General features: G+C 63.1%; 93 protein-coding genes, 4 tRNA genes and 1 riboswitch. Of the genes, 15 read left to right on the top strand and 82 right to left on the bottom strand.

Translation table 11 applies throughout. From position 1 onward, the window contains the following. Positions 1–203: 203 nt before the first annotated feature. On the top strand, positions 204–2,285 hold the full coding sequence (gene fusA, locus QME84_01275; protein ID MDI6872905.1) for an elongation factor G: 2,082 nt from the start codon (positions 204–206) through the stop codon (positions 2,283–2,285). Positions 2,286–2,459: 174 nt separating this feature from the next. Here the strand turns inward: fusA and QME84_01270 are convergent, their stop codons facing one another. The 4 genes from QME84_01270 to QME84_01255 form a co-directional block, all read right to left on the bottom strand. Further along, entirely contained in the window at positions 2,460–2,966 is a 507-nt protein-coding gene (locus QME84_01270; GenBank protein MDI6872904.1) for an HIT domain-containing protein, read from the bottom strand. Beyond that, positions 2,966–4,885, bottom strand: coding sequence for a threonine--tRNA ligase (gene thrS / locus QME84_01265; GenBank protein ID MDI6872903.1), 1,920 nt, complete (start codon positions 4,883–4,885; stop codon positions 2,966–2,968). Before thrS ends, QME84_01270 begins: the two co-directional genes overlap by 1 nt. After that, the gene (locus QME84_01260; protein ID MDI6872902.1) at positions 4,882–5,478 is read right to left on the bottom strand and encodes a zinc ribbon domain-containing protein; all 597 of its coding nucleotides are present in this window, start codon (positions 5,476–5,478) and stop codon (positions 4,882–4,884) included. The genes thrS and QME84_01260 overlap by 4 nt, the downstream gene beginning before the upstream one ends. A 206-nt stretch (positions 5,479–5,684) precedes the next feature. Beyond that, a tRNA-Val gene (locus QME84_01255) sits at positions 5,685–5,759 on the bottom strand. A 616-nt stretch (positions 5,760–6,375) separates the two neighbouring features. On the opposite strand from QME84_01255, the gene QME84_01250 reads away from it, so the two are divergent. Continuing rightward, entirely contained in the window at positions 6,376–7,392 is a 1,017-nt protein-coding gene (locus QME84_01250) for a M48 family metalloprotease (GenBank protein MDI6872901.1), read from the top strand. 98 nt (positions 7,393–7,490) lie between these two features. On the opposite strand, the gene QME84_01245 is transcribed toward QME84_01250, so the two are convergent. From QME84_01245 to QME84_01225, 5 genes are all read right to left on the bottom strand, one after another. After that, positions 7,491–7,564: transfer RNA gene (locus tag QME84_01245), tRNA-Cys, on the bottom strand. 53 nt (positions 7,565–7,617) lie between these two features. Next, positions 7,618–7,693: transfer RNA gene (locus QME84_01240), tRNA-Gly, on the bottom strand. Between the two features lie 97 nt (positions 7,694–7,790). Next, complete coding sequence (locus QME84_01235) at positions 7,791–8,156, bottom strand: hypothetical protein (protein ID MDI6872900.1); 366 nt, start codon at positions 8,154–8,156, stop codon at positions 7,791–7,793. A 39-nt stretch (positions 8,157–8,195) separates the two neighbouring features. Then, positions 8,196–8,993, bottom strand: coding sequence for an ATPase domain-containing protein (locus QME84_01230; GenBank protein ID MDI6872899.1), 798 nt, complete (start codon positions 8,991–8,993; stop codon positions 8,196–8,198). 565 nt (positions 8,994–9,558) lie between these two features. Continuing rightward, entirely contained in the window at positions 9,559–9,732 is a 174-nt protein-coding gene (locus QME84_01225) for a hypothetical protein (GenBank protein ID MDI6872898.1), read from the bottom strand. Positions 9,733–9,916: 184 nt separating this feature from the next. Between QME84_01225 and QME84_01220 the strand changes: the two genes are divergently transcribed. Further along, entirely contained in the window at positions 9,917–11,407 is a 1,491-nt protein-coding gene (locus QME84_01220) for a CoA-binding protein (protein MDI6872897.1), read from the top strand. 219 nt (positions 11,408–11,626) lie between these two features. Here the strand turns inward: QME84_01220 and QME84_01215 are convergent, their stop codons facing one another. The 6 genes from QME84_01215 to QME84_01190 form a co-directional block, all read right to left on the bottom strand. Continuing rightward, the gene (locus QME84_01215) at positions 11,627–11,815 is read right to left on the bottom strand and encodes a hypothetical protein (protein MDI6872896.1); all 189 of its coding nucleotides are present in this window, start codon (positions 11,813–11,815) and stop codon (positions 11,627–11,629) included. A gap of 111 nt (positions 11,816–11,926) precedes the next feature. After that, a complete protein-coding gene (locus QME84_01210) occupies positions 11,927–12,655 on the bottom strand; it encodes an integrase core domain-containing protein (protein ID MDI6872895.1) in 729 nt (242 codons plus the stop codon). Beyond that, complete coding sequence (locus tag QME84_01205; GenBank protein MDI6872894.1) at positions 12,592–12,951, bottom strand: helix-turn-helix domain-containing protein; 360 nt, start codon at positions 12,949–12,951, stop codon at positions 12,592–12,594. Before QME84_01205 ends, QME84_01210 begins: the two co-directional genes overlap by 64 nt. Positions 12,952–13,085: 134 nt before the next feature. Continuing rightward, entirely contained in the window at positions 13,086–13,463 is a 378-nt protein-coding gene (locus QME84_01200; GenBank protein MDI6872893.1) for a response regulator, read from the bottom strand. A 122-nt stretch (positions 13,464–13,585) separates the two neighbouring features. After that, positions 13,586–14,455, bottom strand: coding sequence for a radical SAM protein (locus QME84_01195; protein MDI6872892.1), 870 nt, complete (start codon positions 14,453–14,455; stop codon positions 13,586–13,588). Positions 14,456–14,510: 55 nt separating this feature from the next. Next, a complete protein-coding gene (locus tag QME84_01190) occupies positions 14,511–15,257 on the bottom strand; it encodes an N-acetyltransferase (protein ID MDI6872891.1) in 747 nt (248 codons plus the stop codon). A gap of 304 nt (positions 15,258–15,561) precedes the next feature. On the opposite strand from QME84_01190, the gene QME84_01185 reads away from it, so the two are divergent. The 3 genes from QME84_01185 to aroF all read left to right on the top strand — a co-directional run bounded on the left by QME84_01185 (position 15,562) and on the right by aroF (position 18,268). Continuing rightward, positions 15,562–16,407: a hypothetical protein gene (locus QME84_01185; GenBank protein ID MDI6872890.1), complete on the top strand. Its 846-nt coding sequence runs from the start codon at positions 15,562–15,564 to the stop codon at positions 16,405–16,407. Positions 16,408–16,713: 306 nt separating this feature from the next. Continuing rightward, positions 16,714–17,136: a CBS domain-containing protein gene (locus QME84_01180; GenBank protein ID MDI6872889.1), complete on the top strand. Its 423-nt coding sequence runs from the start codon at positions 16,714–16,716 to the stop codon at positions 17,134–17,136. A 118-nt stretch (positions 17,137–17,254) separates the two neighbouring features. Next, the gene (gene aroF / locus QME84_01175; GenBank protein ID MDI6872888.1) at positions 17,255–18,268 is read left to right on the top strand and encodes a 3-deoxy-7-phosphoheptulonate synthase; all 1,014 of its coding nucleotides are present in this window, start codon (positions 17,255–17,257) and stop codon (positions 18,266–18,268) included. Positions 18,269–18,543: 275 nt separating this feature from the next. Here aroF and QME84_01170 read toward each other — a convergent pair whose 3' ends face one another. Further along, the gene (locus QME84_01170) at positions 18,544–19,221 is read right to left on the bottom strand and encodes a hypothetical protein (protein ID MDI6872887.1); all 678 of its coding nucleotides are present in this window, start codon (positions 19,219–19,221) and stop codon (positions 18,544–18,546) included. A gap of 259 nt (positions 19,222–19,480) precedes the next feature. Between QME84_01170 and QME84_01165 the strand changes: the two genes are divergently transcribed. Continuing rightward, positions 19,481–20,101 carry a lysophospholipid acyltransferase family protein gene (locus QME84_01165; GenBank protein MDI6872886.1) on the top strand — a complete coding sequence of 207 codons (621 nt, stop codon included), beginning with the start codon at positions 19,481–19,483 and terminating at the stop codon, positions 20,099–20,101. On the opposite strand, the gene QME84_01160 is transcribed toward QME84_01165, so the two are convergent. The 5 genes from QME84_01160 to QME84_01140 form a co-directional block, all read right to left on the bottom strand. Next, positions 20,086–21,825 (bottom strand): thiamine pyrophosphate-binding protein, encoded by a 1,740-nt coding sequence (locus tag QME84_01160; protein MDI6872885.1) that lies wholly within the window; start codon positions 21,823–21,825, stop codon positions 20,086–20,088. The two genes, QME84_01165 and QME84_01160, sit on opposite strands and share 16 nt — an antisense overlap. A gap of 304 nt (positions 21,826–22,129) precedes the next feature. Next, positions 22,130–22,945, bottom strand: a complete 816-nt coding sequence (locus QME84_01155; protein ID MDI6872884.1) for a class I SAM-dependent methyltransferase — start codon at positions 22,943–22,945, stop codon at positions 22,130–22,132. Between the two features lie 92 nt (positions 22,946–23,037). Further along, complete coding sequence (locus QME84_01150) at positions 23,038–23,631, bottom strand: flavodoxin family protein (protein ID MDI6872883.1); 594 nt, start codon at positions 23,629–23,631, stop codon at positions 23,038–23,040. Between the two features lie 68 nt (positions 23,632–23,699). Further along, positions 23,700–24,395: a GAF domain-containing protein gene (locus QME84_01145; protein MDI6872882.1), complete on the bottom strand. Its 696-nt coding sequence runs from the start codon at positions 24,393–24,395 to the stop codon at positions 23,700–23,702. Between the two features lies 1 nt (position 24,396). Next, positions 24,397–25,209 carry an acyl-CoA dehydratase activase gene (locus QME84_01140; GenBank protein MDI6872881.1) on the bottom strand — a complete coding sequence of 271 codons (813 nt, stop codon included), beginning with the start codon at positions 25,207–25,209 and terminating at the stop codon, positions 24,397–24,399. Positions 25,210–25,737: 528 nt separating this feature from the next. Between QME84_01140 and QME84_01135 the strand changes: the two genes are divergently transcribed. The 5 genes from QME84_01135 to QME84_01115 all read left to right on the top strand — a co-directional run bounded on the left by QME84_01135 (position 25,738) and on the right by QME84_01115 (position 30,428). Continuing rightward, the gene (locus QME84_01135; GenBank protein ID MDI6872880.1) at positions 25,738–26,400 is read left to right on the top strand and encodes a thymidylate synthase; all 663 of its coding nucleotides are present in this window, start codon (positions 25,738–25,740) and stop codon (positions 26,398–26,400) included. Positions 26,401–26,656: 256 nt separating this feature from the next. Then, a complete protein-coding gene (locus QME84_01130; protein ID MDI6872879.1) occupies positions 26,657–27,982 on the top strand; it encodes an aminotransferase class I/II-fold pyridoxal phosphate-dependent enzyme in 1,326 nt (441 codons plus the stop codon). A 40-nt stretch (positions 27,983–28,022) separates the two neighbouring features. Next, the gene (locus QME84_01125) at positions 28,023–29,318 is read left to right on the top strand and encodes a homocitrate synthase (GenBank protein ID MDI6872878.1); all 1,296 of its coding nucleotides are present in this window, start codon (positions 28,023–28,025) and stop codon (positions 29,316–29,318) included. A 10-nt stretch (positions 29,319–29,328) separates the two neighbouring features. After that, a complete protein-coding gene (locus QME84_01120; GenBank protein MDI6872877.1) occupies positions 29,329–29,733 on the top strand; it encodes a hypothetical protein in 405 nt (134 codons plus the stop codon). Positions 29,734–30,026: 293 nt separating this feature from the next. Next, positions 30,027–30,428, top strand: coding sequence for a hypothetical protein (locus tag QME84_01115; GenBank protein MDI6872876.1), 402 nt, complete (start codon positions 30,027–30,029; stop codon positions 30,426–30,428). A gap of 238 nt (positions 30,429–30,666) precedes the next feature. On the opposite strand, the gene QME84_01110 is transcribed toward QME84_01115, so the two are convergent. From QME84_01110 to QME84_01040, 15 genes are all read right to left on the bottom strand, one after another. After that, entirely contained in the window at positions 30,667–31,827 is a 1,161-nt protein-coding gene (locus QME84_01110) for a hypothetical protein (protein ID MDI6872875.1), read from the bottom strand. A gap of 589 nt (positions 31,828–32,416) precedes the next feature. After that, positions 32,417–33,673 carry an acyl-CoA dehydrogenase family protein gene (locus QME84_01105; protein MDI6872874.1) on the bottom strand — a complete coding sequence of 419 codons (1,257 nt, stop codon included), beginning with the start codon at positions 33,671–33,673 and terminating at the stop codon, positions 32,417–32,419. 13 nt (positions 33,674–33,686) lie between these two features. Next, positions 33,687–34,796: an acyl-CoA dehydrogenase family protein gene (locus tag QME84_01100; GenBank protein ID MDI6872873.1), complete on the bottom strand. Its 1,110-nt coding sequence runs from the start codon at positions 34,794–34,796 to the stop codon at positions 33,687–33,689. 197 nt (positions 34,797–34,993) lie between these two features. Then, on the bottom strand, positions 34,994–35,638 hold the full coding sequence (locus QME84_01095) for a TetR/AcrR family transcriptional regulator (GenBank protein ID MDI6872872.1): 645 nt from the start codon (positions 35,636–35,638) through the stop codon (positions 34,994–34,996). A gap of 93 nt (positions 35,639–35,731) precedes the next feature. Beyond that, a complete protein-coding gene (gene crtI / locus QME84_01090) occupies positions 35,732–37,279 on the bottom strand; it encodes a phytoene desaturase family protein (GenBank protein ID MDI6872871.1) in 1,548 nt (515 codons plus the stop codon). A 12-nt stretch (positions 37,280–37,291) separates the two neighbouring features. After that, on the bottom strand, positions 37,292–37,462 hold the full coding sequence (locus tag QME84_01085; protein MDI6872870.1) for a hypothetical protein: 171 nt from the start codon (positions 37,460–37,462) through the stop codon (positions 37,292–37,294). A gap of 339 nt (positions 37,463–37,801) precedes the next feature. Continuing rightward, positions 37,802–39,484, bottom strand: coding sequence for a dynamin family protein (locus tag QME84_01080; GenBank protein ID MDI6872869.1), 1,683 nt, complete (start codon positions 39,482–39,484; stop codon positions 37,802–37,804). Positions 39,485–39,622: 138 nt separating this feature from the next. After that, positions 39,623–39,686: riboswitch (Fluoride riboswitch) on the bottom strand. Between the two features lie 80 nt (positions 39,687–39,766). Further along, positions 39,767–40,507 (bottom strand): HAD family hydrolase, encoded by a 741-nt coding sequence (locus tag QME84_01075; GenBank protein ID MDI6872868.1) that lies wholly within the window; start codon positions 40,505–40,507, stop codon positions 39,767–39,769. Positions 40,508–40,841: 334 nt separating this feature from the next. Beyond that, positions 40,842–42,059 (bottom strand): zinc-binding dehydrogenase, encoded by a 1,218-nt coding sequence (locus tag QME84_01070; GenBank protein ID MDI6872867.1) that lies wholly within the window; start codon positions 42,057–42,059, stop codon positions 40,842–40,844. Between the two features lie 189 nt (positions 42,060–42,248). Then, positions 42,249–43,034 carry an enoyl-CoA hydratase-related protein gene (locus QME84_01065; GenBank protein MDI6872866.1) on the bottom strand — a complete coding sequence of 262 codons (786 nt, stop codon included), beginning with the start codon at positions 43,032–43,034 and terminating at the stop codon, positions 42,249–42,251. 112 nt (positions 43,035–43,146) lie between these two features. Further along, positions 43,147–43,779 (bottom strand): hypothetical protein, encoded by a 633-nt coding sequence (locus QME84_01060; GenBank protein MDI6872865.1) that lies wholly within the window; start codon positions 43,777–43,779, stop codon positions 43,147–43,149. Positions 43,780–43,957: 178 nt separating this feature from the next. Continuing rightward, on the bottom strand, positions 43,958–44,482 hold the full coding sequence (locus QME84_01055; protein MDI6872864.1) for an O-acetyl-ADP-ribose deacetylase: 525 nt from the start codon (positions 44,480–44,482) through the stop codon (positions 43,958–43,960). A 275-nt stretch (positions 44,483–44,757) separates the two neighbouring features. After that, entirely contained in the window at positions 44,758–46,752 is a 1,995-nt protein-coding gene (locus QME84_01050; protein ID MDI6872863.1) for an NAD(P)/FAD-dependent oxidoreductase, read from the bottom strand. A gap of 80 nt (positions 46,753–46,832) precedes the next feature. Continuing rightward, complete coding sequence (locus QME84_01045; protein ID MDI6872862.1) at positions 46,833–47,609, bottom strand: glucose 1-dehydrogenase; 777 nt, start codon at positions 47,607–47,609, stop codon at positions 46,833–46,835. Between the two features lie 345 nt (positions 47,610–47,954). Beyond that, positions 47,955–48,800: an MBL fold metallo-hydrolase gene (locus tag QME84_01040; protein ID MDI6872861.1), complete on the bottom strand. Its 846-nt coding sequence runs from the start codon at positions 48,798–48,800 to the stop codon at positions 47,955–47,957. A gap of 799 nt (positions 48,801–49,599) precedes the next feature. Between QME84_01040 and QME84_01035 the strand changes: the two genes are divergently transcribed. Continuing rightward, positions 49,600–51,945 (top strand): DUF2207 domain-containing protein, encoded by a 2,346-nt coding sequence (locus QME84_01035; GenBank protein MDI6872860.1) that lies wholly within the window; start codon positions 49,600–49,602, stop codon positions 51,943–51,945. A 153-nt stretch (positions 51,946–52,098) separates the two neighbouring features. Here QME84_01035 and QME84_01030 read toward each other — a convergent pair whose 3' ends face one another. Further along, on the bottom strand, positions 52,099–52,446 hold the full coding sequence (locus QME84_01030) for a hypothetical protein (protein ID MDI6872859.1): 348 nt from the start codon (positions 52,444–52,446) through the stop codon (positions 52,099–52,101). Positions 52,447–52,712: 266 nt separating this feature from the next. Further along, the gene (locus QME84_01025; protein MDI6872858.1) at positions 52,713–53,771 is read right to left on the bottom strand and encodes a hypothetical protein; all 1,059 of its coding nucleotides are present in this window, start codon (positions 53,769–53,771) and stop codon (positions 52,713–52,715) included. Positions 53,772–54,012: 241 nt separating this feature from the next. Between QME84_01025 and QME84_01020 the strand changes: the two genes are divergently transcribed. Continuing rightward, complete coding sequence (locus tag QME84_01020; protein ID MDI6872857.1) at positions 54,013–54,852, top strand: DegV family protein; 840 nt, start codon at positions 54,013–54,015, stop codon at positions 54,850–54,852. Here the strand turns inward: QME84_01020 and QME84_01015 are convergent. The 3 genes from QME84_01015 to QME84_01005 all read right to left on the bottom strand — a co-directional run bounded on the left by QME84_01015 (position 54,849) and on the right by QME84_01005 (position 58,630). Continuing rightward, complete coding sequence (locus QME84_01015; GenBank protein ID MDI6872856.1) at positions 54,849–56,291, bottom strand: MFS transporter; 1,443 nt, start codon at positions 56,289–56,291, stop codon at positions 54,849–54,851. The two genes, QME84_01020 and QME84_01015, sit on opposite strands and share 4 nt — an antisense overlap. 56 nt (positions 56,292–56,347) lie before the next feature. After that, a complete protein-coding gene (locus tag QME84_01010) occupies positions 56,348–56,980 on the bottom strand; it encodes a glycerol-3-phosphate acyltransferase (GenBank protein MDI6872855.1) in 633 nt (210 codons plus the stop codon). 405 nt (positions 56,981–57,385) lie between these two features. Beyond that, a complete protein-coding gene (locus tag QME84_01005; protein MDI6872854.1) occupies positions 57,386–58,630 on the bottom strand; it encodes an MFS transporter in 1,245 nt (414 codons plus the stop codon). A 293-nt stretch (positions 58,631–58,923) separates the two neighbouring features. On the opposite strand from QME84_01005, the gene QME84_01000 reads away from it, so the two are divergent. After that, positions 58,924–59,808, top strand: coding sequence for an alpha/beta hydrolase (locus QME84_01000; protein MDI6872853.1), 885 nt, complete (start codon positions 58,924–58,926; stop codon positions 59,806–59,808). A 229-nt stretch (positions 59,809–60,037) separates the two neighbouring features. Here QME84_01000 and QME84_00995 read toward each other — a convergent pair. The 41 genes from QME84_00995 to QME84_00795 all read right to left on the bottom strand — a co-directional run. Beyond that, positions 60,038–60,125, bottom strand: a tRNA-Leu gene (locus QME84_00995). A 10-nt stretch (positions 60,126–60,135) separates the two neighbouring features. Beyond that, positions 60,136–60,495, bottom strand: coding sequence for a hypothetical protein (locus QME84_00990; GenBank protein MDI6872852.1), 360 nt, complete (start codon positions 60,493–60,495; stop codon positions 60,136–60,138). 50 nt (positions 60,496–60,545) lie between these two features. Further along, positions 60,546–61,763, bottom strand: a complete 1,218-nt coding sequence (coaBC, locus tag QME84_00985; GenBank protein MDI6872851.1) for a bifunctional phosphopantothenoylcysteine decarboxylase/phosphopantothenate--cysteine ligase CoaBC — start codon at positions 61,761–61,763, stop codon at positions 60,546–60,548. Between the two features lie 30 nt (positions 61,764–61,793). Further along, entirely contained in the window at positions 61,794–62,033 is a 240-nt protein-coding gene (gene rpoZ, locus QME84_00980) for a DNA-directed RNA polymerase subunit omega (protein ID MDI6872850.1), read from the bottom strand. A 34-nt stretch (positions 62,034–62,067) separates the two neighbouring features. Continuing rightward, positions 62,068–62,640 carry a guanylate kinase gene (gene gmk / locus QME84_00975; GenBank protein MDI6872849.1) on the bottom strand — a complete coding sequence of 191 codons (573 nt, stop codon included), beginning with the start codon at positions 62,638–62,640 and terminating at the stop codon, positions 62,068–62,070. Between the two features lie 66 nt (positions 62,641–62,706). Beyond that, positions 62,707–63,024, bottom strand: a complete 318-nt coding sequence (gene mihF / locus QME84_00970) for an integration host factor, actinobacterial type (protein ID MDI6872848.1) — start codon at positions 63,022–63,024, stop codon at positions 62,707–62,709. 105 nt (positions 63,025–63,129) lie between these two features. Then, a complete protein-coding gene (gene pyrE / locus QME84_00965; GenBank protein MDI6872847.1) occupies positions 63,130–63,702 on the bottom strand; it encodes an orotate phosphoribosyltransferase in 573 nt (190 codons plus the stop codon). Positions 63,703–63,832: 130 nt separating this feature from the next. Further along, complete coding sequence (gene pyrF / locus QME84_00960; GenBank protein MDI6872846.1) at positions 63,833–64,558, bottom strand: orotidine-5'-phosphate decarboxylase; 726 nt, start codon at positions 64,556–64,558, stop codon at positions 63,833–63,835. Continuing rightward, positions 64,558–65,496, bottom strand: a complete 939-nt coding sequence (locus QME84_00955; GenBank protein ID MDI6872845.1) for a dihydroorotate dehydrogenase — start codon at positions 65,494–65,496, stop codon at positions 64,558–64,560. The genes pyrF and QME84_00955 overlap by 1 nt, the downstream gene beginning before the upstream one ends. A gap of 18 nt (positions 65,497–65,514) precedes the next feature. Then, the gene (locus QME84_00950; protein MDI6872844.1) at positions 65,515–66,315 is read right to left on the bottom strand and encodes a dihydroorotate dehydrogenase electron transfer subunit; all 801 of its coding nucleotides are present in this window, start codon (positions 66,313–66,315) and stop codon (positions 65,515–65,517) included. A 3-nt stretch (positions 66,316–66,318) separates the two neighbouring features. Further along, a complete protein-coding gene (locus QME84_00945) occupies positions 66,319–69,201 on the bottom strand; it encodes an ATP-grasp domain-containing protein (GenBank protein MDI6872843.1) in 2,883 nt (960 codons plus the stop codon). A 52-nt stretch (positions 69,202–69,253) separates the two neighbouring features. Further along, entirely contained in the window at positions 69,254–70,600 is a 1,347-nt protein-coding gene (locus QME84_00940; GenBank protein ID MDI6872842.1) for a dihydroorotase, read from the bottom strand. 1 nt (position 70,601) lies between these two features. Then, a complete protein-coding gene (locus QME84_00935) occupies positions 70,602–71,540 on the bottom strand; it encodes an aspartate carbamoyltransferase catalytic subunit (protein ID MDI6872841.1) in 939 nt (312 codons plus the stop codon). Between the two features lie 77 nt (positions 71,541–71,617). Continuing rightward, positions 71,618–72,160, bottom strand: a complete 543-nt coding sequence (pyrR, locus tag QME84_00930) for a bifunctional pyr operon transcriptional regulator/uracil phosphoribosyltransferase PyrR (protein ID MDI6872840.1) — start codon at positions 72,158–72,160, stop codon at positions 71,618–71,620. A gap of 22 nt (positions 72,161–72,182) precedes the next feature. Then, positions 72,183–72,314, bottom strand: a complete 132-nt coding sequence (locus tag QME84_00925) for a hypothetical protein (protein MDI6872839.1) — start codon at positions 72,312–72,314, stop codon at positions 72,183–72,185. Positions 72,315–72,609: 295 nt separating this feature from the next. Then, positions 72,610–73,224, bottom strand: a complete 615-nt coding sequence (gene nusB / locus QME84_00920; protein MDI6872838.1) for a transcription antitermination factor NusB — start codon at positions 73,222–73,224, stop codon at positions 72,610–72,612. Then, a complete protein-coding gene (locus QME84_00915) occupies positions 73,225–73,557 on the bottom strand; it encodes an Asp23/Gls24 family envelope stress response protein (GenBank protein MDI6872837.1) in 333 nt (110 codons plus the stop codon). Between the two features lie 13 nt (positions 73,558–73,570). After that, entirely contained in the window at positions 73,571–74,131 is a 561-nt protein-coding gene (gene efp / locus QME84_00910) for an elongation factor P (protein ID MDI6872836.1), read from the bottom strand. 58 nt (positions 74,132–74,189) lie between these two features. Then, on the bottom strand, positions 74,190–75,377 hold the full coding sequence (locus QME84_00905) for a Xaa-Pro peptidase family protein (GenBank protein ID MDI6872835.1): 1,188 nt from the start codon (positions 75,375–75,377) through the stop codon (positions 74,190–74,192). A 323-nt stretch (positions 75,378–75,700) separates the two neighbouring features. Further along, the gene (locus QME84_00900; protein MDI6872834.1) at positions 75,701–77,221 is read right to left on the bottom strand and encodes a pilus assembly PilX N-terminal domain-containing protein; all 1,521 of its coding nucleotides are present in this window, start codon (positions 77,219–77,221) and stop codon (positions 75,701–75,703) included. Between the two features lie 25 nt (positions 77,222–77,246). After that, on the bottom strand, positions 77,247–77,852 hold the full coding sequence (locus QME84_00895; protein ID MDI6872833.1) for a hypothetical protein: 606 nt from the start codon (positions 77,850–77,852) through the stop codon (positions 77,247–77,249). Further along, positions 77,852–80,215, bottom strand: coding sequence for a hypothetical protein (locus QME84_00890; protein ID MDI6872832.1), 2,364 nt, complete (start codon positions 80,213–80,215; stop codon positions 77,852–77,854). The genes QME84_00895 and QME84_00890 overlap by 1 nt, the downstream gene beginning before the upstream one ends. Before the next feature lie 34 nt (positions 80,216–80,249). After that, a complete protein-coding gene (locus tag QME84_00885; protein MDI6872831.1) occupies positions 80,250–80,795 on the bottom strand; it encodes a prepilin-type N-terminal cleavage/methylation domain-containing protein in 546 nt (181 codons plus the stop codon). A 243-nt stretch (positions 80,796–81,038) separates the two neighbouring features. Next, positions 81,039–81,473: a type II 3-dehydroquinate dehydratase gene (gene aroQ / locus QME84_00880; protein ID MDI6872830.1), complete on the bottom strand. Its 435-nt coding sequence runs from the start codon at positions 81,471–81,473 to the stop codon at positions 81,039–81,041. A gap of 80 nt (positions 81,474–81,553) precedes the next feature. Further along, on the bottom strand, positions 81,554–82,678 hold the full coding sequence (gene aroB, locus QME84_00875; protein ID MDI6872829.1) for a 3-dehydroquinate synthase: 1,125 nt from the start codon (positions 82,676–82,678) through the stop codon (positions 81,554–81,556). Then, the gene (locus QME84_00870) at positions 82,663–83,172 is read right to left on the bottom strand and encodes a shikimate kinase (protein MDI6872828.1); all 510 of its coding nucleotides are present in this window, start codon (positions 83,170–83,172) and stop codon (positions 82,663–82,665) included. The genes aroB and QME84_00870 overlap by 16 nt, the downstream gene beginning before the upstream one ends. A gap of 190 nt (positions 83,173–83,362) precedes the next feature. After that, positions 83,363–84,520 carry a chorismate synthase gene (gene aroC, locus QME84_00865; protein MDI6872827.1) on the bottom strand — a complete coding sequence of 386 codons (1,158 nt, stop codon included), beginning with the start codon at positions 84,518–84,520 and terminating at the stop codon, positions 83,363–83,365. A 63-nt stretch (positions 84,521–84,583) separates the two neighbouring features. Further along, on the bottom strand, positions 84,584–85,291 hold the full coding sequence (locus QME84_00860; protein MDI6872826.1) for a hypothetical protein: 708 nt from the start codon (positions 85,289–85,291) through the stop codon (positions 84,584–84,586). Positions 85,292–85,331: 40 nt separating this feature from the next. Continuing rightward, the gene (pilO, locus tag QME84_00855; protein ID MDI6872825.1) at positions 85,332–85,946 is read right to left on the bottom strand and encodes a type 4a pilus biogenesis protein PilO; all 615 of its coding nucleotides are present in this window, start codon (positions 85,944–85,946) and stop codon (positions 85,332–85,334) included. Positions 85,947–85,950: 4 nt separating this feature from the next. Next, on the bottom strand, positions 85,951–86,784 hold the full coding sequence (locus QME84_00850) for a hypothetical protein (protein MDI6872824.1): 834 nt from the start codon (positions 86,782–86,784) through the stop codon (positions 85,951–85,953). Then, a complete protein-coding gene (gene pilM, locus QME84_00845) occupies positions 86,784–87,845 on the bottom strand; it encodes a type IV pilus assembly protein PilM (GenBank protein MDI6872823.1) in 1,062 nt (353 codons plus the stop codon). Before pilM ends, QME84_00850 begins: the two co-directional genes overlap by 1 nt. Before the next feature lie 14 nt (positions 87,846–87,859). Then, positions 87,860–88,057, bottom strand: coding sequence for a helix-turn-helix domain-containing protein (locus tag QME84_00840; protein MDI6872822.1), 198 nt, complete (start codon positions 88,055–88,057; stop codon positions 87,860–87,862). A 300-nt stretch (positions 88,058–88,357) separates the two neighbouring features. Beyond that, complete coding sequence (locus tag QME84_00835) at positions 88,358–89,584, bottom strand: type II secretion system F family protein (protein MDI6872821.1); 1,227 nt, start codon at positions 89,582–89,584, stop codon at positions 88,358–88,360. Between the two features lie 264 nt (positions 89,585–89,848). Further along, the gene (locus QME84_00830) at positions 89,849–90,553 is read right to left on the bottom strand and encodes a tetratricopeptide repeat protein (GenBank protein MDI6872820.1); all 705 of its coding nucleotides are present in this window, start codon (positions 90,551–90,553) and stop codon (positions 89,849–89,851) included. 343 nt (positions 90,554–90,896) lie between these two features. Continuing rightward, complete coding sequence (locus QME84_00825; GenBank protein ID MDI6872819.1) at positions 90,897–91,688, bottom strand: ABC transporter permease subunit; 792 nt, start codon at positions 91,686–91,688, stop codon at positions 90,897–90,899. A 1-nt stretch (position 91,689) separates the two neighbouring features. After that, positions 91,690–92,613 (bottom strand): ABC transporter ATP-binding protein, encoded by a 924-nt coding sequence (locus QME84_00820; protein ID MDI6872818.1) that lies wholly within the window; start codon positions 92,611–92,613, stop codon positions 91,690–91,692. A gap of 6 nt (positions 92,614–92,619) precedes the next feature. Continuing rightward, a complete protein-coding gene (locus QME84_00815) occupies positions 92,620–93,714 on the bottom strand; it encodes a type IV pilus twitching motility protein PilT (protein ID MDI6872817.1) in 1,095 nt (364 codons plus the stop codon). 7 nt (positions 93,715–93,721) lie between these two features. Beyond that, positions 93,722–95,392, bottom strand: a complete 1,671-nt coding sequence (gene pilB / locus QME84_00810) for a type IV-A pilus assembly ATPase PilB (protein ID MDI6872816.1) — start codon at positions 95,390–95,392, stop codon at positions 93,722–93,724. After that, on the bottom strand, positions 95,393–96,265 hold the full coding sequence (gene aroE, locus QME84_00805) for a shikimate dehydrogenase (protein MDI6872815.1): 873 nt from the start codon (positions 96,263–96,265) through the stop codon (positions 95,393–95,395). 173 nt (positions 96,266–96,438) lie between these two features. Continuing rightward, positions 96,439–96,972, bottom strand: a complete 534-nt coding sequence (locus QME84_00800) for an ATP/GTP-binding protein (protein MDI6872814.1) — start codon at positions 96,970–96,972, stop codon at positions 96,439–96,441. Positions 96,973–96,987: 15 nt separating this feature from the next. Then, positions 96,988–97,477 (bottom strand): hypothetical protein (locus tag QME84_00795; GenBank protein ID MDI6872813.1); only part of this gene is annotated, 490 nt, incomplete at its 5' end.

The raw sequence follows: 97,477 nt of genomic DNA, 5'->3' as shown, positions 1-97,477 counted from the left end.
TGGGAAGGATAAGCCTTTTCTTACCGGATGCGGTAGCCTACGGCGGGGGGCGCGCTTGTCCGTGGTTCCCCGCCGCGAAGTTCCCCTCCACGGACGTGGGAAGGATAAGCCTTTTCTTACCGGATGCGGTAGCCTACGGCGGGGGGCGCGCTTATAATATTTAGGGTTAAGAACGGGACCGAGCGTAAAGGACAGGGATAGGCATGGAAAAGTACGCGACGGAAAAGATCCGCAACGTGGGCCTCTTCGGCCACAACGACTCCGGGAAGACCTCGCTCGCCGAGGCCGTCCTCTTCAACGCCGGGGTGATCAAGCGCCTGGGCAAGGTGGACGAGGGCAACACGGTGAGCGATTTCGACCCCGACGAACAGAAGCGCGGGATATCGGTCAAGGCCACCCCCCTGACCTTCGAATGGAAGGGGTACAAGATAAACCTCATGGACACCCCGGGCTTCGCCGATTTCATCGGCGAGGTGGTCTCCACCCTCCGGGTTATAGACGGAGCCGTCTTCGTCATCTCCGCCGTCGCCGGTGTGGAGGTCCAGACGGAGATAATCTGGAAGATGGCCGACGAGTACGGGTACCCGCGCATCGTTTTCGTGAACAAGATGGACCGGGAGAATGCCAGTTTCCAGCGCTGCCTGGACCAGCTGACCGAGCTCTACGGTTCCCGCGTGGTCCCCTTCCAGCTGCCCATCGGTGAGGAACACCAGTTCCGCGGGGTGGTGGACCTCATCGCCAACAAGGCCTATGTTTACGGCGAGGGAGGGAAAGCGGAGGAAACGGAGATACCTCCGGAGATGGCCGAACATGTGCAGTCGGCCCGGGAGAAGGTCATCGAGGGGGCGGCGGAAGCCAGCGACGCCCTGATGGAGAAATACCTGGAGGGCGAGGAGCTCGATGAGAAGGAAGTCCTTGATGCCCTTCTCTCCGGGGTCTTGGAGGGAACCCTGGTGCCGGTCCTTTGCGGGAGCGCCACGCGCAACATCGCCGTGGACCTCCTCACCGCCGCCATGGTCAACACCCTCCCCTCCCCCCTCCGCCTCCAGGAAGTGCGCGGCACCCGCAAGGGAGGGGGCGAGCTGGCCCTCCCGGCCCGCGAGGATGCCCCCCTGGCGTCGCTGGTCTTCAACACCATCTCCGATCCCTACGTGGGAAGGCTTTCCTACTTCCGGGTGTTCTCCGGCACCCTCAAATCCGACAGCACGGTATACAACTCCTCCCGGGACAGGGAGGAGAGGGTGGGGCAGGTCTTCGTGGTGCGGGGGAAGACCCAGATTCCGGTAAAGGAGCTACCCGCCGGCGACATCGGCGGCGTGGCCAAGCTCTCCGATACCTCCACGGGGGACACCCTGTGCGACAAGGACAACCCCATCCTCCTGCCCCCCATCGAGTTCCCCGAACCCATCATGTCCTTGGCCGTGGAACCCGTGAGCAAGGGCGACGAGGACAAGCTCTCCACCGCCCTCTCCCGCCTGGCCGAGGAGGATCCCACCTTCACCGTGCACCGGGACACGGAGGTCAAGCAGACCATCGTCTCCGGCATGGGGGAGATGCACCTGGACATCATGATGGAGCGCATGTCCCGCAAGTTCGGGGTCAACGTGAAAACGGATCTCCCCCGCGTGCCCTACAAGGAGACCATCCGCAAGACGGCACGGGCGGAGGGGAAGCACAAGAAGCAGACCGGAGGGCACGGGCAGTTCGGCATCGCCTGGGTGGAGATAGAACCCCTGGAGAGGGGCGGGGGTTTCGAGTTCGTGGACAAGATAGTGGGAGGCGTGATACCCAAGCAGTTCATCCCCTCGGTGGAGAAGGGCATCCGCAAGGCCATGGAGGAGGGATACCTGGCCGGCTATCCCATCGTCGACCTGCGGGCCACCGTCTACGACGGTAAGTACCACCCGGTGGACTCCTCGGACATCTCCTTCCAGATCGCGGGTTCCCTGGCCCTGAAGAACGCCGTGGCCGAGGCCGACCCCTACCTGCTGGAGCCCATCATGAACGTGGAGATATTGGTCCCCGAGGCCTTCATGGGGGACGTCATGGGCGACCTGAACGCCAAGCGCGGCCGCATCCTGGGCATGGAGGCGGTGGGCGGCCTGCAGCGCATCCGGGCCCAGGTTCCCCTGGCGGAGATGCTCCGTTATTCCATCGACCTGCGCTCCATAACCGGGGGTCGCGGGACCTTCCGCATGGAGCTATCCCATTACGAGGAGGTCCCCTCCCACCTGGCGGCCAAGATCATCGAGGCTGCCAAGCAGGAGCGGGAGAAAAAAGAATAACCTGAGGAACGAAACGTTCCCCTCACCCGTCCTCACTACCCGAAAACGACCGGGAGATTAAGGAATGACCTCCGGGGCCAAGACACGGCAGTTGACCCTCCCGATGCAGGGAGAGGACCGGGCTTTACCGGAGCATACAACCGGGTCGCTTGCGAGGATTCGGCGCGAAGGATCCTATTCTTCGCGCTTCAAAAGGCGTTCAAGGGCTTCCTTCAACCTGGAATAATTTTCCTCCAAGGATTCGGGCATCACCTTGGTCCCTGCAACCACGGGCATGAAGTTGGTATCCCCCTGCCACCTGGGGACCACGTGCATGTGCAGGTGCTCGTCGTAACCGGCCCCGGAGACCTTCCCCAGGTTCATGCCCAGGTTGAACCCCTGGGGTCGCATGGCCTCCTTTATGGTCTCCACGGCCAGGACGGTGAGGCGCATCAGCTCCTCCAGCTCCTCACGGTCCAGGTCCTCCAATTCCCCCACGTGGCGGTAGGGGCTCACCATCAGGTGGCCGGTGTTGTAGGGAAAGAGGTTCATGATGATGAAGCACCTCTCACCCCGCTGAAGGATAAGGGAAGAGCGGTCATCGCCCTCCGCCGGCTTGGTGCAGAAGATGCACTCCCCTTCCCCGTTCTCCTGCGCCATGCGGATGTACTGCATGCGCCAGGGCCTCCACAGGCGCTCCATCAGCTCCCCCATTCCGCCACGGTGACGCGTTCTTCCACCATTTTTCTCAGCCTGTCCGCGAACTCCCGGAGGGGGACCCCGCGCACGTCCCGGCCCGCCCGGTCCCGGACAGATACCGTCTCCCCTTCCACCTCGCGGTCCCCGACCACCAGCGTAAAGGGTATCTTCTGGAGCTGGGCCTTCCTCACCTTCATGCTCACCGTCTCCCGGTCGTCGTCGACCTCCACCCGCATGCCCTCGGCCGCCAGGGCCTCCCGCACCCGGTTCGCGTAATCCAGGTGCCGGTCGGCGATGGGGACCACCACGACCTGCACCGGAGCCAGCCATGGCGGAAGCTCCCCCGCGTAGTGCTCGAGGAGAACCCCGTAGAACCTCTCGATCCCGGCCAGCACCACGCGGTGGATGACCACCGGGCGGTGGGGACGATTATCCTGCCCTGTGTAGTGGAGGTCGAACCGCTCCGGGAGGTTGAAATCCGCCTGCACCGTAGGCCCCTGCCACGACCTCCCGATGGCATCCTTGAGCTTAACGTCGATCTTGGGGCCGTAAAAAACCCCCTCCCCCGGGTCCACCTGGAAGGGGATGCCCATCTCCTGCAAGGAGTCGCGCAAGGCGGAGGTGGCCTTCTCCCAGAGCTCGTCGCTCCCCACCGACTTCTCCGGGCGGGTGCTCAGGAAGACTTCGAACTCGCGGAAGCCGAAGGTGCGCAGGGAATGGAAGGCGAACTCCAGACATTCCTCCACCTGTTCCCGCAGCTGGTCCTCGCGGCAGAAGATATGGGCGTCATCCTGGGTGAAACCCCTCACCCGCATGAGGCCGTGCAGCACCCCGGACCTCTCGTGGCGGTACACCGTCCCCAGCTCGAAGAATTTCAGGGGCAGTTCCCGGTAGGAACGGGGCCGGGTCTTGTATATCAGCACGTGGCCAGGGCAGTTCATGGGCTTGACCACGTATTCCATACCTTCCTTCTCGAAGACGTACATGTTCTCCCGGTAGTAGTCCATGTGCCCGGACTCGTGCCACAGGCGGCCGCGGAAAAGGTGGGGGGTGACGACCATCTGGTAGCCCCTTTTCCGATGCTCCTCCTTGAGGAAATCTTCGATGATGCCCCGCAAGACCGCGCCGCGGGGATGGTAGAAGACCACTCCCGGGCCCGCTTCCTCGTGGAAGCTGAAGAGGTCCAGCTCCCTTCCCAGCCTGCGGTGGTCCCTCCTCTCCGCCTCCTTCAGGAAGTCGAGGTAGGCGACCAGCTCCTCCTCCCGGTCGAAGGCCGTCCCGTAGATGCGCTGGAGCATGGGGCGCGTCTCGTCCCCCTTCCAGTAAGCCCCGGCCAGGCTCAGGAGCTTGAAGTGCCGCAGCCGACCGGTGGAGGGGAGGTGAGGACCCCGGCAGAGGTCCACGAAATCCCCCTGGCGGTAGAGGGTAACCTCCTCCTCGGGGATCTCCTTCAGCAGCTCCACCTTGTAGTCCTGGCCCAGGCCCCTGAAAAATTCCACGGCCTCGGCGCGGGACCAGACCTCCCTGCGCAGCGGAAGGTCCCGCTCGACGATCTCCGCCATGCGCCGCTCGATGCGCGGCAGGTCCTCCGGGCCGATGGTCTCCGGGAGGTCGAAATCGTAATAGAAGCCGTCCTTTATGGCCGGGCCCACGGCCAGCCTGGTCCCCGGAAAGAGCTCCATCACCGCGTGGGCCATGACGTGTGAGGCGGTATGGCGGTATATTTCCCTACCTTCCTCGTCATCCCAGGTGATGAGCTCCAGGGAGCCCTCCTCCAGCGGAGAGGTGAGGTCCACGGCCCTCCCATTCAGGCGGGCGGCGACCGCGCGGTCCTCCTCCACCCCAGCCGTCCGGGCCAGGAAATCCAGGATAGTGGTTCCTTCCTCCACGCGGTATTCCGTTTCCCCGAACCTTACCTTCACTCCGTGCCTCCAGAACGCTCCACCAGTTCCGCCTCGATGTCCAAGCCCAAGTCCTCGAGGTCTTTCACCACCTGTTCGTCCAGCAGGCGTACCCTGAGAATGAGCTCCTTTCCCTTCCTCTCCATCTCCTCCCCCAGGAGGGCCAGGACCTTCAGGGCATGGGCTATGGCCTGTCGTCCCCGTGCCTGGAGGCGGGCCCTGTATCCGCCGCCCAGGACATCCTCCACCCGGCGCATGACCTCCACTCCGTCAATGTCCCCTTCCACCGGGATGGGACGGGAATGCAGACCCTCATTCTCCAGGCGTTCCCTCCGCTCCTTGTCCTCCATGTATCCACGGACCTGCTCCTCCGGTACCAGCAGGGACTCGATGTCCTCGAAGACGAAGCCGCAGCGTAGACAGAAGGGGGATTCCACGGGGCTTAGCTCGCCGCAGTTGGGACAGCGCAGCCGCGCACCGCGGTTGTCCTCCCCCAAGCGGCGCGCCCTTTCCTCCGCCTCCGCTGACCTCTCCCGCACCCCGAAGCGCGTGTAGCAGAGATAACAGTATTGGGCGTCGTCAGGATTCTCAGCCTGACATTGCGGACATCTCATCTCCCTCTCCATTCCCTTCAACCGGCCGGACGTGTGGTCCGAACCCGGGACGAAGACCCTTCACCGCTCGCGAGGTCCTGAACGTCCTACGTTCACGCCATCCGCGCGCTTTAAAAAGTCGCGCGGCAGGCGATACCTTTCGCCACCGCGCCGTCGGTTCCCCGTCTATCCCTTAACCCCCCACTTCACATCGGGAGGTTCCATCCTGGTGGGCGCGGAGGGGATTGAACCCACGACCTCTTCCGCGTCAAGGAAGCGCTCTCCCACTGAGCTACGCGCCCGCAATTTTATTATTTTCGGGTATTTGTTTCCTTTTGGCAACCGCTTCAAGAGATCACCCCCTTCTTCCTGAGTTTCTTTTCTGTTTAGCCGGGATGATATGGTGATCTCTCTACCTTTTTCAACCCTAAAAGCGCTTATTGAAACGTACAGCATCAGATACCTTTCATGCCCCGCCCTCGGCGCTCCTACGGGAACCGCCTTCCCACCTTGGAGGCTCGTCGCGACACGCAAACCCGCCGCACGAACGGCAAGCGATGGAGCGTCATACACGTGCCCCGCCGTTTCCCGGTCAAATCCATTTCCCGGGCCCTTGACACCGTCTACTTAAATGCTATCGGGCGGGATGCTCCCGGCCTTGAAACGGCGCCGCGTATCCCGATCCGGGCTTCCCCGCGGGAGGGCCTCGCCGCAAGGCGTGCATGTGCGCCGGAATCAATTTCCCCCGCCCGGTTGCCGATGAATAACCGGGTACGGTCGCCGGTTTCCCTGCCTCGGGCGGTTGAGGTGGCCGAAGTGGGCTCGGATCCCATCCCCCACCCGGGTGACGACGAATAATCGACCACGGTCGCCGGCTGTCCCGCCGCATCGCACAAGGAGGTGATCGGGTTGCAGCGGGTGGACATCTATTCGCTGGTGTACGCGAACCGCCGGCGACTGTTCGCGCTCTTCGGCGCCTTTTCCCTCCTGGTCATGGGACTCTCCGCGGCCGGGGTCTACCTCTTGCGGCGTTATCTGTCCTCCGAAACGGATTACTGGTTGACCCTCCTGCTCTTCTGGCTGCTCTACCTCCTATACGTCGTCATCCGCTTCGCCCTGGGGGGAAAATGGATATTCCACCAGGTGGCGGCGCTCCCTCCCGGACAAGCGGACCGGAGGCTGGAGCACGCCCTCCACGCGGCCCTGCTGGGAGCGGGGACGGGCGATTGCATACGCCTGCTGGAGATCCCCCACCCGGACATCAACTCCTTCTCCTTCGCCCTTCCCGACGGCTCCCATGCCGTCTTCGTCACCCGGGGGGTCGCGGATAAGCTTCCGGAACGGGAAAGGGAAGCGGTCATGGCCCACGAGTTGGCCCACATCGCCTCCGGAGACACCGCCATGCAGAGCGTCCTCCTCCGCCTGGCGGGACCGGGCAATTCCCTCACCCGCACGAACCGGTTGCTCACACCGACGCGGCAGCGCGAGCTTCCCGCCCTTACCCTGTTCACCCTGCTGGTCCTCGCCCTGCTGGCCGCCCTGGTCCGCAACCGGGCTCCCCTGCCCGCCCCCCTTTACGCCCTCTCCCTCCTCCTGCTCTTCGCGGCCCTGGTCTCCCTTCTACCCTTCATGCTTCTCAAGCTCATGCGCCTCTTCCTCGACCGGGAGAGGGAACATTACGCCGACCTCCAGGCCGCTTACACCCTCCGCGACCCGGAGGCCGTCTACCTGGCGGTGAAACACGCTGCCGAGGACGTCCGGGACCTCCTCCTGCTCCCCCGGAACCTGGACGCCGTGCTCTTCCACCCGGTGGTGGATTACACTTCCTACCGGCCCTTTCGAACCCAGCCCACCATGACCGAGCGTATGCGCCGCCTGGAGGAATGCTTCCCCGGGCTCTCCCCCGCGGGGAACCGACGGCGCACGGAAACCTGAACCCCACCGGCAACCGCCTTCGATCTCCTCGCCTCGTCCTGTGCGTTCTATGTCGCGGCCCAGGTAAAGAAAGGGGGCCGTCGAGGCCCCAGCTCTTCTGGAGGCGGCGACCGGATTCGAACCGGTGATCAAGGTTTTGCAGACCTTTGCCTTACCACTTGGCCACGCCGCCCGGCAACGGTTCACCGAAATTAAGGGTAGGCTTCAATGCCTACCCTTCCTTCCTGGAGCGGAAGACGGGACTCGAACCCGCGACCCTCACCTTGGCAAGGTGATGCTCTACCAACTGAGCCACTTCCGCCCGATCCACCGAAGCATATTTTAGCATCCAAAACGCCCTTTCTCAAGATGGGAGTGTCGCGCACCTCATCCCGGGCCGGCCCTTCCCCGGCCCATTCTCAGCGTCCGGCCTCCTTCTGCAGCACCTTGCTCACGATTATCAAGCGGCTGGCACGGTCCTTCAGCGCCCTCTTGAACTCGATGACCATCTTCTCGAAATCCGGCTCCGGCTTGTAGGCGTAGATGGTCTCCGATCCTCCCTGTCCCCGGTATTCCCTGGCTAGCACGCCCTTGTCCGCCAGCCTCTCCAGGTAGGGCTCGATGTCCGAACCCAGGCGCCCGATGCTCATGGCAATACTGGACGGGGAACCGACAGTGTATGGGTTTTCGTGGAAGAAGAGTATCAGATCCCAGCTGATGAAGGAATCTATGTATTCATCTACGAAAGCGCCGACCTGCGGATCCAGGTTCTCGAAATCGAGCATGACCTTTAATGACCTCTCAGCCCGTATCGGATACCCTCATCACTTGAAGAACTCTTCCGCCCTGCGAACCCGCCGGCTCACGTAAGGATTGCCGGTCAGGATGCCCTCCCTCCCCTCGAAGGCGGCCTCCACCTTCACCCCCGAGGAGGTTATGCTCATGCGCCTGATCCTCTTGTCATGATCCGAGGCCCGGTGCTTTAGCACGAATATGGCCCTGTCCACGCTGGAACTGATCTCCACGTAGCGGAGTTGGATTATGGTGTCCACGATGTAGGACAGCCCGGCCTCGGCCACGCTCATATTGCCCGTGATGTAGGCGTCCTCCTGGGTGACCACGGCGGTGATGTCGTAGCGGAGCAGGCCGTTCAGGAAGGTGTACATGATTTCCCGGAGCTCCACCGGGTCCTGGGTGATGCGCTCCAGTTGGGTCATGGAGTCCACGAAGACCCTCTTCACAGAGATCTCCTCTATGGTCCGGTCGAAGATCCCCCCTGGCTGCTGGATCTCGCGCAGGAAGACGGCCGGCGTGGTGAATATGGTGCGCAGCTGGTCACGCCGCTCGAATTCCCGGAGGTCGAAGCCTATGGACAGGGCATCACGGTATAGCTGTCGGGGGAACTCCTCGAAGGTTATGATCAGCCCCGGCTCGCCGTAATCCCTTATCCCCTTGGCGATATATTCCACGCCGATGCAACTCTTGCCGGTTCCGGGGGCACCCTTTACCACGGCCACGGAGTTGGAGAGCAGGCCGCCCCCCAGCATCTCATCCAGCCCGGAGATTCCCGTGGGGACCCGTTCCGAGTTCTCGTTCCTTCCCGCGCCCTCGCTCATATCCATGATTATCACCCGTCCCCGCCTTGCCGTTCAACCCCCGCACCCGGAGCGGCGCCCTCACCCCGCCTTCCGATCCGCAACTTCTCTTCCACATTTTCGGGGCTATACCCTCGTCGTCACCTCTCGACAGGCTGACCAAAAATCGAAAACTTGCATGGTTAAACCTGGTGTTTTTCCAATTCAGTACTGGTAAACTTTTCCATTTTAATACCGGTAAACATACGATTTAACTGCACCATTCTTTTGTTTCTCGGTCACCTGGCCGAATTTCCTTACCTTAAAACTGTTCATGTTAGGCTCACCTCGAAGTTCTGCGTCTCCTTCCGGGGTGGGAGGATCGGCCTTCCTTCCGGGGCCCTCGCGGCCCCGACGCACTCCTGTCTCCTCATCAGTGGACGCCTTCCTGATCCCCCGATCCCGTACTTTTCCCGCCTTTCCCACCCCGCATGCCTCCTGCATCCCCGTACCTCGAGCAGGCGTGATCGCCGTCCCTTTTCCTCAGCGAAAGGGGTGTCGGGGCGGCAGGAGCCGCCCCGACCGGTTGAAGGACGAGATGCGATGAGGTCGCTCAATGAAGAAAACAGTGGTGGCAGAAGGAATCGTCGATATCCTTCTTCATCCTTTTGCAGTAGGCCCGGAAACCCCGCAGCTCGAGGGTATCCGCATCGCGAAGCTCCCGCAGCACGTGCAGGTCATCGCACCAGTAGAAATCGTCCAGCTGCAGCTTGGGCGCTTCTCTCATGCCCACCACCTCGTTACTCATGTTGAACAAAATTATATATATTTAACAATTTCAACATTAATATAACATAAAAACAAATCCTGTCAACCCCTCCTTCGACCCGTCCGGCAAGGGGTGGGGCCGGCTCCTTGTACCCTTCACCCGCTTCACCTATAATCGGGCAGAGCCCGGAAAGGAGGTTTTCATGGCTAAGGACCTGGACAAGATCTTCAAGCCCCGCTCCATCGCCATGGTGGGGGCGTCCAACGTCCCCTCCAAGTGGGGCTCCTTTTTGCTGGTGAACCTTATGGCCGGGGGGTTTCCCCGGGAGAGGATATTCCCCGTTAACCCGCGGGAAAAGAGCATCCACGGCCTTCCCGCCTATCCCTCCGTCGCCGACCTGCCCGAGGCTCCCGACCTGGCCATCATCACCACTCCAGCCAACACCGTGCCCGGCTTGCTCGAGGCATGTGCCCAGCGCGGCATCACCCACGTGGTGGTCATCTCCTCCAGCTTCTCCGAGGTGGGGGAGGAAGGAGCCCGCCTGGAAAGGGAGCTGATCCGGGTGGCGCGCAGCCAGAACCTCACCGTGGTGGGACCCAACACCATGGGGGTGGTCAACGCCGCCCACAACCTCTACGCCGTCGGAGCCCCGGTGCACCTCAGGCCGGGGAGGATCTCCTTCGTCTCCCAGAGCGGAAACGTGGGCGCCAATCTCCTGGGGTGGACCATGAACCAGGGAATAGGTTTCGGGAAGTTCGTGGGCAGCGGCAACGAGGCCCTGCTTCACGCCTCCGACTACATAGATTACTTCGGAGAGGACCCCGATACCTCGCTCATCCTGGCCTACCTGGAGGGGGTGGACGACGGACGGAAGCTCGTGGAGGTCGTCTCCCGTACCAGCCTGAGCAAGCCGGTCATCGTCATCAAGTCCGGCCGCACCGAGGAGGGCAGCCGCGCGGCCATGTCCCATACCGGTTCCCTGGCCGGTTCCGACGAGGTCTACGACGCGGCCTTCCGCCAGTGCGGGGCCATCAGGGCGGACACCTCGCAGGAGATGCTGGACCTGGCTAAATCCTTCGAGAGGCTTCCCCTCCCCGCCGGGGACCGCCTGGGCATCATCACCCTGGGGGGAGGCTGGGGGGTACTGGCCACCGACGCCACGGCCATGGCCGGGCTTCGCCTGGCGGAGCTGGACCGGGAGGTCATGGAGGTGTGCGACCGCCTGCTTCCGCCCTTCTGGAGCCACGGCAACCCCGTGGACCTTGTGGGCAACATCTACATTGAGACCCACCTGGCCATCCTGGAGGCCATGGCCGCCTCCCCGCAAGTGGACGCCGTGGTGGTGCTGGGCTCCCTGGGAACGGGGACCATCATCGGCCTGAACGTGCTGGTCTCGCAGAACCTGATCATGGAGATGAGCGAGGACGCCCTAAAGAGTTTCTTCATCGAGCTCAAGGAGCGCAACCTCAACCTTCTCGCCCGGGCCAAGGAGCTCATGCGCACCTACGGGAAGCCCATCGTCTTCGTGGAGATGCAGTTCATCGGGGAGGAAAACCTGCGCGACCTGGAAGCCGGGGAGACGGTGATCTTCACCGCCCCGGAGAAGGCGGCGGGCATCCTTTCCAAGATGCTCCGTTACCGGCGCTACCTCCAGCGTATGGGTGCCGACCGCACCTGGTCCAACGCGGGATGAAACCTCGCTAACCGTTAAGCCAGGCTTCCTGCGCCCGGCATTCCTGCCGACCCCGGGCCATTGCCTATCCGCCCCTCAGCGTTCCCGTGCCCCTTTGCCCCGCGGCTTCCGGCCTGCCCATCTCGTATGCATGCCGCCGGAAGCGTCGTCCCGCTATTCCGGAAGACAAAGAAATAAGCCCCCGGAGGGGCTTTGTCACCGGAAAGCGGCAGTTGCTTATCAGATGCTCTCCACGAAGCGCGGCTTCAGCCGGACCGGGTTCCATATGGTATAGATACCCTCGTCCGGGCAGTTGGGGAGGGGCTGATTCTCATCCTTGTGCTCGTACTCGTACCCGCACTTGTCGCAGTAATACTTTCCGGCCGGAGCCTTCTCTCCCGTCGTCAGGACCTCGTCATGCTCCGTCATCTGGTTCACCTCCGTACCTCAACCTTGCGGGAAAGGCCCGGTCCCGTCCAGGTCGGACCCCCTCCATTTTGTTCCCTTACCCCCACCAAGTCAACCCCGTGTCCTGGTTCACTACATCGTGGACAGTAACTCACTATCCTTGCTCTCCTCCATCCACTGACTCAGGAACTCCATGGGAGTGAGGTAACCCAGGCCCTGGTGGGGCCTTTCGTAATTGTACGTGTAATTCCACTCATCCAGTATCTCGTTTAACTCCTTCACGGTGTAGCCCTCCCGGAAGGCCCAGAGCTCGTACCCCTCGGTCTGGATCTTCCTCTCCACGAAGGCATTGTCCTTGGGGCAGTAGGGATGGCTGAAATAATGGGTGATGAGCCCCTCCTCCGTGGCCGAATCGAAATGCTTCAAAAACTCCGAGCCGTTATCCGTCTGCAGGGCGAGGACGGAAAACGGCATATAAGCCTTCACCTCTTCTAAGAAGGCCCGGGCGCAGGCGGAGCTCGCGGAGGAATATACCCGCGAGAAGGCCACCCGAGAGAAGCAGTCCACCGCCGTGAACGGGTAGTACTTCCTCCCCCCGAAGTAGAGGTGCTTCACGTCCACCTGGATCAGGCATCCCGGAAAGGCCTTCTTCATCCAGCGCTCGCAGCGCAGGCGCCTCTTCCTTTTGGCGGCCTTGCTCTTCCTCCTTTGCACCCGCTGGTCGTAGAGTCCCTTTCTTCTCATGATCCTTCCCACGCTGGAGGCGGAGATCTTTATGCCGTAGTCCCTTTTAAGGATCACCGCCAGCTTGTGCTTGGACCAGGCGGGATGCTCCCTGCGCAGGTCGCAGATGAGCTCCACCGTCTGCCAGGGTATTCTGGATACCCTCCTCCTTTTGGGGGCCCGGGGAGGTCCTCCAGGCCCCGGGGGCCTAGGCGGTGATATCTTCCCACCCACTTGTAGAGGGTGTTCCTCGAGATCCCGAACCTCCGGCAGGTGAGGCTCACGTTCTTGTGCTTCTTGTAGTGGGCAAGCCAAGATAGCCTCACCCTGGCCTCCTTGGAGAGGTCGAGCCACTTTCCCAACCGTTCCAGTTTCCTCTGGTGGGGAAGGCGGGTATGATAGATGCTGGTGGTGGTTCCTACACTTCCTTTCATGGACACCTCCTTGCTTCGCTTCTTTTACTACAAAGCAAGTATAGGGGGTGTCCACCATGTTTATGAACCTAGGCATGTCCCCCAGAAGTGGCCTTTCAAGTCGGCGGATGGAGGCGAAGAGGGCGGGAAACGCTTCACGACTCCCGCTCACCCATGACCCTGTTCACCGTCTCCAGGAGCTCACCGATGGTGAAGGGTTTGACCAGGCAAGCCTCCACCTTTACCTCTCCCTCCCTCTCTATCTCCTCCACCGCCCTCTTCATGGCCGAGATGATGATCACCGGCACCCCGGCCATTCCCTCGCGGCTCTTTATCTCCTTGTAAACCTCCAGGCCGTCCACGTGAGGCATCATCAGGTCCAGGAGAATGAGTTCAGGCTTCAATTCCTCCAGCCTGCTTACTATTTCCCTGCTCTCGGTAAACCCGGTGACCTGGTACCCGTGCTTGCGGAGGATGATGGACACCAGGTCTATCATGTCTGGGTCGTCCTCGATGTAGGCAACCGTTTTCATCCTTGTATGCTCCTTTTTTGCCTCCCACGGCCTCACTTTAAGTATCGTTTTTCCGCGCTGCCGCCTTGAGTCCATACGGAAAAAAATTACAGCCGCACCGCTTCGCCCAGCCCTCGAGCTGTTTAAAGTCCCCGCATGAACTCCGGCCTCAACATCTCCGGCCGTCGGAAGGCCCGGTCTATAATCTCCAGGAGCTTATCCTTGTCCCTGGAAAGAATACCCTTTAATGGTAAATAATTGGAGGCATGGTTGGTGCGGAAGACGCAGTTCTCGAGCCGGCAGGCGGAGATGAATTCCCGCAGCTCCTCCAGGAGGCCCGCCTGGTCCGGCATCTCGAACTCCCCCCTCCTCCATTCCTCGTAGAGGGGAGTTCCCGGCACCACCATCAGGGTGAGCGCGCTGAGGTAATGGGGATTCATCCTGGATACCGCCTCCGCGCTCAGGCGGGCGTGGCGCAGGGAACCCTCCTTTCCGCCCAGTCCGAGCAGCACTATGACCGAGGTCAGAAGCCCGTATTCCTTGGCCTTGAGCACCGCCTCCACCATCTCCTCGCAGGTGTCCAGCTTGCGCACCCTGCGGAGCACGAGGTCGTCCCCACTCTCCAGGCCCAGATAGACGATGCCCAGTCCCAGTTCCACCAGCCTGCGCAGCTCGTCCCGGGACTTGCGATTGATATCCCTGCCGTTGGCGTATATCCCCACCCTCTCCAGGCGGGGAAAGGCCTTCCGCAGGAGGCTGAGTATCTCCTCCAACCTGTGCGACGGCAGGCACAGGGCGTTCCCGTCGGCCAGGAAGACGCGGCGGGTGTAGGGGATGAGGCGCGACGCCGCGGCAATGTCCTCCTCGATCTCCTCGATGGGCCGGGGGCGGAAGCGCATCCCCTTGTAGGTGGGACAGAAGGTGCAGGCGTTGTGGGAACACCCGTAGGTGACCTGCAGGATGTAGCTGTCGGCCTCGCTGGGAGGCCTGATCACAAGGCCGCGGTATCGCATCTCTCTCCCTCAACCCCGGCGGCTTTTCGGCCGCATCATCAAAAGTATAGCACCCTCAGGCTCCTCCGTTCCCGCCCGGCACGCCGTCGTCACCTCCGGGCAGGAGGTCGTTCCTCCCCAACACCTCGGCTATGGTGCGTGGGCGGCCGCGGAAATCCGCCCAATCCGGGTCCTTGAAGAGCAGGCGTTCGAATTCGTGAGACAGCTCCTCGCTGACCTTGGGCCCGATGTAGGCGGTGAAGAAGTTGGCCGGGTCCAGGTTGACGTTGGGCTCGTCGGTGTCGTAGTAAAGGAACCCGGCCTTCTCCAGGTAGCGCAGGAGCATGCGGCGGTACTCCTCCTTGCTCAACCCCGTGGAATCCAGGTCCCAGTGCCAGGAGTACCCCGTGCAGATGACAATCTTGTCGGCGAAGAAATCATCCTTGACGGCGCACGCGAGCATCTTGTCCGCAATGCCCAGGGACCGCCAGCCGCGGCTGACCTCGATGGCCATGGCCTCCAGAAGTCCCTTCCCGGAGAGCCTTCCCCATCTCTCGGCGGGACTGGGGGGCGCTATGGCCACGAAACCCACGATGACACCCTCCTCGGTATAGGCCACGATGATGTTGCTCTCCGGATGGGAGGCCAGCCTCTCCAGGGCCTTCCTCTCGCGGGAAGGAGGATAGTGGGGAGCGGCGAAGATGCCCATCCCACCGTCAAGCTGCAGCGAGGCGATGAAATCGGGGCGGGCGTGGGCCCTTATCCACACCCTCCCGCGCGGCGTGTCCAGGTATTCGTCCCTTCGCTCCTCCGTCGAACTCATCCGCCGCCTCTCCTCTCGCCCCGCCAGCCCGACAGGACACCTTGAGCCTGGTGAACCCCCATCGCCCTACTATCGGCACGTTGTCTGGATGGAAGGATTTTCCGGGTCGCCCCGTCACTCCCGCCCTCCTCCAGCCCCGTGGCTGCCCTCCGCCCTTACGCCTCCTCGCCTCCCGTTAATCCCCAGGGATTACCCTCCTCCCGGGGGCTGATTTTGCCTTCCGTTCGGTCACCGCCCGCTTCGCATACACTATAATAGTACCCGCTGGAAGCGGTTTCTTGGTCACACGTCGCGGAATGGAGTCATGCCCCTGAACAGTGCACAGAAAACGGGGGAAAGCCTGCTTTCCCTAGTAGGAAACGCGCCCCATCACAGCATCCACGCCCTCAACCAGCTTGACCCGGAGGTCAAGGAAAAGGTATATTCCCTGCTCATCCCGGAGCGCGTCTTCGACCTCTTCCGCATAGACCGGGTCAACTTCACCAACGCGGACGGTGAGCGGGTGGTAAAATTCATCGCGCCGCGCCAGGCCGGTTTCGCCATCATAGAGGTCCGGGAACACCCGGAGGACCGTGACTGCATCTTCTTCCTGGAGATCGCGGATACCGCCTTCTTCAAGGTGGAGGTGACCTTCCTTATCGTCAACGACCCGCGCTCGCCCCGCTTCAACACGGACATCGACGACGCCGGCCGCCGCACCAAGTTCGGAACCACGCGGCGCAACATCCCCGAGGAGATCCGCGCCATGCAGGCCGGGCTGGCTCCCGGACAGGTCAGGCGAGGCTTACGGCTGCTAGGGGAGTTCCTTCCACTGGCCCTGAGCTTCGTGTCCGCCATGGGGCACGACATGCTGCTCGCCGAACCCCTCGCCTACCACGACGCCATCATCTTCGAGCATCACGGCTTCAACTACGTCCGGGGCAGGAAAAAGATGGAGGAGATCGACCGGGAATTCCGCCCCGGTGGGAAGCTCTACCGCCGGTTGGACGGAAGTACCCCCTTCCGCATGCCGGGAGCGGAGAGGACGGTCCGCGGGAGGAGCTGGGCCATCCACGACGGCATCCTGGGCGAGCCCTGGAAGGACGTGGAAATGTACCGCAACGTGAACCGGCCGGCGGGCATATGCACCTTTCCGGGATGGGTATACTGACAGTCGATGGTCTTTCTCCGTCACCTCGTACACCCCGCAAAGACATGGAGGCGCAAAGCGAAGCACAGCGGCCGGCGGGCATATCATTTCAGCGTGCACCGGTAAACGGGTATATGCACCTTACCGGAGCGGATGAATCGATACCGACAGCCCGAAAAAAATTCCCACATCCTCCAGCTTGCGCATTTTCTGTAAATATCCGGAAGCCACAGGCCCCCTCCCGCGGGGCTGGGAATACCGGCGGCATGGGTTATAATTAGGGCAACTGAACCGCTCGCCGCGACGACCCGGAGCAAGGAGGTTCTCGTGCTGGTAAAGGAACGCATGAGCATCGATCCCGTGACCCTTTCCCCCGACGATACCCTGCGGGAAGCGCGCCGCCTGATCAGGGAACTCGGTCTGCGCCGCTTCCCGGTGGTGGAGGAGGGGAAGCTGGTGGGCATAGTCACTGACCGGGACGTGCGCCAGGCGGACATGAGCTCGGCCGTGGTGCAGGAAAGGCGCTATGTGGAATACATCCTGGACCGCATACAGGTGCGGGGCATCATGACCCCGGACCCCATAACCGTGACCCCGGACACCCCCCTCGAGAAGGCGGCCCGGCTGATACTGGAGAACAAGATAGGCGGCCTCCCGGTGGTGGAGGAGGGGAAGCTGGTGGGCATCATCACCGAGACCGACCTCATAAGGACCCTGGTGGAGATGCTCGAGAGCGGGCATCCTTCCTGAGCTCCCGCATCCGCGCCGGGTTCCTTCAATTTTCCAACCAGGGGCACTGAAGGCGCGTTGACACCCCCGCCGCCCGGTGGTAGCTTTCTTTTTAAATTCCCTGCGCGAGGTGATGACGTTGATCGTGGTCATGTCCGAGGGCGCCACCCGCGAACAGGTCGAAGCGGTGATGCGTAAGATCGAGGAGTTCGGCCTGAAGACCCATCCCATCTACGGTGTCCGCAAGACGGTTATCGGGGTCATCGGCGACGACAAGACCAAGATCGTGGAGACCATGGCCGGGTACCCCGGCGTGGAAAAGATAATCCCCATCCTCAAGCCCTACAAGTTCGCCGCCCGGGAGACCCACCCCCAGGACACAGTCATAGAGGTGGCGGGAGTGCGCATAGGAGGCGACCGGGTGGTGGTCATGGCAGGCCCCTGCGCGGTGGAAAGCCGAGAGCAGATACTCAACACCGCCCGGCTGGTGAAGATGGCCGGGGGCTCCGTCCTCCGGGGCGGGGCCTTCAAGCCCCGCACCAGCCCCTACAGTTTCCAGGGCCTGGGAGAGGAGGGACTGCGCTATCTTGCCGAGGCCCGCGAGGAGACCGGGCTCCCGGTGGTCACCGAGCTGACCGATCCCCGCCTCATCGACGTCTTCTGCCAGTACACGGACATCATCCAGGTCGGGGCGCGCAACATGCAGAACTTCGTCCTGCTCACGGAGATCGGCCGCAGCGGCCACCCCGTGCTGCTCAAGCGCGGCCCCAGCTCCAAGATAGAGGACCTGCTCCTGGCCGCCGAGTACATCATCAAGGAGGGCAACCGTAACATCATCCTTTGCGAGAGGGGCATAAGCACCTTCGAGACCTACACCCGCAACACCCTGGACCTCTCCGCCGTGGCCGCCCTGAAGCAGTTAACCCACCTCCCGGTGGTGGTGGACCCCAGCCACTCGGTGGGTATCGCCTCCCTGGTGCCCGCCATGTCCCTGGCTGCGATCGCGGCGGGGGCGGACGGCCTGCTCATCGAGATCCACCCCAACCCCAACGCCGCCCTGTGCGACGGGCCACAATCCTTGGATTTCGAGACCTTCTCCAACCTGATGGGCAAGCTGCGCAAGGTGGCTGCGGCCATCGGGAGGACCCTCTAAACCCGGAACCGGTGACCTCTAAGGAAAAAAGGCCCCCTGCCTAGGCCTTCACGACGGGAAGCAGGTTTTCCGTCCCGGGATCTGGAAACCGACGGAAGGCTTCCGGGGCCGCCGAGTCCGCGCATCCCTCCTTGCACCCATGGGCCGAGAGGCAGGGCAAGACTCGGTGAGGCACCTCCATTCCTGAACCCTGCGCTTGAGCAGCGAGGCGGGCATTCTCGGGGTTGTTCCTGCCGGGGCAGACCCCGTAACCCGCGCCCGGACGACGAGGTCCCCTAAAGGGCGAAGAAGGAGAGTTCCGGCAAACCCTGAATGGCGCGCACGAAGTCCTCCTGGAGGTCCTCCTTGAGCGGGAACCTCTCCATGAACAGGTTCAACTCCACTCTCTGGTCCCGCTCCTCGGTGCGCAGGGGACTGGGGATGGTCAGGTAAGGATGGAGCTCGGTCAAGGCAACGTGCAGCTCGTCGAGGAGGTTGCGGTCCTGGTCCCGGAAGATGCCCGCCAGGGAAAACTGGGTGGCGTACTCGAAGAAAACCACCCGCGATATGCCGATCAGCTTGTGCCGGTAGGAGAATCCGTAGACCTCCAGGGGCGAGATGATCTCCGGCCTCCGGAAATCGTCCGGTCCCATCATCCTGAAGTCCGGCACCGTCTCCTCCAGGGCGGTGACCACCTCTTCCGCTCCGCGGCCCTCGCCGGCCAGGCAGGTGATCCCCTTGAGGACCACCCCACCGGCGATGATCACCTTGGACTGGGCTGGCCTGGCCGCCAGGATCCCCCGGTCGATGAGGGCCAGACCCTTCTCCTCCTCCAGGAATTTCTGGAGGTTATCCATATCCACCCCGAAGGCGTAGAGGTTCACCCTCTGCCAGCCCTCGTGCTGGTGTCGGGCCAGGACGCCCACCCCGGGAGTCCCCCGGTAGGCGTAAAAGAAAGCCCTGTGTTTCACCATGGTTATTTCCGCCTCCACTAATCACGCCTGCGTTTTCTCGCCAACCTGCCCTCCAGGCTCCTCATCGCCTCTCCATCTCCTAAATATATTCTTCTCGACCGCGGCTGTGATACCTTTTATAGAAAGGCGCAGACGAGTCGGTGGTTCATCGCCGGTGAGGTCTTCCCGCCGGGCAAGGCCCTCGATCCGGTGGACCGAGCGCGAATTCCGGGCCCCGCCGGACGGAGCCCGTCCCGCCCGATGGCAGGAGGTGTTCGGATTGATACGTTTCTGGATAGGTTGGCCCATCTTCCGCGTGGTGGCGCTCTTCTACCACTACCGCTGCACGGGATACGAAAACGTGCCCCGCAAGGGCCCTCTTCTGGTGGTGGCCAACCATAACAGCCGCAAGGACCCGGTGGCCATCAACCTGGCCCTCAAGCGGCCGGTGCGCTTCATGGCCAAGAAGGAGGCCTTCGACCCCCGCAACAGCCTCTTCGAATGCCTCATGGTGCGCATCTTCTTCGCCTATCCCGTGGACCGGGAGAAGCCCGGGCCGGAGGCCATCCGCCGCACCATGGAATATCTCGACCGCGGCGAATGCGTGGGGATCTTCCCTGAAGGCACCCGCCACGACGACACCAAGCTCCATCCCTTCACCCACGGGGCCGCCTACTTCGCCTGGAAGACCGGTGTCCCCGTCCTGCCCATCGGTATCACCGAGGAAAAAGGAAAAGATTACCACATCAACATCGGCAAGCCCTTCCAGGTGCCCCGCCTGGAGGGAAGGCCGCACAAGGTGCTGCCGGAGCTGACCCGCCTGATACGCGATAAAGTCCGGGAGCTGCTGCCCCCGGACTGGGAAGTCATGGAAGAGGAGCCCGCTCAAGCCCCGCAGTAGGGCTCGGGGCAGCCCTTCAGCCAGAGCTGGACGATCATCTGGAAGAGCACCGGCACGTCCAGGTTGGCTTCCTTGTCCACCACGGCGTCGATGACCACCGGGCGGTCGGAGGCGGCCGCCTCCTCCAGGGCCGGCCGTATGTCCCCGGGATCCTCCACCCTTATTCCCCTGGCCCCCATGGCCTCGGCCAGGAGATCGTGGCGTATCTCCCCGAACTCCACCCCACAGTAGCGCTGCCCGAAGGCCGCGTGCTGGGCCCCCTTGATCATGCCCCAGGCGCTGTCGTTGGCGATGATGTCGATGATGGGGAGCTTGTAGCGCACCGCGGTCTCGATGTCCTGGCAGTTGATCATGAAGGAACCGTCCCCGTGGATGATGTACACCGGGCGATCGGGGTTGGCGAGCTTGGCTCCCATGGCGAAGCCGATACCCACTCCCAGCTGCCCGGTCCCCTCGGCGAAAAGGTAGGAACGGGGATGGTACACCCTTCCGGCGATGTTGGTCCACAGGGCGGTGTTGCCCCCGTCCATGACCAGGATGCCGTCCCGGCCCAGGAACTCCACCGCCTCGGTGACCAGGCGCAGGGGATGGATAGGCTTGGCGTCGGAACGCGCCATCTCCTCGTAGGAGCTCAGGGCCTGCTCCTCCAGCTCGCGGTAACCGGACATGAAATCGCGCGGACCTTCGACCGGCCCGGTCTCCTTCTTCACCCGCTCGATTATCTGGCGCAGCACCGCCTTGGCGTCCCCCACGATGCCCAGGTCGAACTCCCGGTTGAGCCCGATGTTGGAGGGGTCGATGTCCACGTAGATGAACTTCTGGGAGGAGGGGTCTCCCCACATGTTGGGCTGACCCCAGAAATCCAGCTCGGACATGGTGCACCCCACGTTGAGCACCAGGTCGGAGGTGGACTCGGCCATGATGGCTCCCATGCCCTTGGGCAGAAGCAGTAGGGGATGGTCCTCGGGCAGGGTGCCCCGCCCGGAAACGCTGGTGGTCACCGGGATCTGGAGGTACTCGGCCAGCTCCCGTACCTCGTCCCAGGCCTTGGAGCGCATCACCCCGCCCCCGGCGTGGATGAGGGGCTTCTCCGCAGAGAGGAGCATTTCCACCGCCCTGTCCACCGCCTCCGGGTCCCCGCAGGGCCGGATCTCGGTGCGGTAGCGCTCCGGGGGAAGGAAGACCTTCTCGTCTATCTCGCCGTTCTGGAAGAGGACGTCCACGTTGAAGTCCAGGTGCACGGGTCCCGGCCTTCCCGTGGTGGCCTCCCGGAAGGCCCAGTGCACCAGGTCCGGAATGCGGTCCCAGCGGTTCACCAGGGCGTTCCACTTGGTGATGGGCTTGAAGAGGTTGACCTGGTCCAGCTGCTGCTGGGATCCCTTGAAGGGATAGGAACGGTCGGAGTGGATCTGCGGGGTGATGACCACCATGGGGATGCTGTCGTTGTAGGCCACGTAGACCCCCGCCACCAGGTTGACCGCCCCGGGGCCCACCGTCCCGGTGCACACCCCCACCATGTCCGAGGTCCGGGAAACGGCGTCGGCCATGTGCGCCGCCACCGCCTCGTGGTGGGTCATCACGAACTCCATCCCGTTGGGACGTCCCACGCGGGCGATGGCGTCAACGAAGGTGCACAGCTGCCCTCCCGGGATGCCGAACACCCACTTGACACCCTCCTTGAGCAGCGCCCGCACCAGGACTTCCCCACCGTTCATCAGGGCCATGACCATCCCTCCTCTTTAATTCCCAACCTGCCGTCACCCTTCCGCTGCAGCCCCGATTTCGGAAACCGCCTCTTTCCCATTATATTCGCGGCGAGGCCGCGCCACCACGCGGAAACAAGCCTTTATCTCCGCTTCCGTCCGCCCGTTTCTCCGGGAAGGAAGGCCGGTCCCCGGGTCTTTCCGTCCCAGGATCGCCTGCCGCAACGTAGAAACCATCCCGTTATGTACGCGGCTGAGCCGCGCCGCCACGCGGTACTTCCTCCCCTTATTACATTCGGGTGTGCCTCCCTCCGCTCACCTCCGCTTAACCCCGGAGGGCCGCGAACTGCAGGCGCCGGGTCTTCGCCCCCGGCTTCCCCAGCCCGGCGGCGTCCCATACCTCCACCCTGCGGAATCCCGCCTCCTCGAGGATGGAAACCAGGAGGTCGGCGGGATAGGCCCTTTCGCGGTGTACCTCCACCCAGCCGCCCTCCCGCCCGTCCGCCCGCTCCAGGTGCATGGTGAGGGTGGCGGTGGAAGTCTCTTCCACCCATTCGCTCCTCCAGTTAAGGCGCCAGCCCTCCACTCGAAAGGACCACTCCGTCTCATCGCCCCCTTCCCTCAGCTGGTAGGCGGTGTTCACGTCGAAGAGGAGGTGGCCTCCCTCCTCCAGGGCGGAAGCGAAGGAGGAGAGTGCGCGGCGAACGTCCTCCTCGCTCAGGAGGTGGTTCAGGGAATCGGTGGCGCAGACCAGGGTCTGCACCTTTGAGGGTAGGGAAAGGTAGCGCATGTCCTGCCGGAGGAGAGCGACTCCCGTGCTCCCCTTAAGGCGGGCAGCGGCCACCCGCAGCATCTCCTCCGAACGGTCCACCCCGAAGACCCGGCTGCCCCTCTCCACCAGGTAACGGGTGACCAGGCCCGTCCCGCAAGCCACGTCGGCCACCAGGTCCAGACTCAGGGCGTACCTTCTTTCCAGCCGCTCGAAGTTCTCCCGCCACGCCTGGTGGAGGACCTCCCCCACCATCCGGTCGTAGAGCAGGGAGGAGACCCGGTAAGGGGGTACAAGGGTCTCCTCAACGCCTTCGCCGGCCATGCCCGGCCCCTCCTCCCTTCCACCCGCCGACTCCCATCCCCGCCGCATCTTCACCGCCCGCGCTCCCGCACGCCATCCGGGCGGAAAGACCCGGGTCCGGTCCTCAACCCGCCGGGGGCATTTCCTCCACGCGCTACCCGCTACACGCTCCCCAGTTCCCTTCCCCACCGGGCCGCCCTCTCCAGGGCCCCCTCCACGCCTCGTATCTCGCCCGCCCGGTCCACGCCGGCATAGGTGTAGGAGTCCCACCTGCCCACGCGGATGATATGGAAAAAATAAGCAACGGTGGGGCGGGTGCACTCGAAGGTCTCCGGGACGTCCCTCCCGCAGCAGGAGATGAACAGGCCCTTCCTCCGGACCGCGAAATCCTCGCTCACCGGGTGGGATTTCAGGACGTAGGTCAGGGCCCAGAATCGCTGGCAGCGGTCGATTAGGGCCTTGGCCTGGGCACATATGTTCATGGAGAATATGGGCGCCGCTAGGACCACGGCGCCCGCCCTCTCCAGGTGAGGGTAGATGGCCTGCATGTCGTCTTCCTGGACGCATTGTCCGTCGCGGGAGCAAGCGTCGCACCCCCGGCAGGGACGGATGTCCATCTCCGCCACCCGGAAGGACACGGCCTCCACCCCGGCCTCCCGCGCCCCCTCCACCAGGGAATCCAGTAGGAGGGAGGTGTTGCCGCGTCGCCGCGGGCTGGCGTAAAGCGCCAGAAGGTAACGGTTTTCCGGCTTCATGTCGACAAGTCCTCCACCAGGAATCAGGGTTGCGCTTTCCCTGAAACCTTGAGGTCATGTTCACACCATCAGGCCACCGGGCCGGACAGGCCCTGCATCTCGCGCAGGAGCCTGTCGTGCTCCTGTCGCAACCTCTGGTATTCCCGGCGTTTCTCGTCCAGGAGCCGGTCCAGGCGCCTTATCTCCTCCACGATCTCCCTCTCCCGCTCCTCGATCACGGAGAGCCTGGAGCGTAGGTTCTCCAGGCGCTCGCCCCTCACTATGGCCGAGGCAATCTGCTTGATGAGGGTGTTGAGTAAAAAGAGGTCGAATTCCCCGAAGGCCTGGCCGCGCTTGGTGTTAAGGTTCAGCACCCCCAGCAGTTCGCCCTCGGCGATGATGGGCACGCTCAGGGCATCGGTAACCTTGCGCCGGGTGCGTAGCCGCGGGTCCATGAGGTCGTCCAGGAGGAGCATCCCCTCCCTCCTTTCCGCCACCAGCCCGGCTATGCCCTCCCCCACCCGGGTGCGGGCCTTCTGCACCACCTCCCGGCGCAATCCGTGGGCGGCTTTGATGACCAGGGTGTCGCTTCCCGGCGGGTCGATGAGCATTATGGAACCCGAGGTGGCCTCCATGACCTCCAGGGCTCCCTTGAGTATGCTCTGCAGGAGGCTCCCCATATCGCGGAAGGACATGATCTGTTCGTTGAGCCGCCAGATCATGTCCAGCTCCTTTATCTTCCGGATATACCTCTCCTCCCCTTCCGGAGTCCCGGGCCGCTCCATCTTACCCACCCCCGCCGCTCGCGCCCATCGCCTTTTTCCCCGCTATCACCGCCGCCCCCAGAGCCCCTATCACCTGTGGGTCCATGCCCAGTTCCTCCACCTTCACCTGGAGCCTCCTCTCCAGGGAGAGGATGAGGCCGCGGTTCTTGGCGCAGCCCCCGGACACGGAGGCCTCCCCCTCCAGGCCCACCTTGCGCACCAGCACGGCCAGGCGGGAGGCGATGGCCTCGTTGATGCCGGCGGCGATATCCTCCAGGGCCACCCCCTCGTTAAGCAGGGTGATGACCTCGGACTCGGCGAAGACACTGCACTGGCTGGTGATCTGCGCCGGTTTTACGGAACGCAGGGACAAACTGGTAAGTTCTTCCAGGGATACCTCCAGCACGCGGGCCATGGCCTCGAAGAACCTGCCCGTGCCCGCCGCGCACTTATCGTTCATGGCGAAGTCCACCACCCGTCCCTGGGAATTGATGCGTATGACCTTGCAGTCCTGCCCGCCGATGTCGATGAGCGTGCGCTCGCCCGGCCTGAGGAAGTAGGCGCCCAGGCCGTGGCAGGTTATCTCGGAGACGTTCTCGTCGGCGAAGGGGATGCGCACTCGGCCGTAGCCGGTCCCCACCACGTAGGCAATATCCTCGCGTGAGGACACCTCCGCCTCGCGCATGGCCAGCTCGAGGGCCTGTTCGGCGGTGAGCTCGGGCCTCACGGCGCAGGGGATAATGGAGAAGCCCAGCACTTCTTCCCCCCGCATGAGCAGGGCTTTCCCGGTTGTCGATCCCACGTCGCAACCGGCCACTATCGGCGGAGCAGCCATCCTCCTCATCTCCTCCGGTGGACCACCCTCCGGCGAAAAATCGTTCCCATCGATCCGGGAACATTCTACCAGAAGCGATCCTCACCCTCCCCGGCGCAGGCCGCACGGTAGGGGTTCCGACGGAGGCTCCCTTTCCCGCTGGCGCAAGACCCCTCCGGGCGGTCGGGTCAGGCGGAAAAAACTCCAGCATGGGCGGCGTTTATCCGGGCACCTTCATTGCGGATGAACCCGTTAAAAGCCGTACCCCCATGAACCTCGCCCATATTCATGCCCGGCGGAAGGATGCCGGCACGGGGGCTTATCCTGTTCTTCGTCACCGCCCGGTGTTAGCATTATCCTCGTAAAGCCGGGGTTTCCGCCCGCCGCCGAAGCGGCGAGGGCGCTCCGGTGGCGGGAAGAAGGGCACGTCGAAAGGCCCGGCCGTTTCCGGGTTCAAGCCCGGTCCGGATGCGGCCCCCGCCGTAACAGCGGGTTTGGAGAGGACTTTATCGCTTCGTAAAGGACGTGCGGGAAAGCGAGGAAAGGGGAATGGAGATCACCTTCATCGAGGCCAGGGACCTGCCGGACGCCTGGTTCCAGTGCGTCTACAACATCTTCGATAAGGGCAGGGAATACGTCATCGACCGGGGCAGCTTCAAGGGGAACCGTCGCCTGGAATACGACTTCGTGGTGGTGAAGATAAAGTACCCGGAGACCCGTCCCCTCATCCCCGACATCCCGCCCGGCATCGGGTTGCCCCCTCCCACGGATATGGAATACGTACATGAATACCTGGAAAAGCTGTGTTCCGCGAGCTCCAAGGCGGAGAACGAGGACTACACCTACGGCATGTACCTGGAACACCAGATACAGGAGGTCATCCGCATGTACCGGGAGGAGGGATTCGGCACCAACCAGGCATGCATGGCGGTGTGCGATTCCCAGTCTATCTACCTCGACGACCCTCCGTGCCTCCGCCAGATAGACACCCGCATCTATCCCGAGGAGCGCAAGCTGCATTTCGTGGTCTATTTCCGTTCCTGGGACCTCTGGGCCGGCTTTCCCTCCAATCTGGCGGGTATCCAGCTCCTCAAGGAGTACATGGCGGAGGAGATCGGCGTGGAACCCGGTGAGACCATCGCCCTCTCCAAGGGCATGCACCTCTACGACTACGCCTGGGAGCTGGCCAAGATCCGCCTGGGAAAGTCCTGAACCCGCGGCAAGCCGGAAGGTCGCGTCGCCGAGATTCGGATCCGGGCAAGTGGATGGGCCGATGCCGTATCGTACAAACAGGCACCAGGACCGTGATATCCGTGCCCCCTTCCTTTATAATGTGATAACACGGGTACCCGGCCACTAACATGGAAAGGCGGCCGTGAACCGCGGGGGGGCCGGGAAAACCGGCGGTGGTTTCCGGCGGCGCCGGCACGGTACCCAGCGGACGGCGGGAAGGCGGGAGGTGAGGACCATAGATCCCCTGGCCGTGGAGTTGAACGAGGTACTGCGGGAAAACGCCCCCAGCCTCTACCGATCCCTTTCCTCGCTGGGGAGGGAGCTCTTCTTTCCGCGGGGAATCCTGACCCATACGGCGGAGGCCAAGAGGCTCGCCCACCGCTACAACGCCACCATCGGCATGGCCATCCAGAACGGAAAGCCCATGTACCTGCGCACCCTGCGCAAGTACATCAAGAACCTCAAGGCGGAGGAGGCCTTTCCCTATTCACCGACGGCGGGGATACCGGAGCTGAGGCGCCTGTGGAGGGAGCACCTCCTGGCCATGAGTCCCGGCCTGGAGGGGAAGAGCTTCTCCCTCCCCGTGGTCACCAGCGGGCTCACCCATGCCCTGAGCATCATGGCGGACATGTTCTGCGACGCCGGAGACCGCCTCCTCCTCCCGGACATGAGCTGGGGCAATTACCGCATGATATTCGGCGTCCGCCGAGGAGCGGATATCGTCCGTTACCCCCTGTTCAAGCCGGACGGCCGCCTCGACGTGGAGGCCTTCTCCGTGGCCCTCGAGTCCCTCCCCCGTCCCGGTAAAGCCCTGGTCATCCTCAACTTCCCCCACAACCCCACCGGGTACACCCCCGACCGCGAGGAAGCAGCGGAGCTCATCGCCGTCCTCCTCAACGCCGCCGACGGGGACCTCGACCTGGTGGTGGGGGTGGACGACGCCTACACCGGCCTCTTCTACGAGGAGGAGAGCTTCTCGGAATCCTTCTTTTCCCTTTTAGCCGACTGCCATCCCCGCATCACGGCCGTCAAGATAGACGGCCCCACCAAGGAGGACTACGTGTGGGGATTCCGGATAGGCTTCATCACCTTCAGCCACCGCAGCCCGGGAAGGCGGGAGGTGGTCTACGAGGTCCTGGAGAAGAAGGTGGCCGGGCTCATACGGGGCACCATATCCAAGTGTTCCACGCCCTCCCAACACCTGCTGGTGAAGGCCATAAAGGCCGTGGGATATCGGGAGGAGAAGGAGGAGAAGTTCCAAGTCCTCCTCGAGCGGTACCGGGAGGTGAAGAGGGTCCTCGAGGACCCTCGCTTCGCGGAGATCTTCACGCCCTACCCCTTCAACAGCGGGTACTTCATGTGCCTCCGCCTTCACGACGTCGACGCCGAGGTCCTTCGCCGCCACCTGCTGGAAAGGCACGGGGTCGGGGTGGTGGCGACCGGCCCCCGCGACCTGCGCATCGCCTTTTCCTGCCTGGAAAAGGAGCACATAGCCGACCTCTTTGATATACTTTATGATGCCGTCCAGGAGATCAGGGAAAAGGAGACGGTTAGCGACTGATATCCGTAAAAGACTGATATCCGTAAAGAGAGGTAGGGAATTGTCGGATAACGTCAAGGGCGGAAGCAAGGACCGCTCCAAGCGCATATACATAGTCGACGTCACCAACCGCGACGGCGTTCAGACCTCACGCCTGGGACTGGCCAAGCTCCAGAAGACCATCATCAACCTTCTTCTGGACGAGATGGGCATCTGGCAGAGCGAGTTCGGATTTCCCACCACCCGCCACGAGACCAATTACCTGCAGGCCAACCTGGAGCTGGCGGAGATGGGGGTCATCCACCACACGCGCCTCTCCGGGTGGGTGCGGGCCATAAGTTCAGACGTGGAGCTGGCCCGGGAGCTGGTCCCCAACCTGAAATTCATCAACATCTCCATCTCCACCTCCGAGCAGATGATCCGTGGCAAGTGGAATGACCGCTACAAGTTCAAGGACGTGGTGCGCATGATGACCGAGGCCCTGGACTGCGCCCACGAGCTCGGTTTTCAGTCCGTGGGGGTGAACGCCGAGGACGCCTCCCGCACCTCCGACGAGCACCTCGTGGAGTTCACCCTGGCGGCCAGGGAACACGGGGCGGCACGCCTGCGTTACTGCGACACCCTGGGCTATAACGACCCCTTCACCATCTACGAGCGCATCAACCTCCTGGCCCGGGAAACGGGGATGGACATCGAGTTGCACTGCCACAATGACCTGGGGATGGCCGTGGCCTGCTCGGTAGCCGGGGCCAAGGGCGCCCTGGATGGAGGGGTAAACGCCTATATCAACACCACTATAAATGGCATGGGGGAGCGAGCGGGCAACGCGGACCTGGTGTCGGTCATCCTGGCCATCAAAAAGTCCTCCCTCTTCGACGGCGAGGACGTCCTGGACGACGCGGTCAACCTGATGGCCGCCTGGAAGACGGCTAAATACGCCTCCTATGCCTTCGGGGTCCCCATCCCCATCAACCAGCCCGGGGTGGGCGACAACGCCTTCGCCCACGAATCTGGCATACACGCCGACGGCGCCCTGAAGAGCCGGCGCAACTACGAGCTCTACGACTACGAGGAGCTGGGTCGGGGCGAACCGGAGATCATCGAGACGGGACGCAACATCACCCTGGGTGAATATTCCGGCATCAAGGGGTTCCGCAACGTCTACGAGAAGCTGGAGGTGGAGTTCCAGTCCGAGGAGGAAGCCCGCGACATACTGGAGCTGGTACGCTACGCCAACGTCACCACCCAGAAGCCGCTGGTGGAGGACGAGCTCCTCTTCATCGCCCGCTACCCGGACCTGGCCCGCAAGATACTCACCCTGGACCTGTCCCACATCACCTTGAAGAGCAGGGCTTAGGAGGGCGGAAATGGAGGAAGTGCCGGAGGAGGTCCTGAAGAAGTTGGCGCGATACTACAACCTGTACAAGCACGGCACGCCATCCGACGCCATCCCCCCCTGGATTCGCAACATCAATAACATGAGCAAGACGGATCTCGAGTACGAGACCCGGGACGCCATACGGACCTGCCGGGACCTGCGCAGGAAGCTCAACGAGCTGGAATACGAGGGAGAGAGACTCATCCCCGTGAAGAGCAAGCGGGAGAGGATAGCCGAGGAGCTCCGCCGGGAATGGTCCTACATGAGCTATTACCTCTACACCCTCTTCCTCCACTCCGGGGTAAAGGTCTCCGAGGAGGAGTTCGACGAGTTCCTGCGCAACGAGACCGGCAGCCGTTCCTATATCACCAACCTCTCTTCGCAGCGTCATTGACATCTTCGGCCGTGGGACAGCCGGAATGGCCTTCCCCTTGGGTGCTTTCCGCGAGGATGAATTTCATCTCCCTGTCAACGATAAAACGATGGCACGAGAAGCTGCCCTCCGTGGTAACTCCGGCCCCTCGTTTTTTGAATGCACATCCATCAGGGAGGACCTTGACAGGCGGATTCTTGATCATGAAAGGCCATCGGCTGACCTCGTTCTCTCGAGGGGTTAAATTTCTCGTTCCCGCTTCCGATAAAAGATACCGCCCAGAGCTTTTCGTTTGAATCGGGGTCGATGGAGCCATGGACGCTCGCGAGCTGGCGGAAAGGATTGCCTACCTGCTCCTCGAGAGGGGCCACCTCTACGACGAAGACATCGGCTACGAGTTCGGGGTGGACGACTTCGAGGTCATCAAGGCCAAGAACATCCTCTGCCGTTATTACGGCATCGCGGTGGAGAAATGGAACCGCGAGGACGGAGAGGACCGCCAGGCCCTCTTCCTGCTCCCCGAATTCAGCGGCCCCGAGGCCCGGGATCTCATCCACCGCGTCTTTCATGATCCGGACTTCAAGACGCGGCGGAGGCAGCGCGAGGAGGCGCGCAAGTCCGAGATCCGGGGCGAAGTGCGGGAGATCCTGGGACGCCTGGAGGAGGAGTGGGGCGACCTCCTGCCACGGGGCAAGAACGGAGGGGCGGAAACGTGATCCGCCCTCCCGCAAACCGTAAAGCCACGGTCGCAGGTCTCCCTTCCGCGGCGGCGAAGGCTTTCGAAACGCGGTGGTAAAAGGGGTAAAGAACGTCCTTACCCTGGCGCACGGTACGCGCGGAGACCTATCCAAACTTCTCCATCCCCGGTGAATTGACGCCAAGGGTAGTACCAGGGGTTGACGGGGTCTTCGCCCAAGGTGCGACGGCCACGGGTTCACCTTGCTCCGCGCGGAATCAGAGGAAACTCACGCGCACTTCCAGGGCCGCCCTTTCCTTCCTCTCCCATTCCCAGGAGACGGGCTCGCCGCGGGAGAGGAAGGAGGCGGTGATCCCGGCCACGATGGGGTGGTTGAAGGGGTTTTCCACCCGGGCCTCCAGGAACTTTCCCGAACCCCGGGTGAAAATCGGGTTTCCCATACCCCGGTAGGCCAGAAAGAAGAGGTCGCGCACCCGTTCCTCGGGACCGCGCCTCTTCCACTCCAGGCGGGGGAGAACCCGGTCCACCATCTCCTTTATCTCCCGCGCCAGAAGCTCGTCGAGCTCCGGGAGGCGGGTCCGCTTTATCTCCAGGTAAGCGGCATTCATCCCCGCCGTGTCCAGCATGGCCACCGTCTCCCCGTTGTGGGTATCCAGTACCAGCCCCCGGGCGGTGTCCCAGGCGAAGAAGCTCACCGGGAAGGGGGCCCGGCAGCGCTCACACCTCCGGTAGACGATGTTACCCGGCAGGGGATCCTCCTCGAACGTGGGCAGGACGGGCGTGGGAACTTCCCTCCCCCCGATGGTAACCCCGAACCTCTTCTCCCCCTTCTCCTCCCAAAAGGTCACCTCGGCCTCCCTTCCCTCCCCCGCCTGCACCGCTCCCAGCACGTCTCCCGCGAAAAAGGCCTCGCTGTAACACTGGGTACAACCTACCAAGAGCTCACGGCGCTTCCGGTAGGAGATCACCCGGGCATCCGCCATCCCCAGTATGCGAGCCTGGTCGCACAGGAGGTCGTAGAAGTGCCTTCCACCGAAGGGTGCCTTTGCCGCCATCCTTTTCCATCCGGTCATGATGGAACGCACGTAGAGGAAGGCGTCCATAGCTTTGCACCGGGTGAGAATCCTTGAGGCTTCCTCGCCGAACATCTCCGCCGCCCGGCGCAATATGCCTTCCACCACCCGCCTTTCCATGATCACCAGCCTCTGGGCAGAGTCGGGGCTCAGGATGCGGCCGTCCTCCTTCCAGGAATGGTTACGGGATATGGAAAGGGGCACGCCGCAGTCCGGGCAGAGGCGCAGGAAGGGGTGCATCAGGGAAAGGCCGCGGGCGCGCACCACCCTCCTTCCGGGCCGGTATCCCCCTCCGGCCGGGTCAAGCTCTTCCTTCCACCCGGGCGGGCTTTGCGTATGGTCCATGCCTCGAACTTCCGCCTTTCCCGGGCGCCGGAGAGGCCCTTCCGCCGGCAGCATCTTACATGATGCCGGCTTTCCGGACATCGGCGGTCAGGCCGCCAAACGCCCCGCTTACCATGAAACCGTCTCTTCGGATTTACGAATCTCTACCTCGTCACCATTCTAACACGTCCCCATAATGCATCGTCGGGCGGCACCAAGGACTTGAAACGAAAGGGAAAGTCAGGAGAAAGGAGTAACCTCGGTTCTATTACTTGAGTCAAGGTGTTCTGAAGACTTGAGACTAAAGGGGAGGCGGGTAGAAGAACCCTGGGTTCATCGGCTGCGAACGGCCTAACCGTAGATGGAAAGCGAAATCCATAACCAAGCATACGGCGTACCTTCGCCCCCGATCACGGAATCGAAAAGGAGATGAGTGGCGAGTCGCCATTTCCTCTATCCCGTCCATGTACTTCGCGAGCGGATATCCGCGACCGTTGGCCTAAGCGCCGTTATGAGACACCGCGCAACCCGTGCCGGTCCCACCGGTGGATATAAGAGGGTAAGAGGGAGGGGGCGAAACGCCCCCTCCCCCGTACGTGTCCTCCCGAGCCTACTTGAGCTGCTCGCGGGTGAAGCCCAGGATGCGCCGGGCGGTGACCAGAAGCTGTATCTGGCCGGTGCCCTCGAAGATGTCGTTGATCTTGGAGTCGCGCATCCACTTCTCCAGGAGGTACTCGCGGGAATACCCGAGGGGCCCCATGAGCTCCACCGCCTTCTGGGTGATGCGGGTGACCGCGAGGCCCGCCTTGGCCTTGGCCATGGAGGCCTGCAGGTCGTTGCGCAGGCCGTTGTCCAGCATCCAGACCGCCCTCCAGGTGAGCAGGCGGGCCGCCTTCAGGTCGGCCTCCATCTGCATGATGTCCCTCTCCAGGGAGGTCATGCGGTGGGGGTTGATACCGTAGCGCAGCTCCACCCCTTCCTCCTTGAGGGTCTCCTTGATGAAGTCCAGGGCGGCGCGGCCCACGCCGATGGCCATGGCCGCCACCAGGGGACGGGTGGCGTCAAAGGTGGCCATGACCTTCTTGAAGCCCTCGGTCTTGGTCTTGTCCACCACCTCCGGACTGCCCAGGATGTTCTCCTTGGGGATGCGGCAGTCCATGAAGGAGATGGACACGGTGTCCGAGCAACGGATGCCCAGCTTGTCCTCGATCTTGGTGATCTGCATGCCCGGGGTGCCGTGCTCCACGATGAAGGGCTTGATGCCCGCCCTTCCCGCCGAACGGTCCACGGTGGCCCAGACCACCACGAAGCCCTCCGAGTCCTCCAGGGCGCTCTTTCCCGAGGTGACGAAGATCTTCTCCCCGTTGAGCACCCACTCGTCCCCATCCAGGACCGCGGTGGTCTTGATGTTGGCGGTATCCGAACCGGCCTCCGGCTCGGTGATGGCCATGGCTCCCCACACCGGCTTGTCGCCCCGGAAGCGGGCCAGGAACTTCTCCTTCTGCTCCGGGGTGCCACTGGCCTGCACCGCGGCCCCTCCCAGTCCCGGGCCGGGGAAGGAGAGGGCTATACCTGCGTCACCCCAGAAGATCTCCTCGATGGTCACCGCTCCCGCCAGGTTGGTCTCCCGGGGCTTCTTCTCCTTGGCTTCCTCGCCCTCGGCCTTCTTCTCCTCGCCTCCCGCGCCGAAGGCGCCGGCCATGCCCCCGCCCATGAACTTCTGGACCATGTTCAGGAGGTCCCAGGGTTTCTCGTGCTCGTTTTCGTCGTAATAGCGGGCGATGGGTCGGATAGCCGACTCGGCGAACATGTGGATCATGTTCTTGGTGGCCTTGATGCGCGGCGAAAGCTCGAAATCTATGGTCATCTTGCCCACCTCCTTATACCATGACCATGCCCTCGAAGGTGGCGAAACCGCGCGCGTTGCGGAACCACAGCTCCACGGGATTGTCCCGGATGTAGCCGTGCCCGCCCATGATCTGCACCCCGCGGTCGCACACCATCATGGCCATGTCCGCCGCGTAATTCTTGGCCAGGGCGGCTTCCTTCTCGAAGTCCATGCCCTTATCGCAGCGCCAGGCGGCCTCCCAGACCAGGAGGCGCGTGGCGTCCACCTCGATGGCCATCTCGGCGATCATGAAGGCGATGGCCTGGCGGGAACCGATGGGCTCCCCGAAGGCGATGCGCTGGGTGGCGTAGTCCCGGGAGTGCTCCAGGGCCCGGCGGCTCATCCCCACCGCCAGGGCGGCCAGGGCCAGGCGGGAGCGGGATAGAAGGCGGAGGAAATCGCAGCCCTCCTCCTCGCCCAGCCGGCAGACCAAGGGCACCCGGCAGTCCTTGAAGTTCACCGGGTAGGTGGCCAGGGCCTTGATCCCCATGTTCTTCTCCCGGTCGCCGATCTCCACCCCCTTGGTCCCCACGGGGACGATGAAGCCATCCACACCGGAAAAGCCCATCCCGGGATTGGTGGCAGCGAAGACCAGCATGTGGTCCGATTCCTTGGCCAGGGGGACCAGACACTTCTTACCGTTGATGACGTACTCGTCACCGTCCCTCTCCGCCACCGCCCGCATGGCCGAGGGGCAGAAGTTGTAGTAAGGCTCCACCAGCGCGCTGGCGGCCGCCTTGTACTCCTCCCCGCAGAAGGCCGGAAGGTACTGCTTCTTCTGCGCCTCGGTCCCCTGGTCCAGCACGGAGATGACCAGCATGGAGGGGGCCATGAGATGCATGGCCATGGACAGGTCGCCCCATCCCAGCTCCTCCAGGGCGATGACCCCGGTCAGGGCGGAAAGCTCCTCCCCGAATCCCTCATATTCTTCGGGGATGCATCCTCCCAGAAGGCCCAGTTCCCATCCCTTGGCGATAACCTCCTGGGGTATCTCCCCCGACTCGTCGCTTTCCCGCATGGCTGGCTCCATGAGGTCGGCGGCGAAGGAGGATACGGTTTCCTGGACCAATTTCTGTTCGTCGTCCAACTCGAACGAAACCATACGCTTCACCCCTTACTTCTTTCCGGCTGCCAAGACTGTCTCGGTTCGGAGGCGGGAGAGCGGTGGACACTCCTTGACCGTCTCCCTTTCCCGGTTCCGCATCCTTCTCCGTCCCTTCCCTTTACCCACCTCCTCTCGGAGAAACACCCAGACCTTTCCCTTGACCTTACCGTAAAACGCCTTCTTCCGGCAGGGCCTCAGGGAGACCCCAGGGCGCTGCGCAGGGCGCGCCCCACGTCCCCTTCCGCCGGTATGAGGGCCCTTATGTGATACTCCACGATGGTGTCCGCCAGTTCATCAACGTCCATCCCGTTGCCCTTGAGGAGGTGCTCCATGATCAAGTAGACGGTGGAGCCCATGACTATGGAAGTCACCACTTCGACGTCGCATTCCCGCATCATACCCTTCCGGTACATGAGCTGGAACTCCTCCCGGAGCCTCTGCCTGGCCAGGATGGAGAGTTCCTCCACGCGGTCCGAGAAATCCTCGTCCTTGCCCAGCGCTTCCCGGTAGACGATGCTGGTGAGGTCGGGGTTCTCGCTGTGGTAGCGCAGAACCCGGGCCATGTTGTCCCTCCAGGTGCGCAAGACCTTCCCCTTTCCGGAGAGGGCCTCGACGAGCCGACGGTGGTTCTCCTCCAACACCTCCGCGTATCCCTGGAAGTAGGCTTCGATGAGCTCCCTGAATATGTCCCGCTTGGATTCGAAATAGAGATAGAAGGTCCCCCGGCCGATGGAGGACTCCTCCACGATGTCCGAGACCGAGGAGAGGCGGTACCCCTTTCGTGAGAACACCTTGGCGGCGCTGCGTAGGATGTGCTCGCGGCGTTCTGGAGCCTTCATCCTCTTCTTTGGAACTGACATGTCATTACTTTATCCATACGCGCCGCTCAAGTCAACCGAACCCCCCACACCGCCGTTTCCCGCACCGGGCCTTCAACGCAACCGCCGGTCCCAATCGTTGAGGACGATGGCCGCGTCGGCCACCCCGGAGATCATGGCCCCAGGCACCCCCAGGCCGGGATTGGTGCACTGGCCGGCCAGGTAGAGGCGCGGGATCAGGCGGGAACGGTAATTGGGCCGGAAGGGCCCCAGGTTGGTCAGGCTCATCTCGATGCCGAAAAAGGCGCCTTCCGCCACGTTCAGCCGCCTCTCCAGCTCCGTGGGGGGGACGGAATCCAGCCATTCCACCGCGTCCGCCAGGCCCGGCAGGCACCTGCCGTCCAAGAAACGCACTACCTCCCAGGCCCACTCCCCGGCTATGCGGTCCCAGTCGTGGTAACGCAGGCGGTAGGGCGCGATGTAGAAGACGGAAAGGACGTCCTTTCCCTCCGGGGCCAGGCCGGGATCGTCGAAGGTGGGGCACACCAGGAGGTAGGCGCCGTCCGCGGGGCGGTAGAGGAGGCCCCGGTCGTAGTAATCCACCCAGATGTTGTCCACCTGCTCCCTGGGGTTGGCCACCAGGGACATGTGGGCTCCGATGCCCTCGAGCTTCCGGGAGAGCCCCATGTGGATGAGGGGGGCGGGGATGGAGCACGGCTGTCTGCGCACGGTTCGCACCGCCCAGGAAGGAAGGTTCTCCTCCCCCACCAGTTTCAGGTAGGTGATCCTCGAGTGGGCGGTGGAGATAACCGCTCGGGAGGTCAGGGCGGTTCCGTCGACCAGCCTTACCCCACGTGCCTCCCCGCCCTTCACGATCAGTCTGTCCACCTCGGCGCCCAGACGGATGTCGGCTCCGAACCCCTCAGCGATGCGGGCCAGCGCCGTGGGGATGGCTATCATGCCCCCCCGCGGGTAGTAATAACCCATGCGCCCCATGTGGGCCATCATGGTGAAGAGGCCAGTGCAGCGGTGGGCGGGGAGCCCGGCGTAGAGGTTCTCCCACCCGAACATGAGCTGGAGGCGCGGATGGCGGAAATAGCTGCGCACGCACCTGTCCATATTCCGGAAAAGGAGCTTGAGGTTCACGGGGAGGGCGTAGACGATCTCCCGGTTGGCGGCCAGGCGCGCCAGGCTGGTAATCTTTGTCAGCTCTTGGAGCGCCGGCAAGGGGCGGCGGAGAAAGGACAGGTAGGCGTCGAACAGCTTGCCCATGTCCCGGCAGTAACGGTAATAGCCGTCCACGTCGCTCGGGGATATGCTCCGCACCACCTCGGCCATGGCGTCGATGTCTCGGGGGAGGGGATAGGCGCTGCCGTCCTCGAAATACACGTAGTAGACGGGGTCGATGACCTTCCAATCCAGGTAGTCCTCCAGGCGCAGGTCCAGGAGCTCGAAGAGCTTGTAATAGAACTCGTGCCCAATGACGAAGATGGCCCCCACCTCGGGCCGGAAGCCGTTCACGTCGTAGTTGGAGCAGCAACCCCCAAGCCTTTCCAGGCGCTCTAGGACCGCCACGCGCAGGCCCTGCTTGGAGAGGAGGCACGCCGCGGTCAGTCCGCTCACCCCGGCGCCCACCACGATGACGTCATACTGGTCAGCCATACCCGTCACCCCCTAAACGAACACCCGGAAGGGCAGTTCCCGGAGCTCGAACAGGGTCTTGCGCAGGCGCCGGCGGGCCTCTTCGTCGAGCCGGAAGGCCAGGGCGAACCCCAGGAAGAGCCCGCCCGCAAGGATGGCGGCCAGAAGCGGAGCGCGCCCGCGGGCTACCGAATCTCGGTCCATGGCGTACCTCCCGAATCCCCGGTACCCCTCCCAGGGCGCGCTTTAGTACGCCAAGTCATCCAAGGGAAGTTTAAGACTTTCGCCCCCGCTGCACAACCCGGTTGGTGTGATCTTCCATGCGGGTGTCCCTTTCCCGGTTTCGCAACCCCCCGCCCCAATACCGACCCTGGAGGAAGAAGTTCATTCGCCTCGGATTACTCCCGCCGTGAACATGCCCGCGAGGACTTTCGTCAGTCGACTGGAGAAACCGGGTTCGTAATCAGGGCTGCTAGCGTACAGGTGCTTTCCTCGATGGCCTGACCGTTCCCTTAATCGAAAGGCGGAAGGGGAATTTTCATCCTAAAGGGCGCGGGGCTCTTCCGCAACGTCCTTCATGACCTTTTTCAGCCTCTCCCGGGCCGCCGCCAGCACCCCCTGTCTATCCCGCAGCTCTTCCTGCGCTTCAAGGATCCTTCCAGCCCCCTCTTCCATCTCCCGCAAGGCCTTCTCTATCCCAATCTCGATGGCCTCCAGCGTTCCCTGGATAACCTCATCCACCCGGCAGGAAAGTGCGTTGACGCTTTTCTGGAGGCGCAGGAAAAAATCATAACGGACCCTCCCGCAGTGGCGATCGAAAAGGGTCAGCAATTCCGCCCTCTGTTTCCTCCTTATCAGGCGGCGGGAAAGGCCTCTTGGCAACATCCTGGAGATGGCCCCGAAGATGATCTCCAGGTCGGTGAGGGAATCTCCCATTTTGAACCAGAATTCCCCTTCATCACTCAGAACTATTTCCGTCTCCAGGCGGGGAAGCAACAGGCCGAAGAGGTCTCCAGCTATTTCCAGAATGCGGTTAGCGATGGCGTTGGCCCTGTCCATGTACATCCTCGCCATGGCACGGAAGGCATCGGATAGCCGCTCCTCCTGTATTTGCCTCCAGGAGAGGAAGGTCTCCCTGATCTCCTCGCGGATGAAATCAGCCAGGGCCTGGTTAAGGGAGGAACCGGAAAGCCCAGCGTTCTCCTCGAAAAAGGCGTCGAAGCGCTGTAGCAGGGGCGCCGTCTCCTCTTTCTTGAAACGCTCGATCTCCTCGTCCAGCATCTCCTTCACCAGGCGTTCGTGATCACCCCGAATGAGGAAACGGACTTCCTCCCGCTCCCTCCGTATCAATTCCATTTGCTCGCGGAAGGAGGCCACCTTCCTCAGGAGTTCCTCTCTGGGATGACCGATAAGCGCCATTTCCAGCTCCAAGGACGCGTATTCGTCGTCCAGGAGCCTCTGGAGCATCCTGGCGCTGGATTCCAGCAGCAGCCTACCCTTTTCTTTCATCAAAAAATCCTCGAGCGCGGCCAGAAAATCCGGCAGGCCGCTCCGTTCCAAAAGCGAGCCGTCACCCGTCACGGCCGCCTTGAGGGCCATTTTCGCGGACAGGGGATGGATCTCCAGGCCGTCAAGACCCACGGCTTCCGAGATGACCTGCCGGTTGAAGGCCAGGGATTCCTCCAAATCCTCCCGCTCCAGGTAATCGACCTTGTTCTGAACGAAGAAGACCTTCCGGACGTTGCTCCTTATGCGGTGAAGAAAATCCAGCTCCGATCGGCTCACGGGAGGGTCGGCCGAAAGCATGAAGATGACCGCGTCCGCGTGCTGGAGGAAAGAATATGCGGTCTCGTCGTTGTGGAGATAGGTGGATCCGGTTCCCGGAGTGTCCACCAGACATACCCCGTCCTTCAAAAACATCGAAGGGTAGAACACCTCCACGTATTTCACCCCTAAACGGTTCTCGGGGTTTCCCCTTTCGGTCACCAAAGCGGGCAATCCGGTCACCGGTATATCCTCGCTGCGGCCGTCGAGATAATGAACGGTGGCCCTGATGTTCTCCCCGTAACGAAGAATGGTGTTAATGGACGTGAGGGGCACCACCGAGCTCGGCAGGATTTCCGCTCCCAAAAGGCCGTTGATGAAGGTGGTCTTCCCTCGTTTGAACTGGCCCATGACCACCACGTGAAAATTCTCCGCCTTCAGCTTCCGCCTTACCCCTTCCAATCCCTCGCTAAGAGTGCGGGAAGCAGCAAATTCCGCGCCAAATTTCACATCATCGATAATGGCGAGGATCGAATCCCGGATCTCCTTGTACGAACTCATCCCTCTTCTCACCTTCCCTAAAAAAGAAGAGCTCCTACCTCTTGGGTAGAAGCTATCAGCCCCTTTAAGGGGGCAAAAGGCGAGCTTCATCGCCATTTCCCTGCGCCGCCCTCATGCTTCCGCGGCGGCATGAAATGCTGGATAAATTATAACCCTCGTTCGCCGAGCGTCAATCTCACCTTCTCACTTCCCAGTGGAGGTTGGTTCCTCGAAGGGATCGAAGGTCAGTCGTACGGCGCGGCTGGGCTGCGTGTAACCGGCCCGGGTACGCCAGTGGAGGACCGGCCATCCCCTTTCCTCGGCCATGATCCGCAGTCTCCGCTGAGGGTTCACCGCCACCGGATGTCCCACCGCTTCCAGGAGAGGGAGGTCGGCCAGGCTGTCGGAATAGAACCAGCACTCCGAAAGGTCCACCCCCCGTGCTGCGGCGTAAGCCCGGGCCAGCTGTTCCTTTCCCTCCCCGTAGGGCAGGGGCCGTTCCAGCTCGTCGGTAAGGTAACCATCGCGGACCGGGGCCACGGCGGCTATCTTGTCGTCCGCCCCCATCTGGACCCGTACCTTCTCGCAGATGTACTCCCCGGCCGCAGTGGCGATCACCGTGAGGTGTCCCCGGGCCTTGTGCTCCGCGATGCACTCCTCGCCCTCCCGGAATAGGCGGGGCATGATGCAGGCCTCGTAGGCCTCGTCAAGCATGCGGACGAGCTCCCCTATGGGGTACTTCCCGCACTCCTGGAAGGTCCAGCGATAGACCTCCTCTCGCGGCAGGCGGTTCAGCCGGTAGAGGATGGTGAACTTGAGGGCCTTCCACACCGCTTCCCAGCCCAGCAGGCCCTTCCTCACCATGTAGGCCACCACCAGGTTGCCGTTGGCCCCGTCCAGAAGGGTATGGTCCAGGTCGAAGAAGGCTATGGGTTGGCTTTCCATCTTATTCCATGGAGATCGTCGCCGTCGTATCGCCTATTACCATACAGCAATTCATCCTCCCCATCTAGCGAAGGGGAGATCACCCCTTTTCCTGAATTTGCTGCTCGTTTTGCCAGGATGATAGGGTGGTCTCTCTACCTTTTTCAACCCTGAAAGCGCCCACTAAGACGATACAGCATCTCCCTTCCCCTACCCGGCATGGCTTTCTTTGACCCTCGATTACATATCGGACAGGGGCGGTTCCGCTACCTCCTGGGAGCCGTCCTCACGAAAAAGTTTACCAAGGATGGCCATCTCCCGGGTCCCGGCCGCCATGCGGTTTCCGCCTTCTCCCTCAGGGCACGAAGGCCACCTTGATCGCCCGGTGCTTGCCCTTGTGGAGGGCCACGTCGAGGGCCTTCGGGTATTCTTCCAGGCTGAAGCGGTGAGTTACCAGGTGGGAGATGTCCACCCTCCTCTCCTTGAAGAGGCGCAGGGCGAGGGCGAAGGTATGCATACGCTCTCCCCCCCACTCCTCCTCTTGGTAAGCGTAGATACCGCGCAGGGTGAGCTCCTTCAGCCACACGGGAGTCCAGTCTATATGCCTGGGTTCCCCTATGCCCAGCATGTTGTACCACCCGCCGCCCTTCAGGATGCGCAGGGAGGTGTGCACGGTCTCCGTGTTGCCCACGGCGTCGAACACCCGGTCCACCCCCCCGATGAGAAGGGGCTTGACCAGGAGGGGGGTATGCATCTTGGCCCCGGTGAGCTCGGCCACCCGGCGGTAGAAGTCCTTCCCTCCCGGCCGCAGTACCTCCTCCGCCCCCATATCCCGGGCCACCCGGGAGTGGAAGGGGTCCACCTCCGCGGCCAACACCCGCACCTCCGGATGCAGGGCGCGCAGGGCGGCGATGGTGCACAACCCCATTACCCCGCAGCCGAAGACCAGCACCGTCTCCCCCGGCTTTAGGCGGTTGGCCAGTACCATGTGCAGGGTGGTGGCGAAGGGCTCGGTGAGCACGGCGTTCTCGTCGCTCACCCCGTCGGGTATCCTGTGGAGCTGGGAAACGTGGGCCAGCCCCATCTCGCTTATGTAACCGTGTATCCCCGCGGTGTTACCCTCGAACATCCCCGCCGGGAGGTTACCCTCCGTGAAGTTCTCACACAGCTGGTACCTCCCCTGGGCACACATGGGACAGGGGGGCTCGATGCCCCTCTGGCGACACCCAAGGATGGGCATAACCGTCACCCGGTCGCCCGGCTGGAAGCCCTCCACCGCCTCGCCCACCTCGGCGACCTCCCCGCATACCTCGTGTCCGATGACGAAGGGGAAGGAGGAAAAGGGGGCCAGGGTGAGGCTCTCGCGGCAGAGCACGATGCTCAGGTCGCTCCCGCAGAACCCGGACAGCCGGGGCTTGATCTTCACCCATTCCGGTCCCGGGAGCTCGGGTTCGTCGATCTCCCTCACCTTCGCCGGGGCCAGGTCAGTGGTCAGGACCTGGGGCCACCTGCGGGCCAGGGCCCCGGTGAGCAGGTACTTCGGGATGTTGTACTCGAACACCAGCGCCTTCATGCCGCATCCCTCCCCCGCCGAAACCGCCAGCCGACATTCTCTACATTATAAATTCACATTATAGCTTCATCGGTGGCATTTGGGCTCGGGCTTCTTTACATGGAGATTTCCCTAAAACTACCTGCTCTTTTTACGCGAACCTTTTCCCTCCACAGCTCCACCATGAGGGCCTGAGAGATGCGCCAAGTCTCAACGCCCCTTGAATTCCGGCTTGCGCTTCTGGAGGAATGAAGTTATTCCCTCCACCACGTCGGCCGTGGACACGGCGATGCCCTGGAAGGTGGCCTCGAAGTCCAAGCACGTGGAGAGATCGGACTCGAAGGAGCGGTTGAGCATGCGCTTTATCATCCCTATGGCCCGGGTGGGTCCTTCGGCCAGCCTCCTGGCCAGTTCCATGGCCTCCTCCATGAGCCTCTCGTGGGGTACCACCCGGTTCACCAGCCCCATCTCGTAGGCTCGCCGGGCGTCCACTGCCTCGCCGAAGAACATCAACTCCTTGGCCCGCGCCAGGCCCACCAGCCGGGGCAAAAAGAAGGTGCCCCCGGCGTCGGCCACCAGTCCCCGCCTCACGAAGACCTGGATGAAGCGGGCCTTCTCCGAGGCCACCAGGAGGTCGCAGGCCAACGCGAAATTACAGCCCGCCCCCGCCGCGTCGCCGTTGATGGCTCCCACCACCGGCTTTTCCATCTCCGCCATGGTCCGGATAAGGCGGGAATAGAGCCCCGCCGAGAGCCGCATTCCCATGGGTGTGTGCCCATCGCTGCGCGCCCCTCCCCCAGTCAAGTCGGCGCCGGTGCAGAAGCCGCGCCCCTCCCCGGTGACCACCACTGCCCGCACCTCGTCATCCTGTTCCAGTTCCTCGAACCTCCGGGTGAGGGCCTGGAGCATGTTGAAGTTGAAGGCGTTCAGTACCTCCGGCCGGTTTAGGGTCACCACCTCCACGGCTCCCTCGCGCCGGAAAAGCACCTCATCCATGGTCACCTCCTTGTACCCTGTTTCCATAATTTAACATATGGTTACTTTTTTCGTTCCAGCCCATTCAATTTCGTTTTTTCATCCACCCTCCGTCGCGGCCTCCAGCCTGGTCCTATCCCGGTAAAAAGCGCAAAAGATCCGGTCCCACAAGCTCACGCACGCATTCCCTGATCTCCCGCGCCGTGCGGCGCAGGAAATCCGTGGACTGGCCCAGCGGGTCGTCGATGGTGAAGCGGTGATCGTAGAGGTGAAAGTAATGGAGGAAGAAAAGGCGCAGCTTCTCGTTGAGGTCACCCTCGCCCGGCCCCTTCTCCAGCCCCTCCACGTGCCTTATCCACGACCTCAGCTCCACGAGGCGCTTCTCGGGATCCCGGGCCTTCAGGCGGTGTCCCTTCTCCCGTCCCTGGATGACGAACTCCTTGAGGGTGAAGACCTTGTCCACCGCCTCCTGGTATCGGGTGAGGAGGCGCTGGCTGTTGTGCATGGCCATGGTCAGGACGAGATCCGCCCTTCTTACGTCCTCCTCGCGGAGGGGGCGGGCACGGTGGCTTGAGACGTCCAATCCCCATTCTTCCATGATCCGCAATACCTCCCCGGGGGGCGGTTCTCCGTCGCGGGCATCCAGTCCCGCCGAGGACACCATCACCTCTCCTGCCGGTGCTCCGGAGTCCAGCGCCTCGCGCAGAAAGGCTTCGGCCATTACGCTCCGACAGATATTGCCGGTGCATACGAAAAGAATTTCCAAGCGTCCTCCTTCACCTCGGCGGCCGATCCCGACGGCAGCCTTTTAATATCTCCGCCGCTTTCTCCCTGGCGGATGGCCCCCTCGGGATTAGGGACCATAGACATTAACCGTGCACACGATTAACCCGTAAACGTGAAGGGTATCTCCAAGCAAATCTCCCCTTCCCGCTTTCGGCACCTTATCCCTCCCCGAACACCTCAGCCGCCTTCTCCAGGTAGACCTTGAGGTCCCCCTCGCTGAAACAGACGAAGTACACCTTCTTCAGGGAGGGATTGGCCTCCAGGACCTCCTTGACCGTGCGCAGGGCGATGGGCGCGGCACGTTCGATGGGGAAACCGTAGGCCCCGGTGGAGATGGAGGGGAAGGCCACCGTCTCCAACCCGTGCTGCACGGCCAGGGCCAGGCTGTTGCGGTAACAGTCGGCCAAAAGCCTGTCCTCGTCGCGATCACCTCCATGCCACACCGGGCCCACGGTATGGATGACGTGCTTGGCGGGAAGCCGGTACCCCCCGGTTATCTTGGCCTGCCCCGTCTCGCATCCCCCCAGGGTTCGACATTCCTCCAGGAGCTGGGGTCCCGCCGCCCGGTGGATGGCCCCGTCCACCCCACCCCCTCCCAGGAGGGACCTGTTGGCGGCGTTGACGATGGCATCCACCTCGAAGGTGGTGATGTCCCCCTTGGTGATGACCACTCGGCCGTTCATGTATTCCTTCACCGTTTCCACCTCCTTATAGCAAGAATTACCATCTCTATACTTCCTTTCCTGCGTCGCCTACTGGACTCCGCATTTGGCCCGCCTTAGGCCCACCAGGGAAAAGACGTCTCGTCTCCCCATGGCGTTAAGCGATCCAGCTTCCTGGTTTCACGGCACGGAATATTCTTTTCTCATGCCAGTTTACATGTCCCCTTAGTCGGCTCTCCGCCGTGTTCGAGGGGACATACTCTTTTCCACAGTTCCTTCTTCGTACCCGGCGATCCTCACGACTCGCCCCCGAGTCCTTCTCCGCCAGGAGGCTCCTCTTCCGGATAGAGAAGCTTCCTGGCCTCCGATGCTCCCTCATGTATCGCCTCCAGGAGGCGGCGTGGCTCCACCGCGTCCCCGACCGACACCGTCCGTAGGCCCATCTCCTCCGTGACCAGGAGTGGTTCCCGGCATGGCGCCGACCCTACCGCCCACACTACGCTGTCCGCCTCCAATACTTCCTCGGCGCTCCCGCGTAGGATGATGGCTCCCGACTTCGTCACCCGCATAACCCTGGACCCCAGCAGAAGCTTGCCGTGCTCGCGAAGGCGGCGATGGAGGTAATAACCGTGTGAGGTCAGGGGGGACACCGGTGGCGCCTCCGCCTCCTCCACCACCGTGACCTCGTGACCGCGATCGATGAGGAAATCGGCGGTCTCCATGCCCACCGGACCGGCGCCTACCACCAGCACCCGTTTCCCGGGCTTCACCTTCTCCAGCAGCACTTCTCTGGCCTCCAGGTTGTGAGGTAGATCCACTCCCGGGACGGAAGGGACGACGGGATCTGCCCCGCTGGCGGCCACCACCCCTTCCCAATCCCCCTCTTTAAAGACATCCCTCCAGTCGGACCTTCCCGTCTCCACCCGTACCCCGAGGTTCTCCAGGCGCCGGACCGCCCAGTCCACCCACCTGCGGTAGGGTTCCTTGTGCGGGGGTCGGGAGGCCGCCCGCAGCTGTCCTCCCACCTGGTCATCCCTCTCCAGCAAGCGGACTTCGGCCCCGCCCTCCCCGAGGGTCATGGCTGCCTGGAGACCCGCCGGCCCGGCGCCGATCACCAGGAAGGGGCCCCTTCGCGCCGTCGGGACCCGGAAGCGGCGCCATTCCATGCCGCATTCCGGGTTGACGGTGCAAGTGATGGAACGGAACTCGAACATAAGGCGCTCTATGCACCCCTGGTTGCAGGAAAGGCAGGGCCGGATGTCCTCGTGCCTCCCCTCCATGGCCTTGGCCAGGAAATGGGGGTCGGCCAGGTGCTGCCTTCCGAAGGCTACCAGGTCGGCGCGGCCGGAGGCCACCACCTCCTCCGCCAGGCGGGGGTCGTGGAGCTTGCCCACCACGATTACCGGTACTCCAACCGTTTCCCTCACCTTGGCCGCGTTATCCACGTTGATGCCCTCCGCATGGTGGAGGCCGGGACAGGTGGGGTTGCCCGGGGAGTCGTATACTCCCCTGGATACATGGAAGGCGTCCACCCCATCCTCCACCAGCAGGGGAAGCAGGGGCAGGAGGTAATCCAGGTGATAACCGCCCTTAACGTCCTCACTGGCCGAGAAACGGAAGATGACCGGGAAATCGCGGCCAGCTTCCTCTTTCACCGCCCGCACCACCTCGCGCGCGAAGCGGAAGCGCCCGGTGGCGTCGCCTCCATACTCGTCCTCCCGGCGGTTGGAATAGGGGGAGAGGAACTGGTTTACCAGGTAACCGTGGGCCCCGTGTACCTCCACGGCGTCGAAACCGGCCTCCCTGGCCCTCCTGGCCGCCGCGGCGTAACAGGCCACCAGGTCTCCTATCTCCTCCCGGGTCAGGGCCCGCGGTACCTGGCCCAGGGCCCTGCTAGGCAGGGGCGAGGGGGCCACAGGTTGACCCCCTATGACCTGTGGGAAGGTCTCCCGGCCGGCGTGGTGGAGCTGTGCCGCCACCGCCGCTCCCGCCTCCTTCACCGTCCCGGCCAGTTCCGAGAGGCCGGGGAGGAAGGAATCGTCGTAGATCGCCAGCTCGGAGGCGAAGCCCTTTCCCAGGGGGTGCACGGCCATCACCTCGGTGATGATGAGGCCCACCCCTCCTTCGGCGCGTGCCCGCAGATAGGCGGTGAGCCTGGGGGTGGGTTCGCCCTGTGGCGAGGCGTAGCCGGTGCCCATGGCGGGCATCACCGTGCGGTTGCGGAGCCTGAGGCCGCCGATCTGCACCGGTTCCCACAAGGAGCTCCCGGCCCTCACCACCTCGCTTCCCACCCTTCCCTCTCCCGACCTTCGATTCCGAATAGCCGTCTCGTTTTCCGAAGCCATTCTTTTTACCGTTCCAGCGGGGAGGATCAGGCGAAGACCTCGCGGCCCCCGTCGATGAGGAAGACCTGTCCGGTCACGTAACTGGAGGCGTCGGAGGCCAGGTAGATGGCCAGGCCCACCATCTCCTCCGGCTCAGCTATCCTGCCCAGGGGGATGGAGGCCAGGGCGGTCTTGAGGATGGCCTCGTTGCCCCACAAGGCCTGGCTGAAATGGGTGCGCACCAGCCCGGGCGCTATGGCGTTCACCCTCACTCCCTTGGGTCCCCATTCCTGGGCGAAGACCTTGGTGAGCATGTTCACCGCCGCCTTGGATATGGAATAAACTCCCAGGAAGGGCGTGGGGCAGAAGCCCGCCTCGGAGGAGATGTTGATCACCGATCCCGAACCCTTTTCACACAGCACCTTGCCCACCTTCTGGGTGAGGAAGAAGACCCCCTTGACGTTGACGTCCATGATCTTGTTCCAGGCGCCCTCCTCTATCTCCGCCGTGCTGCAGAAAACGGGGTTGGTGGCGGCGTTGTTCACCAGTATGTCTATGGTACCATATTTTTCCAGAGTACCCTGGACCAGCCTCTCGATGCCCTCCAGGTCCCCCATGTGGGTGGGGATAACGTGGGCCTCCCCTCCCCTCTCCAGGATGCCCTTGCGCACCTCTTCCAGGGCCTCCGCCTTCCGGCTGGCCAGCACCACCTTGGCCCCCATCTCGGCGAATCCCTCGGCGATGGCCTTCCCTATGCCGCGGCTCCCGCCGGTGATGATGGCCACCTTGTCCTGCAGGGAAAACTTCTCCTTGTACAACTTCACCTACCTCCTTCCGGTCCGCCCTCCTGGTGACGGCTCTCTTTACTGCCTTTCCCTCCCCGGGCGGAGAAGGACTCCCGCCGTTTCCACCCGCGGGAAGGCTTTCTTTCCCTCGACGGAATCAAATATCCCGACCGTATTAGTATAACCTTTCCAGGACGGAAACAGGCGGTGCCGCTTCGACGCAGGGAATCGGCTGCATGGAGCGAGGATCGAACCAAGGCTCAGGCGAGGGAGGAATCCAGCCTGATGCAGGTCCCCGCCTCGGAGAACATCTCGCGGAGTGCAAAAATGGGATGTCCGACCCCACGGAGCGGTTCGGATGCCGGGAACGGAGGCGTGAGGCGTTCAGGCAAGGGAGGAATCCAGCCTGATGCAGGTCCCCGCTGGGCTGAAGACAAAACGCGAGCCGAAGGCGGCAGATAACCGGCAGGACGCCTCCTGCCCCGTGCAGTGGGAGAAGGCCAGCCGCTGGGGGTCCATGTCCCGTAAAGCCCTTATGGTGGCCTCCAGCTGGTCCTTTCCCAGGAAGGACAAGTGCGAGCCTCCCACCACGGCCAGGATCCTCTCCTTTCCGGCGATCTCGCGGGCGTAAAGACAGGTGTTCACCGCCCCGGCATGGGCGCACCCCAGGACAACCACCAAGCCCTCGCCCGCGTCCACCACCATTCCCTGGTCGTCCAGGAAGGGATCCGCGACCAGCTCGCCTTCCCGCTCGCATTTCAGGTCCTGGTCGCCGGGCTCGAAATCCGTACGCCGGGGTATCTCCCCGGTTACCCACACGCCTTCCGCCAACTCCAGCGGCCCGCTGTTCTCCTCCCAGAGCGCTCCCGCGCTCTCCAGGAAATCCCTTCTCCAGGGGATACCGATGTAGCGCTTGAGGTCCCCCTTCTGGAAATACTTGGCATCCAGGGCCCGGGGGTGGCAGATCACCCTCTTCGGCCCCGTGCGCTGGAGTATAAAGGGCAGCCCCGCCGTGTGGTCGTAGTGGCCGTGGGATAGAACCACCGCCTCCACGCCGCGCAGGTCCAGGCCCAGGCGGTCTGCGTTCCGCCGCGCCGCCTCCCCTTGGCCCGCGTCCAGAAGGAACTTCCTTCCCTCCACCTCCACCAGCAGGGAAAGCCCGTGCTCCGCCTCGAAAACCGGCGGCGCCGCCGTGTTGTCGGAAAGCACCCAGATTCTGATCTCCCGCATGGTCGTCCCCTTTCCTCGTCGCGCACCTCCTTGCGGCGTCTGCTCCTTTCCCTCCTCTGATACGTCGCCGCCCCTCCTTATCCACCTGAGCCCGCCTCGACCCGCCTTATCTCCATCCGTCCCGGCGTAAGGAGTGCTTTTCGGCTTGTGGACCCCCCAGCGGCCGCGTGCTCCCTCCTCCCGCGCCGGGCCTTGGCACGTCCCGTTCCCGCGTGCTTGACTCCTTTCCCCATCCTGCCCTCCCGGGATGGATAAATCTTTATAGCATATGAATTTTACCATCCCGCCCTCCATGCTTCGTGTGCGGCCGTCTCTCCCTGGGCGCAATCCCCGATACCTTCCCCGGCCCGCGGATGGACAGGGCGCGAAACCCTAAATGCTTTGCCCGTTCCGGAGGAAGGAAAGGCGGGTTCCCCCGGTGTCCATGACCGGATGGCAGGAGAGCCCGCTTTTACGGATGGACCCGACGGTCCATCGACAGCCGGTCCAAAAGGACGCGAGCGGGAAGCTAGAGCCGGAGGAATGGATGCGGTTGGTTGGGGAGGTACCCTGGCACACAAATTATGAGCCCGGTGAACCCGGACCGGGAAGACGGGTGAAAGGCCTCCCGTTTTATGCTTAAATTACCTGCAGGTGCCCGAATTTCGGAGTGGAAGACATGCGCGTTTTGCCCTTTCGCCTCCCAGCCAGACCCGGAAGGCCTTTTTTCACCCCCGGCCACCGGCCTTCGCCGGCCACGGCCCGAGGAGTTGATGCCGTTCACCGCCTTCCCTCGCGTCACCGCGCCGGACGCTTTGTTTTGCCGCCCTTGTTCCTGGGCCTCTTCCTGCTGGCATACGCGGCGGCGTTCTTCCCGCCCGCCACCCACGCCCAGCCGGTTTACACCTACGATGCCTTCCACTCCCGCTACCAGGTCCGGCCGGACGGGACGGTGCTCGTGCAGCACCGTGTCACCTACCGCTTCGAGGACCCCTCGGGATGGGTGGGCCTCACCGTCCCCGCCAAGCTGGGCAGGGTGGTCGACGCCCGTGTCCTGGACGGAGGGGGCGAACCCCTGCCGGAAGAACTCTGGGACCTGGAGCGGAAGGATAACGGAGTCATACTGTGGTTCAACCCCTCGAATTCGGAAGGACCAGTCACCGTAATCTACGAATACCTCGTTACCGGAGCCCTTAAGGCGGAGGGGGAACGGGTCTTCCTGCACTGGACGGGAGTGCCCGTGGAACGCTCCTCTCCGGTACTCGAGTCCTCCGTGTCCGTGGAGCTCCCCGCGTCCGTTTCTCCCGGAGAGCTCCAGCTGCAGGTAAAGACCGCCAATTACAGGGGGCAGGTCCAGAAGCGCGTGGTGGGAGACCGGCAAGCGGTCGCCGAGCTGGAAGGGCTGGAGAGCCAGACCTCCTACGAGTTCACGGCCTCATGGCCGTCGCGCATCATGGACCTCACCGGCGCCGGCTTCACCTCCCAGGAACCCGCCGCCGGCGAGGAGGAGCCTACCGAGAACCTCAGGAGTTGGGAGTTCGAGCGCTTCGACGTGGACATCACCGTGCATCCCGACGCCACCTTCACCGTCCGCGAGACCCAGGTGGTGCGTTTTCAGGGAAGTTTCACTTACCTTACCAGGGACATCCCCACCCGGGTTGCGGCGTTCGAGGAGGGCAGGACCTACGGGAAGGTGCACATACGCGATTTCGTGGTCTATGACCTGGAAGGAAATCCCCTGGATACCGACTCCTGGGTGTTGGAGGACACGGACGGCGGAAGGAGAGTGCACCTCACCTTCCAGGCCACCGACCAGACCCTGGGATGGATAATCGAATACCGGATCAGTGGAGCCATCATCTTCGCCCCGGAATACGACCGCCTCCGCTGGAACGCCGTCTCCCGCTTCCGGGAGGCGAACATCGCCTCCTCGCGGGTCACGGTGAGGCTGCCCGAAGGCGTGGACCAGGAGGCGGTGAAAACGGCTGTCAACGTGGACCCCTACGCCCCTCCGCGGAAGTACGACCTCGGGAAGGAGGACGGATTACTTTGGTGGGAGGCCGCGGACGTCCCGCCCTTCACCACCTTCACCCTGGACGTGGCCTTCCCCAAGGGCCTGGTGGCAGTTCCCTGGGCCTACCGGCGCTCCGCCGGCGCGGTGGGCATCGCCTCCGGGGCTGCCATCATGCTGGGCACCCTGGCCGTCATGCTCGCCCTCTGGTGGAGGAAGGCCAGGGAGGCGGGGGGCCGGAGAGGCCACGTGGTGCGCTACGACCCTCCGGAGGGCCTGTCCCCCGCCATGGTGGGCATGCTGGTGCGACAGAGTCCCGACGTGGCGGACATCACCGCCACCATCGTGGATCTTGCCAGGCGCGGTCACCTTACCATCTTCGAGGAGGAGAGGAGGGGCATCATCCGCCGGCGCATCTTCGGGTTCCAGCGTCTCAACAGGGAATCTACCGGCCTTCTGCCCTACGAGGAACGGTTACTCAACGACCTCTTCGCGTCGGGAGACAGGGTCACGGAGGACGACCTTAAGGGCAAGTTCCACACCCATCTCCAAGCCCTCAAGGAGGACATCATCAAAGAGGTTCTGGCCAGAGGGCTTTTCTCGCGCGACCCGGCCAAGCTGCGGCGCACTTACATGCATATCGGCTGGGGATTCCTCGGCCTGTCGGCTGCCCTTTACTTCTTACTTCCCCACCTATTCGACCCCGGATGGCTGTGGGTTCCCGCGCTGGCACCCGCGCCCGCGGGCGTAATCGTCTGGGCGGTGGGATGGGCCATGCCCCGGCGTTCGCGGGCCGGTTCCCGAGCCTACGGGGAAGCCATGGGCTTCAGGGAATACCTGGTCACCGCGGAGAAGCCTGCGCCGGAGCACATGACGCCGGAACATTTCGAGAAGAACCTCCCCTACGCCCTGGTCCTGGGCGTCGTGGAGCAGTGGGCGCGCAAGTTCGAGGGCCTTCATGAACAACCCCCCACCTGGTTCAGCGCCACCGATCCCGCAGGGGGGGCCGTGCTCCTGGGCCGCACCCTGGACTCCATGAACGGGAGCCTCACGCGGACGTTATCCTCGCGGCCATCCTCCAAGGGCTCCGGCGGCGTCTTCGAGGGCGGGCACTCCGGCAGCGATTTCGGAGGGGGCGGGTCCTCCGCCGGCTGAACCATCCGCAACATTCTGGCTTAACGCCCAGGGGCGCAAATGGCGGGGGTAACCCTTTTCAGGGGTGGCTTCCCTAGATCTTCCGTCGATTCGGCAAGCGAAAATTCGGGTAAAAACCCCCATGCCGGCCGGCAAAACGGGGGCTTATAACGTTCACGGGCGGTGGGGATGGTCGTGCGGGTGTTGGTGGACGTGGCTGTGCGGGTGACTGTGTTCCCCTTCCGTTCCCTCCGGATGTTCGTGGTTGTGGGCATGTAGATGAGAATAGGCCGACAGGACCTGCAGGCGGACGGCGGCCTCCACCGCCTCCTGCAAGTCCTTTTGCGCCTCCGCCAGATCCTTCCTGGCCTCCTCCAGCCGGCCGGAAACCTCCTCCCATCCCAGGTTCCCGGCCAGGGCCTCCAGCTGGGCCAGGGAGGAATCTTCCTCCCGCAGACGACCCAGCGCCTGCCGGAGGACCACCTTCAGCACCAGCGGCGAACGGTCCTCGTGCTCGCTCATGGGAAGATTATAACTCAATATCCCAGCCACGCAAGGAAGGTTAGCTGGAAACGCCTTCCAGGACACCGGCGCTGGCCCCACTCCCGGGGCCCAATGTCGACTGGCCCTCCCATTGCCCTTTCGGGGAGTCCGTTTTTCCGGAAAAGGCTCACTTTTCCTATTTTCGAGGATTAAAACGACGGTCAGCCTCGAGTTCAAATGCCGTTTCAGTGGAATACGAACGCCTCCACGGTGACGCCGGGAAGTCGAAGGTCCCTTTTGGCGGCTCAGGCGGGACTGACCCGCACCTCGAGGTCCCCCTCGCCGGACATGCTCCAGGCGACCCGGCTGCCCTCCCTTCCGGCCATGACCTCGTAAGCTCCCTGGAAAAGCCCCGCCATGAGCAGGGGAACGCAGGCGTTGTGCAGGACGAGACTCAATCCCTCCTCCCCCAAGCGGATCTCCTCGAGGAGTCCCAGCCCACGGACGGCCAGCATCTCCCTGATGCCCTCGGTGCCGCCCTCCAGCTCCTCCCGGCGCAGGGTGCGCACGGTGAACCTCCTCTGGGCCTCGATGATGGTGTCCGGGATGGCCTCTCCCAGCTCGGATTCCAGGTCCAGGAAAACCGCTTCCAGGCCAGCAGGACCGAATACGGCCATCCTCCTGCCCGTGGAGGGATCGGTGATGGTCCCCGTCATGGAATCCCAGCGGCAGGAGGCCACCGCGGCGGGAACCCCGCATGAAGGGCATCTTCGCAGGTCCACCTTCCCCGGCCGGTAAGCGTAGCGCGGCGGCTGCAGCCGTTCCGCGAGCTCCACGGGATGGGAGGCGATGTTGATGGAGATTTCATAGGAGTTGGGCGCCACTTCCTCGTAGCGCACCCAGCTCTCGCGCCCGTCGATAGCTTCCCAGGCCCCCAGTCCCTCCCCGCAGAAGAAGTACAGGGAGTGCGGGTTGCTTATCAACATGGTCACGTAATCGTCGTCCCGGAAGCGCAACCTCTTTCCCGAAAGGCGCACGTTGCCGTAGCCGTAGGCCATGCCGGTGACGCTGAGCCGCCGTATCATGGCCTTAAGGCCCACGTAGCGGGCCATCTTCCTCACCGGGGCGGGCATGAGCTTCTCCACGTATTCCCTGACCTCCCGGCGTTTGCTCTCGATGACGATATGCCCGATGGGCACCCCGATGATCTCCTCAATGCCCTGAAAGAGCTGGTCCAGGTTCTCCGACTCGTAGAAAAGCATACGGTGGTCGGGATCCTTGGTCTGGATGACGACCCCGTTCTCCCGCCAGGTCAGCTCCTTGCCTACCAGGACGGGCACCCCACAGCCCGCACACCGCCTCATCGTCTTACCTCCCTCTCCCCGGTACCCGGCGAACCGCCGCACCCCCGGCGTTCCCTCCGGTATCGCCATCCGGCCGCCAGGAGCTTTCACGTTCCATCACGGCCCTGCGCTCGACTTGAGCCTTATCTCAAACCCACCGCTCCCGGTCGGGTTTCCCCTTTCGCCTTCCCGCGTCCGCTATTCGTCTGTTAAGGTATTATAGACCGTCAAACCGACGTTATCCCTAGGAAGGCGGCGCAAAATGACCGTGGCCGTGGTGACAGATAGCCAGACCTGCATCCCCGCCTCCATGGCGGAGGAACTGGGCATCACCGTTCTCCCCTTCACCCTCCAGCTAGACGGCACCTCCTACCGGGACGGCGTGGACATAACCCCGCAGGAATTCTACGAGCTTCTCCCCCGCCTATCCCAGCCGGCCAGCACCTCCGCCGTATCCCCGGGTGTTTTCCTCGAGGCCTTCGCCGAGCTTTCCTCGAGATCGGACGGGATCCTCGTAGTGACCATCTCCTCCACCATGAGCGCTACTTACAACAACGCCCGCCTGGCGGCGGAGACCTTTCATGATGCCAGGGTGGAGGTGCTGGATTCCCGCACCGCGGCCATGGCGCAGGGCCTGGTCGTCCTGGAGGTCGCCCGCGCTGCCCGCCATGGCGAGCCGCTGGAGGAATGCCTGCGCCTAGGACAAGAACTCTGCGCCTCCGCCGAGCTCTTCGCCTACATCTCCACCTTCGAATTCCTGCGCAAGAGCGGGCGGGTCAAGGCCATCACCGCCCTGGCCGCCGAGGCGCTCTCCATCAAGCCCGTGTTCCGCTTCAAGGACGGCGATGCCGTGCTGGTTTCCAGGAAGCGCTCACCAGCCAAGGCCCGCCGCTTCATCGCCGCCCGGGTTAGGGAGTTCTACGAGCGGCGGGGACCCCTGCGCGTCGCCGTCTTCCACGCTTCCGCCCCGGAGGAAGCGGACCAGCTGGCGGACATGATACGGGAAGGGGCGGAGACGAGGGGAGAGATCATCGTTTCCCAGTTCACCCCGGTCATGGGATGCCACACCGGCCCGGGGGTGGTGGGGGCGGCCTTCCTCTAGGCGCGGGGCAGGCTCCTTCCCGGTCCGGCCTCCAGTTCCTTCTCCCCGACAAGTATACCTTTTCCGCTCTCCTCCAGCCTCTGTCGAAGAGGAAGGAAGGCCACCGAGGCGATTAGCACTCCAGCGGTGAACATGGCGATGGTGGTTCCCCAGACATGAAGGCGGAAGACCCCCAGGTGGAGGCGAAACTCGCCCACCGCGCCCGCCAGGCCCGCGGCTAGCGCCGCCCCCAGCAGCAGGAATACGCGGGACACGGAGTGGAAGACGGCGAAGGCTTTTCCCCGGTTCCGGTCCTCGATGACCTCCTGGACCATGGTGATGCCGGTGAGGAAGATGGCCGAGAAGGCGGCCCCGAACACCAGGGCGGCCAGGTAGGCCATGAACATCACCGTAATCAGGGACATCCAGACCAGCGTTCCTCCCGCGCAGAGCAGCCCCAGCTTGAAGATGAACCACTTGGCCCTGACCCGGGCCAGGAACTGCAGGCCCACGATGCCCACCAGCATCCCCAGCCCGAAGAGGGCCATGAGGAAACCGAACTGGGTGTCGTTCCCGCCCAGCACCTCGTGCACGTAGACCACCCCTACGGCGAAGAGCGAACCGCCGCCCAGGGTGCCGGTGGCCAGGGCCGCGGTCAGGGTGCGCATGAAGCGGTTGCGGAAAGCGAAGGTGAGCATGGAGCGCAGGTCCACCTTCTCCTTCTCCTTTTTCTCCTCCCGGCTGATGATGAGGGGCCTGGATATGCGCTTGATCATGAGGGCGGAGAAGAAGAAGGTGAGGGCATCGGCCAGGAGCGAAAAGGCGTAAGGGTGGTCAGAGAAGAAGACCATCCCCTCCAGGCCGCGCAGGAGGGGAGAGCTTCCCACCGTGAGCAGGGCGAAGAAGGCAGCGGCCAGGGGTATGGACCCGTAAGCACTTCCCAGGGTCATGGAGTTGGCCATGGTGAGGCGGTTTTCCCCCTCCACCAGGTTAGGGAGGCTGGCGTCCCTAGCGGCCAGGTAGATGATGGTGATGAATTCCATGCAGAAGATGAGTACGTAGAGATAGGCCAGGGAATCCAGGACCGCCACCCACATGATGAGAAGCCCGCGTAAAACGTCGCAGTAGATGAGAATCTTCTTGCGGTCCCAACGATCGCTTATCCAAGTGGCCACTGCGCCGGAGAAGGCCGAGGGCACGATGCGCAGGACCAGAAGCCCGGCCACCGCCGCCGGGGAGCGACTGCGGTTCCAGACCAAGGCCATGAGAGCGAAGGTGGCCAGCCAGTCCCCGATGGAGGATACCGACTGCCCCACCCATAGGCGGCGGAAATCCCGGTTGGCCCACAGCGCCCGGAGGTCCTCCAGCACACCGCCGGCCAGTTCCTTGGCTCCCCGAGGGTGAGTCTCCTCCCCTCCGGCTCCCTCCGTCCCTACTCCATTCCCGCCTCGTTCAGGCATCTGCCGCTCCGCCCGAATCCCTAACCGGCCCCGGGATCCATCCTCCGGCGCGTCGGCTATTCCGTCTCCCGGTCATAGATAAGCCGGTTCCAGAGCACCCTGCGGGGGTCCTCCACCAATTTCTTCTTCCCCACCCCGGGACTTCCCTGCGCCCGCCGCAGAAGCGTCAGCACCAGGACCCCCAGGGTGAAGGCCAGCAATCCTGCGTGCCTTCCCCACCGCCAGGCCAGCACGGGAAGCAGGAAAAGGGCCAGGAGGTTCATCTCCGCGGTGTGACGGGTGAAGACCCCCAGGGCCAGGAAGGCCACCAGCACCAGCCCTTCGAAGGGGAGGAGGATGAGGGTCCCGGTTAAAGCCATGGCCATCCCCCTCCCGCCCTGGAAACCCAGGTAGAAAGGCCAGTTGTGCCCGGCGATGGCCGCCAGCCCCGCGGCGGCCTGCCAGCCGGCGCTCCATCCCAGGGCCCGGGCCACGAGGAGCACCGCCGCCTCCTCAGCGCAGTCGGCGAAGAAGGCCACCGCCGCCTTCCCCTTGCCCAGGTGCGCGGCCAGGTTGGAGGCTCCCAGGTTCCCGCTCCCGCTGCGGCGCAGGTCCAGGCCCAGCTCCCTCCGGGCCAGGATATGGGACAGGTTCACCGTTCCCAGCAGGTAAGCGGATATCAGCAACAGGACCCGGGCCGCGGTTTTCAATTCCACCTCCCTAAAGCCGCGGAACGCCGTCCCCGTTCATGATAACACCAGTGCACCCTCCTCGGGCGGGTATGCTTTCCTGTTAGATTTTACCATTCCCGTTACCGGTCCCCGCGGGGAGGCCCTCCACCCGGAAGGGGAGGAATCGCAGGTATTCGTTGCCGGGCGGATCTCCTTCGCCTTCGCGCCCTGCCGCCCTTCCCCCAAATCCTGCCATCGCACGGGGGGCTACCTAGGGGCAAGTCGAAAGGGGTGCCTCCGTCTGCCGTCCCTCCCTTTTTCCTCCGGTTTCACCAGGACTTGACGCGTTAACCGGAAACCGACAAGAAGCCGAAGGCGTTTCCTCCTCTGTCGATGTAGTACCGGGGAAACTATGCATTTCACATGCACCAATTGGATCTTCGGTCACCCCGCCGTGGAAACGGCATCCCTCAACAATGAGGGGGAGACGATCACCACCATGGCTGTCGCCGTGCATACCGATCCGCCCAGGGCCAGGGTCCAGGGTATGGAGATGCGGTCGGCTGTGAGCCCCAGGAACATCCCCCCCAGGGGGTACAGCCCCTGGAAGACCAGGATGTAGAGGCTCATTATCCTTCCCCGCATCTCCCTTCCCACCCGGGCCTGCAGCACGGTATTGATGGACGCGCTCATTATCAAAGAGGAGGCCCCCAGGACCACGACCAGGACCAGGCACAACCAGAACAGGCGGCAGGCCGCCACCCCCAGCAGGGCAAGGCCCACTACCGCGGTGGACGCCTTGATGATGGCCCTCTCCGGCAGGCGGCGGCGCAGGAGGGTCACCAGGGGAGCGCCAGCCACCGCACCGGCTCCCAGGGCGCTAAGGAGGGCACCGTATCCCCCCGAGCCACGGAGGAGCACGTCCCTCGACAATCCGGGGAGGAGCACCAGGAAGGATAACCCGAAGAAGGAGACCACCCCCAGCAGGAGCAGCTGGTTGCGCACCCAGCCTTCGCCGGCCGCCAGCCTCAGTACTTCCAGGATGTGCGAACCCGTGGCCGCCCCGTTACCACCCGGCGGAGTCTCCGTGTGCAGGAGAAGGAGGGCAGCGATGACGGCCAGGAAGCTGGCGGCGTTGATGTAGAAGGCGGTCTCCGCGCCCCAGAGATGGAGCACCAGGGCTCCCAGCAGCGGGCCCACGGACCGCGCCAAGTTGAACTGGGCGGCGTCCAGGGCGATCCCGTTGAGCATGTCCTGCGGGGGCACCAGGTCCGGGATAATGGCCCGCCAGGCGGGAAAGTTGAAAACGAAGGCCAGGCCCATGGCCGCGGTCAGGGGTATGATCGCCGCCATGGAGGAGAGACCGGCGCGCAGGCAGAGACCCAGGCCCAGGGCTCCCAGCATCATGGCCGTCTGGGTGGCCAGGATCAGCTTGCGGCGGTTCAGGCGGTCGGCCAGGGACCCCGACCACAGGACCAGGAGGAAGAGGGGGAGGAAGTTGGCCAGGTTCACCGCCCCCACCCAAGTGTTGGTTCCCGTGGTCTCCTTGACGAACCACAGCAGGGCGGTGTTGTGGATCCAGGTCCCCACATTGGAGATAAAGGCCCCCGACCAGAGGAGGCGGAAATCGCGGTGACGGAAGGAAGCCAGGGCACCTCCCCCCTTCCTTCGCTCCGTTTGCGCGACCATGGCTCTCCCGTCGACTCCGAGCGCTTTTCACCGGGGGCTTACCCCGCCCTTCCCGACACTTCAGCCTTCCCTATTTTACCATCCCCGGAGAATCGACCTTCCGGGAGGCACGGCGTCTCCCCGACGTCGCGGAAAGGAAGTGCGCGAGGAGAGGCCGGGATATATCGGGGTGGGTAAGGGTAAAATGTATTAAAGACCTGGAGCGCCGGAGGGAAGAGGTGCGCCGAAGGGACGTCCTTTCCCGCGGGCACCACGGTTTCCGAATCACGGATCGCCGGGAGGAGGGGAAGACGATGGCCGAAGAGCCTTGGGAGCACCAGTATGCCCACGTGAACAACCTGCGCATGCATTACGTCACCGCCGGGGAAGGACCGCTGGTCTTACTCCTGCACGGCTTCCCAGAATTCTGGTACTCCTGGAGGCACCAGATCCCGGTGCTCGCGGAAAGGTTCCGGGTGGTGGCCCCGGACATGAGGGGTTACAACCAGACGGAAAAACCGGTGGGAGTTATGCACTACCGCCTGTCGGCCCTCATGGAGGACGTGCGGGGCCTCATCCGACACCTGGGGGAGAGCCGGGCGGTCCTGGTGGCCCACGACTGGGGCGGAGGCGTGGCCTGGCCCTTCGCCGCCCACTTCCCGGAGATGGTGGACCGTCTCATCATCCTCAACTGCCCTCCGCCGGCGGTGCTCATGCGCCACCTCTTGACCAACCGGGCGCAGCTCCGCCGCTCCTACTACATGTTCCTCTTCCAGTTTCCCCTCCTCCCGGAGCTGGCCCTCAGGGCCTTCGACTACCGGCTGGTGGAGAAGGCCTTCCGCGGCTGGCTCCTGGACAAAAACGCCCTCACCGATCGAGACATGGAGATGTTCAAGGAGGCGGCGGCCAAGCCCGGCGCCCTCACGGGAGGGATAAACTATTACCGGGCCGCCTTCCGGCAGTTCATGCGCTCCCCGCGCGCCGCGTCCCGGTCCCAGGCCAAGGTCCGCTGCCCCACCCTGGTCATCTGGGCGGAGGAGGACCGGGCCCTGGGGAAGGAACTGACCCACGATTTCGGGGAGGAAGTGGAGGGGCCCCTGACCATAAAGTACATTCCCCGGTGCAGCCACTGGGTGCAGCAGGAGAGGCCCCAGGAGGTGAATTCCCTTATACTTGAGTTCCTCTCCGACTATCCCTGATCCGTCTCCGCTCCCGGGGAAACGTAGAGATCACGGGCCCGCCCTCTCGCGATGCCGCGACCTCCTGATCTTCGGCGGGAGCACTGCAGTGCTCGACCACGGGGAAGGATTCCGTCTCCGGCCCCGTCGTCGGCCTGGATGCCTCCACCCCCTACCTGAACGGTTCGCTACCCCTTACCGAACATTTCACACTTGCAAAAAGACCCCGGCGTTCGCCGGGGTTCCGGTCTGGTGTCGGAGGGGGGACTTGAACCCCCATGAGGAAGCTCCTCACTAGGCCCTCAACCTAGCGCGTCTACCGATTCCGCCACTCCGACTCGCATATTCCTACGCGCCGGAAGGGGGCTTCTTATCCACGCCCTCCTCCGCCTTCATCTTCCGGTTCCGAAAACCAGTATATATCCTATTTCTCCTCGGGTCCACAATCTTGGAGGCATAAAATATGTCCTTGGAGATGCGCCCGTACTTTCCGATCACCTCCACGCGGTCACCATCGTCTAGGGGGGGTGGGAAGCGGAAACCCCTGTAGAACCAGACCTTGGTGCTCTTCCCGTCCTCCTCCACCAGGTCGAAGTTGATGTCGAAGGTCAGGGTCTTGGAACGCCGGTTGGCCCTGCGGGGGAGCAGGGTGGGCAGAGGGTAGGTGGATACGTTGAGCACTATCCCTTTCTTTACCAGCTTGGCCACTGCTCCTCCTCCAACGCCCGCTTGCCGCCCGAGGGACCAGTTCTTTATCGTCAAGCCGGGCCCGGGACTTGACCTCCTGACGTCCCCAGAAAGCCGGCCACCGCCTCCCAGATGCGCAGGGCCAGCTCCCGCTTGGGCATTAGGTCCAGCTCCTCCTCCCTGCCGTCCCGGAAGAGGATAACCGCCTGGTTGAGGTCGGAATCGAAACCCGACCCCGGCCTGGAGACGTCGTTGGCCACCAGGATATCCACTCCCTTCTCTTCCATTTTCTTCCTGGCCTTCCGGAGGAGGTCTCCCGTCTCCGCGGCGAAGCCCACCAGCACCTGTCCGGGGGGCCTCCGATCGCTCAGCTCGCTCAGGATGTCCGGCGTGGGAACCAGCTCCACGATCAGGCCCTCCCTTCCCCCGCGCTTTATCTTCTCCTCGCTCCTGCGGGAGGGGGTGAAATCGGCCACCGCCGCGGCCATGACCACCGCCGAGCATCCTCCTGATCGAGAGAGGACCTCCCGGCGCATCTCCTCTGCCGTCTCCACCATTATCCTCTCCACCCCCGGAGGTGCCTGCAGGTGGGTGGGGCCGCTGACCAGGATGACCTCCGCTCCCAGCTCCCTGGCCGTCTCCGCCAGGGCGTAGCCCATCTTGCCGCTGGAACGATTGCCGATGAAGCGCACCGGGTCCAGCGGCTCGCGCGTCCCCCCGGCGGTCACCAGGACCCGGTGTCCGGAAAGGTCTCCTCTCATGTCCAGGAGGCGCAGGACGGCCTCCACTATCGCCGGAGGCTCCGCCATGCGCCCCTCCCCTTCCTCGCCGCAGGCCAGGGCGCCGCTCTCCGGGCCCACCACGTGAACGCCTCTCTCCCGCAGCTTCCTCAGGTTATCCTGGGTGGCGGGATGCCGGTACATCTCGCGGTTCATGGCCGGAGCCACCAGAACCGGCGCCCTGGTGGCCAGGAGGGTGGTGGACAGGAGGTCGTCAGCCAGGCCCTGGGCCATCTTGGCCAGGATGTTGGCCGTGGCCGGGGCCACCACCACCAGGTCCGCCGCCCGCGCCAGGGAGATGTGCTCCATGGCCGGACCGGATGCGTCGAAGAGGTGCAAAGAGACCGGGTTCCCGGAGACGGCGCGGAAGGTATCCGGGCCCACCAGCCGGGTGGCGTGCTCGGTCATTACCACCCGCACGTCCAGCCCCCTCTCGGCCAGCCGGCGCACAACCTCCACCGCCTTGTAGGCGGCTATGCCTCCGGTCACCCCGAAAACGATGCAGGTCATGGGATTGAGCGACTCCCTCGCGCGATCCCCTTACTTGGTCCCGTCCTCCGGCATCTCGAACTCCAGCTTCTCCTGGGCTATCTCCTCCAGGGCCAAGGTCAGGGCCTTGTTGGAGGCCGAGGTCACCTGGGGACCTGCATCCCTCCCCAGGCCGTCGCCCAGGTGCCGGAAATAATTGTTGATCTGGCGCGCCCGCTTGGCCGCGGCGATGGTCAATCCGAACCGGGAATTGTTCATCGCTCTTAAAAGGTCGTCGATCTTGGTTTTCATCAACACCTTTACGCTACCTCCCGTCTACTTCGTTTCATGCCTCCGTGGAGGCCGATTCCTTTTCATATATAGCACAAAGTTCCTCCACCGCGCGTTGCAGGTCGTCGTTCACCACCACGTGCCGGAAGCCGCCCTTCTCCCCGCTTTCCCGAACCGCGTTGCGCAGCCTGCGGCGCAGTTCTTCCTCGCTCTCCGTGCCCCTGCGTCGCAACCTCTCCTCCAGGGCCTCGAGGGAGGGAGGCTCTACGAAAACGGTCACCGCCTCCGGCATCCTCTCCCGGACCTGGCGGGCTCCCTGCACGTCGATCTCCAGGATCACGTCGTGGCCTTCATTCAACCATTCCTCTACGGCCCCGCGGGGGGTGCCATAGAGGTTGCCGTGCACCTCCGCCCATTCCAGGAACTCACCCTCTCCGGCCCGCCTCAGGAATTCCTCCCGGTCCAGGAAATGGTAATCCACTCCCTCCCTTTCCCCGGGCCGGGGGTCACGGGTGGTGGCGGACACGGAAAGGCGTGCCCGCGGATAGCGCTTTAAAAGCTCGGCGATGAGAGTACCTTTTCCCGCGCCGGAGGGTCCGGCGACGACGAAAAGGCGTCCGCGTCGCATTATCTCTCCCGCTGGATTGGACCTTGATGCGTGGACTCCGGTTCCGGCCCCGAGGGGTAAATGCGGTCAGGAAAATCTTTCCTTCAAGGCCTGCGCCTGCTTGGGCCCCAACCCCTTGATGCGCCGCGTCTCGCTGATGCCTATCTCCTCCATGATCTTGGCGGCGCGCGCCTTGCCCACGCCGGGGAGGGACTCGATGACCGACTTCACGGTCATCTTCCCGTAGGTTTCGTCATCGGCCCTGGCCAGGACCTCGCTGACCTTCAGCTTGCCCTCCTTGAGCGACTTCTTTATCTCCGACCTCTCCTTCCTGACCTTGGCCGCTTTCTCCAGGGCTTCCTTGCGCTGTTCCGCCGTCAATTCCGGGAGCTTCTGGCTGGCCATCATGTCCCTCCTCAGGTTATATTCTCCTTACGACGATATCCCGTTAAGTATAAACCCCCTCACCCGGCCCCACAACCCGGAGGACCATCGCCTCCCCCGGGGGTATCAGGCCAGGTGCCGACTGCCGGGGGCCTCCAGCTCCAGGCCTTCCCGGCATAGAGGGCAACTGCCGGGCTCCCACACCGGTGCCTCCAGGCGTACCAGGACCTTCTTGGGGACCCCGAAGTCGCGGTCCTCCCCCCTCTCGATGATGGCCCCCAGGCCGGCGGTCACTCCTCCCTTGGATTCCACCAGCTCCATGAGTTCCTGGACCGAGCCGCCGGTGGTTATGACGTCCTCCACGATGAGGGCCCTCTCTCCCTTCTCCAGGTTCTGTCCCCGGCGCAGGGTAAGGCGTCCGTCCACCCTCTCGGCGAAGACCATCCTCCGGCGCATGGCCAAGGCTACCATGTACCCGATGATGATGCCGCCCAGCGCGGGGCTGATCACCACGTCCACCGGTACCCCGGTGAAACCCCGGGCCAGCTCGTCCGCCAGGCTCTCCGCCAGGTGAGGATGCTGCAGGACGCGCGCACATTGCACGTAAGTATCGCTGTGCAGTCCGGAGGAGAGGAGGAAATGGCCCTTCTGCACGGCCCTCTCCCTCTCCAGTATCTCCAGCACCTCCCACTGGTTCATGTCCCAACCCTCCTAGGTAGCAGCCTTCCCCGCCGCGCCTTGAGCTCAACTCCTCCGCCGCTTGACGCGCCCATTAAATCTCCCGTGGGTTAACCGAATTTGTTGCACCACAACTTCAATTCCCCACCGTCTATGATAAACCAATCTCCCGCTTCAAGGCGCTCAGAGCCTCCAGGGGACGCGGGTGACCGGTGACCGCCCTCCCCACCACCAGATAATCCGCCCCCGCCCGGAGGGCCTCTCCCGGGGTGGCCATCCTGGCCTGGTCATGGGCCTCCGCGCCCTCCGGCCGGATGCCCGGAGTGACCAGGAAGGGGCCGGCCCCCAGCTCGCGCCGGAGCTCCGCCGCCTCCCCGGGCGAGCAGACCAACCCGTCCAGCCCGCAGGAGACGCCCAGCCTGGCCAGCCGGAGCACGCTCTCCGACACGCCTCCCCGCCAGCCCATCTCCTCGAGGTCCCCATCCTTCAAGCTGGTGAGCACGGTGACCCCAAGGAGCAGCGGCACCCGAACTCTCCTCCCCCCGCTTCCGCGGACGGCTTGAACCGCCGCTTCCAGCATCTTCCTGCCCCCGCAGAGGTGGACGGTGATCATGTCCACCCCCCACCTTACCAGGGCCTCCACCGCCCCCCGCACGGTGTTGGGGATATCGTGGAGCTTGAGGTCGGCGAAGACCCGGAAGCCCTTCTCCTTCATCTCCCGGAAAACGGCAGGACCGAAGCGGGTGTAGGCCTCCAGGCCCAGCTTTACCGTCCCCACCTCCCCCCGGAACATCTCGGCCAGCGCTTCCAGCTTTTCCCATTCCGAGACGTCCAGGGCCAGGATCAGCGGATCCTCCACGCGGCGCGCGGCGGCCATCATCCCCACCCCCTCCGGCGGAGGAGACCCACCATCTCCGAGACCCTGCGGTAACCCTTTCGCCGCATGAACCCCGCCAGCTCCTCCACCAGGCGGGGCACCGCCCGGGGGTCCACGAGGTTCAGGGTGCCCACGGCCACCGCTCCGGCCCCGGCCATGAACATTTCCACGGCGTCGGAGCACGACCATATCCCCCCCATGCCGATGATCGGGAGGTCTACGGAACCCGAGGCCTCCCAGACCGCGTGCACGGCCACCGGATGGATGGCGGGGCCGGAAAGCCCTCCGGTCACGTTCCCCAGGCGGGGACATCCCCTCTCCACGTCAATGGCCATGCCGGGGATGGTGTTGATCAGGGACAGTCCGTCGGCTCCCGCCTCGGCCACGGCGCGGGCCATATCCCGCATGCCGCCCGGAAGCGGGGGCAGCTTGACGAAGAGCGGGATGTCCACCGCCTCGCGCACCCGGGCCACCAGCCCTGCCGCCTCCCGGGGATGGCGCGAGAAGTGGGCCCCTCCTTTTTCCACGTTGGGGCAGGAAATGTTGAGCTCCACCGCCGCGGCCAGCCCGGAGCGGGAAACCTCCCCCGCCACCTCCACGTACTCCCGGGCGCTGAAGCCGGCCACGTTCACCCACACCGGCAGGTTGAAGCGGGAGAGCCAGGACAGATCCTCGGCCAGGAACCTCTCCAGGCCCTTGTTCTCCAGGCCTATGGAATTCAGCATCCCCGATGGAGTCTCCCAGAGGCGGGGAGGAGGGTTCCCCGCGCAGGGCTCGAGGGTCACCGCCTTGGTCATCAAGCCCCCCAGGGCGTTGAGGTCCACTAGCTCGGACATCTCCCTGCCGTTGCCGAATGTGCCCGAGCAGACCAGGAAAGGGTTCTTCAGGGAGATTCCCGCAAGCTCCACCCTCAGATCGATTCCCTCAGCTGACTTCACTCCATACCCCCTTGGGTATCACGATTCAAGACCTGACCCCCTTAGTCGGTGCCAATCCAGTTCCTCCCCCCTGAAAACCGGTCCGTCCCGGCAGGCCGCCAGGTAGCCCCCGGGTGGATCCGCCGCGGGCACCGCGCACCCCCGGCAGGCGCCCAGCCCGCAGGCCATCCTCTCCTCCACGCTCACCTGGAGGGAAGAAAGGCCGCCGGGGGACAACCGTTCCGCCAGGGCCAGCAGCATGGGCCGCGGGCCGCAGGCGTAGTACCGGCGCCCCACGGGAGGCGTCTTCGGAGGCAGGAGGTCGAGTACCGTCCCCTCCTCCCCCCGGGAACCGTCCGCGGTGGCCAGGCGTAGGTCGAGCTCTTCCGCCAGCACCTCGGGAAGGGTGCCGTACTCCGCTCCGCTCTCCATCCCCCAGAGGAAGGTCACCCTCCCACCCCTCTCCCGCAGCCAGCGGCCGAGACAGGCCAGGGGGGCCACTCCCACCCCTCCGGCGACCAGGATAACTTCTTCGCCCTCCACCGGTGGGTCGAACCCCCTTCCCAGGGGACCCAGGACGTCCAGCTCGTCCCCCGGCCTCCTCCGACGCAGCCAGGCCGAACCCCCGCCCGCCTCCCTGACCAGAACGGAGGCGGTCTCCCCGCGGTGCCGGAAGACGCTGAAGGGGCGGCGCACTATCCTTCCCTCTCCCTCGCAGAGGAGATGCAGGAACTGTCCCGGGTGGAGTGAGAACCCGGGAGGCACCCGGAAGACGACCTCCGAAGCGCAGCCATAATCCCGCCTCTCCACCACCGGCGCCCTGAAGAGAAGGGGTGGCAAACCTCAACCTCCCCTACCCGCCGTGACCTCGGAAACCGGGCGGCCGAGGGGCCGGACGGGCCGGCTGCCTTCCCCTGCGGCCCGCATCCCCCTCACCAGGGCCATGGCTACTTCCATGTTCGTGAAGCAGGGGATGCCGTGGCGGGCGGCGTCCTCCCGTATGTAGAACCCGTCCGAGTGGGGATGGCGACCGCGGGGTACGTTGACCACCAGTTGTATCTCCCCGTTCCGCAAGAGATCGAGGACATTGGGCCGCCCTTCGCGGAGCTTGTTGACCTCCTCGACCTCCATACCCGCCGCCCGTAGGGCCCGCGCCGTCCCGCGAGTGGCCGCCAGCCGGTATCCCGCCTCGTTCAGTTCCCGGCCCAGGAGTACCGCCCTCCTCTTCTCCCGGTTGGCCACGCTGAGCAGGACACGGCCCCCGGGCGGGGGACGCATCCCCAGGCCCCGCAGGATCTTGGCCAGCGCCAAGCCGAGGTTCTCGCCCACTCCCATCACCTCGCCGGTATAGCGCCGGCAGGGGTTGAGAAGGATATCCTCCCCGGCTATGAGCCCGAGGGGCGAGACGGGATAGCGTACCGCGTTCCGTGTCCCCTCGAGGCACACGGAGGGCGCGTCCTCCTCCAGGAGGGCCGCCAGGCCGAGCTCCGGAAGGTCCAGCGAGGAAGCCCTGGCGAGGAAGGGGAGCTGCTCGGAGGCCCCTGGAGAGAGGTCCCATATCCTCATCTCCCCCTCCTCCACCACCAGGCGTAGGGAGAGGTTGCCGCTCCAGCCGGTCACCCTTACGGCCTCCGCCACCACCTCCCGCAGCCTCTCGTACTGCTGGGAGGTGAGGTGAAGGGGCGGGTAGACGGCCGGCCCCTCCCCGGCATCTCCGCCAGGGCTTTGCAGCCTCTCCCAGGCAAGAAGGCAGGACAGGTTCCCCTTTCGGGCCACCGCCTCCACCATCACCTCCAGGGACTCCTCCCTCAATTCCCTCACCAGAGGTGTGGCTCCCGATTGCGTGGACAGGTATTCCTCGACCTCCTCCGCGGAGTAGAACACCCTCTTCACCGCCTCCCCGCCTTTGGTGAAGAGGGTCAGGTGCACGGGGAACCGGCAGGTGCGCAGGAAATCAACCGCTTCTTCCCGTCCGACGGCGAAGGCGGCGAGGGGCAGACCGGAGGAGCGCAGCCGCCGCAGAGACCCGGTTGTATCCCCTTCTTCGGCCCACCCTCCCAGTATCTCCACATCCCCGCCCTCCTGCCTTACCCGCCATGCCAGCGCGAAGGCCTCCCCTCCCCCAAAATGGGGGCACAGCTTGCGCGCCCCCGCACTCATGAGCGCCCGCCTCACTCCTCCCGGGGAGGGGGGGCCCAGGAAGACGGCGTCGGCCTCCCCGACCAGGTAGAGGCCGAAGCCGGGATCGCTCACGTATACCGCCGCGTTCCCGCCCCGTCCCTTCCAGGCACGCAGGGCGCGGAAAAGGCCGAAGTGAAGCTCATGCCCGCTCCCGGGACGGGGGGTCACCGGGGCCAGGAACATCGTCCCCCCGCCACCGAGGCCCTCCGCCGACCTCGCAAGACACAGCGGGTACCCGTATCCCTTCACGCCTTCCGTAAAGGGGGCTCCTTCGACCTCGGGGTTCTTGTCATCTTCCCTCCGTCCGGGCGCCCCTCCGGCGCGCCGCACCAGCTCCTTGAGGTCCTGGAGGATTCTTTCTCGGATTCCCTTTCCGCCCTCCTCGAGAAGGCGCAGGGCGGTGCGGGCTGCTTCTCCAGTGGTTCCTCCCCACAGGAGGGTTCTCCCCACCGCCCGGCAACCCAGGGGAAGGTGGCCCTCCTCCCTCTCCTCCTCCGGGTAGAAGAAGCGGGGCAGGGCCAGGTAAGTCCCGCTGGGTGCCGCACTTAGGGGAACGTCTTCTACCTTGCCGCCGCAGACCAGGTCCACGTGTCGACTCACCAGGTCCGCGCCCAGGGCCACCTCCAGGAGGGGGGTTGCCCTCCTCGGACCGACGTCCATATCCAGCACGAACACCTTCTCGCACCCCCGGCTGACCGCCACCTTCACCTCGGCCAGCCCTACTACGCCCAGGAGCTCGGCCGCCTTTCCGGCAATCTCTTCCAGGGCATAGGATAGCTCCCCGGAAGGCAGGGGAGGCACGACCACCACGGCGTCCTCCTCGTGGAGGGGCAGTGGTTCTAGCTGCTCGACGATCCCGGCCGTCATCACCCCTCCACAACCGTCCCTCAGGACGCAGACCACGTATTTCCTCCACCCGCCAAGGTACTCTTCAATGAGGACCTCGCCTCCCAGGCTTTTGCCACAGGCCTCCATGAACAGGTCGGGCAGCTCCTCCCGGTTGAAGGCCACCCCGGCCCCCCATCCTCCGCTGGAGAAATGCGGGCGGATCACTAGGGGAAAACCGAGTTCGAAAGCCGCTTCCTGTGCTTCACGCACGTTCGATGCCGTGCGGAATGCGGGGTTGGGGAGCCCCCCTTCCTCCAGCATCTCACGGAGAAGGGAACGGTCCCCGCAGGCCCAGAGCACCCGGTCCCGTAGATCCGCGATCTCCAGGCCTGCCCGGTTCAGCCACCCCTCCGCCGCCAATTCCCTGGCCAAGGCCCAACCTCTGCGGCCCGCCGTACCCAGCCAGAGCGAGGAAGCCCCGCACTCCTCCGCCACCCGGACCACCACCTCCGGGAGGGGCGGCTCCAGGTAGAGCTCCCCTTCTTCTCCCGCTCCCGCGTCCATGAGGGTGGCCGGACTGTCCTCCAGGACCGCCACCCGGAAGCCCCTCCGGCGCAGGTGCCGGCAGATTCTCGCTGCTAGATACTGGAAGCCAGCTCCCTGGTCCAGGGTCACTGGACCAGGGCCCACGGCCAGCACCGTCCTGCCGTCCACCATTCTCAATCCCCATACCCCCTCGTCTCGTCGAGGTCCGCGCAAGGACCGTCCTTCAGGTCCGTTCTCTCACCTTTTCGCCCTGTTCGCGTGACCACCGGTAATCCGGTGCGCGATAGACCACCTTTCCACCTTTGATGGTAAGGACCACCCTTCCCCTCACTTTCCAACCGTGGAAGGGACAGTTCTTTCCCCGGGAAGCGAAGGCGGAAGCGTCGATGACCCATTCCGTCACCGTGTCCAGGAGCACCAGGTCCGCCCTGGCTCCGGGACGTACCCCCTCCCCGTAATCCGGGGGCTCCAGTCCCAGGGCCCGCGCCGGGCCCAGGGTCAGCCTCTCGATGAGCACCGGAAGTCCCAGTTCCCCCTTCTCCACCAGCTGCGTGTACAGGACCGGGAAGGCGCTTTCCATTCCCACCACGCCGAAGGGGGCGTAATCGAACTCCCGCTCCTTCTCCTCCGGCGAATGGGGGGCGTGGTCGGTGGCCACCGCGTCCAGGGTCCCGTCGGCCAGGGCCCGCCGCAATTCCTTCACGTCCTCCGGGGTGCGCAGGGGAGGGTTGACCTTGTATACCGGGTCATAATCCCGGATGTCCAATTCGCTCAGGACCAGGTGGTGGGGGGTGGCCTCGGCGGTCACCCTCACCCCCCGCGCTTTGGCCTCCCGTAACAGGCGCACCGACCCCGCGGTGCTCAGGTGAGCCAGGTGGAGGCGCGCCCCGGTCTCCTCGGCGAGCAGCAGGTCGCGGGCCACCATCACCTCCTCGGCGAGGGCGGGAATGCTCCGCAACCCCAGGGCGAAGGAGACCCGACCCTCGTTGACCTGGCCTCCCCGGGAGAGGCTGACGTCCTCCGGGTGGGAAATGATGACCCCCCCGAACCTACGGACGTATTGCAGGGCCCGCCGCATGAGGCCGGAGTCGACCACCGGGTCCCCGTCGTCGGAGAAGGCCCTCACCCGGGCCGCGCTGGCGAACATGAGCCCCATTTCCGCCAGCTCCTTCCCCTCCCTGCCCCGGGTCACGCAGCCCACGGGGAAGAGGTCGGCAAGGCCCAGGCCGCGCGCCCGCAGCACCAGGTCCTCCACCAGGGGTGCGTTGTCCAGGGGAGGGTCGGTGTTGGGCATGCAGCACACGGCGGTGAATCCCCCGCGCACCGCGGCCTCCAACCCGCTCTCCAGGGTCTCCTCGTCCTCCCTCCCCGGGTCCCTGAGGTGCACGTGCATATCCAAAAATCCCGGCGAGAGCACCAGCCCTTCCGCCTCCAGCACTTCCCGGCCCTCCCCGGAGAGACCCTTTCCCACCTCGGAAACCCGGCCCCGGGATACGGCCACGTCCAACACCTCGTCCAGGCCCTGGAAGGGATCGATGACCCGCGCCCCGCGAAGCAGTAGATCCGCCAATTCAATCCCCCCTCTCCCCCATCCCCAGCAGGAGGAAGAGCACGGCCATGCGCACCGCCACCCCCGCCGCCACCTGGGCGGTTATGGCCGCGTGGGGAGCGTCGGCCACCTCGGAAGCGATCTCCATTCCCCGGTTCATGGGCCCGGGGTGCATGACCACCACCCCCGGGCGGGCGGCCCTCAGCCGCTCCAGGTTTAACTGGTAAAACCTGGAATATTCCTGGGGGGAGGGGAACCTTCCCTCCAGGAGCCTCTCCTTCTGGACCCGCAGCATGTAGAGGACGTCGCAGCGGGGGATGACCTCGTCCAGGTCGTAGGACACCTCCACCCCTTCCGGCAGGACAGGTGGCAGCAGGGTGGGAGGAGCCACGGCAACGACCCGCATGCCCATGGCCAGGCAGGCCTTGAACCCGGAGCGGGCCACCCGGGAGTGGAGTATGTCCCCCACGTAGGCGATGGTCCTCCCCTCCAGGTCCCCGAGTCTCTCCCGCATGGTGAAGAGGTCCAGAAGGGCCTGAGTGGGATGGGCGTGCATGCCGTCCCCGGCGTTGAGCACCGAGACGTCCAGCCAGCGACGCAGGAGCCAGGGGGTTCCCGCCACCGGGTGGCGGATGACCACGGCGTCCACCCCCATGGCCCGCAGGGTTAGGGCGGTGTCCTTGAGGCTCTCCCCCTTTTCCACGCTGGAGGTGGAGGCGGTGAAGTTGAGCACGTCGGCGCTGAGGCGCTTGGCGGCCACCTCGAAGGAGAGCCGAGTGCGGGTGGAGGGCTCGTAGAAGAGGTTTACCACCGTCTTTCCCCGCAGGGAGGGCACTTTCTTGATGGGGCGGCGCATGACCTCAGAGAAGGAACGGGCCGTCTCCAGGACCCGCTCCACGTCCTCGCGGGTCAGGTCGTCCACGTCGAGGAGATGCCTCCGCTCCGCGGCTTCACCGGCCATTCAAACCCCTCCCTTCGCGCCCCCGGCCCGGGAGACGCCTACGTTCCGAAAAAAAGCCCCGTCCCGGGGACGGGGCCTCAATCCGGGTAACCGATGTACACGGCATCCTCGCCGTCCACCTCCTTGAGGGCCACCTTGACCTTCTCCTCCCTGGACGTGGGCAAGTTCTTGCCCACGTAATCGGCGCGGATGGGGAGCTCGCGGTGGCCCCGGTCCACCAGCACGGCCAACTGGATGGAGGCCGGCCGGCCGAAGTCTATGATGGCGTCCATGGCCGCTCGCACACTGCGTCCGGTGTACAGGACGTCGTCCACGATGACTACGTGCTTCCCTTCCAGGTCGGGGGGGAGGTAGGTCTCGCGCACCACCGGCTGCTCCAGGGTGTGCAGGTCGTCCCGGTAGAGGGTGATGTCCAGCCTGCCCACCGGGACTTCCACCCCCTCTATGGAGGCCACCGCCTCGGCAATGCGCGAGGAGAGGGGCACGCCGCGGGTCCTTATTCCCACCAGGACCAGGTCGGAGGCCCCCCGGTTGCGCTCCACTATCTCGTGGGCGATGCGGCGCACCGCCCGGCGGATGTCGTCCTCCTCCATCACCTTGGCCTTGATCCGGAAACCCATTCACCCTACTCCTAATCCCGCATCAAGCGGCCATCTCGAGATGTCCATGGCCATACCCGGCCTCGCTCATCCCGGCTATGCGGCGCACCGCCCGGCGGATGTCGTCCTCCTCCATCACCTTGGCCTTGACCCGGAAACCCATCCCCTTGCTCAAGGCTCCAAAAAAGCCCCCCTGCGGCCGGCGCAGGAGGGCTGCCTTTCATCATCAGCTATCCCTTGCCAGCCTCACGGGACTGGATTTAAAGGTTTCATTCATCATATCACCGCCGCGGGAAGCGAACAACTCGGCGGGCACTCCACCGGCTCCCGTAGAGGCCACCGGAAGGATACCCTACCTGGCGTTTGGCGCCACAAGCCAATGAGGCCCGATCCCGGACCACGCGGTCCGCTTCGTCGCCTCCCCAGCCATGCAACGTGACAACGCCGGAGAACGAGGTCGTTCCGCGGCTTCAAACATTACTTCGACCCCCGTCCCCCTTTTCCTCTTTCGAAGCCGAAAAGCCTTCCCCCATGCCCTTCCTCTCCCGGGCCACCCGACCCAGGATGCCGTTGACGAACTTCCCGGAATCCTCGGTGGAGAAGACCTTGGCCAGCTCCACGTACTCGTTGACGGTCACTCCGGGCGGTACATCCGGAAGGTAGAGGAGCTCCGCTATGCCCAGCCGCAAAAGGTTGCGGTCCACCAGGGGCATGCGTTGCAGCGACCAGCGGTCGGCGTAGGAATTGATGAGCCCGTCGATCTCCTCCCCGTGTTCCAGGTAGGCCCGCAGCAGGCCGAGGGAGAACTCCGGCAGCTCGCCCGGGTACACGAGGCTGCTGGACCCGAAGGAGGAGAGCTCCTCGATCTCCGCCTCCTCGCCCAGGAGCAAGCGTACCCGCTCCTGGGAGATATCCGGGATGCCGTCCGGAGGCTGGGGGTGCTCCTCCACCCCCTCCTCGAGCATGCGGCTGAAGGATTCCGCGGCCTCCTCCAGGCCTTCCCCGGTGAGGTCCATCCGGTAGAGGACATCGCAGGCCAGTTTCCTGGCCAGGGTGCGCCGGCTGAAGAGCTGGGAACCGCTCACCTAAACGGCGTTCACCCCCACTACGTCCACGTTCACCGCCTCCACCGACCAACCGGTCATGGATTCCACGGCCTCCTTGACCCGGCGCTGTACCTCGGCGCCCACGGAGTGGAAATCCAGCCCGTAGTCCATGTGGACCTCCAGGTCCAGGGTCACCCTGCCCTCCGAGGGGGAGGCCTTGATCCCCTTGGTGAGGTTCTTTTTCCTGCGCCCCTCCTCCCCAGACCCACCGCGAAGAGCCACCCCCGAGGCTCCCTCCACGGAGTTGAGGGCTATACCGGCTATAAGCTCCAGCACCCCTTGGCGCAGCTTGTATTCGCCCGCGTCGAGCATGTGCCTCGTCTCCTTACTCCACCCGCTCCACGTATTCGCCGCTGCGGGTATCCACCCTCACCCGGTTGCCCACCTCGATGAAGAAGGGCACGTTTACCACCAGGCCCGTCTCCAGGGTGGCCGGCTTACTCCCGCCGCTGGCCGTGTCCCCCTTGACCCCCGGCGCGGTCTCCACCACCTCCATGTCCACGAACACCGGCGGCTCCACCGCCACCGGCTTCCCCTCGTAGAGGGGGACCTCCACGGTCACCCCCTCCACCAGGTACCTAGCCGCCTCGCCCACCTCCTCCTCAGGGATAGGCAACTGCTCGTAGGTGTCCAGGTCCATGAAAAGGTAGTTACTGCCCTCCCGGTACAGGTACTGCATGCGCCGCTTGTCCAGGACGGCCAGCTCCACCCTCTCCCCGGCGCGGAAGGTCTTCTCGATGACCGCCCCGGTCTTGAGGTTCTTCAGGCGCGTGCGCACGAAGGCCCCGCCCTTGCCCGGCTTCACGTGCTGGAAATAGATGAGGGTGTAGAGGGTGCCGTCGAGGTCCAGGGTGATACCGTTGCGGAAATCAGCCGTGGTGATCATTTCTTCAACTCTCCTCTCCCCTCTCCGTTCACGCGTCCAATTTTAACACACGCCGTATTCAGTACTCAGAGGGGTCCAAGGAACGGGGAAGGGAGGTCAGGACCTCCGCTCTCGAGGAGGTGACCAGGACCATGTCCTCCACCCGCACACCTCCCACCCCGGGAAGATACACTCCCGGCTCCACGGTGAAGACCATGCCCTCCTCCAGGACATCGCGGCTCCGCGGGGAAAGGTGCGGCATCTCGTGCACCTCCAGGCCTACCCCGTGCCCCAGGCCATGACCGAAAGCCTTGCCGTAGCCAGCTTTTTCCAGAACCTCCCGGGCAACCCGGTCCACCTCCCTCGCCCTTACCCCGGGCCTTATCCTCTCCAGGGCCCTCTCCTGGGCCTCCAGGACCAGGCGGTGTACCTTCCTGATCTCCGCGGGGACGCGCCCCAGGGCCACGGTGCGCGTGCAATCCGTGCAGTAACCCTCGAACACGACGCCCCAGTCCACCACCACGGCCCCGGTGAGCTTTGAGCCCGAGGGCCGGGCGTGCACCAGGGCTCCCCTCGCCCCACCGGCCACTATAGTCTCGAAGGCGGCGGCCTCCGCTCCCCGGCGCCGGGCGGCGAAGTCCAGTTCCAGGGCCAGCTCCCGCTCGGTGGGTCTTTCTCCCAGCCCCCGGAGCGCCTCCCGGAAGGCCGCCTCGGCTACCCGAATTCCCTTTTTCATAGCCCTCACTTCCGCCGGGCTCTTGCGGGCCCGCACCGACTGCATGTCCGCCTTGAGTGGGACCAAGGAGGCCAGCCCTCGCAGCCTCCGCCGGTACAGGGCCAGCTCCGCGCAGGTAAGGGACCGGGGGTCGTACCCGATCCTCAGGGGTCGTGGTGACGCGCTGCCCGCGGCGCCGGGAGAGGTTCCTCCTGCGGCACAGCCCGCAACGTCCCGGTCCCGCGTCCGCGCGGAACCCGGCGCCGTTCCTCCCCTCGAGCGGGTCAGTATCTCCCGCAATCCCTTGCCGAAATCCTCCTCGCAGATGAGGGTACGCAGGCCGGCCACCTCCTCCCGGGACTGCTCCCGGTAGCGGAAGTCGGTGAGGAACCATCCCGAGCGGGGGAGAAGGAGCACCAGGCCGCTGGAGCCGCTGAACCCGCACAGGTAACGCACGTCCGAAAGGCTCGTGACCAGTAGCCCGTCCAGCTCCCGCTCCCGCATCGCCTCACGGAAACGACTCCTGTGCTTGGAATATTCCGAGTCTTGCAATTCCCACCTGTCCTCGTAAGGTTCTTTCGACCAGCCCCATTAAAGCGAACGGGACTGCGCAAAACAAGATGCCCGAACCCCTCCAGGAATATGGCAACACCCGGCCCCGGATCAGTATCTCTCGTCGTTCCAGATGGAAAAGTTCCAAGGGAGCGGGAATCGATTCGGGGAGACTGAATGGCCATACCTTCCATTCATCAAGCTGCGAACCCTAAATAAGAAATGGCGTGGGAACAGGCCATTTAAACGATGCTCGCTTTTCACAACCCTTTCCTATTCTTGGTTCCCGATCGCTGGGACCTCTGAAAGGGTTGCGCCGGGGTTCATTCCTGGTCCAGGCTGATCTCCCTCCAGTTTATAACCGTGAGCTCGATGGGGAAACCGGCCACATCCACGTCCGGGGCGCGGTAATTGATGGTGCAGGTGGCAAAAAGGTTTTCCGAGCTGAAGATATTGATATCGTGCAGGGCGGTCATCTGGCAATATTGATTGTTGAACATTCCCAGGTCCACGTTTATATCCTTTCCCGCCCAGAAGAAATACTCGTTTGTGGAACCCCATCCAAGGAAAGACCAGTCGTTGTTGAAGGTTATGTCCCCTTTGCTGATGACCTGAAACTTGGAGTTGGAATTGAATTGTAGACGGTTGTTGGCAGTGAAGCTTCCCTCGCAGACGAATATACCCTTCATATTCGGCACGTCCCAGGCCACGCCGTTGAGAGTGAGATTCCCGGTGCAATAGATGACGGTCACCGAGGACGTACCGTAGGTACTTAGGTTGCCGCTGAAGGTCTTGTCGCCGATGAAGAAATTTCCCTGCTGCTGGGCTAGAGCGCGGTAGTACTCGAAGTTGGGCTCCGGCACATATACTTTATCGCAAGCGGCCTGTTGGATCGGCGCCCCCGGCGGGGTATAGATGGCCCCCAGGTCCCACCCGAAGAGTTTGTCCACCGTTTTTATAAGGGTCCCGGCATAAAGACTCCAATTTATGGAACCAGTGGTGGCCGCATATATGTAAGCCAAGGAAAAGGCGGGCGGGAAGAGCTGGGCTATGCCGTCCGCCCACAGCTCCACGGTACCCTTTTGTCCGGTGGATTTATCCCCGGTCTTGATGTTCCCGTAAAGCCTGGCGTTGACCGATCCAAACCAGCGCGGTCCCACATGCACGTAAAGCTTTCTCTTGGCCTCGATGTCGCCGTTTATGGTCAACCCGTCGCCCAGGCTGACAACGGGAGTCACGGTGATATTCACGTCCCGTTCGGCTCGAATGCCGCCCCCCAGGGAGCCGCCCCCACCTGCATTGATGGTGATGGGCGCGCCCGCGTTGATGGTTTCGTCAGCTCTTATGTTTACATCGTTTCCCGCGAACAGGAGATAGTTCTTCATCACGTCGAAGGCCTGCAGGCCACTGTAGATGACTTCCTCCCTTATCCTGCGTCGGTAGGTGGTGCCCCTCTCTACGTAAGACCCCGTAGCGGTTACGATGTAGTTGTAGGTGCCCGCAACCGGCTGGATCTCCAGCTGGTAACTCCCACCGAGAAGCTCGCCCGAATAAGTGTAAACGGTCCCCCCGGTTATCTCGTTGTTGACTATTTTGGCGTGAGCGAGATATAGAGCGGATTCAGCAACTTGGAAGGCTTTATCCTCCGGTCTGGCGTTGACCGCGCCCTGCAGGGCGGAGACCATGAGCAGGAGGCTGGCGGCGCCCAGGATGGAGAGCATGGTCAGGGCCACCAGGACGATGACGATGGCGAAACCCTCATCCTTGGGCCCGAGGAAGGTGGCCCATGCCTTCTTTCCCAACCTGCGCATCACCTTTCGCGCCCTCTTTTTTATGCCGTTCATCACACCCACATCCTTAAAGAAACCGTCACAAATTGTTGCGCAGGGTCACGCTACCGGTATAGTCCCTCTGCAGGTTTATCTTTCCCGCCCGGCGAGAGAATCGGATGGCGATATCCACGCGGTCCACGAGGGTGTTCCAACCAGCTGTTCCCGGGGTGATCTCCTCCATCGCCTTGGTGACAGGATTGAATCGATGATAGGTAAAGGTTATGCTCTCCACCCCATCCACCCATGCTTGGAGGTTATTCGGGTCGGAGCCCCGCATGAGCTTCCCGCCAGAAACGGTAAAGACCATGGCCTGAACAGTTCCGCTCCCATCCAGGTCGCCCGAGAATATAAGGGTGCTGTTGGTGCTGAAGGGATTGATGGTCGTGGCCACCCTGATCTGGCGGGTCATGGTGTCCAGTACTTTTCCTGCATCCTCTTCTATCCGGGCCAGAACATACTGGGTGGTTGAGCTGTCGGCGCCGGATTCCAACATTCCCGCCACCCCGATGAGGAAGATGATCAGGATGCCGATAACCACCATAAGTTCAGCGAGGGTAAATCCCGCCTCTCCAGGCACTATTCGGAGAACGGGTTCTTTCCGCATCCTCTCCCGGAAGTTGCGCGTTTTTTTTGCCACCGCCATTAACTCCTCAGCTCCCATCTTCCCGTGTAGGTATCCTTAATAGTATCGCCAACCCTATAGACCTCTATGTTGTAAAGACCTGTAGCGCCCGGCATGGTCCATCTAGAGGACTGAATCTGTACAATCTTGTTGGTCCGATCGTAAGTGCAATTAAAATTGCCATTTACGTCCAGACCACTACCCCATACTCTTAAGTTTGTTTGCCCATTCATGGGGAATCCCATCCCCCTCACCCGGAAGGTCGCGTAACCGGCCCCATACCAATAACTCCTCCAGGCATATGCCCTGGTTGAAGTGGTCTCATAATGCCATTCGCTACCTGAATACCACCTCTCGGCGTAAATGGCTAAGGCATACTTGGTGTCGCTGGGGGGGAGTATCTTGGCAGGCCCCAGTATGACGTCGAACTCCTTTTCGATATAATAACTTCCGAAGTATACTCTCACCTTCCAGTTATGGGTGTTGTCGCAACCGATGAGGTTGAGGTTCACCCTTATCTCGTTATCGTTGGTGACGGTGTACTCGCCCGCCAGGCTGTATTCCACCGAACCGTCGGTGATGGAAACCCCCGAGGTGGCGGAAAAGCCGTTCCCGGTGATCTTGCAGGGTATGTCGTAGTAGTTCTCGTAGAAATTGTAGCCGTTGTCGGGCACAAACCCGCCTATACTGGCATTGAAGGCCACCACCTGGAAGGGCGAACCTACGGTCCATCCGGACTGGTTGTTGTTCAGGTTCTTAACATAACCTTTGTACCAGCCCTCCGGCAGGGCGGAGAGGTTGAAGTCGGCGATCACGTAGGTATAGTTCATGACCTGCACAACGGTTCCCTGAACATAATTCCCGGCAGGTTGTCCGTTGACCACGTCGCTGCACAGGTATACCTCCACCGGGGGAGTCCCCTGCATGTTGAAATATTTCCCTTCGAAGACCAGCCTCCAGGGATTCCCCATGTTGTTATACGCCTGGTGGGAACCGGTACCGTAGACGTAAACGTCGTATACCTCGGGTATGGCCTCCTCGATCACGTATACCGCGCTGGAGAGATCCGAGGCCACGTGTCCGATCATGGTGGGTTCCTTGGTGTTCACCACCTGCATGTGATATTCACCGGGCGGAGCGCCGGTAAAGTCGAAGGTGGCCGTGATCTCGCAAGCGGGGCTGGACGCATAACCGTAGGACCCATCCGGCGCGCTTACCGCGGTGACCGTTCCATTAATCTGGTGTTCGACGTTGCCCTCATTGTCCACCTTGATCAGCCTCACCGCCGGGTATTCCACCGGGAAGCAGAAAGGCCCACCCCTAATCTTCAGCACGGCCGCATTCCAATAATTGGGGCCGGTCTTGCTGTAATCGGGATCATTTCCGAAATCGTCGATAACCGGCTTGGGGTATTGGACTATGAATCCTTCATACAGGTAGGCGGAGATTACCCCCTCCTGGCGTACCTTCACCGACCAGAAGCCGATGGCCGCCTTGGGCCTCCACGGATTGTTCGTTTCGTTATGTCCCGTATAAAGGGTCGTCCAGCCCTCGAGCACCGTGGGTGTCCACGAGGTGATGGTGATGGGGATATCCTCGTACTTGTCCCTGACCAGCCAGGCCTGGGCTCTTCCGTTGGCGTCGTTCAGGTCATCAAAGCCCCAGCCCTCAATCCTCACGTTCACGTTCACATTGGGATCGGACCAGTGAGCGGCGGCGTTGGGCTTGGTAGCATCCCTTATGGAGTCCGGCCCGGTGACGACGATCCTGGATATACCGATGTTGTAGATGGCCTCGGTGTCGGTGATGATGCTCTGCAGCACGTAACTGTCCTCTCCATCCCCCGACTGCCAGTAAACGTTCACTTTAACCAACAGTAGGTGGATGACCTGGTTGTCGCTGTTAGTGGGCCGGTCTTTCCCCACCGTTTTAGGCCCCCAGTCGCTTTTCATCACCGCCACGCCCGTGTCGTCCTCGAGATAGGAGAGCTGGACCGTCACCCGGTAGGGTTCGTATCCCGGGAAACCGCCGTAGTTGAAGTAGGTGACCTCGGGAACGGCGCTCCAATCCGGTTTTCCTTCCCCATCCGCCGGATTGCTGGTTATGGGACTTCTACTGCCCCAGAAATGATCGTCGATGTCGAAATTCAAGTTCACATCGGTATCCTTATGGGGTTCATAAAAAGGCATGGAGCGAATTTTTTCCAGGGCGGCCTGGGCGCAGCTCACGCTCTTCTGCATCTTCTCGAAGGCCCTCATTCCCGAAAAGGAAGCGTCGAACATGCGGATGATGGGGATGAGTCCCACCACTATTATCAGGCCGGCCACCAGCATCTCGGCCAGTGAAAAACCCTCTTGGTTATCCAATTTCCTTCGCAGCCACATCTCGCACTCTCCACCTCTCCAAGCCTGCAAAACATTATTGCGGATTTATTCTTCCTTGCGCATCAAGGACCACGCTGATGGTGGATCCACCCAGCCCCAGGGTGATGGTGGCGGGAGTAACGGTCTGGGTGGTTCCCCGGGGGACGAAATCGATGACCGTTGCCGTATCGTTCAAGATTTTCACACCGTTGGAAACCTCTATGTAGTAATGGCCCGCGTCCTCCGTGACCTCTTCCCCACTCACCGACCTGTCCACCGGCTCCAGGTTCCAGTTGCCGGCACTTTCCACCCGGTGAAGGAACTCGTAGGAGTTCGGGTGGGCAGCGTCCGACTGAGGATAAAAGATCAACCGGTAAGCGACATTTTCCTGGCGTGCCGCGTTCATGGCCCGGGTGAGGGCCGCTTCCACCTGCCTCTGGGCCCCCTTCAAGGCCATGGACCTGCTGGTATTGGCGTAATTGACGACCGCCAGGGTGAGCACGATGCCCAGGATAACCACGATGATGGATAACTCTATGAGGGTAAACCCCGCCTGGTCTTCCGGGTAATCATCTCCGAGGATGTTTTGCAGAAGCCTCATTTTCTCACCCCGCCACGGGCGATCAACAATTCATTGCGACTCACTCGTGTTTATCCATTTCTTATTTACATAATCGATGCTTTCCTTTCCGACCTTAACACACCCGACGGTAACCCGGGGTTAATTATCGATTAACCATGTTACGATCCTGTTACAACCCCCGGTACGCCTGTCATTTCTTTGCCATATACCGAAAGGTGTGAGAAAACTCGTCATCCGGGTAAGCCCCGCAACCCGACGCTTTTATCGCACCCACTCCGCCATAATTCTCACGGCGCTCAGGTATCCCTCCGTCCCCAGGCCGCTTATCACTCCTCTGACCACCGGGGAGACCACCGAACGTGCCCTCCATTCCTCCCGGGCGAAGATGTTGCTTAGGTGCACCTCGATGGCTGGGATGTCCAGGTCCGCCAGGGCGTCCCGCAGAGAGTATCCGTAATGGGTCAGGGCCCCGGGGTTGATTACCAGGCCGGCGGCGCGACCCCGCAGGCCCTGCAGGTAATCGATGATGGCCCCTTCGTGGTTGCTCTGGAAAAACTCCAGCTCCACCCCCATCTCGGCCGCCCTTTCCCGGAGTGCGTCCCTGACTTCCTCCCAGCCGATCGTCCCGTATATCTCCGGGTCCCGTTCCCCGAGCAGGTTGAGGTTGGGGCCGTTGACCACGGCGATAAGAGGCATGCTCGACCTACCTCCTTTCAGGATACATTAAATGATATTCCCTCCCCTCACCCGTCTTCGGCCACGCCCACGAGCAACGGTTAGGGGTATCCCATCCATCCGCGCAAGTCCTCCAGGGTCTTTCCCACCGCCTCCCTCACCAGCTCCACCGGGGGTGAGTCCACCAGAACCGGGGACTGCCAATCCCTGAGAAGCACGAAACGGATCGCCCGCCCCCGCTTCTTGTCCGCCTCCATGAAACCCAGGACCTCCTGGGCGGAGACCTCCAGGGCGGAAGGAATATACTGCAGGAGGGGGAGGAGCACGCGGAGGTGTCCCTCCTCCAGGGGGGTTCGGGACAGGCCGCTCCGCTCCGCCAGCCGGGAGGCCATGATCATCCCCAGGGCCACCGCCTCGCCGTGGCGCAGCAGCCGGTATCCGGCAGCCGCCTCCAGGGCGTGGCCGAAGGTATGCCCGTAGTTGAGGAAGGCGCGTACTCCCTTCAGGTCCCTCTCGTCCGCCTCCACCGCCTTCACCTTGTGCTCCGCACAGCGGCGCACCAGGGAGGTGAAATCGTATCCCTGCGGTGGCCTCCCCTCCGGCCAGCCCTCCATCTCCTGGAGGATCTCCCGGTCGTAGAGGAAACCGTACTTGGCCACCTCGGCCAGCCCGCTCAACAACTCCCTCTCCGGAAGGGTCTCCAGCACCGAGACGTCGGCTATCACCGCCTCGGGCTGATGGAAACAACCCACGGCGTTCTTCCCCTCTAGGAGGTCCACCCCCGTCTTCCCTCCGATGCTCGAATCCACCATGGACATCAGGGTGGTGGGAAGCTGCAGGTAGCGGACCCCCCGCATGTAGGTGGCGGACAGGAAACCGGCCAGGTCACCCACCACACCACCTCCGAAGGCCACCACCAGGTCCTCCCGGGTGAATCCCTCCCGGATGAGGTGGCGGTATCCCTCCTCCACCACGCGGAGGTTCTTGTTCTCCTCGCCCTCGGGAAAGGTGAACCAGGCCACACGTGCCTCTCCGGATAACCCTGCCTGGATGGCCTCCTCCAGGATCTGGCCGTATCCCTCCCGCAGGGTTGGATGGGTTACTACCGCCACCCGTGCGGGGGCGAGGCGGCGGAGTGCCTCCGGAAGCACGCGTCCGTAAATTCCCCGCCCCACCGAGATGGGATATTCCTTCCCTCCCGCCCGGACCATCAGTTCCGCAACCATATCCCCGCTATTTCCTCCACCACTTCCTCCACCGAGCGGCCGTCGGTGTCCACCACGTAATGGGCGGCCTGGCGATAGGCCTCCTCCCTCCGGGAGAGGAGCTCCTCCACCCGCTCCGCCACTCGCCCACCCGCCAGGAGGGGTCGTCCCTCCCCTCCACCCACGCGCCGCAGGATGCTGTCCCTGCTCGCTCGCAGGTAGAACACGGTGCATCTATCTCGCAGGAGCCTCACGTTCTCGGGGCGGACGACGATGCCCCCGCCGCAGGCCAGCACTATCCCCTCCTGCTGCAATTCCTCGCGCAGGGCCCGGCTCTCCCGATCGCGAAACCCCTCTTCCCCTTCGCGCTCGAAGATCTCCTCCACGCTCATGCCCGCTTCCCTGGAGATGGCCTCGTCGAGATCCACGAATCCCATCTTCAGCCTATGGGCCAGGAGGCTTCCCACCGCGCTTTTCCCCGCTCCCATGAAACCGATGAGGGTCAGGTTCTTCACCTCTCCTTACATCCCACCTTTCCCTTTCCGCGAGCGTTCCGCGTAGGACACTTACCATTACGCAAGGTGTTCATGGTCATGCGAGCCAATCCCTCCGCGGATAGCTCCCCGGTAATACATTATTTCCTTGGTCATCTTCCCGTGATTACCAGTATCCATAACAGTTGAAGGACAGTTGAAGGCCTACCCCTTAAAAGGACCTGTGGCGCCTGACAAGTTCCCGGAAACGGACCTCCAATTCCTGCAGGCTGTCGCCGCCGAGTTTCTCCAGCAGGGCGTCGGCGAGTACGAAGGCTAGCGCCGCTTCGGCGATCACCGCCGCCGCCGGAACGGCGCACACATCGGCCCTCTCTACGGCCGCCCGCACCCTCTCCTTGGTCAATAGGTCCACGGTCTCTGGGGGGGAGGCCAGGGTGGGGATGGGCTTCATTGCCGCCCTGACCACCACCGGCTCACCGTTGGTCATCCCCCCTTCCAGCCCTCCGGCGCGGTTGGTCGGCCGGTAAAACCCCCTCCTGCGGGAATGACAGATGGGGTCTGCCGCCCTGGAGCCCCGCAGGCCCGCCAGCCGGAAACCCTCCCCGATCTCCACTCCTTTTACGCCCTGGATGGACATGACCGCGGCCGCCAGGCGCGCGTCCAGCCTCCGGTCCCAGTGCACGTGGCTCCCCAGGCCGGCTGGAACCCCGTAGGCCACCACCTCGAAAACGCCACCCAGGGTGTCGCCCTCCCGTCGGGCGCGGTCCACTTCCTCGCGCATACGTCGCGACGCTTCCGGATCAAGGCAGCGCAGGGGGTCGCCGTCGGCGCCCGCCATCTCCTCCCGTCGCGGCAAGGCCTTCCTGTCCGGGACCCTCACCTCCCCCACCTGGAGGATGTGGGAATGCACGTGAATGTCGAAGCCGGCGAGGAGGGACTTGGCCAGGGCACCCGCGCACACCCTGCCCACCGTCTCCCGGGCCGAGGAACGCTCCAGTATGTCCCTTATATCCCTTGTCCCGTACTTGAGCACTCCCGCCAAATCGGCGTGGCCGGGCCGAGGCCTGGTGAGGGGTTCGACCTCCACATCGCCGCCGGGGGACATTATCTTCATCCACTTCTTATATTCAGCGTTTCTAACCAGCATGGCCACCGGGCTTCCCAGGGTACGTCCCCCTCTCACCCCGCTCAGTATCTCCACCTTGTCCTTTTCCAGGGACATGCGGGCTCCCCTGCCGTATCCCAACCTCCTTCGTGCCAGTTCGGATTCGAGGAATTCACGGCTCACGGGAATTCCCATGGGCATGCCCTCCACAATGGTAATTATCCCAAATCCATGTGACTCACCGGCATCCAGGAACCTCAACATCCTTCTTCCTCCTGAAATTTAAAGGGGGCGGCTCCCCGCCGCCCCCTCTCCCTCATCCCGATCTCATATCTTCCGCAGCTGGTTCACCTTGAGCTCGTAGGACTCGTCCCCGCAGGTGAGGATGACCGTCTGCTCGTCCTTTATCTCCTGCACCTTGAAGACCTCGGCGAAGGAGTTTCCGGCCTTCAGCTTCTCATACCGGGTATCGTTGACCTTGATGTCCGCATAGCGTATCCCCCGTATCTCGTAGATGTCGGTGACCATCACCACCCGCTGGGATACGTCGGTGGTGACTGGGGTGGCGGAGGGCGCAGAGGTCACCGGGGCCCCGGTGGTGGTGCCGGTCGTCCCTCCAGCCTGCGCCTCATAGTTGGGGAAGCCGAGCATCTGCCATTCCTTGCTGGCCAGGTTCCCGGAGTTCTTCCGGAGGGTTCCCACTTCACCCATCAAGGGATAGAAGGGATCGTTAAGTACCCATACCTCAACGTAGGGTATCTCCCCCAGCTGCTGCTCCATCTCCTCCATGTGAATCTGGAACTTCTGCTCCACCATCCGGGAGGCCAGAGCCTCACCATCCAGTTTCAAGCTTCCTTTCCCGGAGAGCAGGGACTGCGAAAGGGTTCCGGATCCGGATCTCTCCACTCCCGGCTCGGCGGCCATCACCAGGACGGCCGTCACCATCAGGGCCAGCGCCATCCCTACCAGCAGCCTGGTCCTTACCGGCTTCAGCCAAGTTCCCTTACCTGTTTCTATCTTTCTTTTCCTTTTCATAAATCCTTATCACCCGTTCTTGCTCTCGAGGCCTCAGGCTTTAAGGTGTGCCTCCGCCTGCTCCGCCGGCACCCGCTCCCCCGCCGGGAGCGGTGATCAGACCCTCGATACCCTGCGTAGTGGTGAAAAACACCCTGAAGGTGATTACGGCCTGGATGTAAGGAAGCCCGGCATCCGCCTCCTGGATTTCCAGCTTCACCACCTTCACCGAGCGTGGGAGGCGCTCGACGTGATTGAAGAACTCCACTAGGTTGAAATATCTCCCATTGAACGTGGCCTCGCAGGTCATCGTGTAATAGTTCTGAGCCGCCACGGGTATGGAGGGGGTGAAGGAGAAGAAATCCAGGCCCGCCTCCTCCGCAGCGTGGTCTATCTGCTCAATAACGTCGGCCAGCTCCACGTTCTCGGGGATACGCTGCTTGAGCACCTCTATCTGCCTGGTAAACTGCTCCGGATCTTTCTCGAGCTGCTTCAACTGGCTGAGACGGTTCTGTTCCGTTTGGATGCTGGTCTCCACCTCGGCGATACGGTCCTCCACCTCCCCCACCTTGTTCCTCTGGGGAAAGACGATCAGGAAGAGGCCCAGGACCAGCACGATGACACAGATGATGGCCACCGCCAACAACCATAATCCAGCCCCTACTCTTATCCTCATCTCGTCAGCCTCCCGTGGTCCCGGAGGCAGCCTCAGCCCGCCAAACGGCTTTTTCGGGATTCCACTGACCGGTGATGGTGAACTGGATGGCCCAGTCGCTGAAGGACTCCTCCTGCGTTTGAGTGACTCCCTGCGCGTCGGTCGTCGTCACCATCCGGGTCTCGGTTATGGTGGTCTGCGTGGAATCGGTTATCCACAGGTTCGACCATTCCTCCATGTTCTGCAGGCGCACGAAGAACTCCGCCACCTTGGGATGACCACGGAAATAATAGTAGTAAGGATAAGCATCCAGAAACCCCCTGGCCTTGAAGTCGCTGGCCCGGGGAAGCCAGGTCTGGATGGAAAGCCAGGCCGGAGTGGCGTAACCCTTTATCTGTATCGGGGTACCTCCACCGGCCTGCTGCCCCGCGGGGGCTCCCCCGGCCACGGCCTCGAGGGGCTGCGCGTCAATGGTGAGGCTGGTCAGCCAGATGGTGGGAGCCCGGGGGTTGGAAGCGGTGGCCAATCCCTCAGGTACGCACATGGCCAGGTCGTTGAGCATTTGAGCCCAGGGCACCCTGCCGGCGTTGGCCTGCTGGTAGAGGCTCTGCAGGGCCTTCAGCTCCTTCTGTTGAGCCTCGAACCTCTCCATGGGCTTGGTCTGCTTCTTGAGCTCCTCGAGCTCCGCCTGCCTCTGCTTCAGGGTCTCCTCCTTGCCCGCCTTCTGGGCGTTGAAGAGGATATAGAGGCCGGCGATGATGATTACAGTCACCAGGCCCATGAGCACAATCCAGGGCACCAGATGCGGCCGCTCGACCTTCTCCTTTATCTCCGGCGGCAGGAGGTTTATCCTGGTCATTACTCAACCACCTCCCGCAGGGCCAGTCCCACGCATACCGCCACCGAGGGCTCGATCTCCGCGAGCTCCTCCGGCGTGTAGGGCAGTCGCCCAAGCTGCACGTTCTGAAGGGGCCTGCCGATCTCCACCGGCATGCGCAGGCCACGGTTCATCTCCTGGACCAGGTTCACGGTGAGGGAGCCGCTCCCGGAGACGATGACCTTCCGGAAGGCCCTCTCCTGGGTTTGGGCGATGTAATAGTCGATGGAACGCCGTATCTCCCCCACGAAGCCGAAGATGTCCTGCTGCAGAATTTCCTGGGCCTCGGGATTGACCACCTTCCCGCGGCGCACCGCTTCCGCCTCCTCCCACTGCATATCCAGGCGGTTGACTATGTTCCTCACGAAATCGTCCCCGCCACGGAGCAGGAAACGGGCGAAGCGGGGAACGTTCTCCTTGAGGATGGTAATATTGGTAATACCCGCCCCCACGTTTATCAGGCACACGGCCTCCGTCTCCTCGTAGGCGGCCTGCAGCTCCGCCAGGGGTATGAGGGAGCGGGGGAGGGCAAAGGCCTTCAGGTCGATCGTCGAGGGTGTCAAGCCTGCCTCCCGCAGCACCTCGATGAAGGTGTTGATCATCTCCTTGTGGGCGGCCACCAGGAGCACGGTGAGCATGCGCTCCTCCTCGGCGGTCATGAACTCCTCGATGATGTCGTAGTCCAGGATGGCGTCCTCGACGGGTATGGGGATGAACTCCTGAACCTGGAAGCGTAGGGCGCTGTCCAGCTCTTCCTTCTCCATGTAGGGCAGCTCGATGGGGCGCACGATGACCTTCTGGTTGGCGATCCCCAGGATGACCGATTTCTCCTTGATTCCGGTTACGGACCAGAGTTCCTTGAGTGCCTCGGCCAGGGTTACCCCGTCCTCCACCTCGCCGTCCCGAACCACTCCCTCGGGAATGGGGACCATCCCCAGGTTAGAGAGGACCGGCGCTTCCTTTCCAAGGGTCACCTCGGCGACCTTCACCGAGTTGGAGCTGATGTCCAGGCCTACGTAGACCTTGCTCTTCCTGGGGCTCATGCCTACCCCCGATCTCAACCCTTGTCCACCCTCTGGGTACCCCTGGAGAGGTACTCGTTGACGTCGCTTTCCTTGATGCGATAATTCTTTCCCACGCGTATGGCCGGTATCTGGCCACTCTTCACCAGCCGGTACACGGTCATGTTGGAAACCCTGAGGATGTTGGCCACCTCATTGACCGTCAACAGCTTATTGCCGCTCTCCCCAGCCACTTATCCTCCAAAATATACACTTCTTCTCGACCGGTACACAATCCTTTCCTTGCTTCCAAGAAACTCCGCCCTCCATGATTCAACAATAAACGGCACTAAATTAATTCGCCCACAATGGCAACTAACTTTAGCACTTTTTTATATTTTTCACACTTTTATAAAAAGATATATTTCCATCATTTTATTTGTCAATAGTTTAAAAATTTAACAAATCCGGGCCGTCCGAGTTCCGTTTCCTCCCCATGCACGGCAAAATCGATGAGCAACGCAATCTTTGACCGCTCTTTGGTGGCCTTTGCCTCAACCCTGCTTCGAAAACTGAGATATGAGCGAGAATATAGGCATGTAGAGCGAGATGACGATGGTGCCCACCACCACGCCCAGGAAGACGATGAGGACCGGTTCCAGCAAGGAAGTCAGAGCCTCGACGGTAGATGAAACCTCCGAGTCGTAGAAGTCCGATACCTTGTTGAGCATGGTGTCCAGGGCACCGGTTTCCTCCCCGATGGCCAGCATCTGGGTGACCATGGGTGGAAAGAGTGGACTCTGGCTCAAGGGCTTGGCGATGGACTCGCCTTCCTTGACGCCTGCCCGAACGTTCTCCACGGCCTCCGCCACCAGGACGTTGCCCACCGTGCTGGAGGTGATTTCCAGGGCTTGTAGGATGGGCACCCCGCTGGCCACCAGCGTCCCGAGGGTGCGGGAGAAGCGGGACAGGGACATCTTGTGCAGCAGCGGCCCGAACACGGGAAGCTTGAGCTTTAAGGAGTCGAGCTTCCGCCTCCCTGCGGGGGTCTTCAACCAACGGCGCAGCAGCACAACGCCTCCAATGACCACGGCCAGGAGTATCAGTCCCTTCCAGCTGGCCAGGAAGTGGCTGATGCCCACGATTATTCTGGTCAGGAAGGGAAGGGTGGCCCCCATGTCCCGGAACATCTTCTCGAAAATAGGCACCACGAAGATGAGCATTACGAAGAGGAGCAGTATGGAGATGGCGAACATGGCCGCCGGATAGGTCATGGCCGACTTTATACGGCGACGGATCTCGTCTTCGCTCTCCAGGGTGTTGGCTATACGCAGCAGTACGTCGTCCAGAACGCCGCCGATCTCGCCCGCCTTCACCATGCTGGTATAGAGGTCCTTGAAGATGTTGGGGTGCTTCGACAGGGCATCAGAAAGGGAGCGCCCCATCTCGACCTCGTGCTGCACGTCGCTTATCACCTCGGTGAGCACCGGGCTCTCCGTCTGCTCGGAGAGGATGCTCAGGCACTTCACCAAGGGGAGGCCGGCGTTGATCATGGTGGCGAACTGGCGAGTGAAGACGGTTATATCCTTGGATTTTACCTTGGGCTGGAATATGCGGATCTCCCGCTTGGTTATGGGAACCCTTTCCTCCTCGACGGCGATGACGAAATAACCCATCTCCCGGAGCCGCTGGGATACCGCCGCCTCGTTGTCCGCCTCCAGCTTGCCGGTGACGATCTTCCCCTGACGGTCCCTCACCCGGTAGGAATAGGTATGAGCCATGCGGGTCTCCTCTTCCCAGCCCCTCTATAACCGACTTTTTTAAGTTATAACCATTTCAACAAATTTGTCAACAATTTACAATTCTATTCATATTCAACATCTCTTATCACGCTTATATATTTATCGTAAATTTTTCCTACACCTTTAACGGACCTCCACCCACAAACCGCCTTCGTTCCCCCCACGGCCAGGCCGGGCTCCTAAAGCATTCTGGGAGGCTTTTCGGACCCTCCCTCCGGTAAGCTTTCCGCGCCGCCACAATGCTCAGTTCCCCAGGCCTTCCGGTAGCAGTTGCCCGCAGCTGGCGTTGATCCTCCCGACCAGTTCGATTACCTCCTCCGCGTCGAGGTCCCCGGTCAGGAGCTTCACGCGGTCCCCGGTTATCATTTTCAAGTACACCTTGCGTGCGTCTTCCTTTCTGCCGAGCTTCTCGTACATGACTATCAATCCTCTGGATATGGTGAACATGCCGACGATACCCGGGCGCAGGGAAAAGGCCTCTTCGAAGGCCTCCAGGGCTTCCTGGTATTTTTTCTCCCTCAACATCAGGTCGGCGAGGCTGAAATACAGGTCGGCGGATTCCGGGTTGGCCCGTATGCCCGCCAGGTTCAATTTCAGGGCTTCTTCCCTCCGTCCCGCATCGTACAGCAGCCCGGAAAGAATATAGTAAGCGTCCACGTAGTGGGGATCGAGGTAGGTGATGATCTGGAAATAGGGGATGAGTTCGGCGTCGTTCCCGTATACGTGGTACAACTTGTCCGTCTTGATGAAGAAGGTGTAGGCGAAATACTGGCGAATACCTCCCATGAAGCGGGCCAGACTGGCCGAGGAGGGGAAATTCCCCGTCCTTTCCCTGGAACCGGCGGGCGTGCGGTCCAGTCCCGCCTGGAAGGCCGCGGCCAGGGACAGGAGCGTGACCACCAGGACCACAATCCACTTCCAACCGCCTCTTTTCAGGCCGTCTCCCACCTTTGTACTCCTGCCCATATCCATAAGTTACCCGTGCGGCGCCGGACTTTCCGCCCTGCTGTACCGCCGAAAACCAGGCGCATACGCTACCGCCAGGGCTTCCCCTTAATCGCCCGGTAAAACGTCATGGCTCCCCACGATTCCCGGGAAACAACCGCCTCCCCGCACAACAGGGGAGATTTTCCATGTATTCCCTGGGCCGAGATTTTCCCTCTTCCCGGGGAATACCGATTCCTTCGATCCTTCCCCCATCCCCGGAGGACCGGAAGACAGTCTTCACAGCATCCACGGTATTCTTCCGCCGCTTCCGGAAACCCATTTTCCGGGTGTGCCCGGAGGCCGCTCAAAGGTCCTTCCTTTCCAGCAGGAAAGCCCCCAGGGCCAGGAAGGCAGCCGCAAAGGCCGCCGCCAGGCCCAGCAAGAGCAGTAGCTCCGGAGCCCCCACGCGGAAGACCCTCTCCCCGTGAGCCACGGTCTCGTTTATATTCAGCCTCTCCAGGTTGGGTAGCAGATAGTAGAACAGGCCCGCCAGTCCCCTCAGTGCCGCCGGATGGCCGGCGTCGGTCATGGTCCGGTAGAGGAAATCGCCTTTCACGTGGCAGATGACGTAGAAAAGCCCGGTGAGGAGCACGCAGACTACGGGGCTCAGGTGGACGGAGGCCAGCATGGCCACCGCGGCCAGCACCGCCCCCTCCAGGAAGACGGTGAAGAGCGCCTTGGCCAAGCCCGTGCTGAACACGCCGAATTTGACGCCCACAAAAGCCAGAACCACTGGGTAGGCTACCAGAAGGCTCATGGCCAAAACGGCCAGTATACCCAGGTACTTTCCCAGAAAATAGCGTTTCCTGCTCACCGGGCGCGAAAGCACGTTGTAGATGGTCCTCTTTCCCATCTCTCCCGGGAGGATGGTGGAGGCCATGATGACCGCCAGGATGAAGGCCATGATGCTCACCAGCCCTAGTGCGGCCTCCCGAGCCAGGTCCAGCTGCACTCCCACCTCCGACGAGGGCAGCATGGGCACCAGGAGGATGAGGATGACAGTGAAGGCGAGGAGGGCGTAGAAGACCTTGCGGTGCAGGGCGTCCTGCACCACACCCCAGGCCACGGTGACCAGGTCGGCGGCCTCCTTCCTCATCTCAGCCGCCACCTCCCTTCCCCACTCTCTCCAGGAAGAACTCCTCCAGGCTCATGCGCCTCGGCCCCACCCGTTCCACCTCCAGCCCGGCGTCAAGGAGGACCCGGAGGATGCTCCCCAGCGCCTCCCGCGGCACGATTATCCCGGTGCGGTCGCCGGTCCAGGTCGCCGTTGCGGGAAGGTCCGGTCCCTTACCCTCGGGGGGAGGGGAAGCCAGGGTCACCAGGAACTCGTCGCGGGAGCGGAGGAGCTCGTCCAGAGCCCCGGAAGCCACGTTCCGGCCCTCGGAGATGATGGCCACCCGGTCGCAGATCTCCTCGATCTCGGAGAGCTGGTGGGAGCTGAGCAGGATGGTAACCCCCGATCGGCGCAGGCTTTCCAGGAGGTCTCTCACCTCTATCTTGCCCAGAGGATCGAGGCCGGTGGAGGGTTCATCCAGGATCAGGAGCTCTGGTTCCGCCAGGAGGGCCTGGGCCAGGCCCACGCGCTGCAGCATTCCCTTGGAAAATTTTTCCATAGGAAGGTCTCCCACCTCCCCCAGGCCCACCAGGTTCAGCAGGTGCGCGGTCCGCGCCCGGATGCTCTCCCGGGACATCCCCGAGAGCCTCCCGTAATAGCAGAGCAGCTTCCGTGGGGTCATGTAGAGCTCGAAGTAGGGCTGCTCGGGGAGAAAGCCCACCCGGGCTCGCGCCCCGGGGTCCGACCCCTCGCCGCCGAAAAGGTATATCCTTCCCCTCTCCGGCCTCACCAGCCCCATGATCGCCTTTAACGTGGTGGTTTTTCCCGCCCCGTTGGGCCCCAGGAGACCCACCACGCTCCCACGGGGCACCTCCAGCTCCAGGCCCCTCAGGGCCGGACGGGGAGGCAGACCAAGCCTTGAAGGATAACTCTTGTGCAAATCCTCTATGCGGAGGACCACGTCCATGGCCGCTTACCCTATCAGCCTCTCCATCTCGTCGCGGTTGTTGCAGCGGGACATGGCCACCTCGTAGGATATGACGCCCCTCTTGTACAGGGCGGCGATGGACTGGTCCATGGTCTGCATCTTGTACTGGCCCCCGGCCTGCATGGCCGAGTAGATCTGGTGCACCTTGGCCTCCCGGATGAGGTTGCGGATGGCCGAGGTGGCCACCATGACCTCCACCGCGGGGACCCTGGACTGGCCGTCCTTGGTGGGCAGCAGCTGCTGGGTGACGATGGCCTGGATGGTGGAGGCCAACTGCAACCGCACTTGCTGCTGCTGGTAGGTGGGGAAGACGTCGATGATACGGTCGATGGTCTGCGGCGCATCCTGGGTATGCAGGGTGGCGAAGACCAGGTGGCCGGTCTCCGCGGCGGTGAGGGCCGTGGAGATGGTCTCCAGGTCCCTCATCTCCCCCACCAGGATGACGTCCGGGTCCTGTCGCAGCACGTACTTGAGGGCATTGGAAAAGGAATGGGTGTCGCTACCCACCTCCCTCTGGTTGACGATGCATTTCTTGTGCACGTGGAGGAACTCGATGGGGTCCTCCACGGTGATGATGTGCAGGTTGCGGTTCTCGTTGATGACGTTGATCATGGCCGCCAGGGTGGTGGACTTGCCCTGCCCCGTCGGCCCGGTCACCAGGACGAAACCGCGGGGAAGCATGCAAAAGTCGTAGAGCACCGGGGGCAGGTTCAGCTCCTCAATGGTCTTGATGCGATAGGGGATGATGCGGAAGGCGGCCCCGATGCTGTTCCTCTGGAAATACACGTTGACCCGGAAGCGGGCGCTTCCCGGCACGGAGTAGGAAAGGTCGAACTCCAGGTTGCTCTCCAGCTGCTCCCGTTGCCGGGCGGTGAGAATGCTGTAGACCATGTCCCGGGTGTCGTTGGAGGTTAGCCTGGGATATTCTTCCAGGCGAACCAGGACCCCGTTGATGCGCATGATGGGCGGCGCCCCCACGGTTATGTGTAGGTCGGAAGCGCCCCTCACCAGGACTTCCTCCAGCAGCTCGTTGATGTCCAGCTTGGCCACTAACCTCTCCTCCTCTCGGACGGTTTTCAACCCACCCCTACATGATGACCCTCAGCACCTCTTCGAGTGAGGTTATACCCTGCCTGACCTTTATGAAACCTTCCTCGCGCAGCGTGCGCATGCCCTCCGACCTGGCCATCTCCGCGATCTCCACGTGGGGGGCGTTGCGGGCCACCAGGTGCTCGATGTTCTCGGTCACCTCCAGGACCTCGAAGATGCCCACCCGTCCCCGGAACCCGGTGTTGTTGCAGGCCGGGCATCCCCGGGGCCGGAAGAGGACGTGCTCGTCCCCGTCCTCCCACCGGAAGCCTATTTTCTCCAGGTATTCCTCGTCGGGCTCGTAGGGCTCCTTGCAGCGCTCGCAGAGGCGGCGGGCCAGGCGCTGCGAGCTCACGCAGTCCACCGCCGAGGCGATAAGGAAGGGCTCGATGCCCATCTCCAGGAGGCGGGTCAGGGCGCTGGGGGCGTCGTTGGTGTGCAGGGTGGAGAGCACCAGGTGCCCGGTGAGGGCAGACTCGATGGCTATCTGCGCCGATTCCGGGTCGCGGATCTCCCCGATCATCACGATGTCCGGGTCGCAGCGCAGGATGGACCTCAGGGCGGCAGCGAAGGTCAGTCCCGCCTTGTAGTGCACCTGCACCTGGTTGATGAGGGGGAGGCGGTACTCCACCGGGTCCTCCACGGTGATGATGTTCTTCTTGATGGTGTTGAGCACGTTCAGGGTGGCGTAGAGGGTGGTGGTCTTGCCGCTCCCGGTGGGCCCGGTGACCAGTATGGTGCCGTAGGGCTTGTTGAAGCTTCTGGAATATTTTTCCAAAATATCCTCGCTGAAACCCAGTTCCTCCAGGCTCATGAGAGAGGTGCTCTTGTCCAGGATGCGCAGGACCACCTTCTCCCCGTGGATGGTGGGCAGGGAGGCCACGCGCAGGTCCACCGGCTTGCCCATGACCTCCACCGAGGTGCGCCCGTCCTGGGGGAGCCTCTTCTCGGCGATATTCATGTCCGCCATGACCTTTATCCTGGCCACCACGCCGGGGTGGATCTGCTTGGGATTGCGCCTTATCTCGTGGAGGACGCCGTCGATGCGGAAACGGATGCGCACGTCGTTCTCCATGGGCTCGATGTGCACGTCGCTGGCCCGGTCGGCCACCGCCTCGGAGATGAGGAGGTTCACGTACTTCACGATGGGGGCGTCCTCGGCATCCGCCGCTTCCCCTACCTCCTCGGCCACCCTTTCCGCGAACTCTTCCGCCCCGAGGTCCAGGTCGGCCTCGGAGCGGCAGTAACGGTTGATGGCCGCGATGATGTCCTCCTTCGTGGCCACCACCGGCTCCACGTCCATACCGGTCATGATGCGCACATCGTCCAGGGCGAAGACGTTGGTGGGGTCGGCCATGGCCACCAGGAGCTTATCTCCCTCGAAACCGATGGGAATGAGGGTATAGCGGCGCGCCATTTCCGCATCTACCAGGGAACAGGCGGAGATGTCCACGTCGTAGTTGGCCAGGTCCACGTAGCGCAGCCCGATCTGGCGGGCCAGGATGGAGGTCAGGGCGCCCTCGCTGACCATCTTCATGTCCACGAGGACCCTTCCCAGGGGCTCGCCGGTCTCTCGCTGCCTCTCCAGGGCCTGCTGCAGCTGTTCCTCGGTGATGATCCGGTTCTTGACCAGTATCTGGCCCAACCTCTCCTTCTTGGGCTTCTCCATCTAACGCGCCGCCTCCGTGCTGCATCTTTTCACCGCTTTCCGGTACGCTTCGCGCATGGCCTCTAGGGGGGCGGGCATCCCCGTCCACAGGGTGAAGGAGGCCGCCGCCTGGTGGATGAGCATCTCCCTTCCATCCGCCACCCTGGCCCCCCTTTCCGCGGCGGAACGCAGGAAGGCGGATCGGCTACCGTATTTCAGGTCTATGGCCCACTTTCCTCCGCCAAGGCCCGAATAGTCGAGGGGCAGTTCCTCCCCCTCCTCCCCGGAGAGGGGGGTGCAGTTTACCACCAAGTGGCATTGGTGCAAAACTTTCGCGCCCTCCTTATCCAGCTTCTCAACCCTAATTTCGGTAGAGGCACCCGCGCCCTTTAACCTCTCCATCAGTTCGAGGGCCCTGGATTCCGTCCGGTTGAGTACGTATACGGTCCGGGCGCCCTCCCGCATGAGGGCCAATGCCACCGACCTTGCTGCGCCGCCCGCCCCGAGGAGCCCGACCGTACTTCCGGCCACCTCTACACCTTCCTCCCGGAGCAAACCCTGGAAACCGGCGGGGTCGGTGTTGTAACCCACCAGGCGACCTTCTTCGACCACCAGGGTGTTCACCGCACCTAGTATCACCGCTTCTCCGCGCAGCTCGTCCGCCAGCCTCGCCGCCTCGACCTTGTGCGGTATGGTCACGTTGGCCCCGCGAAAATCCAGGGCCGGCAAACCCCGCAAAGCTGCCGGCACGTTCTCCGGCCTGACGCGAAGCGGAACGTACACCCAGTTCATCCCCAGGGCCCTGAAGGCGGCATTGTGCAGGGTCGGGGAAAGGGTATAGTCTATCCCGTGCCCAACTAACCCCACCAGCCGCGTATTACCATCTATTTCCATTAACCGCGCGTCCTTTCTTCTTCGTGTTCATTCGCGAAACAAGTTTTCACGCGCCTTAAGAGGATATATGACCGGTTTGAAACGGCATCCCGTATCCCAGCTTCCCTATTTTAACCGCTTTACCCGGACACGGAAACGGGCCACGGCGGAAGAGCCTTTGCATCCCTTCGCTCTCACTTGTCCAGGGTCTTGAGGATGTCGTAGAGGAGCCCCAGGAGCACCTTCTTCACGTCTTCTTTCTCCAGGGCATTGCAGGGGATGACTTGAACATCGCCGTCGATGTTCAGCTCCCTGCGTATCCTCTCAATGAGGGCCTGGTGGTCCCCGTCCGGCATGCGGGTGGCCCCCACTACGAAGGGGGCATCGGAGAGCGTGGAGAAGAACTCGAGGATGCGCCTGCCCTCCGGGAAGGTCTCCGGGCGGCTGGCGTCCAGCATGAGGATGTATCCGAGCATGCCCTCGGATAGGATCTGCCACATGAAGTCAAACCTCTCCTGGCCGGGGGTCCCGAAGAGGTAGAGTACTATGTCCTTGGAGATGGTGATGCGGCCAAAGTCCATGGCCACCGTGGTCTCCGCCTTCACCCTCCGCGTGGAATCGGAGATGGCCCGCTCAGTGGAAACGATGGCAATCTCACTGATGCTCTTGATGAAGGTGGTCTTGCCCGCGCTGAAGGGCCCGGTGACCACGATCTTGAAGGAACGCAACTCTTCCTACACCCCTTACAACCTCTTGATGCCGTCGATGATGCGCATGATCAAGCTCTTGGTTACCGCCTTGTCCCGTTTCACCTTGGGTACCGGCTTCCCCTTTTCTATTTCCTCCACCTTGCCCTCTTCTCCTTTTGGTTTTATGGGTATCTTGATCTTCTTGGTCGGCTGAGGTATGGCAGCCCCGGTGAGCTCCGCCAGCTCCCTCTCCAGGGAATAGCTGTCGATGTCCAGCTCGCCGTAATCCACCTCCGCCACTTCCCGGGAGGTCGGAGCCGCGCCGGGCGCTGTATCAGCAAGTTCCTCTCCGGTTCGGGCCACTGTCTCCATCGGCTTTTCCGCCTCCGGAGTTAACGGATGGACCACCGGACTTACCGTTTCCGCCGCTGATGCAGCGGCCGGCTCCACCTTCCTCCTCGGCTCGGCCTCCTCCGGCGGGGCGATCTCCTCCGCCGGGGGCGCCTCGGGGGCGGGGGGGGCTTCGACCAGGCGCTCCAGGAGG

Source organism: Actinomycetota bacterium, from assembly GCA_030019255.1.
Lineage (GTDB): Bacteria > Actinomycetota > Geothermincolia > Geothermincolales > RBG-13-55-18 > Solincola_A.
This window is presented reverse-complemented; position numbering and strand designations above follow the sequence as displayed.

Bases quoted from the DNA above. Each gene is read 5' to 3' on its own strand.
- gmk (MDI6872849.1), bottom strand. From the start codon at position 62,640: ATGCGACGCGGACGCCTTTTCGTCGTCGCCGGACCCTCCGGCGCGGGA.
- QME84_01160 (MDI6872885.1), bottom strand. From the start codon at position 21,825: ATGGCCCTGATGAACGGTGGGGAAGTCCTGGTGCGGGCGCTGCTCAAG.
- QME84_00900 (MDI6872834.1), bottom strand. From the start codon at position 77,221: ATGAACGGCATAAAAAAGAGGGCGCGAAAGGTGATGCGCAGGTTGGGA.
- pyrE (MDI6872847.1), bottom strand. From the start codon at position 63,702: ATGAACCAGTGGGAGGTGCTGGAGATACTGGAGAGGGAGAGGGCCGTG.
- QME84_01000 (MDI6872853.1), top strand. From the start codon at position 58,924: ATGGCCGAAGAGCCTTGGGAGCACCAGTATGCCCACGTGAACAACCTG.
- mihF (MDI6872848.1), bottom strand. From the start codon at position 63,024: ATGGCCAGCCAGAAGCTCCCGGAATTGACGGCGGAACAGCGCAAGGAA.
- QME84_01270 (MDI6872904.1), bottom strand. From the start codon at position 2,966: ATGGAGCGCCTGTGGAGGCCCTGGCGCATGCAGTACATCCGCATGGCG.
- QME84_01110 (MDI6872875.1), bottom strand. From the start codon at position 31,827: ATGGACCATACGCAAAGCCCGCCCGGGTGGAAGGAAGAGCTTGACCCG.
- QME84_01040 (MDI6872861.1), bottom strand. From the start codon at position 48,800: ATGCGGGAGATCAGAATCTGGGTGCTTTCCGACAACACGGCGGCGCCG.
- QME84_01185 (MDI6872890.1), top strand. From the start codon at position 15,562: ATGCCCCTGAACAGTGCACAGAAAACGGGGGAAAGCCTGCTTTCCCTA.
- QME84_01140 (MDI6872881.1), bottom strand. From the start codon at position 25,209: ATGGCTGCTCCGCCGATAGTGGCCGGTTGCGACGTGGGATCGACAACC.
- QME84_01005 (MDI6872854.1), bottom strand. From the start codon at position 58,630: ATGGTCGCGCAAACGGAGCGAAGGAAGGGGGGAGGTGCCCTGGCTTCC.
- QME84_00820 (MDI6872818.1), bottom strand. From the start codon at position 92,613: ATGGACGTGGTCCTCCGCATAGAGGATTTGCACAAGAGTTATCCTTCA.
- QME84_01190 (MDI6872891.1), bottom strand. From the start codon at position 15,257: ATGAGTTCGACGGAGGAGCGAAGGGACGAATACCTGGACACGCCGCGC.
- pyrF (MDI6872846.1), bottom strand. From the start codon at position 64,558: ATGGCCGCCGCGCGCCGCGTGGAGGATCCGCTGATCCTGGCCCTGGAC.
- QME84_01025 (MDI6872858.1), bottom strand. From the start codon at position 53,771: ATGAGGCGGTGTGCGGGCTGTGGGGTGCCCGTCCTGGTAGGCAAGGAG.
- QME84_01155 (MDI6872884.1), bottom strand. From the start codon at position 22,945: ATGCGGCGGGGATGGGAGTCGGCGGGTGGAAGGGAGGAGGGGCCGGGC.
- QME84_01055 (MDI6872864.1), bottom strand. From the start codon at position 44,482: ATGAACGGCCGAGTGGTCATCACCAAGGGGGACATCACCACCTTCGAG.
- pilM (MDI6872823.1), bottom strand. From the start codon at position 87,845: ATGAGCCCCAGGAAGAGCAAGGTCTACGTAGGCCTGGACATCAGCTCC.
- QME84_01070 (MDI6872867.1), bottom strand. From the start codon at position 42,059: ATGAAGGCGCTGGTGTTCGAGTACAACATCCCGAAGTACCTGCTCACC.
- QME84_01015 (MDI6872856.1), bottom strand. From the start codon at position 56,291: ATGCCTGAACGAGGCGGGAATGGAGTAGGGACGGAGGGAGCCGGAGGG.
- QME84_00835 (MDI6872821.1), bottom strand. From the start codon at position 89,584: ATGGCTCATACCTATTCCTACCGGGTGAGGGACCGTCAGGGGAAGATC.
- QME84_01120 (MDI6872877.1), top strand. From the start codon at position 29,329: ATGGAGGAAGTGCCGGAGGAGGTCCTGAAGAAGTTGGCGCGATACTAC.
- QME84_01135 (MDI6872880.1), top strand. From the start codon at position 25,738: ATGGAGATCACCTTCATCGAGGCCAGGGACCTGCCGGACGCCTGGTTC.
- crtI (MDI6872871.1), bottom strand. From the start codon at position 37,279: ATGGCTGACCAGTATGACGTCATCGTGGTGGGCGCCGGGGTGAGCGGA.
- QME84_00885 (MDI6872831.1), bottom strand. From the start codon at position 80,795: ATGAGGCTTCTGCAAAACATCCTCGGAGATGATTACCCGGAAGACCAG.
- QME84_01095 (MDI6872872.1), bottom strand. From the start codon at position 35,638: ATGAAGGCTCCAGAACGCCGCGAGCACATCCTACGCAGCGCCGCCAAG.
- QME84_01075 (MDI6872868.1), bottom strand. From the start codon at position 40,507: ATGGAAAGCCAACCCATAGCCTTCTTCGACCTGGACCATACCCTTCTG.
- QME84_01030 (MDI6872859.1), bottom strand. From the start codon at position 52,446: ATGAGCGAGCACGAGGACCGTTCGCCGCTGGTGCTGAAGGTGGTCCTC.
- QME84_01105 (MDI6872874.1), bottom strand. From the start codon at position 33,673: ATGACCATAGATTTCGAGCTTTCGCCGCGCATCAAGGCCACCAAGAAC.
- QME84_01065 (MDI6872866.1), bottom strand. From the start codon at position 43,034: ATGGATGAGGTGCTTTTCCGGCGCGAGGGAGCCGTGGAGGTGGTGACC.
- QME84_01225 (MDI6872898.1), bottom strand. From the start codon at position 9,732: ATGAGAGAAGCGCCCAAGCTGCAGCTGGACGATTTCTACTGGTGCGAT.
- QME84_01145 (MDI6872882.1), bottom strand. From the start codon at position 24,395: ATGGAGCGGCCCGGGACTCCGGAAGGGGAGGAGAGGTATATCCGGAAG.
- QME84_01170 (MDI6872887.1), bottom strand. From the start codon at position 19,221: ATGGTGAAACACAGGGCTTTCTTTTACGCCTACCGGGGGACTCCCGGG.
- fusA (MDI6872905.1), top strand. From the start codon at position 204: ATGGAAAAGTACGCGACGGAAAAGATCCGCAACGTGGGCCTCTTCGGC.
- aroC (MDI6872827.1), bottom strand. From the start codon at position 84,520: ATGTTGAGGTTCCTGGATGCCGGTGAGTCACATGGATTTGGGATAATT.
- QME84_00915 (MDI6872837.1), bottom strand. From the start codon at position 73,557: ATGCTCGACGCGGGCGAATACAAGCTGCGCCAAGGGGTGCTGGAGCTT.
- QME84_01215 (MDI6872896.1), bottom strand. From the start codon at position 11,815: ATGACGGAGCATGACGAGGTCCTGACGACGGGAGAGAAGGCTCCGGCC.
- QME84_00895 (MDI6872833.1), bottom strand. From the start codon at position 77,852: ATGGCGGTGGCAAAAAAAACGCGCAACTTCCGGGAGAGGATGCGGAAA.
- QME84_01235 (MDI6872900.1), bottom strand. From the start codon at position 8,156: ATGCTCGATTTCGAGAACCTGGATCCGCAGGTCGGCGCTTTCGTAGAT.
- QME84_01100 (MDI6872873.1), bottom strand. From the start codon at position 34,796: ATGGTTTCGTTCGAGTTGGACGACGAACAGAAATTGGTCCAGGAAACC.
- QME84_00935 (MDI6872841.1), bottom strand. From the start codon at position 71,540: ATGGCCGGTGAAGCCGCGGAGCGGAGGCATCTCCTCGACGTGGACGAC.
- pyrR (MDI6872840.1), bottom strand. From the start codon at position 72,160: ATGGGTTTCCGGATCAAGGCCAAGGTGATGGAGGAGGACGACATCCGC.
- QME84_01205 (MDI6872894.1), bottom strand. From the start codon at position 12,951: ATGAAAGGAAGTGTAGGAACCACCACCAGCATCTATCATACCCGCCTT.
- QME84_01200 (MDI6872893.1), bottom strand. From the start codon at position 13,463: ATGAAAACGGTTGCCTACATCGAGGACGACCCAGACATGATAGACCTG.
- efp (MDI6872836.1), bottom strand. From the start codon at position 74,131: ATGATCACCACGGCTGATTTCCGCAACGGTATCACCCTGGACCTCGAC.
- rpoZ (MDI6872850.1), bottom strand. From the start codon at position 62,033: ATGAAAACCAAGATCGACGACCTTTTAAGAGCGATGAACAATTCCCGG.
- QME84_00850 (MDI6872824.1), bottom strand. From the start codon at position 86,784: ATGACCAGGATAAACCTCCTGCCGCCGGAGATAAAGGAGAAGGTCGAG.
- QME84_00890 (MDI6872832.1), bottom strand. From the start codon at position 80,215: ATGTGGCTGCGAAGGAAATTGGATAACCAAGAGGGTTTTTCACTGGCC.
- pilO (MDI6872825.1), bottom strand. From the start codon at position 85,946: ATGAGGATAAGAGTAGGGGCTGGATTATGGTTGTTGGCGGTGGCCATC.
- QME84_01150 (MDI6872883.1), bottom strand. From the start codon at position 23,631: ATGAAGCCGGAAAACCGTTACCTTCTGGCGCTTTACGCCAGCCCGCGG.
- coaBC (MDI6872851.1), bottom strand. From the start codon at position 61,763: ATGACCTGCATCGTTTTCGGGGTGACCGGAGGCATAGCCGCCTACAAG.
- QME84_01115 (MDI6872876.1), top strand. From the start codon at position 30,027: ATGGACGCTCGCGAGCTGGCGGAAAGGATTGCCTACCTGCTCCTCGAG.
- QME84_01085 (MDI6872870.1), bottom strand. From the start codon at position 37,462: ATGGACCGAGATTCGGTAGCCCGCGGGCGCGCTCCGCTTCTGGCCGCC.
- QME84_01220 (MDI6872897.1), top strand. From the start codon at position 9,917: ATGGCTAAGGACCTGGACAAGATCTTCAAGCCCCGCTCCATCGCCATG.
- QME84_00860 (MDI6872826.1), bottom strand. From the start codon at position 85,291: ATGAAAAGGAAAAGAAAGATAGAAACAGGTAAGGGAACTTGGCTGAAG.
- QME84_00825 (MDI6872819.1), bottom strand. From the start codon at position 91,688: ATGAGGAAGGAGGCCGCCGACCTGGTCACCGTGGCCTGGGGTGTGGTG.
- QME84_01230 (MDI6872899.1), bottom strand. From the start codon at position 8,993: ATGGATATGAGCGAGGGCGCGGGAAGGAACGAGAACTCGGAACGGGTC.
- QME84_00945 (MDI6872843.1), bottom strand. From the start codon at position 69,201: ATGGTGGACGGCAGGACGGTGCTGGCCGTGGGCCCTGGTCCAGTGACC.
- QME84_01260 (MDI6872902.1), bottom strand. From the start codon at position 5,478: ATGAGATGTCCGCAATGTCAGGCTGAGAATCCTGACGACGCCCAATAC.
- aroB (MDI6872829.1), bottom strand. From the start codon at position 82,678: ATGGTTGCGGAACTGATGGTCCGGGCGGGAGGGAAGGAATATCCCATC.
- pilB (MDI6872816.1), bottom strand. From the start codon at position 95,392: ATGGAGAAGCCCAAGAAGGAGAGGTTGGGCCAGATACTGGTCAAGAAC.
- QME84_01195 (MDI6872892.1), bottom strand. From the start codon at position 14,455: ATGCGATACCGCGGCCTTGTGATCAGGCCTCCCAGCGAGGCCGACAGC.
- aroE (MDI6872815.1), bottom strand. From the start codon at position 96,265: ATGGAAATAGATGGTAATACGCGGCTGGTGGGGTTAGTTGGGCACGGG.
- aroQ (MDI6872830.1), bottom strand. From the start codon at position 81,473: ATGCCTCTTATCGCCGTGGTCAACGGCCCCAACCTCAACCTGCTCGGG.
- QME84_01020 (MDI6872857.1), top strand. From the start codon at position 54,013: ATGACCGTGGCCGTGGTGACAGATAGCCAGACCTGCATCCCCGCCTCC.